Source organism: Arthrobacter sp. NPDC057013 (assembly GCF_042674585.1).
In the GTDB taxonomy this organism is placed as follows: Bacteria; Actinomycetota; Actinomycetes; order Actinomycetales; family Micrococcaceae; genus Arthrobacter.
On sequence record NZ_JBHUSE010000010.1, the window covers coordinates 1 to 113,230 of the forward strand.

General features: G+C 67.3%; 106 protein-coding genes and 2 pseudogenes (1 of these 108 cut by a window edge). 35 read left to right on the forward strand and 73 right to left on the reverse strand.

The annotated features are described in order from the left end of the window. From ACFTSA_RS14130 to ACFTSA_RS14160, 7 genes are all read right to left on the reverse strand, one after another. The coding region (locus tag ACFTSA_RS14130; protein WP_377952059.1) for a transposase at positions 1-404 on the reverse strand (404 nt) is incomplete at its 3' end. 143 nt (positions 405-547) lie between these two features. After that, positions 548-2,266: a DUF222 domain-containing protein gene (locus ACFTSA_RS14135; RefSeq protein WP_377952060.1), complete on the reverse strand. Its 1,719-nt coding sequence runs from the start codon at positions 2,264-2,266 to the stop codon at positions 548-550. A gap of 268 nt (positions 2,267-2,534) precedes the next feature. Further along, entirely contained in the window at positions 2,535-3,578 is a 1,044-nt protein-coding gene (locus ACFTSA_RS14140; protein ID WP_377952061.1) for a DegV family protein, read from the reverse strand. Between the two features lie 91 nt (positions 3,579-3,669). Continuing rightward, on the reverse strand, positions 3,670-6,195 hold the full coding sequence (gene leuS / locus ACFTSA_RS14145; protein ID WP_377952217.1) for a leucine--tRNA ligase: 2,526 nt from the start codon (positions 6,193-6,195) through the stop codon (positions 3,670-3,672). A 293-nt stretch (positions 6,196-6,488) separates the two neighbouring features. Next, positions 6,489-8,003: a glycerol kinase GlpK gene (gene glpK, locus ACFTSA_RS14150; protein ID WP_377952062.1), complete on the reverse strand. Its 1,515-nt coding sequence runs from the start codon at positions 8,001-8,003 to the stop codon at positions 6,489-6,491. 109 nt (positions 8,004-8,112) lie between these two features. Further along, positions 8,113-8,859: an MIP/aquaporin family protein gene (locus tag ACFTSA_RS14155; protein WP_331572752.1), complete on the reverse strand. Its 747-nt coding sequence runs from the start codon at positions 8,857-8,859 to the stop codon at positions 8,113-8,115. Positions 8,860-8,917: 58 nt separating this feature from the next. Next, a complete protein-coding gene (locus ACFTSA_RS14160; RefSeq protein ID WP_377952064.1) occupies positions 8,918-10,735 on the reverse strand; it encodes a glycerol-3-phosphate dehydrogenase/oxidase in 1,818 nt (605 codons plus the stop codon). Between the two features lie 139 nt (positions 10,736-10,874). Between ACFTSA_RS14160 and ACFTSA_RS14165 the strand changes: the two genes are divergently transcribed. Continuing rightward, positions 10,875-11,837: a sugar-binding transcriptional regulator gene (locus tag ACFTSA_RS14165; RefSeq protein ID WP_377952065.1), complete on the forward strand. Its 963-nt coding sequence runs from the start codon at positions 10,875-10,877 to the stop codon at positions 11,835-11,837. Here ACFTSA_RS14165 and ACFTSA_RS14170 read toward each other — a convergent pair. From ACFTSA_RS14170 to ACFTSA_RS14180, 3 genes are read right to left on the reverse strand one after another with little or no spacing between them, the layout of a single operon-like run. Continuing rightward, a complete protein-coding gene (locus tag ACFTSA_RS14170; protein WP_377952067.1) occupies positions 11,815-12,810 on the reverse strand; it encodes an NAD-dependent epimerase/dehydratase family protein in 996 nt (331 codons plus the stop codon). The genes ACFTSA_RS14165 and ACFTSA_RS14170 overlap by 23 nt on opposite strands. Next, a complete protein-coding gene (locus ACFTSA_RS14175; protein ID WP_377952069.1) occupies positions 12,807-15,473 on the reverse strand; it encodes an alpha/beta fold hydrolase in 2,667 nt (888 codons plus the stop codon). Before ACFTSA_RS14175 ends, ACFTSA_RS14170 begins: the two co-directional genes overlap by 4 nt. Beyond that, complete coding sequence (locus ACFTSA_RS14180) at positions 15,467-16,489, reverse strand: 3-oxoacyl-ACP synthase III (protein WP_377952071.1); 1,023 nt, start codon at positions 16,487-16,489, stop codon at positions 15,467-15,469. Before ACFTSA_RS14180 ends, ACFTSA_RS14175 begins: the two co-directional genes overlap by 7 nt. Positions 16,490-16,705: 216 nt before the next feature. Between ACFTSA_RS14180 and ACFTSA_RS14185 the strand changes: the two genes are divergently transcribed. The 4 genes from ACFTSA_RS14185 (at position 16,706) to ACFTSA_RS14200 (ending at position 20,056) form a co-directional block, all read left to right on the forward strand. Further along, positions 16,706-17,068, forward strand: a complete 363-nt coding sequence (locus ACFTSA_RS14185) for a VOC family protein (RefSeq protein WP_377952072.1) — start codon at positions 16,706-16,708, stop codon at positions 17,066-17,068. 102 nt (positions 17,069-17,170) lie between these two features. Further along, complete coding sequence (locus ACFTSA_RS14190) at positions 17,171-18,040, forward strand: aldo/keto reductase (RefSeq protein WP_377952074.1); 870 nt, start codon at positions 17,171-17,173, stop codon at positions 18,038-18,040. Positions 18,041-18,053: 13 nt separating this feature from the next. Continuing rightward, positions 18,054-18,983 carry an alpha/beta fold hydrolase gene (locus ACFTSA_RS14195; RefSeq protein WP_377952075.1) on the forward strand — a complete coding sequence of 310 codons (930 nt, stop codon included), beginning with the start codon at positions 18,054-18,056 and terminating at the stop codon, positions 18,981-18,983. Further along, the gene (locus ACFTSA_RS14200; protein WP_377952077.1) at positions 18,980-20,056 is read left to right on the forward strand and encodes a glycosyltransferase family 4 protein; all 1,077 of its coding nucleotides are present in this window, start codon (positions 18,980-18,982) and stop codon (positions 20,054-20,056) included. Before ACFTSA_RS14195 ends, ACFTSA_RS14200 begins: the two co-directional genes overlap by 4 nt. A 21-nt stretch (positions 20,057-20,077) precedes the next feature. On the opposite strand, the gene ACFTSA_RS14205 is transcribed toward ACFTSA_RS14200, so the two are convergent. From ACFTSA_RS14205 to pyrR, 13 genes are all read right to left on the reverse strand, one after another. After that, complete coding sequence (locus tag ACFTSA_RS14205; protein ID WP_377952078.1) at positions 20,078-22,198, reverse strand: primosomal protein N'; 2,121 nt, start codon at positions 22,196-22,198, stop codon at positions 20,078-20,080. A 99-nt stretch (positions 22,199-22,297) separates the two neighbouring features. Beyond that, positions 22,298-23,533, reverse strand: coding sequence for a methionine adenosyltransferase (metK, locus tag ACFTSA_RS14210; RefSeq protein WP_377952080.1), 1,236 nt, complete (start codon positions 23,531-23,533; stop codon positions 22,298-22,300). 76 nt (positions 23,534-23,609) lie between these two features. Continuing rightward, complete coding sequence (gene coaBC, locus ACFTSA_RS14215; protein ID WP_377952082.1) at positions 23,610-24,863, reverse strand: bifunctional phosphopantothenoylcysteine decarboxylase/phosphopantothenate--cysteine ligase CoaBC; 1,254 nt, start codon at positions 24,861-24,863, stop codon at positions 23,610-23,612. Between the two features lie 40 nt (positions 24,864-24,903). Beyond that, positions 24,904-25,164, reverse strand: coding sequence for a DNA-directed RNA polymerase subunit omega (gene rpoZ / locus ACFTSA_RS14220; RefSeq protein ID WP_003800778.1), 261 nt, complete (start codon positions 25,162-25,164; stop codon positions 24,904-24,906). A 15-nt stretch (positions 25,165-25,179) separates the two neighbouring features. Beyond that, entirely contained in the window at positions 25,180-25,776 is a 597-nt protein-coding gene (gene gmk, locus ACFTSA_RS14225; protein WP_331572778.1) for a guanylate kinase, read from the reverse strand. Positions 25,777-25,819: 43 nt separating this feature from the next. Then, complete coding sequence (mihF, locus tag ACFTSA_RS14230) at positions 25,820-26,143, reverse strand: integration host factor, actinobacterial type (protein WP_377952220.1); 324 nt, start codon at positions 26,141-26,143, stop codon at positions 25,820-25,822. Positions 26,144-26,240: 97 nt separating this feature from the next. Beyond that, entirely contained in the window at positions 26,241-27,110 is an 870-nt protein-coding gene (pyrF, locus tag ACFTSA_RS14235) for an orotidine-5'-phosphate decarboxylase (RefSeq protein WP_377952084.1), read from the reverse strand. Next, entirely contained in the window at positions 27,103-30,447 is a 3,345-nt protein-coding gene (carB, locus tag ACFTSA_RS14240; protein ID WP_377952085.1) for a carbamoyl-phosphate synthase large subunit, read from the reverse strand. The genes pyrF and carB overlap by 8 nt, the downstream gene beginning before the upstream one ends. Then, positions 30,447-31,781, reverse strand: a complete 1,335-nt coding sequence (carA, locus tag ACFTSA_RS14245) for a glutamine-hydrolyzing carbamoyl-phosphate synthase small subunit (RefSeq protein WP_377952086.1) — start codon at positions 31,779-31,781, stop codon at positions 30,447-30,449. The genes carB and carA overlap by 1 nt, the downstream gene beginning before the upstream one ends. Positions 31,782-31,785: 4 nt before the next feature. Beyond that, a complete protein-coding gene (locus ACFTSA_RS14250; protein WP_377952088.1) occupies positions 31,786-32,304 on the reverse strand; it encodes a hypothetical protein in 519 nt (172 codons plus the stop codon). Next, complete coding sequence (locus ACFTSA_RS14255) at positions 32,304-33,665, reverse strand: dihydroorotase (RefSeq protein ID WP_377952089.1); 1,362 nt, start codon at positions 33,663-33,665, stop codon at positions 32,304-32,306. The genes ACFTSA_RS14250 and ACFTSA_RS14255 overlap by 1 nt, the downstream gene beginning before the upstream one ends. Continuing rightward, positions 33,665-34,660 (reverse strand): aspartate carbamoyltransferase catalytic subunit, encoded by a 996-nt coding sequence (locus ACFTSA_RS14260; RefSeq protein WP_377952090.1) that lies wholly within the window; start codon positions 34,658-34,660, stop codon positions 33,665-33,667. Before ACFTSA_RS14260 ends, ACFTSA_RS14255 begins: the two co-directional genes overlap by 1 nt. Next, the gene (gene pyrR / locus ACFTSA_RS14265; RefSeq protein WP_377952092.1) at positions 34,657-35,241 is read right to left on the reverse strand and encodes a bifunctional pyr operon transcriptional regulator/uracil phosphoribosyltransferase PyrR; all 585 of its coding nucleotides are present in this window, start codon (positions 35,239-35,241) and stop codon (positions 34,657-34,659) included. Before pyrR ends, ACFTSA_RS14260 begins: the two co-directional genes overlap by 4 nt. A 135-nt stretch (positions 35,242-35,376) precedes the next feature. Here pyrR and ACFTSA_RS14270 point away from each other — a divergent pair, with 135 nt between their 5' ends. Next, positions 35,377-36,621 carry a PrsW family intramembrane metalloprotease gene (locus ACFTSA_RS14270; RefSeq protein WP_377952094.1) on the forward strand — a complete coding sequence of 415 codons (1,245 nt, stop codon included), beginning with the start codon at positions 35,377-35,379 and terminating at the stop codon, positions 36,619-36,621. A 75-nt stretch (positions 36,622-36,696) separates the two neighbouring features. Here the strand turns inward: ACFTSA_RS14270 and nusB are convergent, their stop codons facing one another. From nusB to ACFTSA_RS14340, 14 genes are all read right to left on the reverse strand, one after another. Beyond that, positions 36,697-37,107, reverse strand: coding sequence for a transcription antitermination factor NusB (nusB, locus tag ACFTSA_RS14275; RefSeq protein ID WP_377952095.1), 411 nt, complete (start codon positions 37,105-37,107; stop codon positions 36,697-36,699). After that, entirely contained in the window at positions 37,107-37,670 is a 564-nt protein-coding gene (gene efp / locus ACFTSA_RS14280) for an elongation factor P (RefSeq protein ID WP_003800749.1), read from the reverse strand. Before efp ends, nusB begins: the two co-directional genes overlap by 1 nt. Before the next feature lie 133 nt (positions 37,671-37,803). Next, positions 37,804-38,322, reverse strand: a complete 519-nt coding sequence (locus tag ACFTSA_RS14285; RefSeq protein WP_377952096.1) for a tetratricopeptide repeat protein — start codon at positions 38,320-38,322, stop codon at positions 37,804-37,806. Next, positions 38,322-39,410 carry a 3-dehydroquinate synthase gene (aroB, locus tag ACFTSA_RS14290; protein WP_306923870.1) on the reverse strand — a complete coding sequence of 363 codons (1,089 nt, stop codon included), beginning with the start codon at positions 39,408-39,410 and terminating at the stop codon, positions 38,322-38,324. The genes ACFTSA_RS14285 and aroB overlap by 1 nt, the downstream gene beginning before the upstream one ends. After that, positions 39,407-40,048, reverse strand: a complete 642-nt coding sequence (locus ACFTSA_RS14295) for a shikimate kinase (protein WP_377952097.1) — start codon at positions 40,046-40,048, stop codon at positions 39,407-39,409. Before ACFTSA_RS14295 ends, aroB begins: the two co-directional genes overlap by 4 nt. After that, entirely contained in the window at positions 40,048-41,247 is a 1,200-nt protein-coding gene (gene aroC, locus ACFTSA_RS14300; RefSeq protein ID WP_377952098.1) for a chorismate synthase, read from the reverse strand. Before aroC ends, ACFTSA_RS14295 begins: the two co-directional genes overlap by 1 nt. Positions 41,248-41,273: 26 nt before the next feature. Then, the gene (locus ACFTSA_RS14305; RefSeq protein ID WP_377952099.1) at positions 41,274-42,134 is read right to left on the reverse strand and encodes a shikimate dehydrogenase; all 861 of its coding nucleotides are present in this window, start codon (positions 42,132-42,134) and stop codon (positions 41,274-41,276) included. After that, positions 42,131-43,750, reverse strand: a complete 1,620-nt coding sequence (mltG, locus tag ACFTSA_RS14310; protein ID WP_377952221.1) for an endolytic transglycosylase MltG — start codon at positions 43,748-43,750, stop codon at positions 42,131-42,133. The genes ACFTSA_RS14305 and mltG overlap by 4 nt, the downstream gene beginning before the upstream one ends. Positions 43,751-43,788: 38 nt before the next feature. Next, positions 43,789-44,388: a Holliday junction resolvase RuvX gene (gene ruvX / locus ACFTSA_RS14315; protein ID WP_377952100.1), complete on the reverse strand. Its 600-nt coding sequence runs from the start codon at positions 44,386-44,388 to the stop codon at positions 43,789-43,791. Positions 44,389-44,394: 6 nt separating this feature from the next. Next, entirely contained in the window at positions 44,395-47,073 is a 2,679-nt protein-coding gene (gene alaS, locus ACFTSA_RS14320; protein ID WP_377952101.1) for an alanine--tRNA ligase, read from the reverse strand. Positions 47,074-47,179: 106 nt separating this feature from the next. Further along, on the reverse strand, positions 47,180-47,410 hold the full coding sequence (locus ACFTSA_RS14325; protein WP_377952102.1) for a DUF6167 family protein: 231 nt from the start codon (positions 47,408-47,410) through the stop codon (positions 47,180-47,182). A gap of 18 nt (positions 47,411-47,428) precedes the next feature. Next, positions 47,429-47,803 carry a DUF948 domain-containing protein gene (locus tag ACFTSA_RS14330; RefSeq protein ID WP_307103150.1) on the reverse strand — a complete coding sequence of 125 codons (375 nt, stop codon included), beginning with the start codon at positions 47,801-47,803 and terminating at the stop codon, positions 47,429-47,431. Positions 47,804-47,948: 145 nt separating this feature from the next. Beyond that, the gene (gene rpsD / locus ACFTSA_RS14335; RefSeq protein ID WP_377952103.1) at positions 47,949-48,575 is read right to left on the reverse strand and encodes a 30S ribosomal protein S4; all 627 of its coding nucleotides are present in this window, start codon (positions 48,573-48,575) and stop codon (positions 47,949-47,951) included. 168 nt (positions 48,576-48,743) lie between these two features. Then, positions 48,744-50,258, reverse strand: a complete 1,515-nt coding sequence (locus ACFTSA_RS14340) for a replication-associated recombination protein A (protein ID WP_377952104.1) — start codon at positions 50,256-50,258, stop codon at positions 48,744-48,746. Positions 50,259-50,320: 62 nt separating this feature from the next. Here ACFTSA_RS14340 and ACFTSA_RS14345 point away from each other — a divergent pair, with 62 nt between their 5' ends. Beyond that, positions 50,321-51,010, forward strand: a complete 690-nt coding sequence (locus tag ACFTSA_RS14345) for an acVLRF1 family peptidyl-tRNA hydrolase (protein WP_377952105.1) — start codon at positions 50,321-50,323, stop codon at positions 51,008-51,010. A 99-nt stretch (positions 51,011-51,109) separates the two neighbouring features. On the opposite strand, the gene ACFTSA_RS14350 is transcribed toward ACFTSA_RS14345, so the two are convergent. From ACFTSA_RS14350 to ACFTSA_RS14370, 5 genes are all read right to left on the reverse strand, one after another. Then, the gene (locus ACFTSA_RS14350; RefSeq protein ID WP_190602686.1) at positions 51,110-51,433 is read right to left on the reverse strand and encodes a 2Fe-2S iron-sulfur cluster-binding protein; all 324 of its coding nucleotides are present in this window, start codon (positions 51,431-51,433) and stop codon (positions 51,110-51,112) included. Positions 51,434-51,443: 10 nt separating this feature from the next. Continuing rightward, positions 51,444-52,766: an NAD(P)/FAD-dependent oxidoreductase gene (locus ACFTSA_RS14355; RefSeq protein ID WP_377952106.1), complete on the reverse strand. Its 1,323-nt coding sequence runs from the start codon at positions 52,764-52,766 to the stop codon at positions 51,444-51,446. After that, on the reverse strand, positions 52,759-54,000 hold the full coding sequence (locus ACFTSA_RS14360; protein WP_377952107.1) for a cytochrome P450: 1,242 nt from the start codon (positions 53,998-54,000) through the stop codon (positions 52,759-52,761). The genes ACFTSA_RS14355 and ACFTSA_RS14360 overlap by 8 nt, the downstream gene beginning before the upstream one ends. 161 nt (positions 54,001-54,161) lie before the next feature. Next, the gene (locus ACFTSA_RS14365) at positions 54,162-54,914 is read right to left on the reverse strand and encodes an IclR family transcriptional regulator (protein ID WP_377952108.1); all 753 of its coding nucleotides are present in this window, start codon (positions 54,912-54,914) and stop codon (positions 54,162-54,164) included. Positions 54,915-54,934: 20 nt separating this feature from the next. Beyond that, on the reverse strand, positions 54,935-56,695 hold the full coding sequence (locus ACFTSA_RS14370) for an FAD-dependent oxidoreductase (RefSeq protein WP_377952109.1): 1,761 nt from the start codon (positions 56,693-56,695) through the stop codon (positions 54,935-54,937). 133 nt (positions 56,696-56,828) lie between these two features. Between ACFTSA_RS14370 and ACFTSA_RS14375 the strand changes: the two genes are divergently transcribed. From ACFTSA_RS14375 to ACFTSA_RS14400, 6 genes are all read left to right on the forward strand, one after another. Next, the gene (locus tag ACFTSA_RS14375) at positions 56,829-57,614 is read left to right on the forward strand and encodes an IclR family transcriptional regulator (RefSeq protein ID WP_377952111.1); all 786 of its coding nucleotides are present in this window, start codon (positions 56,829-56,831) and stop codon (positions 57,612-57,614) included. Positions 57,615-57,719: 105 nt separating this feature from the next. Next, positions 57,720-58,481 carry an SDR family NAD(P)-dependent oxidoreductase gene (locus tag ACFTSA_RS14380; protein WP_377952112.1) on the forward strand — a complete coding sequence of 254 codons (762 nt, stop codon included), beginning with the start codon at positions 57,720-57,722 and terminating at the stop codon, positions 58,479-58,481. Between the two features lie 57 nt (positions 58,482-58,538). Next, positions 58,539-60,245 (forward strand): FAD-dependent oxidoreductase, encoded by a 1,707-nt coding sequence (locus tag ACFTSA_RS14385; RefSeq protein ID WP_377952113.1) that lies wholly within the window; start codon positions 58,539-58,541, stop codon positions 60,243-60,245. A 1-nt stretch (position 60,246) separates the two neighbouring features. Then, a complete protein-coding gene (locus ACFTSA_RS14390; protein ID WP_377952114.1) occupies positions 60,247-60,576 on the forward strand; it encodes a Dabb family protein in 330 nt (109 codons plus the stop codon). 10 nt (positions 60,577-60,586) lie between these two features. Next, positions 60,587-61,969 carry an MFS transporter gene (locus tag ACFTSA_RS14395; RefSeq protein WP_377952115.1) on the forward strand — a complete coding sequence of 461 codons (1,383 nt, stop codon included), beginning with the start codon at positions 60,587-60,589 and terminating at the stop codon, positions 61,967-61,969. A 29-nt stretch (positions 61,970-61,998) separates the two neighbouring features. Then, entirely contained in the window at positions 61,999-62,127 is a 129-nt protein-coding gene (locus ACFTSA_RS14400; RefSeq protein WP_377952116.1) for a hypothetical protein, read from the forward strand. Between the two features lie 106 nt (positions 62,128-62,233). On the opposite strand, the pseudogene ACFTSA_RS14405 reads toward ACFTSA_RS14400, so the two are convergent. After that, positions 62,234-63,022: pseudogene (locus ACFTSA_RS14405) on the reverse strand (GNAT family N-acetyltransferase); the annotation flags it as partial. A gap of 140 nt (positions 63,023-63,162) precedes the next feature. Beyond that, positions 63,163-64,950: an aspartate--tRNA ligase gene (aspS, locus tag ACFTSA_RS14410; RefSeq protein ID WP_377952117.1), complete on the reverse strand. Its 1,788-nt coding sequence runs from the start codon at positions 64,948-64,950 to the stop codon at positions 63,163-63,165. A gap of 99 nt (positions 64,951-65,049) precedes the next feature. Between aspS and ACFTSA_RS14415 the strand changes: the two genes are divergently transcribed. Next, positions 65,050-66,324: an APC family permease gene (locus ACFTSA_RS14415; RefSeq protein WP_377952119.1), complete on the forward strand. Its 1,275-nt coding sequence runs from the start codon at positions 65,050-65,052 to the stop codon at positions 66,322-66,324. Positions 66,325-66,339: 15 nt separating this feature from the next. Here ACFTSA_RS14415 and hisS read toward each other — a convergent pair whose 3' ends face one another. After that, positions 66,340-67,692, reverse strand: coding sequence for a histidine--tRNA ligase (hisS, locus tag ACFTSA_RS14420; RefSeq protein ID WP_377952120.1), 1,353 nt, complete (start codon positions 67,690-67,692; stop codon positions 66,340-66,342). Positions 67,693-67,968: 276 nt separating this feature from the next. Here hisS and ACFTSA_RS14425 point away from each other — a divergent pair, with 276 nt between their 5' ends. The 3 genes from ACFTSA_RS14425 (at position 67,969) to ACFTSA_RS14435 (ending at position 71,406) form a co-directional block, all read left to right on the forward strand. Further along, positions 67,969-68,787 carry a peptidylprolyl isomerase gene (locus tag ACFTSA_RS14425; RefSeq protein WP_377952121.1) on the forward strand — a complete coding sequence of 273 codons (819 nt, stop codon included), beginning with the start codon at positions 67,969-67,971 and terminating at the stop codon, positions 68,785-68,787. Between the two features lie 72 nt (positions 68,788-68,859). Then, on the forward strand, positions 68,860-70,524 hold the full coding sequence (locus ACFTSA_RS14430; RefSeq protein ID WP_377952123.1) for a DUF349 domain-containing protein: 1,665 nt from the start codon (positions 68,860-68,862) through the stop codon (positions 70,522-70,524). 87 nt (positions 70,525-70,611) lie between these two features. Further along, positions 70,612-71,406 carry a hypothetical protein gene (locus ACFTSA_RS14435; protein ID WP_377952124.1) on the forward strand — a complete coding sequence of 265 codons (795 nt, stop codon included), beginning with the start codon at positions 70,612-70,614 and terminating at the stop codon, positions 71,404-71,406. On the opposite strand, the gene ACFTSA_RS14440 is transcribed toward ACFTSA_RS14435, so the two are convergent. From ACFTSA_RS14440 to pdxT, 9 genes are all read right to left on the reverse strand, one after another. Continuing rightward, complete coding sequence (locus tag ACFTSA_RS14440) at positions 71,287-73,680, reverse strand: bifunctional (p)ppGpp synthetase/guanosine-3',5'-bis(diphosphate) 3'-pyrophosphohydrolase (protein ID WP_306923928.1); 2,394 nt, start codon at positions 73,678-73,680, stop codon at positions 71,287-71,289. The two genes, ACFTSA_RS14435 and ACFTSA_RS14440, sit on opposite strands and share 120 nt — an antisense overlap. A 214-nt stretch (positions 73,681-73,894) precedes the next feature. After that, a complete protein-coding gene (secF, locus tag ACFTSA_RS14445; RefSeq protein ID WP_377952125.1) occupies positions 73,895-74,908 on the reverse strand; it encodes a protein translocase subunit SecF in 1,014 nt (337 codons plus the stop codon). After that, complete coding sequence (gene secD / locus ACFTSA_RS14450) at positions 74,909-76,666, reverse strand: protein translocase subunit SecD (RefSeq protein ID WP_377952126.1); 1,758 nt, start codon at positions 76,664-76,666, stop codon at positions 74,909-74,911. It abuts the gene before it with no gap. 100 nt (positions 76,667-76,766) lie between these two features. After that, positions 76,767-77,177, reverse strand: a complete 411-nt coding sequence (gene yajC, locus ACFTSA_RS14455; protein WP_377952127.1) for a preprotein translocase subunit YajC — start codon at positions 77,175-77,177, stop codon at positions 76,767-76,769. Between the two features lie 188 nt (positions 77,178-77,365). After that, complete coding sequence (gene ruvB / locus ACFTSA_RS14460) at positions 77,366-78,454, reverse strand: Holliday junction branch migration DNA helicase RuvB (RefSeq protein WP_306923935.1); 1,089 nt, start codon at positions 78,452-78,454, stop codon at positions 77,366-77,368. Further along, the gene (gene ruvA, locus ACFTSA_RS14465) at positions 78,447-79,094 is read right to left on the reverse strand and encodes a Holliday junction branch migration protein RuvA (protein ID WP_377952128.1); all 648 of its coding nucleotides are present in this window, start codon (positions 79,092-79,094) and stop codon (positions 78,447-78,449) included. The genes ruvB and ruvA overlap by 8 nt, the downstream gene beginning before the upstream one ends. An 82-nt stretch (positions 79,095-79,176) precedes the next feature. Next, entirely contained in the window at positions 79,177-79,755 is a 579-nt protein-coding gene (gene ruvC, locus ACFTSA_RS14470) for a crossover junction endodeoxyribonuclease RuvC (RefSeq protein ID WP_003800677.1), read from the reverse strand. A gap of 31 nt (positions 79,756-79,786) precedes the next feature. Continuing rightward, entirely contained in the window at positions 79,787-80,542 is a 756-nt protein-coding gene (locus ACFTSA_RS14475) for a YebC/PmpR family DNA-binding transcriptional regulator (RefSeq protein ID WP_190602648.1), read from the reverse strand. A 3-nt stretch (positions 80,543-80,545) separates the two neighbouring features. Next, the gene (pdxT, locus tag ACFTSA_RS14480; RefSeq protein ID WP_377952130.1) at positions 80,546-81,277 is read right to left on the reverse strand and encodes a pyridoxal 5'-phosphate synthase glutaminase subunit PdxT; all 732 of its coding nucleotides are present in this window, start codon (positions 81,275-81,277) and stop codon (positions 80,546-80,548) included. A gap of 90 nt (positions 81,278-81,367) precedes the next feature. Between pdxT and ACFTSA_RS14485 the strand changes: the two genes are divergently transcribed. From ACFTSA_RS14485 to ACFTSA_RS14495, 3 genes are all read left to right on the forward strand, one after another. Further along, positions 81,368-82,657 carry a MurT ligase domain-containing protein gene (locus ACFTSA_RS14485; protein ID WP_377952131.1) on the forward strand — a complete coding sequence of 430 codons (1,290 nt, stop codon included), beginning with the start codon at positions 81,368-81,370 and terminating at the stop codon, positions 82,655-82,657. Further along, positions 82,654-83,421 (forward strand): type 1 glutamine amidotransferase, encoded by a 768-nt coding sequence (locus tag ACFTSA_RS14490; protein ID WP_377952133.1) that lies wholly within the window; start codon positions 82,654-82,656, stop codon positions 83,419-83,421. The genes ACFTSA_RS14485 and ACFTSA_RS14490 overlap by 4 nt, the downstream gene beginning before the upstream one ends. A gap of 170 nt (positions 83,422-83,591) precedes the next feature. Next, positions 83,592-85,604, forward strand: coding sequence for a M3 family metallopeptidase (locus tag ACFTSA_RS14495; RefSeq protein ID WP_377952136.1), 2,013 nt, complete (start codon positions 83,592-83,594; stop codon positions 85,602-85,604). A 162-nt stretch (positions 85,605-85,766) separates the two neighbouring features. On the opposite strand, the gene pdxS is transcribed toward ACFTSA_RS14495, so the two are convergent. From pdxS to ACFTSA_RS14525, 6 genes are all read right to left on the reverse strand, one after another. After that, positions 85,767-86,693 (reverse strand): pyridoxal 5'-phosphate synthase lyase subunit PdxS, encoded by a 927-nt coding sequence (pdxS, locus tag ACFTSA_RS14500; RefSeq protein ID WP_331572882.1) that lies wholly within the window; start codon positions 86,691-86,693, stop codon positions 85,767-85,769. A 139-nt stretch (positions 86,694-86,832) separates the two neighbouring features. Beyond that, the gene (gene pgsA, locus ACFTSA_RS14505) at positions 86,833-87,453 is read right to left on the reverse strand and encodes a phosphatidylinositol phosphate synthase (RefSeq protein WP_377952139.1); all 621 of its coding nucleotides are present in this window, start codon (positions 87,451-87,453) and stop codon (positions 86,833-86,835) included. Then, positions 87,443-88,030, reverse strand: a complete 588-nt coding sequence (locus tag ACFTSA_RS14510) for an HIT family protein (RefSeq protein ID WP_377952141.1) — start codon at positions 88,028-88,030, stop codon at positions 87,443-87,445. Before ACFTSA_RS14510 ends, pgsA begins: the two co-directional genes overlap by 11 nt. A 20-nt stretch (positions 88,031-88,050) precedes the next feature. Then, entirely contained in the window at positions 88,051-90,015 is a 1,965-nt protein-coding gene (thrS, locus tag ACFTSA_RS14515) for a threonine--tRNA ligase (protein ID WP_377952223.1), read from the reverse strand. A gap of 202 nt (positions 90,016-90,217) precedes the next feature. Beyond that, positions 90,218-93,760 (reverse strand): DNA polymerase III subunit alpha, encoded by a 3,543-nt coding sequence (locus ACFTSA_RS14520; protein ID WP_377952143.1) that lies wholly within the window; start codon positions 93,758-93,760, stop codon positions 90,218-90,220. Continuing rightward, positions 93,757-94,122, reverse strand: a complete 366-nt coding sequence (locus ACFTSA_RS14525; protein ID WP_377952225.1) for a DUF6504 family protein — start codon at positions 94,120-94,122, stop codon at positions 93,757-93,759. Before ACFTSA_RS14525 ends, ACFTSA_RS14520 begins: the two co-directional genes overlap by 4 nt. Positions 94,123-94,264: 142 nt before the next feature. Between ACFTSA_RS14525 and ACFTSA_RS14530 the strand changes: the two genes are divergently transcribed. Next, complete coding sequence (locus tag ACFTSA_RS14530; RefSeq protein ID WP_377952144.1) at positions 94,265-94,651, forward strand: hypothetical protein; 387 nt, start codon at positions 94,265-94,267, stop codon at positions 94,649-94,651. Positions 94,652-94,770: 119 nt separating this feature from the next. Here the strand turns inward: ACFTSA_RS14530 and ACFTSA_RS14535 are convergent, their stop codons facing one another. Beyond that, on the reverse strand, positions 94,771-95,097 hold the full coding sequence (locus ACFTSA_RS14535) for a chorismate mutase (protein WP_377952146.1): 327 nt from the start codon (positions 95,095-95,097) through the stop codon (positions 94,771-94,773). A gap of 14 nt (positions 95,098-95,111) precedes the next feature. On the opposite strand from ACFTSA_RS14535, the gene ACFTSA_RS14540 reads away from it, so the two are divergent. Continuing rightward, a complete protein-coding gene (locus ACFTSA_RS14540) occupies positions 95,112-95,534 on the forward strand; it encodes a VOC family protein (RefSeq protein WP_377952147.1) in 423 nt (140 codons plus the stop codon). Between the two features lie 48 nt (positions 95,535-95,582). Here ACFTSA_RS14540 and ACFTSA_RS14545 read toward each other — a convergent pair whose 3' ends face one another. Then, positions 95,583-96,332: an SOS response-associated peptidase gene (locus tag ACFTSA_RS14545; RefSeq protein WP_377952149.1), complete on the reverse strand. Its 750-nt coding sequence runs from the start codon at positions 96,330-96,332 to the stop codon at positions 95,583-95,585. Positions 96,333-96,434: 102 nt separating this feature from the next. On the opposite strand from ACFTSA_RS14545, the gene ACFTSA_RS14550 reads away from it, so the two are divergent. Further along, positions 96,435-96,692: a mycoredoxin gene (locus tag ACFTSA_RS14550; protein WP_003800646.1), complete on the forward strand. Its 258-nt coding sequence runs from the start codon at positions 96,435-96,437 to the stop codon at positions 96,690-96,692. A gap of 474 nt (positions 96,693-97,166) precedes the next feature. Further along, positions 97,167-97,529, forward strand: a complete 363-nt coding sequence (locus ACFTSA_RS14555) for a VOC family protein (protein ID WP_377952150.1) — start codon at positions 97,167-97,169, stop codon at positions 97,527-97,529. Between the two features lie 41 nt (positions 97,530-97,570). Here the strand turns inward: ACFTSA_RS14555 and ACFTSA_RS14560 are convergent, their stop codons facing one another. Continuing rightward, complete coding sequence (locus ACFTSA_RS14560; RefSeq protein WP_377952151.1) at positions 97,571-98,344, reverse strand: biotin/lipoate A/B protein ligase family protein; 774 nt, start codon at positions 98,342-98,344, stop codon at positions 97,571-97,573. Between ACFTSA_RS14560 and ACFTSA_RS14565 the strand changes: the two genes are divergently transcribed. Beyond that, complete coding sequence (locus tag ACFTSA_RS14565) at positions 98,337-98,720, forward strand: DUF2177 family protein (protein ID WP_377952152.1); 384 nt, start codon at positions 98,337-98,339, stop codon at positions 98,718-98,720. The genes ACFTSA_RS14560 and ACFTSA_RS14565 overlap by 8 nt on opposite strands. Positions 98,721-98,759: 39 nt before the next feature. On the opposite strand, the gene ACFTSA_RS14570 is transcribed toward ACFTSA_RS14565, so the two are convergent. Then, complete coding sequence (locus ACFTSA_RS14570; RefSeq protein WP_377952153.1) at positions 98,760-99,563, reverse strand: thioesterase family protein; 804 nt, start codon at positions 99,561-99,563, stop codon at positions 98,760-98,762. A 227-nt stretch (positions 99,564-99,790) separates the two neighbouring features. On the opposite strand from ACFTSA_RS14570, the gene ACFTSA_RS14575 reads away from it, so the two are divergent. Next, positions 99,791-100,495, forward strand: a complete 705-nt coding sequence (locus ACFTSA_RS14575; protein ID WP_377952154.1) for an endonuclease/exonuclease/phosphatase family protein — start codon at positions 99,791-99,793, stop codon at positions 100,493-100,495. 50 nt (positions 100,496-100,545) lie between these two features. On the opposite strand, the gene ACFTSA_RS14580 is transcribed toward ACFTSA_RS14575, so the two are convergent. From ACFTSA_RS14580 to ACFTSA_RS14595, 4 genes are all read right to left on the reverse strand, one after another. Beyond that, complete coding sequence (locus ACFTSA_RS14580; RefSeq protein WP_377952155.1) at positions 100,546-100,668, reverse strand: hypothetical protein; 123 nt, start codon at positions 100,666-100,668, stop codon at positions 100,546-100,548. An 8-nt stretch (positions 100,669-100,676) separates the two neighbouring features. After that, positions 100,677-100,865, reverse strand: coding sequence for a DUF1918 domain-containing protein (locus ACFTSA_RS14585; protein ID WP_331572919.1), 189 nt, complete (start codon positions 100,863-100,865; stop codon positions 100,677-100,679). Positions 100,866-100,947: 82 nt separating this feature from the next. Beyond that, the gene (locus tag ACFTSA_RS14590; protein ID WP_377952157.1) at positions 100,948-101,298 is read right to left on the reverse strand and encodes a TraR/DksA family transcriptional regulator; all 351 of its coding nucleotides are present in this window, start codon (positions 101,296-101,298) and stop codon (positions 100,948-100,950) included. A 23-nt stretch (positions 101,299-101,321) separates the two neighbouring features. Continuing rightward, entirely contained in the window at positions 101,322-101,858 is a 537-nt protein-coding gene (locus ACFTSA_RS14595; RefSeq protein WP_377952158.1) for an NUDIX domain-containing protein, read from the reverse strand. A 14-nt stretch (positions 101,859-101,872) separates the two neighbouring features. On the opposite strand from ACFTSA_RS14595, the gene ACFTSA_RS14600 reads away from it, so the two are divergent. Further along, positions 101,873-102,382: a metallophosphoesterase family protein gene (locus tag ACFTSA_RS14600; protein WP_377952159.1), complete on the forward strand. Its 510-nt coding sequence runs from the start codon at positions 101,873-101,875 to the stop codon at positions 102,380-102,382. Positions 102,383-102,493: 111 nt separating this feature from the next. Here the strand turns inward: ACFTSA_RS14600 and ACFTSA_RS14605 are convergent, their stop codons facing one another. From ACFTSA_RS14605 to ACFTSA_RS14615, 3 genes are all read right to left on the reverse strand, one after another. Then, positions 102,494-102,670 carry a CsbD family protein gene (locus ACFTSA_RS14605; RefSeq protein ID WP_003800599.1) on the reverse strand — a complete coding sequence of 59 codons (177 nt, stop codon included), beginning with the start codon at positions 102,668-102,670 and terminating at the stop codon, positions 102,494-102,496. Between the two features lie 96 nt (positions 102,671-102,766). Next, positions 102,767-103,207, reverse strand: coding sequence for a DUF1810 domain-containing protein (locus tag ACFTSA_RS14610; protein ID WP_377952161.1), 441 nt, complete (start codon positions 103,205-103,207; stop codon positions 102,767-102,769). Positions 103,208-103,215: 8 nt separating this feature from the next. Continuing rightward, on the reverse strand, positions 103,216-103,488 hold the full coding sequence (locus ACFTSA_RS14615) for a hypothetical protein (protein WP_377952162.1): 273 nt from the start codon (positions 103,486-103,488) through the stop codon (positions 103,216-103,218). Between the two features lie 25 nt (positions 103,489-103,513). Between ACFTSA_RS14615 and ACFTSA_RS14620 the strand changes: the two genes are divergently transcribed. Beyond that, the gene (locus ACFTSA_RS14620; protein WP_377952163.1) at positions 103,514-103,606 is read left to right on the forward strand and encodes a hypothetical protein; all 93 of its coding nucleotides are present in this window, start codon (positions 103,514-103,516) and stop codon (positions 103,604-103,606) included. Positions 103,607-103,845: 239 nt separating this feature from the next. Beyond that, positions 103,846-105,216, forward strand: a complete 1,371-nt coding sequence (locus ACFTSA_RS14625; RefSeq protein ID WP_377952164.1) for an ammonium transporter — start codon at positions 103,846-103,848, stop codon at positions 105,214-105,216. 53 nt (positions 105,217-105,269) lie between these two features. On the opposite strand, the gene ACFTSA_RS14630 is transcribed toward ACFTSA_RS14625, so the two are convergent. Further along, entirely contained in the window at positions 105,270-105,926 is a 657-nt protein-coding gene (locus ACFTSA_RS14630; protein ID WP_377952165.1) for a DNA alkylation repair protein, read from the reverse strand. Between the two features lie 410 nt (positions 105,927-106,336). Between ACFTSA_RS14630 and ACFTSA_RS14635 the strand changes: the two genes are divergently transcribed. The 6 genes and pseudogenes from ACFTSA_RS14635 to ACFTSA_RS14660 all read left to right on the forward strand — a co-directional run bounded on the left by ACFTSA_RS14635 (position 106,337) and on the right by ACFTSA_RS14660 (position 113,010). After that, a complete protein-coding gene (locus tag ACFTSA_RS14635) occupies positions 106,337-107,482 on the forward strand; it encodes a glycoside hydrolase family 16 protein (protein WP_377952166.1) in 1,146 nt (381 codons plus the stop codon). A gap of 815 nt (positions 107,483-108,297) precedes the next feature. Then, positions 108,298-109,525 (forward strand): annotated as a pseudogene (locus ACFTSA_RS14640) (HNH endonuclease). A gap of 120 nt (positions 109,526-109,645) precedes the next feature. After that, on the forward strand, positions 109,646-110,539 hold the full coding sequence (locus ACFTSA_RS14645) for a ribonuclease Z (RefSeq protein ID WP_377952167.1): 894 nt from the start codon (positions 109,646-109,648) through the stop codon (positions 110,537-110,539). Positions 110,540-110,584: 45 nt separating this feature from the next. Further along, positions 110,585-111,709: a 23S rRNA (uracil(747)-C(5))-methyltransferase RlmC gene (gene rlmC, locus ACFTSA_RS14650; RefSeq protein WP_377952169.1), complete on the forward strand. Its 1,125-nt coding sequence runs from the start codon at positions 110,585-110,587 to the stop codon at positions 111,707-111,709. A gap of 100 nt (positions 111,710-111,809) precedes the next feature. Beyond that, the gene (locus ACFTSA_RS14655) at positions 111,810-112,244 is read left to right on the forward strand and encodes an Hpt domain-containing protein (protein ID WP_377952170.1); all 435 of its coding nucleotides are present in this window, start codon (positions 111,810-111,812) and stop codon (positions 112,242-112,244) included. A gap of 157 nt (positions 112,245-112,401) precedes the next feature. After that, positions 112,402-113,010, forward strand: coding sequence for a DoxX family protein (locus tag ACFTSA_RS14660; protein ID WP_377952172.1), 609 nt, complete (start codon positions 112,402-112,404; stop codon positions 113,008-113,010). A gap of 37 nt (positions 113,011-113,047) precedes the next feature. Here ACFTSA_RS14660 and ACFTSA_RS14665 read toward each other — a convergent pair whose 3' ends face one another. Then, on the reverse strand, positions 113,048-113,230 hold the end of the coding sequence (locus tag ACFTSA_RS14665; protein WP_377952174.1) for a dienelactone hydrolase family protein. Its footprint extends 792 nt past the window's final position; the window shows 183 of its 975 coding nt (coding positions 793-975); its start codon lies off the right edge, out of view; it ends in the stop codon at positions 113,048-113,050.

Sequence of the window (113,230 nt, forward strand, 5' to 3'; positions counted from 1 at the left end):
CGGACTCCTTCATTCAGGCGTGGCCGGCGCAGCTGCTGCTCCTCCATCGGCAGGACGGCGGCGCCGATCCGGTGTGCATCCAACGGATCGGATTTACCAACCCCGTGACGGGCCCGGGCGTCCATCCGTGCGGCTTCGGCGACCTCGTAACCGGCAGCGCCGACGGCGCCGGCTAGCAGCGCTCCGTAGGAGGCGGCGCCCTCGATCACCCACAGGGTCGCCAGGTCAGCGCCGGTAAGGCGCGCGACCCATGCGATGGCCCGGTTGATCCCGGCGCTGGTGGTGGGAAAATCTCGGGTCTGAAGCAGTGCCCCGGAGGCGGTGGCGATGATCGCGTACACATGATTTTTGGCGTGAGTGTCGACGCCGACGACAAATGGGCGGGAATGAGCAACGATAGACATAGTGGTTCTGGCACCTTCCTCTATTCGCGGATTTGGTCAGGGGCCGCGCACGGCCGGTACCAGTCCGGGTAGAGGTCACTTCGGAACAACACTGTGACGAGCCACGCCCCAGTCACTGAGGGGCGGGCAACCTTCTGATCAAGTTACCGAGGTGGGCCGGGCCAGGTACCGGCCGCCCACTCCATGGACGGACAAGTCACCACAAGGGCACCCCAGGGGCCACGTGTTTGATGAGTCACGACCACAGGGCGGAACGGCCTGCACCTACTCTGCCAGCCAGTCCCAGACCAGCCACCCCAATCCTCACAGTGTTTGAGTCTGTGGTGTTTCGGGCAGGGTTGGCCGAGGTTGGCGACGCCGGTGCCGCCGCCGTCGGCCCAGGCGAGGATGTGGTCGGCGTCGTTGTCCAGGGAGTGGTTGCTGCAGCTCGGGAACGTGCACTTGGCGTCACGGAGCCGCAACCACTGCCGCATCGGTTTGGTCAGCCGGTAGCTGGTGCGGCCGATCTCCAACGGCGCCCCGTCGCGCGGGTCAACAAGCACCCGGTGGAAAGAGGCGGCGCCCTCGGCGACGAGCCGGCGGGCCATCGACGGCGGGATCGGCCCGTACCCATCCAGTGTGGCCGGCTCCTCGGACAGGCCAAGCAGGGAGAAAACCGGCACCGTGACCAGGACCTGCGCCCCCGGTAACGGCACATCACCGGCCCAACCAGGAGCGCCCGGAACAGCGTCTGCGGCACCGGCCCGCGCAGAACCTGCGGCACCGGCCCGCCCGCATCCTGCGGGCGGGATATCGCTAGGCGGGGGAACTCTGGGAAGCGGCTTACCGTGCAGCGCAGCGTCCGGGGGCCGATCATCCACGGGCAGGGGCCCTGCCGGCAGGGAACCTGTCGACAGGAGATCTGCGGGAACGAATTCTGTGGGCGGGTCATCGTTCGCGCCGCCCACTGCCGGTGCCGGGCCGAGCAACCAGCCGGCGAACGCATCCACGCGGAGCTGGGTCAAGGTCCGGAACTCGGCCGGGCCCTGCAAGGCGCGGGCGGCGGCGGTGGCGCGGTTCCAGATCCCGGCCGCCTGATCCGCCGGCAGATAGGCCGACAGCCACGCCATGCCGTCCCGGTCCGGGGCAAACTCCAGCCGCCGATCCTCCACACACCTGCCATGCCGTTTTTCAATGCTGACCGGGTGATGCCGTTCCCGCCAATACCGGGCCTTCGCCCGGAACCTCGCCGGCGTCAACTCCCCCGACGCGCAGCCACGGGCCGGGTTCGGTGCGCCCGGGTCCAGGAAATGCGCCTCAAACGCCGCCGCAGCAGCCGGCCCCAGCCCCTCGGTCTCGTCACACATGATCCGCCCGTGCTCCCAGGACAACGTTCCCGACCCGAGCGCGGCAAGAGTCAGCGGCAGATCCCTGGTGAGTTTGGCGGATTCAACCAACAACCGCTCCGCCGACCCTTCACTGACAGTCAGTGCGCCAGCAACCTCAGCCCTCACCGACATCCGCCGGACGGTACGGTCCTGCGCGGACGCATTCAGCGGAGTCATGGCCTCCTCCGCCGCCGCGAAGCCGGCGGCGAGGCGCACCTTCACCGCCGCCAGCCGGGCCTCCAGCGCTGCCACACCCGCCAGACCATCCAGGCACGCACCCACCAGATCCCCCAAAGGATCCGCCCCACCGGACAGCGAAGCCGAACCCGGACCCGGCGTAGCCGCTCCCGGACCCGGATGAGCCGGACCCGGCGTAGCCGCTCCCGGACCCGGATGAGCCGGTCCCGGATCAGCCGCTCGACGGAACCCAGCAGCCAACGACAAAGCGGAAGCACCGATGGCCTCCAACACCTCCGCAGCTGCCGCGTTATCCATACCCACAGCATGACAGGGGGCTGTGACGATTTAGGTGGAAAGTGCACCGCATGCGGACCGGACGGAAACGTTTTTTGGAGCGCTTGAGAACGAAAACTAGCTAGCAGATCAGGGCGTTTCCTAGCTTGAAAACGCCATGAGCTGCGACCCAGTTGTGCGCCTTTGAGGCCGGTTCCATCGGCCCGGACCGCCGATCCCAGGTTCCAGGCGTTCAAGGTCCTAGTTGTTCAAGGTGCCCTAGTCGTTTAAAGTCCCAGAGCCAAATGTACTAGGTGCCGGCGTCAGTACCGCCGGGGCCGCCGGCCTTGGAATGGGCGGCGAGGCAACCGGCGACGGACGAGCTGCTCTCCCCCACGATCACCGCAAGGACGCCGAGTCCGGCGTGGGCCGCCAAGACGGCGGGCAGCGAGCTGATCTGTGCCGGTGGAAGGGCCGGGAGCTTCGCCGCCAGCCGGGCCGCGAGCAGCTCGGCCTCGGGCTGGTTGCCGAAGTGGTGGATGGCCAGCCGGGCTTCCCCCAGCGGCCGGCCCTCGGCCTCCGCCACCACGATCTCCTCCAGCCGGGCAATGGCCTTCGCCGCAGAGCGGACCTTTTCCAGCGGAACGATCTTGCCGCCATCGACCGCGAGAATCGGCTTGATGGCCAACATCGCCCCGACCAGTGAAGCCGCGGAGCCGATACGCCCGCCGCGCCGCAGCTGCTCCAGGCTCGGCACGTAGAAAAACACCTTGGACCGTGCCGCCCTCTCCTCGGCGAGCCGGCGCACTTCACTGGAATCGCGGCCGTCCGCCGCTGCCACCACGGCGCTCTGGACCGCGAGCCCCTGCGCCATGCCCACGGTGCGGGTGTCCAGCACCTCCACCGGGATCTTCACCCGGCCGGCAGCGAGGCGCGCGGCATCGGCGGTGCCGGACAGCCCACCGGATATGTGTATGGACACAACGGACTCAAAGCCCTGCCGTTCGGCGGCCAGATACGCCTGCTCAAACTGGCCAGGCGACGGCCGCGAAGTCTTGACAGGTGTCGCAGCGGCCAGCGCCACCGCAATGGTCCCGGCGATGTCGTCCTCGCCCTCGCCGTAGATCTCCTCGCCCACCATGACGGGCATGGGGATGACGGTCAGCCGGCCGTTGATGGAGAAGGCCCGTACCCAGCCGGCGGGCAGGGCGGCCGCGGAGTCCGTCACCACGGCGGTACGTACGACGACGGCGGGCTCGCCCGTGGGCGGGACCTGGCCAGGCCTGGTGGCCTGGCGGAGACGGACCAGGTGCTCCTTTAACCACAGCCAGGCTGCCGGCTCTCGGTCAATCACGGCGCAACCCCCTGCAGTTATTTCCGGCCGCCGGCGGTGCCGGCGGCCGGATCCGGCCAGTCAGTCGCCCCCGGCGACTGACGTAACGCTGCTAGGCCGGGACGATGTTCACCAGTTTAGGTGCCCGCACAATGACGGTCCGGATGCCACGGCCGTCGAGGGCGCGCTGGACATTCTCGGAAGCCAGCGCCAGCTCACGCAGCTCGTCCTCGGAGATGGCCGGTGATACCTCGAGCCGGTCCCTGACCTTGCCTTGGACCTGGACCACCGCGGTAACGGTCTCCTGCACCAGAAGGGCATCGTCGTGCGCGGGCCAGCCGGCGTTGGCCACCGACGCGGGGTGCCCCAGGACGTTCCACAGGTCCTCCGCCGTGTACGGCGCAAAGAGGCTCAGGATGACGGCAACTGCTTCGGCCGCTTCACGCACGGCCGGATCGGCACCGCCGGCACCTGAATCAATGGTCTTGCGCGTCGCGTTGACCAGCTCCATGAGCTTGGCCACCACCACGTTGAACTTGTTATTGTCCAGCAGCTCCGCGGCGTCCGCGATGGTCCGGTGCGTGACCGAGCGCAGCGCGCGGTCACCGGTGCTGAAGTCAACACCGGGGGCACTGGAGACGTCCTGGCCGAGGCGCCAGGCGCGGGCCAGGAACTTCGCAGAGCCCGACGGCGAAACGTCGGCCCAGTCGACGTCGTCCTCCGGTGGGGAGGCGAAGACCATGGTGAGCCGGACGGCGTCGACGCCGAACTTGTCCAGCTGCTCGCCCAGGTCGACACCGTTGCCCAGCGACTTGCTCATGGCCTTGCCGCCATTGAGCACCTGGCCCTGGTTGAGCAGGGCGCTGAAGGGCTCGTCCGCCGCCAGCAGGCCCATGTCATGAATGACCTTGGTGAAGAACCGTGCGTAGAGCAGGTGCAGGATGGCGTGCTCCACGCCGCCCACATACTGCCCGACCGGCATCCAGTCGTTGATCTTCTCGGGATCGAACGGGCCATCGGTGTAGTGCGGGGAGACGAAGCGCAGGAAGTACCAGGACGAGTCCACGAAGGTGTCCATGGTGTCCGTGTCCCGCTGGGCCGCGCGGCCGCAGTTCGGGCATTCGACGTTGACCCATTCTGCGGCTGCAGCCAGGGGCGACGTGCCCCTTGGTGACAGCGCTTCGCCACGCAGGTTCTCGGGGAGCGTAACCGGCAGTTGGTCGTCGGGGACCGGCACTTCCCCGCACTCGGCGCAGTGGATGATGGGGATCGGGGTGCCCCAGAACCGCTGGCGGCTCAGCAGCCAGTCACGCAGCCGGAAGTTGACGAACTTCTCGCCGGTGCCCTGCTGCTCAAGAATCCGAATGGCTTCCGGGATGGCATCGCTCTTGGGCAGCCCGTCCAGGACGCCGGAGTTGATCAGCGTGCCCTCCCCCGCGGTCGCCTTGCCGGAGACTGCGGGATCCTCCTCGCCGGTGTCCAGCACCGCGCGGACAGGCAGGCCGAACTCCTTGGCGAAGTCGAGGTCGCGCTGGTCGTGGGCGGGGACAGCCATGATGGCGCCCGTGCCGTAGTCGGCCAGGACGTAGTCCGCAGCCCAAACAGGCAGCTTTTCACCGTTCAGCGGGTTGATGGCGTAGCGGCCGGTGAACACACCCGTCTTTTCACGCTCGGTGGACTGGCGTTCGATGTCCGACAGGGCCTTTACTTTTTCACGGTAGGCCATGAGTGCGTCGTGGTGTTCGGGGGTAACCAGGTCCAGGGCCAGATGCGCATCAGCGGCCACGACGAAGAACGTGGCGCCGTACAGGGTGTCCGGACGCGTGGTGAAGACCGTGACTTCACGCTCGGCACGTCCGTCAGATGCCTCGATCACGAACCGGACGTGGGCGCCTTCCGAGCGGCCGATCCAGTTTCGCTGCATCGCCAGCACGCGCTCGGGCCAGTGCCCCTGCAGCTCGGACATGTCATCCAGCAGCCGGTCCGCATAGTCGGTGATCTTGAAATACCACTGGTTCAGCGACTTCTTGGTCACTGCCGTGCCGCAGCGTTCGCAGGCGCCGTTGACAACCTGTTCGTTGGCCAGGACGGTGAGGTCCTTGGGGCACCAGTTGACCGGCGAGTCCTTGCGGTAGGCGAGGCCGCGCTCGTAGAAGCGCTTGAACAGCCACTGCGTCCAGCGGTAGTACTCCGGATCGGAGGTGTGCAGCCGGCGTGACCAGTCAGCGGAGATGGCGTAGCGCTTGAAGGAAGCAGCCTGGGTGTCGATGTTGGCGTACGTCCACTCGCTGGGGTGGGCGTTGCGCTTGATCGCCGCGTTTTCAGCGGGCAGCCCGAACGAGTCCCAGCCGATCGGATGCAGCACGTCGTACCCCTGCTGGCGCAGGTACCGGGCCACCACGTCGCCCATGGCGAACGCCTCGGCGTGGCCCATGTGCAGGTCGCCGGACGGGTAGGGGAACATGTCCAGGACGTAGCGGCGCTCCCGGGATCCGTCGTCGGCGGGGGTGAAGACCTTCAGGTCTTCCCATACCTGCGGCCACCGGGCCTCCATCGCCGCGAAGCTGTACGCGCCCTCTTCGGGCGTCTCCGCTCCACCTGCTGCTGTTCCGGTTTCGGTCTCCGGCTGAACGCTCACTGCTGCCCTCTTCTGTTCTGTCATGACCTCTGTCCTGTCACAACGGTCTGATCCCCGCCGCCGGGAAGGTCTCCCCGGACACACAAAAGCCCCTCGACATGGAGGGGCGGCCGCTCGATAATCCGTATTTGTTCGGGATACCAAGCGGCTAGCTAAGCAGAAGGATCGCACGCATACCCCTACTTTAGCGCAACCACACCCTTTCCCCCTCCCGGCACCCGAAGCCCAGTCGCCACGAGCGGCAGGGGCCGCCTTCCTCGCCAAGGTGAGGCGGCCCCCACTAATGATGAGAACTACTTAACGTCCGCGTCGACCCAGTCCATGGACTTGGTGACGGCCTTCTTCCAGAGGCGCAGCTGGCGTTCCCGCTCCTCCGTATCCAGGTTCGGCTCCCAGCGCTTGTCCTCGGACCAGTTCGCGGACAGCTCGCCGAGGTCCTTCCAGAAGCCGACGGCGAGGCCCGCTGCGTAGGCCGCGCCCAGCGCCGTCGTTTCCACCACCTTCGGGCGGATGACGGGAACGCCGAGGATGTCCGCCTGGAACTGCATGAGGGCATCGTTCGCGACCATCCCGCCGTCGACCTTCAGTTCGGTGAGCGGGACGCCCGAGTCCGCGTTGACCGCATCCAGCACCTCACGGGTCTGGAAGGCCGTGGCCTCGAGCGCGGCCCTGGCGATGTGGCTCTTGTTCACGAACCTGGTCAGGCCCACGATGGCGCCGCGCGCGTCCGAGCGCCAGTAGGGCGCAAAGAGGCCGGAGAACGCGGGCACGATGTACACGCCACCATTGTCTTTGACCGACGCGGCGAGGGTCTCCACTTCGGGGGCGCTGCTGATCATGTTGAGGTTGTCGCGCAGCCACTGGATAAGCGAACCGGTGACTGCGATCGACCCTTCGAGCGCGTAGTGTGGTGCCGCGTCGCCGAGCTTGTAGCCGACGGTGGTCAGGAGCCCGTTCTTGGAGTGGACGATCTCCTCGCCGGTGTTGAAGATCAGGAAGCACCCGGTGCCGTAGGTGTTCTTGGCTTCGCCGGTCTCGAACGCGGCCTGGCCGAAGGTGGCTGCCTGCTGGTCGCCGAGGATGCCGGCCACAGGGACCTCCCGCAGCAGCTGCGAGGTATGGACCGTGCCGTAGACCTCGGAGGAGGACTTGATGGCGGGCATCATGGACGCCGGAACACCGAAGATGCCCAGGATTTCCTGGTCCCACTGCAGCGTGTCGAGGTCCATGAACATGGTCCTGGAGGCGTTGGTGACGTCCGTGACGTGCACTCCGCCATCCACCCCGCCGGTGAGGTTCCACAGCACCCAGCAGTCGGTGTTGCCGAAGACCAGGTCCCCGGCCTCCGCCTTCTCCCGCGCGCCATCGACATTGTCCAGAATCCATTTGATCTTGGTACCGGAGAAGTACGTGGCCAGCGGCAGCCCGACCTTTTGCTTGAACCGGTCCGCTCCCCCGTCCTTCGCCAGTTCGTCGACGATGGGCTGGGTCCGGGTGTCCTGCCAGACGATCGCGTTGTAGATGGGCTTGCCCGTGGTCTTGTCCCAGACCACCGCCGTCTCGCGCTGGTTGGTGATTCCGACGGCGGCGATGTCGTGCCGGGTCAGGTTCGCCTTGGACAGCGCGGAGCCGATGACCTCGCGGGTGTTGTCCCAGATCTCCGTGGGATCGTGCTCCACCCAGCCGGCCTGCGGGAAGATCTGCTCGTGTTCCATCTGGCCGGAGGACACGATGTTGCCGCTCTGGTCGAAAACGATGGCGCGGGTGCTGGTGGTGCCCTGGTCGACGGCGATTACGTATTGGCTCATGATGACGTCCTTGTCGTTGTGCTTTGAGTTTGAACAGATGTGGTTATGGATATGGTTTTCGGATAAAGGTGCCGCTTATGAGGGCGCCGTTCGGGTCAGGCGCCGTGGGTCAGGTGGCCGCCTTGAACACGATGGGCAGCAGCCCCACGAGCCCGGCCAGGATGCCGCCGATGAGCGGTCCTGCCACCGGGATCCAGGAGTAGCTCCAGTCGCTGGACCCCTTGCCCTTGATGGGCAGGATGGCGTGGGCGATGCGGGGTCCGAGGTCACGGGCGGGGTTGATGGCGTAGCCTGTGGGTCCGCCCAGCGAGACGCCGATGCCGACGACGAGCAGGGCCACGGCCAGCGGGCCAAGACCGGACGGCGTTCCGCCGAAGGTGAGGATCACGAAGACCAGCACAAACGTGCCGATGATTTCCGTGATGAGGTTCCAGGGGGTGGAACGGATGGCGGGGCCGGTGGAGAAGACACCGAGCTTGTTGGCGGGCTCGGGTTCAGCATCGAAGTGCTGCTTGTGCGCCAGCCACGTCAACACGGCGCCCAGGAAAGCGCCGAGGAGCTCACCGCCGTAGTAGGTCAGCGTGGACGCGAGGTCGACCGGTACGCCAGGGGCGTATTCGGCCTTGCCGTTGACCAGCAGGCCTGTGGTGACGGCCGGGTTGAGGTGGGCGCCGGACCGGGCCGCGACGTACACGCCGGCAAAGACCGCGATGCCCCACCCCCACGTGACCATCAGGAATCCTCCGTTGTTGCCCTTCGTGCCTTTGAGCGCAACGTTGGCCACCACACCACAACCCAGCAGGGTCAGCATGGCGGTTCCGAAAACTTCGGAAAGAAAAACCAATCCAAGAGACATCTTTGACTCCTCTATTTTCTGTTGTCAGTCCTTCGCGTGTTTGAAGGACGGTTTCCCGCTAGGCGACGAGGCTGTGGACCTCGACGCCGTGGTATCGCTTCAGCACCTCCTGGGCGTGGTCGATCTCCGCGGCAACTCCTGCCGCATCCCAGCCGAGCGGCTCGGCCAAGGTCTCAGCAACTTCGTTTAGCAGCTCTCCGGTGACCAGGCCGCGGAAGGCGAGCGAGGTGCGCCGGATCAGCACGTCCACCAGGTGCCCTACCTGTTCGTGGGCCGCCATGAACTGCAGTTCCCTGACGCTCAGCTCCCGGGTGGAGCGCAGCAGCCGGTCGTCGCCGGCGTCGAGATAGCTGATGACTTCCTCGGCGCGGGTGCCGTACCTGGTGAGCAGGCCGGCTGTCCGGTCGGCATCGCGCGTGGCGGTCATGTGCGCCTTGATCCACTTCTGGATTCCGGCGTCGCTGTCCGGGAACCCGGCGCCGCCGCCGATGGCGAGCTTCGCCGTCGAAATTTTCCGCTCCAGTCCCAGTTCGGCCAGGACATCGCCGGCCAGGTGTTCGGCCAGGGCGCGGAAGGTGGTCCATTTGCCGCCCACGAGGCTGAACACGACGGCGCCGCCCTCCCGGGTGCTTGGTTCCGGGGTGCCGCGTTCCGGGGCGTCCGTTCTCGGGGCAAGGCGTTCGATGCGGTAGTCCCGCGACACGAATCCCGGCTGGGTGGCATCGTGCCTAGGCAGCGGACGCACGCCGGAGAACGTATACACGATCTGGCCGCGGTTCACGGCGATGTCCGGGAAAACATGGCCAATGAGGTCGAAGAAGTAGTCGATTTCCTCATCGGTGCAGACGGCGTCCTGGGACATGTCGGCGTCGACGTCGGTGGTTCCCACCAGCACGCGGTCACCCATGGGGTAGATCAGCACGATCCGGCCGTCGGTGTGTTCGAAGAAGATCTCGCGTCCCTTGCAGGCAGCCAGCAGGCCGGGGTGGTCCAGGACGATGTGCGAGCCCTTGGTCCCGCCCATGAAGGTGGTGGCTGTACCCATGGCCTGATTGGTGAGGTCCACCCAGGCGCCCGTGGTGTTGACGATAACGTCTGCGGTGAAATCGAACTCAGCACCGGTCAGGTGGTCGCGGAGAATCGCGGTACTGGAACCGTTTGCGTTGGACCCGACGGATATCAGGGACAGGTAGTTGCTGGCGCGTGCTGTGTTGTGGGCCCTGCCCGCCTTCTCGCCGTCCTGCAGGACGTCCAGGGTGAGGCGCTCCGGGTTGTGCACGGACGCGTCGAAGTAGGTGGCCGTGTATTTGACGCCGGGGTGCAGCATCGGGAGCTCGGCCAGCGCCTTGTGCCGCGTGCGGAACTGGTGGCGGGGGACGCTGCCGCCGTCGCGGGAGAAGGAGTCATAGAGGCTGAGTCCCAGCTTGATCAGGAACGCCCCCCGTTCCTTGGGCTTGCCCTGCTGCTTGTGGGTCAGGAACCGCAGCGGCGCGGCCAGGACACCGGAGAAGGTGCTGAAGATGGGAATGGTGGTCTGCAGCGGCTTCACGTAGTGGGGCGCGACCCGCAGGAGCCTGTTGCGCTCAACCACGGATTCCCGGACTAGCCGGAATTCGCCGTTTTCCAGGTAGCGGATGCCGCCATGGATCATGTGCGACGAGGCGCCGCTGGCGCCCTGGCAGTAGTCACCGCGTTCCACCAGCGCCACATCAACGCCCTGGAGGGCAAGATCGCGGAATGTTCCGACGCCGTTGATCCCGCCTCCGATGATCAGGACCCGGGCGCTGGGCCGCTGGCGCAGCCGGGAGACGGACTCGCGCTCCGCACCGGGGACGGCAGCGCTGTTGGTACGGCCGGATGAATCCTTGAGTCCCAAATCTGCTCCTTTGGGTTTGGTTCGGAAAAGCTTGTTGCAGGCAGCGCACCGGATGGTGCGGGGCCGTTCACCACTATTGTTTGAATTATTGGAAAATAACGTCAAGCACTATGCACAAACGTGCAGAACGGAACCATGCATGCCCCGTCCCCGACACTCCGACGCGCTGCGCGCGGCCCAGCTTTACTACATGCAGGACCTGACCATGGACGCCATCGCCCGGGAGTTGCGGACCTCCCGTTCCACAGTTTCCCGGCTGCTTTCAACCGCCCGGGACACAGGACTGGTGCAGATCCAGATCCGCAGTCCGCTCGACACCGGACCTGAATTGGAGCGGCTGATCCGGGCGCAGTACAAGGTGGATGTGCACGTGGTGCCCGTATTGGACACCCTGAATGAGGCGGAGACGCTGGACCGCGTGGCCATGCAGGCAGCACGCACCATCGGCCCGCTTGTGGACTCCAACGCCATCATCGGGGTGGCGTGGGGCGCCACCCTCAGCGCGGTGAGCCGGCACCTGACGCGCAAGATCACCCACGACAGCGTGGTGGTCCAGTTGAACGGCGCGGGCAATATGCAGACCACCGGCATCACCTACGCCAGCGACATCATGCGCCGCTTTGGCAGCGCATACGGGGCCCGGGTTGAACAGTTTCCCGTGCCGGCCTTCTTCGACCACGCGGCGACGAAGACCGCGATGTGGAACGAGCGGAGCGTGCAGCGCATCCTGGACCTGCAGTCCCGCATGAGCATTGCGATCTTCGGCGTGGGTTCCGTGGACGCGGACTACCCCAGCCACGTCTACGCGGGCGGGTACCTCGACGAGGACGACCTGGTCACCCTGGCGGAGTCCGACGTCGTCGGGGACGTGGCCACGGTGTTCTTCCGCGGTGACGGGTCCTCCGACGGCATCACACTGAACGAACGTTCCACCGGACCGTCGCTCGACCAGCTCCGCAAGGTGCGCCGGCGGATCTGCGTGGTGTCCGGGGCGTCAAAGATCAACGGGCTCCGCGGTGCACTGGTCGCAGGGCTGGCGACCGACCTGATCCTCGATGAGGCCTCGGCCCGGCGGCTGGTCAGCTTCGAGGGCGCGGGCTGAGCGGCCGGGACCCGTAGTGCTCGGCCAGCCGCGCCAATCCCTCGTCCAGCGAGACGGCAGGCGTCCAGTCGAGGAGTTCGCGGGTCTCACGCTGATCGAACCAGTGGGCGGTGGAAAGCTGCTCAGCAAGGAACCTGGTCATCGGCGGCTCCTCGTTCCGGCAGGCACGGGTCCAGACCTTCTCCACCACCGCTCCAACCGCCCGTGCCATCCCGCCCGGCACAGTCCACGACGGCGCGGCGACGCCCCCTGCAGCGCAGATGCCCGCCAGCAGCTCGCCCACCGGGCGTGGCTCGCCATTGCTCACCACCAGGGCCCGGCCGTGAATGTGTTCGATGCGGTGCAGCGCGGCGACGATCGCCGAGGCGGCGTTGTCCACGTAGGTGGTGTCAATCAGGGCCGCACCGGCGTCGAGCAGCGGCAGCCGGCCGCGGCCGGCGCGTGCGAGGACCCGTTCCACCAACTGGGTGTCGCCGGGGCCCCAGACAATGTGGGGGCGCACCGCTGCGACCCGGAACCCGGGGGCATCGGCTGCCAGTGCCAGCAGCTCCGCTTTGGCCTTGGTGCGGGAGTAGTCGCCATGCGCGTGCTCCGGGTCGGCCGGTTCCGCGCCCAGCCCAGCGATGGCGGCGCCGGAGTTGGCCACGGAGGGGGAGGAAACGAACACCAGATCCCGCACCCCGGCCGCCCGTGCGGCATTCAGCAGACGGCGGGTCCCTTCGACGTTCACTTCATCGAACTCCGCGGCACGGCCGGTGAAGGAGACCTTCGCAGCCAGGTGGATGATTCCTTCGGCTCCGGCGATGGCGCGGCCGAGCGCCTGATCGTCCGTGACGGACCCGCGGAAATCCTCAGCGCCGTCGACACCGGACGGCCGGCGCTGGAACGTGGACACGGCATGGCCCTGGCGGACCAGCAGCCGGGCCACCTCCCGGCCGAGCAGCCCGCTTGCACCGGTGACCAGGACCCTCATGGCTTTCCCGGCCGGCCGCCGGCCAGCACCCGCGACGCCCAGCGGGACAGTCTGGTCCTGTCGATCTTGGCGTTGTGCCGGATGTCGGTGGGCTGCGCCGGGACTTCGAGCACGGCAGAGATATTGACGCCCGCCTCAAGAGCCGCCGCGCGGACACGCCCGGCACGGTGCGGCGATGCCGGGCCGGCTTTGCGGGCGGAGGGCACCGTCTCGACGACGGCGATGACTGCCTGCGTTCCCGACGGACCGACCCCGACGACCGCAGCCAGGCCGACGTCGTCCAGGCGTTCGATGGCCTGCTCGGCGCCCACCGGCGTCACCACGGTACGGGGCGCCGTCACGATGTGGGCGAGGCGCCCCTCCACCCAGAGCCGGCCGGCGGCGTCGAAGTGCCCCACGTCGCCGGTGCGGTGCCAGCCGGGCGTGCGGATACTCTCGCGCTGGGTCAGCCAGAGCCGGTCGTAGGCTTGCTTGACATGCGGGGCGCCGACGAGGATCTCGCCGGTCACTCCCGCCTCCGTGACCGGCTGGTTCCCGGGTGCGGTGCCGTCCGCCGCCAACGGCACGACGGCGACGCGGGCTCCGTGCACCGGCCGGCCCACGCACACGCCGTTACCGGCCCCGGGCACGGTTCCGGCGGCGGCGTCCGCCTCCGCCTCGCGGATTCCTTCGAGGCTGATGTCGGTCACGGGCAGTGCCTCGGTCATCCCGTACGGCGTGTGCAGCGAAGCCTGGGGCAGCAGCCGCTGCACGTCCGCCAGGAGCGGTTCCGGGACAGGCGCCCCCGCGGAGAGCAGCAGCTCCACACGCCCCAGGGCCCCGAGTCCGGCCCGGCCCAGACCGCCCCGGGTCGCGACGACATTGCGCAGCGCCGCGGGCGAGGCGAAGACCACTGTTGCCTCGATGGCCGCGGCGGCGTCCGCCAGCGCGCGGGCCGTCAAGGTTCGGGGCGCCGTGACGTCCATGGCCGGCGTCACCGAGACCGCTCCGAGGGCGGGCCCCAGCAACGCGAACGGCGCGAAAGCCGCAACGAGGCGGGCACCGGAACTGATCCCGAAAGTTTCCGCCACCGTGTCCCGCATCGCGGCCAGCTGACGGTGGGTGTACAGCACGCCCTTCGCGGGCCCGGTGGAACCGGAGGTGAAGAGCACGGCGGCGTCGGCATCCGGGTCGGGCGCTGGCGACGACGCATGGCACATAAGCTCCGGGCTGAGCCCGGCTCCGCGCCGGGCGAGGGCGGCGAGCGAGGTTTCGACCCCGAGCAGGCGCCTGCTGGCCGGCGGGAGATCCAACATGCTGATCCGCCGTCCCGGCCAGCCGAGCGCCGCGGCAGCCGCCAGCGCCCTGTCAATGCCGATGAGGAAATCCGGGGTAGCGCCCTTCACGGCGCGGCTCAGGCCCCGGGTTCCCAGCCCTGCGTCGGCCACGACCACCACCGCACCAAGCCGCAGGCAGGCGTAGAGCGCCACGGTCAGATCCGCTCCGGGCGGAACCATCAGGCTCACCCGGCTGCCGCGCCCCACTCCGGCCGCGCGCAGCCCCGCCGCGAGGGCTGCGATGCTCCATTCCAGCGCCTGCCAGCTGAGCCGGCGGGCGACGTTGCCGGCCGCGTCCATTTCGGCGACGGCGGTGTCCCCGCCGGCGGCTCCTGCCGCCAGTTCGGTGAGTGGCCCCCACAGGGGCGGAACGCCGTCGGCCCCGGCTGTCGTCTCCTCCGGGACAAGACCGCCGTCCCGGCCGAGCCCGGAAAGCCACTCGAAGGCCGGTGCGGCGATGTCCCGGTCTTCCGCGAGCAGGTGTCCGGCTCCCTCGAAGCGGTGCACCCTGGCGTGCGGCAGCCGGGTGATGAGGTCCTTGAGGTACCGGTCGGAAAAGATCGGGTCGCGCGGGCCCCAGAGCATCAAGGCCGGAACCTTCAGCCCGTGCAGCCCTTCGGCCACGCCGCTGAGCGCCGGGAAACTGGGATGGGAAGCATCCACAGGGATGTCCGCAACGAAGTTCCCCACGCCGGCGCGGCGCCCGGCGCCACGGTACGGGGCCATGTAGGCCTTCCGGACGTCGGCGGGCAGCGGCGGGTTCGCCAGCGAGTGCGTCACGCGAAGAAAGGCGTCCGACGTCGTGGTGCCCCACCCGTGCACGGCGGGGTGCAGGGCAAGCCGCAGTGCCGGCGGGATCCCCGACTCGGAGGGCTGGTGGACGGCGGTGTTGGTCAGCACGACCCCGGCGAGCTGCTGCGGATGCGCCAGGGCCCAGCCCAGGCTGATCACGCCGCCCCAGTCGTGACCCACCGTAACCACCGGCCCGTCCAGGCCCAGTGCGTCCGTTAAGTCAGCCAGGTCGTTGATCCGGTCCGCTAGGCGCCGGAAGGTGCCGGTGCGTTCGGAGAACCCCATGTCCAGCTGGTCCACCGCCACCACGCGCCACGGATGCGCGGGGTCCGATCCGGCTGCCAGGAGGCTCCGCCACAGGTAGGACCAGGTCGGGTTCCCATGGACGCACAGCAGGGTGCCGGCGGGAGTCAGACCGCGGGCGGAGAGCTGGGCAGCGTTGTCGAGCAGGTGCCAGCGGCGAACGGTTCCGGGCTCATCCGCGGCAGACGTGGAGGCAACCGCGATTTCGCGCGACCATTCGGGGACGACGCCGGGCCAGCCCGCGGCTACCAAACGATTTCCATCATGGCAGTGTTCAGGCCTGACCCGACGCCCATGCACAGCACGCGGTTGCCGGTTTCGAGGGTCTGGGCCTCCGCGGCCAGCGTCATCGGAAGCGAAGCCGGGCCAACATTGCCCCAGTGCGGGAACGTGATGGGAACCTTGTCCGGGTCCAGGTCTATCGCGTCAATGATGGCCTTCGTGTAGGCATTGCTCACCTGGTGCGTGACGTACCGGTCCATCGAGCCCCAATCCCATTCCGGCTGCGCCTCGTGCCAGGCGTCGACCACGAGCTGCAGGCCGCCGTCGAGCAGGCCCTTCGTGTCGGTTGCCATGCCGTCGATGCCGCCCACGCACAGCTCATGGTGCTCGGTGCCGGCCCGCATCACGCCGCCCACGATCCGGTGCGCGCCGGGATTCTGGTCCGCCGGGCCCAGGACGGCTGCGGCAGCCCCGGATCCAAGCGTGAGCGTGGCGAACTCCCGGTTGAAGTCCTCCCGCGTGGTCTCGGGCCGCTGCAGCCGGGCCAGGGTGGCCTCCTGCGTTGCCTCGGCGTCCTCACCGTTGACGATCATCGCGTACTTGATCTGGCCGGAGTCGATCATGCTGGCCGCCAGGGTCAGCCCGTTCACGAATCCGAGGCAGGCGTTGGCCAGATCGAAGTTCATGGCCGATGACGGCAACCCGAGTCCGTGGTGGATCTTCACCGCGACGGACGGTTCCAGGTTGCGCCGCGTGACCGAGGTGTTGATCAGCAGGCCAATGTCGGACGCTTCGATTCCGGCCTCGGCCAAGGCCTTCGCGCCGGCTTCCACCGCGGCATCATCGAACGACGTCCCGGCGGCCCACCAGCGGCGGTGCGTAATGCCGGCTACGCGCTCCAGCAGCCGCGGCGGAAACTTCAGCCGCTGCAGGGTCGAAGCCAACCGGCGATCGAAATCCATGGAACTCACGATCCGCGGAGCCTCGACACTGCTCACCGACAGCAGCGCGGTGTTGCTGTGCCGGAAGGTTGCATTTCCTGCCAAGTCAAGCCCCTGTTCGTTTCCGTCTTGCATTCATGCGGTGACCGTACCCATAAACCCATAAGCGCAAGCCCAAGAGCTTAACTATGCCGGTGCGGGCCCGGATCATCCTATTTTGCGCCCGCGGCGCCACCGCGGATCCACGCGCTTCTGCCCGCGCTTGACCCGAACCGGTGGGAAACTCTCGGAAAAGCATCGCGGCTATGCAAGGATGACCGCATGAAAATCACCAGACAGATCGTTGTGTTCGACGCCGCCGACCTTCCTGCGGAAAGCGCCTTCTGGGCCGGCCTGCTGGGCGGCACCGTGGAAGCCGAGGATGACTGGCACACCGTCAGAGTCGACGGGAGCCCTCGCCTGGGCTTTCAGCTCGCGCCGAACCACGTGCCGCCGGAATGGCCCGACGGGAACCCGCAGCAGATCCACCTGGACCTCTATGTCGAGGATGTCGCGTCCGCCCATGACGAGGCCATCGCCCTCGGTGCACGCCTGCTGAAGCCGGCGGAGGACACCACCTCCGCCGAGGGCTTCCAGGTCTATGCGGACCCCGCCGGCCACCCCTTCTGCCTCTGCTGGGGCTGAACGCCCTCTGGGGCTCAACCGGGGCCGGGCTCCCGGGTCCGGGACTGAAACTCCACCTGCCAGTCCCACGCGCGGCGGCGCGGTATCGGTAGAGTCGTATCCATGACTACCTCACCCCGGCTCAGCCTGAACAACGGCGTGCTGATCGACCAGTTGGGCTTCGGGCTGTACAAGGTTCCGCCGAAAGACACCGCCAACCTTGTGGCCACCGCCCTGGAAGCCGGGTACCGCCATTTCGATACGGCCGCCATGTACGGGAACGAATCCGGGGTGGCGCGCGGACTGGTCGAGGTATTCGCCGCTGAAGCCTCCACCGGCGGTTCGGGCGAGGCCGCCCCGGGCACCTCGCGCGAGGACCTGTTCATCACCACCAAGGTGTGGAACGACGACCACGGCTACGACGCGACGCTGCGGGCGTTCGATACGTCCATGATCAACCTCGGCCTGGAATACGTGGACATGTACCTGATCCATTGGCCGTGTGCGAAGCGCGGGCTGTTCCAGGAGACCTACCGCGCCCTGGAGACGCTGTACCGCGAGGGCAAGGTGCGGGCCATCGGCGTCTCCAACTTCCTGCCGCAGCACCTGGACCAGCTGCTGGAAACAGCCGAGGTGGTGCCGGCCGTCAACCAGATCGAGCTCCATCCCTGGCTGCAGCAGGCCGAGCTGCGGGAGAAGCACCGCGGCCTGGGAATCCGCACGGAGGCGTGGAGCCCCCTGGGCCGCGGACAGGTCCTGGAGGACCCCGTCATCGGCGCCCTTGCGGCTGAACACAAGGTGAGCCCGGCCCAGGTGGTCCTGCGCTGGCAGATCCAGCTGGGCAACATCACCATCCCCAAGGCCAGCTCCGCGGCCCGGATCCGGGAAAACCTCGACGTATTCGGCTTCGAGCTCTCAGACCTGGACATGGCGGACATCGAAGCCCTGGAGCGCGGACACCGCACCGGCTCCCACCCCGACAACGTCAACTAGGACTCCCCAGCAGATGAGAACAGCCGACTCCGAGCCCGCCACCGCACCATCCTTCGTCAGCAGCGGACTCGCCGCCCGCACGCGTGCCTCCACCGTGCAGCTGGCGGGCAGCAACGTTGCCTACTGGGTGTACGAACCGGAAAAGACCGCGCCTGAGACGCGTACCATCCTGGTCATCCACGGTTTCCGCGGCGACCACCACGGCCTGCTGCGCGTGGCCGACCAGCTGCCTGAGATGCGGCTGATCATGCCGGACCTCCCCGGGTTTGGCAGCTCCGGAGCGTTTACCGACTCGAGCCACAGTGTGGAACGCTACGGCCGGTTCATCAGCGACTTCATGGCGGCTCTGGGACTGGGCCCGGACACCGTCCTGCTAGGCCACTCGTTCGGCTCCATCGTCGCTGCCCACTTCGTCGCGGCCCATCCGGAGGCGGTCCGGCCCCTCATCCTGGTCAACCCCATCGCCGCGCCCGCGCTGGAAGGCCCCAAGGGCCTCATGACCCGGCTGGCCGTGCTGTACTACCGCCTCTCGGCGCGGCTCCCCCGCCCCCTCGGCCTCGCGCTCCTGCGCAGCCCGCTCATCGTGCGGGTCATGAGCGTGGCCATGGCCAAGACGAAGGACAAGGACCTGCTGCGCTTCATTCACGGCCAGCACCACGCGTACTTCAGCGCGTTTGCCGACCGGGACAGCCTGTTGGAATCCTTCACCGCGTCCGTCAGCAGCAACGTGGCCGAAGTGGCACCCGGGCTCGCCCTTCCGACGCTGCTCATCGCCGGCGAAAAGGACGAGATCGCCCTGCTGCGGGACCAGCACCGGCTTGCCGCGCAGCTCCCCGACGCAACGCTCGATGTCATCCCGGGCGTCGGACACCTGATCCACTACGAAACGCCCGAACCTGCCGCAGGATTCATCCGCCGCTTCCTTAAGGACCACCCCGCGTGAAGATAGTGATTGATGCCCGGTTCACCCGGACGGACCACCACGACGGCATCAGCCGCTACGGCTCCAGCCTCATCGCGGCCGTCTCCAAGATCGCCGACGTGTCCATGCTCATCAGCGACCCCCGGCAACTGGCGCTGCTCCCCGATGTTCCCTACACACTCATCGGCAGTCCGCTCTCCCCTGCCGAGCTCTTCGTGGCCCGGAAGGTCAACCAGCTCGGGGCCGACGTGGTGGTGTGCCCCATGCAGACCATGGGCACGTGGGGACGCAGGTACGGCCTGGTGCTCACCCTGCACGACCTCATCTACTACGAACACCCGGCGCCCCCTGGCTTCCTGCCGGCCCCGGTCCGAATCCTGTGGCGCCTCTACCACAAGGCGTTCTGGCCCCAGCGGGTGCTGCTGAACCGCGCCGACGTCGTCGCCACCATCAGCAGGACCACCGAGGCCCTGATGGCCAAGTACCGCCTGACCAGCCGTCCGGTCCGCATCGTCAGCAACGCCCCACAGCCGGCCCAGCGGCCCCGCGACCCGGAAGCGGCGCCGGAGAAGACACTGCTCTACATGGGCTCGTTCATGCCCTACAAGAACGTTGAAACCATGCTCGCCGGGATGGCCGGCCTCCCTGACTACGCCCTGCACCTACTGAGCCGGATCACGCCGCACCGCCGGGCCGAGCTCGAGGCGCATATTCCCGCCGGCGCGAACGTCGTCTTCCATAACGGAGTGAGCGACGACGAATACGCGGCACTGCTGAACCGCACCACCGCGCTGGTCACCCTGTCCAAGGCCGAGGGCTACGGCCTGCCCCTGGTGGAGGCCATGGCTCTGGGCACCCCTGTGATCGCCAGCGACATTCCAATCTTCCGCGAGGTGGGAGCCGACGCCGCCACCTACGTTGCTACCGAATCAGCGCCGGAGTTCACCGCCGCCGTCCGCAGCCTCGCGGACCGGCAGCACTGGCAGGACATCTCACGGCGGTCGGTGAGGCGCGCAGAGCAGTTCAGCTGGGACGAATCCGCCCGCCAGCTGGTGGACGTTGCGGCGGAGGTCATGGCGCTCCGCCGCAAGTAGAGCAGCGCCGAACCCGAAGCGTCAGAGCACGTCCACGCCGTCGAGCCGCAGCTGGACCGGGTCCTCGCTGCGTTTCGCCGCGCCTGCTGCCTTGGCAGCGCGGAGAACCCTTGTCACAGCGGCCGCCTGCGCGTACGGGATGAACAGCAGTGTGCGCACGTCCACGCTCTCCGTGGCCGCTGCCGGGGTGACCGCCGCATGGGTGCTTGCGGTCTGCAGCAGCGGCGCAGGGCCCGCAACGCGCAGCTCCACTCCCTCGTCGGCAAGAAGCTTGGTTGCCGAGGCGGTGAAATGGCCGACGGCGGTGCTGCCGCCGGTGACGGCGGCAACCCGCACCGCCGGCGGCAACTGCAGCTCGGTGCGCAGGCCCAGTTCCCGCTGGGCATAGCCGGCCGGGTCCCACCGCAGCAGCGCGCCCACGGCGGCGGTGTCGTCGGCGGTGATGACAACGATCCCGCCCTCGGTGGCAGGCTTGACCAGTGAAGCGGCGTTGAACCACCTCCGGACAGCGTCCTCGCCCGCGCGCAGGTTCTCGCGGCGAAGCAGTGAATCGCCGTCAAGCAGCAGCGCCGCGGCGTACCCGCCCGGCGCCACGGGCTCGGCACCCACCGTGGCCACCACCAGCGCGCACGCGTCCGTCACGGTGGCCTTGACGTTCTGGCCGGATGAGGTGACCACGGCCTTTCCGGGAAATGCCCGGCCCAGTTCCTCGGCTGTGCGGAGAACGCCGGCGGCGCCACGGCGGAGACGGGTCCCGTGGCAATGCACGCAGCGCCAGGCCGGTGCCGGCGTCGAACACCAGCGGCACTGCGGAACGGCGGCGCTGCCGGCCATGGCGAGCGGACCCTGGCAGGAGGGGCAACGCGCCGGTTCCCGGCAGGTTTCGCATGCCAGTGACGGCGCATATCCGGCGCGGGCCACCTGGACCAGGACAGGGCCGCGTTCGAGCGCGTCCTTGGCGGTGCGCCACGCGGCGCCCGGCAGCCTGGCCAGCCGGGCGAGCGGGTCGCGCTCCTGTTCGAAGCTGTCGGCTGTGTTCAGGACCCGGGGAACCGTGCGGCGGACCACGGTGCGTTCCGCGTCCACGGGCATCGCCCAGCCGGCGTCCACCAGCCGCTGTACCTCAGTGCTGCGCGCGTGCCCCGCCAGCAGGCAGGCCGCACCGTCCTGTTCGGCACGGAGCAGCAGCACCTCACGGGTGTGGGCGTACGGGGAACGCTGTTCGACGTGAAGGTCGTCGCCGTCGTCCCAGCAGACAACAAGCCCCAGGTTCTGTACGGGGGCGTAGGCCGCCGAGCGTGTGCCCACGGCGACGCCCGCGGAGCCGTTGAGGACCCGGAGGTAGCTGCGGTACCTGGGCGTCTGGCCGTCGTCGGCCGTCAGCCGTGCCACGTCATCGGCGGGCAGGATCTCCTCGAGGGCAGCCTGGACACGGTCCAGGTCGCGGTAGTCGGGAACGACGACGACGGCGCCGCGTCCGGACTGCCGGACCGCCGCCACCGCCTCCGCGATAAGCCGCGGCCAGCCGTCCGGGCCGAATCCCTGCAGCGCGCCGAGGGCAGCCCGGGGCGAGCCTCCGGACGCGAGATGGCGGAGGAAGGCGGCACCGTTCCGGTACCGGTTCCAACCAGGCGATGCGGTCCAGCCGGAGCCGGACAGGTCCGGGCCGGCGGCGGACGGCGTGGCCGGTTCGGCGCCGGCAAACTCCTTCTCCACCTTGACCACCCGCGGCGGGATGGCCACCCGGAGCACATCGCTGACCGTGCCTGCATAGCGTGCGGCCACGCGGCCGGCGAGCTCCTGCAGCGCGGGAGTCAGCACAGCAACCGGCGAGACGACCTTGTGCAGCGGGACGAGGGGCTGGCCGGCGTCGGACTCGGCAAGCCGTTCCAGGAGGTAGCCGCCGAGTTCCTGGCCGCTGAATTTCACCCGGACGCGCACGCCCGGCTGGGCGTCGTCATCCAGCTCGGCAGGCACACTGTAGTCGAACGGCCTGTCCAGATGCGGCAGCGGGGATTCGATGAGGACGCGTGCCACCGGACGGACGGCGGCCAGGACGGGACCGCCGGAGGGCCTGGCCGTGGCAGGGAACCCCTGCAGCAGGGACAGCTGCAGGGGTTCTGATGCTGGATGCATAGACATGCCGTTTGCCGTCATGCGCCTTACCTCCGTCCGATATTACTGATCAGCCAATCACACGGGTCTGACATTCCCGGTGCCGGCGGACGCGGACGGGAGGGCTCAGGCGTTGAAGTATGCCTTCAGGTCGTCCACGCGGTCCAGGCGCTCCCAGGTGAAGTCCGGATCGTCGCGGCCGAAGTGGCCGTGGGCCGCCGTCTTGGCGTAGATGGGACGCTTGAGGTCCAGGGCGTCGATGATGGCGCGGGGGCGCAGATCGAAGATCTCCGCAATCGCGGCACTGATCTTTGCCGGGTCCACGGTCTCGGTCCCGAACGTCTCGACATAGGTCCCCACCGGGCGGGCCTGGCCGATCGCGTAGGCGATCTGGATCTCGGCGCGCTTCGCCAGCCCTGCGGCCACCACGTTCTTGGCAACCCACCGCATGGCGTATGCCGCGGAGCGGTCCACCTTGGACGGGTCCTTGCCCGAGAAGGCGCCGCCGCCGTGGCGGGCCATGCCGCCGTAGGTGTCCACGATAATCTTGCGGCCGGTGAGTCCGGCGTCGCCCACCGGGCCGCCGATCACGAACGCACCGGCCGGGTTCAGGATGTTGGTGGTGCGCGAAATGTCCAGGTCAGCGAGAGCGAGGACGGGGTCGATGACGTGCGTCGCGAGGTCGGCGCGCAGCTGGTCGAGGCTGAAGCCGTCGGCGTGCTGGCTGGAGATCACGATGGTCTCAACCGAAACGGGCCGGTCGCCGTCGTACCCGATGGTGGCCTGGGTCTTGCCGTCCGGGCGGAGGTAGGAGAGTTCGCCGCTCTTGCGGACCTCGGTGAGCCGCTCCGACAGGCGGTGCGCGATCCAGATCGGCGTGGGCATATAGGAGGGGGTCTCGTCGCTGGCGTAGCCGAACATGAGTCCCTGGTCGCCGGCGCCCTGGAGGTCGTAGTCGTCCTCCTGGCGGCCTTCGCGCGCTTCGAGGGAGTTGAAGACGCCGCCGGCGATGTCGTTGGACTGCTGCCCGATGGACACGGAAACGCCGCAGCGTGCGCCGTCGAAGCCGTTGGCGGACGAGTCATAGCCGATGCCCAGGATCGTTTCGCGGACGATCTGCGGGATTTCGACGTAGGCGTCGGTGGTCACTTCGCCGGCCACGTGGACCAGGCCGGTGGTGGCCATGGTCTCGACGGCGACGCGGGACTCGGGGTCCTTGTCCAGCAGGGCGTCCAGGATCGCATCACTGATCTGGTCACAGATCTTGTCCGGGTGCCCTTCAGTCACCGACTCCGAGGTGAAGAGCCGAAGCGCGGCGGGTGCTGACCCGTGGGATTCTGGAATGTGCAGCGGTAAAGTCACTCAACTACCTTACTGGTTGGCAAACGGCGGGGCGGCAGCGTGTGTCCCCATGCTAAGGAGACGTTGCTAACGCCCGTCAGGTTCGCGGAAAGACCCGGCTCAGTTCGGATCCGATCCGGTCAATGACAATGGCGGCGACGTCCTGCTTGGAGCCGGAGGCCGACTGGGGTTCGGTGCCGGCCCGCGAGAGGATGACCACGGAGTTGTGGTCCTGGCCGAATACCTTGTCCGCGCCCACGTGGTTCACCACCAGCAGGTCGCAGCCCTTGCGCTTGAGCTTCGCCTCGGCGTAGGAGAGCACATCGCCCTGCTCGTCGCCGGTCTCGGCGGCGAAGCCCACCACAATCTGGCTGCTGCCGGCGGCGTCGCGCACCGCGACCAGCTCCTGCAGGATGTCGGGGTTGCGGACCAGCGTGATCACGGGGTCAGCCGTGTCGTCCCGTTTCTTGATCTTGCTTCCGGACACCTCCGCCGGGCGGAAATCCGCAACTGCCGCCGCCATAATCACGACGTCGGAGCCGGCTGCCGCAGCCACCATGACTTCGCGGAGCTGCAGGGCCGTTTCGACGGCGATGAGTTCGACGCCCGCCGGGGCGGGCACCTCCATGTGGGCGGCCACGAGCCGTACGGTGGCGCCGGCGTCGCGGGCGGCGGCGGCCAGCGCCACCCCCTGCTTGCCGGAGGAGCGGTTGCCCAGGAAACGGACTGGGTCCAGGGGCTCCCGGGTGCCGCCTGCGCTGATGGTCACGGTGCGGCCGGCCAGCGGCAGCCCGGCGTCGGACCGGAGCGCAGCATCCGAACGGAGCCCCTGGGCAAGGGCCAGGGCGGCGTCGAAAATGGCCTCGGGCTCGGGCAGCCGGCCGGGGCCTGAATCACTGCCGGTCAGCCGCCCGCTGGCGGGTTCCAGGACCGTGACACCGCGGCTGCGCAGAGTTTCGACGTTGGCCTGGGTGGCCGCATGCTGCCACATCTCAGTGTGCATGGCCGGGGCGAACAGCACGGGTCCGCTGGCCATCAGGAGCGTGTTGGTGAGCAGGTCGCTGGCCTGGCCGCTGGCGGCACGCGCCAGGAGGTCGGCCGTGGCGGGTGCCACCACGATCAGGTCTGCCTCGTGGCCCAGACGGACGTGCTTCACCTGGTCGACGTCGTCGAAGACGCTGTTGGTCACCGGGTTTCCGGACAGGGCCTCCCAGGTGGCCACGCCGACAAAGCGGGTGGCAGCTTCCGTGGGGATGACCGTGACGTCATGGCCGGCTTCAGTAAAAAGCCGGAGGAGCGATGCCACCTTGTAGGCGGCGATCCCTCCCCCGACTCCGAGGACTATGCGCACGTGAACTCCGTCAGCAGGCAGTCTGTTTACTCTGCGGAGGTTACTCTGCAGCTTCGATCGGCGTGGAAACCAGCTTGCCCTCGTTGATCTCGCGCAGAGCGATGGACAGCGACTTCTCGTTCAGCTTGGTGTCAACCAGGGGGCCGACGTATTCGAACAAGCCCTCGTGCAGCTGTGCGTAGTAGGCGTTGATCTGGCGTGCACGCTTGGCACCGAAGATCACCAGTCCGTACTTGGAATCGGCTGCTTCGAGCAGCGAATCGATCGGCGGGTTGATGATGCCTTCAAGGTTCGTGGACACGAATTCTCCAAATTTCTAGCGGGCCGACGGCGTCTGCGACTGGCGCGGATGCGGCGTGAGCCCCATGAGTGAAACAAGCTCGTCCGCTGCCCGGCGGACGTCGTCATTGATGACGGTGTGGTCGAACTCCGGTTCAGCAGCAAGTTCTACTTTACCGGTTTCCAGCCGGCGCTGCTGTTCCTCGGCCGATTCCGTGCCCCGGCCCACCAGCCGGCGCACCAGTTCTTCCCAGCTGGGCGGTGCCAGGAATACGAACTGGGCATCCGGAACGGCCTTCTTCACCTGCCGGGCGCCCTGCAGGTCGATCTCCAGCAACACGGACCGGCCCTCGGCGATGGCCTGGTTGACGGTGCTCTTCAGGGTTCCGTAGGTGTTCTGCCCGTGCACCACTGCCCATTCGAGGAATTCGCCGGCCGCGACGAGCGACTCGAACTCCTCCTTGGACTTGAAGTAGTAGTGCACGCCGTCGATCTCGCCGGGCCGCGGGGCCCGGGTGGTGGCCGAAACGGACAGCCAGACCTCGGGGTAGGTGTCGCGGATATAGGTGGACACGGTGCCTTTGCCAACAGCCGTAGGACCAGCGAGGACTGTCAGTCCGGGTTTGTTGCTCACGTATTCCTTTGGGCGGTCTACAGATGACTCTGTTCGGATGAAGCTATTTCTCGTTCATAAAATCTACCAGCGCCCGGCGCTGGTGGATGCCCAGGCCCCGGACCCTGCGGGACGCGGCGATGCCCAGGCTGTCCATGATGGCCGCGGCCCGGACCTTCCCGATCCCCGGCAGAGCCTCGAGGAGCTCCGAAACGCGCATCCGCGCTATGGCTTCCTCGGTGCCGCCGGAGTCCAGGATCTGGGCCACGCTCAGCTCTCCGGATTTAAGCCGTTCCTTGGCCGAGGCCCTGGCAGCCCTTGCCGCCGCGGCCTTCCTGAGTGCGTCGGAACGTTCCTGCGGTGACAAGGGTCGCAAGCTCACGGTCATTCCCCTGGGGTCAGCCAACGGATCCGCGGCCGGCGGCGTTGGAGCAGCCACGGATTTGTCCTGAACCTACTCCCTGCCGCCCGGAGAAATCAATGGACTATTCGGACCGGAGCCCCGCCAGGGTGCGCTGGGCCGCCTCGGTCAGCTCCCGGATGCCGGGGCCGGCCTTGAGGATGTCCCGGCTGGACGTTCCCAGAACCTGGGGATAGGCGGCGCCGAAGGTCCTCCGCAGATCTGCGGGAGTTGCCCCCTGCGCGCCCAGGCCAGGGGCAAGGATCGGCCCGCGGACGGCCCCGAGGTCAAGCTGCAGGTCCGCCAATGCCGTCCCCACGGTGGCTCCCACCACCAGGCCAACCGAGCCGAGCGCCCCGGAGTACCGTTCGTTCTCCCCCGCGGCGGCCTGGACGATCCGGCGTGCCACGGAATCGCTTCCGCCCACGTGCTGCACCGAGGCGCCTTCCGGGTTGGAGGTCAGCGCCAGGACAAACACGCCGCGGCCGTACTCGGCGGCGAGATCCAGGGCGGGCCGGAGGGACTCGAAACCGAGGTACGGGCTCAGCGTCACGGAATCCGCGGCGAGGGCAGAGCCGTCACTGAGCCAGGCGTCGGCGTACGCGGCCATGGTGGAGCCGATGTCCCCGCGCTTGGCGTCGGCGATGGTCAGCACGCCCTCGTCCCGCGCAGTGGCGAGAACCTCTTCGAGGACTGCCATGCCGGCCGACCCGTGCCGTTCGTAGAGCGCCACCTGCGGCTTGACCGCGGCAGCGAGCGAAGACACGGCCTCCAGGGCAGTGAGCGAAAAGCGCCTCAGCCCGGCGGCGTCGTCGTTCAGGCCCCAGCTGGCCAGGAGGGCGGGGTGGGGATCAATCCCGACGCACAGCGGACCGCGGTCTGCCATGGCCCGGCCCAGCCGGGAGCCGAACGGCTCCCGGCCGGCGCCTGCCGCAGCGTTCCCTGACTCAGGCATTCTGCTCTGCCGGGCTCTGTGCGGCGGCCTTCTGCAGGGCGGCCTCCTGAGAGGCAAGGAGCGCTGCTGCGTGCTCCTGCAGGCTGGTCACGGACCAGGCGTAGGTGCGCAGGGCCTCGATGGCCTGGACGGCGGCGTTGAACTCGGCCACGGTGGTGATGCAGGGGATGCCGATGGACGTGGCGGCGGCACGGAGTTCGTAGCCGTCGCTGCGGGCCTCGCCGCCGGACGGGGTGTTGAACACCATGTCGATTTCGCCCGCAATCACGAGGTCGGCAATGGTGCCTTCACCTTCGGCGCTGCTGCCCTCGGCCACCTTGCGCACGGGGGTGGCCTGGATGCCGTTGCGGCGCAGGACGTCGGCCGTGCCGCCGGTGGAGACGATCTCGAAGCCGAGGTCGGAGAGGCGCTTGACGCCCATGATCACCGAACGCTTGTCGCGGTTGGCGACGGACACGAAGACCTTGCCTTCGGTGGGCAGGGCGTTGTTGGCGCCGGCCTGGCTCTTGGCGAAGGCGGTGTCGAAGTGCTTGTCGATGCCCATGACCTCGCCGGTGGAGCGCATTTCCGGCCCGAGCAGCGAGTCCACGACCTTGCCTTCCGGCGTGCGGAAGCGGCTGAACGGCAGGACGGCTTCCTTGACGGCGACCGGAGCGTCCAGGGGCAGCGTGGAGCCGTCGCCGGTTTCCGGGAGCATCTTGTAGGCGCTTCGGAGCTGGCCGATGGTCACGCCGGTGCCGATCAGCGCTGCGGCCTTGGCCATCTGCACGCCGGTGGCCTTGGACACGAACGGCACGGTCCGGGAAGCGCGGGGGTTGGCTTCCAGGACGTACAGGACGTCGGAGGCCAGCGCGAACTGGATGTTGATGAGTCCGCGGACGCCCACGCCTTCGGCGATGGCGCGGGTTGCGGTGCGGACGCGTTCCAGCACGTTGTTGCCCAGGGTGATCGGCGGCAGGACGCACGCGGAGTCGCCGGAGTGGACGCCGGCCTCCTCGATGTGTTCCATGATGCCGCCGAGGTACATGTCCGTGCCGTCGAAGAGGGCATCGACGTCGATCTCGACGGCGTCCTCGAGGAACCGGTCGATCAGCACCGGGTGCTCGGCGGTGATCTCGGTGGCGTTGGCGATGTAGCGGGACAGGTTCGGCTCGTCGTAGACGATCTCCATGCCGCGGCCGCCCAGGACGTAGGACGGGCGGACCAGGACCGGGTAACCGATCTCGTCGGCGATCTTCTTGGCGTCCTCGAAGGACACGGCGGTGCCGTTCTTCGGGGACACCAGTCCGGCTTCGTCCAGCACGCGGGCGAAGGCGCCGCGGTGCTCGGCGAGGTCGATCGCCTCGGGCGAGGTGCCGAGGATGGGCACGCCGGCGTCGGCCAGCTGCTGGGCCAGCTTCAGCGGGGTCTGGCCGCCGAGCTGGACGAAGACGCCCATCACGCCGCCGGTGCGTTCCTCGGCCGCGATGACCTCGAGGACGTCCTCGAGGGTCAGCGGCTCGAAGTACAGCCGGGTGGAGATGTCGTAGTCGGTGGAGACGGTTTCCGGGTTGCAGTTGACCATGACGGTCTCGTAGCCGGCCTTGCGCAGCGCCATGGAGGCGTGGACGCAGGAGTAGTCGAACTCGATGCCCTGGCCGATGCGGTTGGGCCCGGAGCCGAGGATGAGGATGGACGGCTTGGAGTGCAGCGCAACCTCGTCCTCCTCGTCATAGGCCGAGTAGTGGTACGGCGTGTAGGCGGCGAACTCGGCGGCGCAGGTGTCCACGGTCTTGTAGACGGGGCGGATGCCCAGGGCCTGGCGGACGCCGCGGACGACGGCCTCGGGGTTGTGGGTGAGCGAGCCGATCTGTTCGTCGGAGAAGCCATGGCGCTTGGCGTTGCGGAGCATGTCCTCCGTGAGGGCGCCGGAGCGGCGGATCTCCTGCGAGATCTCGTTGAGCAGCTGGAGCTGGTCCAGGAACCAGGGGTCGATCTTGGTGGCTTCGTGGAGTTCCTCCACGCTGGCTCCACCGAGCAGGGCGCGCTGCACCTGGTGCAGGCGGTCCGTCGTCGGGCGCTTGGCCTTCTCGATGAGTTCCGGCACCTCCCATTCGGGGACGGAGCTGAAGTCCAGCTGCGAGCCCTTCTGCTCGAGGGAGCGCAGCGCCTTCTGCAGGGCTTCGGTGAAGTTGCGGCCCATGGCCATGGCCTCGCCCACCGACTTCATGGTGGTGGTGAGGGTGTTGTCCGCGGCGGGGAACTTCTCGAACGCGAACCGCGGGACCTTGACCACCACGTAGTCGAGCGTGGGCTCGAAGGAGGCGGGGGTCTTCTGCGTGATGTCGTTCGGGATCTCGTCCAGGGTGTAGCCGAGCGAGAGCTTGGTGGCGATCTTGGCGATGGCGAAGCCGGTGGCCTTGGATGCCAGGGCCGAGGAGCGGGACACGCGCGGGTTCATTTCGATGACCACGACGCGGCCGGTGGCCGGGTCGATGGCGAACTGGATGTTGCAGCCGCCGGTGTCCACGCCGACCTCGCGGATAACCGCGATGGAGATGTCGCGCAGCCGCTGGTATTCACGGTCGGTGAGGGTCAGTGCCGGGGCAACGGTGATGGAGTCGCCGGTGTGCACGCCCACGGGATCGAAGTTCTCGATGGAGCAGACGACAACCACGTTGTCGTTCTTGTCCCGCATCATCTCGAGCTCGTATTCCTTCCAGCCGAGGATGCTCTCTTCGAGCAGTACCTCGCTGGTGGGGCTGTACTGCAGGCCCTGGCCGACGATGCGGCGGAGGTCCTGTTCGTTGTAGGCCAGGCCGGAACCGAGGCCGCCCATGGTGAACGACGGGCGGACCACCATGGGGTAGCCGAGGTCGTCGGCTGCCTTCAGGGCCTCGTCCATGGTGTGGATGATGTGGCTGCGGGCGGATTCGGCGCCGCAGCGCTCCACGACGCCCTTGAACTTTTCGCGGTCCTCGCCGAGTTCGATCGCGGCGATGTTCGCGCCGATCAGTTCCACGTTGTACTTCTCCAGCACACCGTTTTTGTCCAGCGCAATGGCGGTGTTCAGTGCGGTCTGGCCGCCGAGGGTGGGCAGCACGGCGTCCGGACGTTCCTTGGCGATGATCTTCTCCACCACCTCAGGGGTGATGGGCTCGATGTAGGTGGCGTCGGCAAACTCCGGGTCGGTCATGATGGTGGCCGGGTTGGAGTTGACGAGGATAACGCGCAGGCCTTCCTCCTTGAGGACGCGAAGGGCCTGCGTGCCCGAGTAGTCGAATTCAGCGGCCTGGCCGATGACGATCGGGCCGGAACCGATGACCAGGACGCTCTTAAGGTCAGTTCTCTTGGGCATTACTTCTTGTCCTCAGTCTTGTTGTCTGTCGTGTTCGGATCGGCGCTTGGCTGGGCGGGATTCGGCTGGGCAGGATTCGGCTGGGCATCGGCGGGGTGCTGGGCGTCCACGGGTTCCTTGGAGAGGTTGGCCGTGCGGCCGTCCCGGGCACCTTCCATCAGCTCGATGAAACGGTCGAAGAGGTATGCCGCATCGTGCGGGCCTGCGGCGGCTTCGGGGTGGTACTGGACCGAGAACGCCGGGATGTCCAGGCAGGCCAGGCCTTCCACGACCTCGTCGTTCAGGCTGACGTGGCTGACCTCGACCCGGCCGTAGCGCTCTTCCGGCGCGCTGGTGGGGCCGTCCAGCGGGGCGTCGACGGCGAAGCCGTGGTTCTGCGAGGTGATTTCCACCTTGCCCGTGCGGCGGTCCATGACGGGCTGGTTGATGCCGCGGTGGCCGTAGCGCAGCTTGTAGGTGCCGAAGCCGAGGGCGCGGCCCAGGATCTGGTTGCCGAAGCAGATGCCGAAGTAGGGCAGCTTCTCGTCCAGGACGGTGCGGAGCAGCTTGACCTGGTTGTCGGCGGTGGCGGGGTCACCGGGGCCGTTGGACATGAAGAATCCGTCGGGGCTGACGGCCTTGACGTCGTCGATGGTGGCGGTGGCGGGCAGCACATGCACACGGACGCCGCGCTCGGCGAACCGGACCGGCGTCATGGCCTTGATGCCGAGGTCGATTGCGGCGATGCTGAAGCGCGGGTCGCCATCCCAGCCGTGGTCCTTGGGCTCCACGACGTAGGCTTCGTCGATGCTGACTTCCTCGGCCAGCCGGGCGCCTTCCATCGGCTCGCTGGCGAGCACGGCGTCTACGAGTTCCTTGTCCGTGGCCTGTGCTGCCTCGCCGGAGAAGATGCCGGCGCGCATGGTCTTGTGCTCGCGCAGGTGGCGGGTGATGGCCCTGGTGTCCACACCCTGAATGCCGACGATGCCCTGCTCGACGAGCTCGGAGTCGAGAGATCGCTCAGACCGCCAGTTGGACGGGCGGCGGGCGGCGTCGCGGACGATGTAGCCGGCCACCCAGATGCGGCGGGATTCGGCGTCCTCGCTGTTCACACCGGTGTTGCCGATGTGCGGTGCCGTCTGCACCACCAACTGGCGTGCGTAGGACGGGTCGGTAATGGTCTCCTGGTAGCCGGTCATGCCGGTGGCGAAGACCGCTTCCCCCAGGGCGGTGCCCTGCGCGCCGTAGCTGCGGCCGCGGAAGATGCGGCCGTCTTCGAGCACCAGGACGGCGGGGGCGGATGCTGCGGCCTGCGGCGCAGTTCCTGCGTTTACTGTCACTTCGGTTTCCGTCACTTTATTACTTTCCACTATGGGCACCTGCCTGGGGGCCTGGGGAGATCATTTCCTGAAGTTGTTGGAGGACTGCCGGCTTGTCCGCGGCGCGGCGGGTGCGGAAGCCGGTGTCCAGGGCGTGGGTTCCGAGGGTCCAGCTGAGGATCAGCAGCCCGTCCTTTTCCACGAATTTACCGGCCATCCCGCTGTCCTGCCGGACGCCGGCCAGCGAGGCCGCCGGGATGAACAGCGGCCCCGCGCCGGAGCGGTCCAGGAGCACGCCTTCCGGATGGATGGAGAGCTCCGCGTTGGTGCGGATGCCGAGGCCGTGCACGGCGATCCTGTCCAGCCAGTCACCCGCGGTGGTGGAGGCCACGTACTGTCCGTCCGCCGAAATCAGCGGCTCGCCCAGAACGTCCGGAACGGCCGGCAGCTGCTCGATGCCGGACTGCCGCCGCAGCCGGCCGCGCCAGCCGATCCAGATCAGGACAAAAACGACGGCGACAACCGCCAGCATCGCAAGTCCGGGAAGGACTTTTTCCATCAGTTGGCACCTGCTGCGCCGGCAACCGGCGCATCCGCCGGGTAGCGGTACGGCGTGTTGAGCTTGCCGTCCAGGACAGTGGGGTGGCCCTTGAAGAACGTGGCCACCACCTTGCCCGGGAGCTCCATGCCCTTGAACGGCGAGTTACGTCCCATCGTTGCCATCGCGGAAGGGTCCACGGTCCAGCGCGCGGCCGGATCCACCAGGACGATGTTGGCGGGTTCGCCCTTTTCCAGCGGCCTGCCCTGGTCGGCGAGGCGGCCGATGCCGGCGGGCGCGGTGGAGGTGACCCGGGCGAAGTCGGCCCAGGTCATCAGGCCGGTCTCGATCATGGCGTGCTGGACCACGGACAGGGCGGTTTCCAGGCCAGTCATGCCCATGGCCGCCTGCGCCCACTCGCACTCCTTGTGCTCGCTCGGATGCGGGGCGTGGTCGGTGCCGACGACGTCGATGGTGCCATCGGCGAGGGCGGCGCGCAGGGCCTGGACGTCGTCGTTGGTGCGCAGCGGCGGGTTGACCTTGTAGACGGGGTCGTAGCTGCGGACCAGATCATCGGTGAGGAGCAGGTGGTGCGGGGTCACCTCGGCGGTGACGTTGATGCCGCGGCTCTTGGCCCAGCGGATGATCTCGACCGAGCCTGCGGTGGACACGTGGCAGACGTGCAGCCTGGAGCCAACGTGCTGGGCCAGCAGGACGTCGCGGGCGATGATGCTTTCCTCGGCCACTGCCGGCCACCCGGTCAGGCCGAGGACGGCGGAAACTTGGCCTTCGTTCATCTGGGCGCCGGCGGTGAGGCGCGGTTCCTGCGCGTGCTGGGCCACCACGCCGTCGAACGCCTTGACGTACTCAAGGGCACGGCGCATCAGCACGGGATCGTGGACGCAGATGCCGTCGTCGGAGAACATGCGGACCTGGGCGCGGGAGTCTGCCATCGCGCCGAGCTCGGCGAGCTGCTCGCCGGCGAGGCCCACGGTGACGGCGCCGACTGGGCGGACGTCCACCCAGCCGGCGGCCTTGCCGAGGCTGTAAACCTGTTCGACGACGCCGGCGGTGTCCGCCACCGGGGTGCTGTTGGCCATGGCGTGCACGGCGGTGAAGCCGCCCAGGGCTGCCGCGCGGGTGCCGGTTTCCACCGTTTCGGCGTCCTCCCGGCCCGGTTCGCGGAGGTGCGTGTGGACGTCCACCATGCCCGGCAGGGCGACGAGGCCAGCGGCGTCGATCACCGTGGCGCCGTCAACTGCGTCTGTCGCCGACAGGTCGGTTCCCCTGGCGGTGATCACGCCGTCACGGATTAGCAGGTCCTCGGCGTCGCCGCCCAGGATCGCTGCGCCCCGGATCAGGTACGTGGTTTCTTCAGCCATCAGTTGCTCTCCTTCAGGGTGGCGGCTGGTTCACGGGTGTCCCCGGAGAGCAGCAGGTACAGGGCGGCCATGCGGATCGAGACGCCGTTCTTCACCTGCGCGAGCACGGTGGAACGGGGCGAGTCGGCGGCGGCTGCGGAAATTTCCAGGCCCCGGTTCATCGGTCCGGGGTGCATGATGATGGTGTCCTTCAGGCCCAGGCTGTCCAGGGCGCGGAGCCTGTTGTCGTCAAAACCCCAGCGGCGGGAGTACTCCCGGGTGGACGGAAAGAACGAGGCGTTCATCCGTTCGCCCTGGACGCGGAGCATCATGACCGCGTCGACGCCCTTTTCCAGGGTCTCGTCCATGTCGTAGCTGATACTGCAGGGCCAGTGTTCGACGCCGATGGGCAGCAGGGTGGGCGGCGCCACCAGGGTGACGTCGGCACCAAGCGTGCGCAGCAGCCAGACATTGGACCGCGCCACGCGGGAGTGCAGGACGTCGCCGGCGATGGCGACGCGCATGCCGCGCAGGTCCGCCCCCGTGGAGGGCAGTCCGGAGAGCTTGGTCCAGTGCCGGCGCATGGTGAACGCGTCCAGCAGCGCCTGGGTGGGGTGTTCGTGGGTGCCGTCGCCGGCGTTGATGACGGCGGCGTCGATCCAGTCGGTGGCGGCCAGCCGGTGCGGGGCGCCAGAGGCCCAGTGGCGGATCACGACGGCGTCGGCCCCCATCGCGGACAGCGTCTGGGCGGTGTCCTTGAGTGACTCGCCCTTGGAGACCGAGGATCCCTTGGCGGCGAAGTTGATGACGTCCGCGGAGAGCCGCTTGGCTGCGGCTTCGAAGGAAATGCGGGTCCTGGTGGAATCCTCGAAGAAGAGGTTCACCACGGTCCGACCGCGCAGGGCAGGCAGCTTCTTGACCTCGCGCTCCCCCACGGTCGACATCTCTTCGGCGGTGTCGAGGATGCGGACGGCGTTGGCCAGGCTGAGGTTTTCGGTGGAGAGCAGGTGTTTCATGCGCCGCCCTCAATTACCACTTCGTTGACCGCTTGGCCGTCGACGGCGTCGGTCTCCTCGAGCCGGACCCGGACCTTTTCGGCCGAGGACGTGGGCAGGTTCTTGCCCACATGGTCGGCGCGGATGGGCAGTTCACGGTGGCCGCGGTCGATCAGGACAGCGAGGCGCACGATGCGCGGCCGGCCGAGGTCCACCAGAGCGTCGAGGGCGGCCCGGATAGTCCGGCCGGAGTACAGTACGTCGTCGATCAGCACGACAACCTTGTTGTCGATGCCTGTCAGCGGCAGCTGGGTGCGGTGCGGGGGCCTCGTGGGCTGGTGGGAAAGATCGTCCCGGAACATGGTGACGTCCAGCTGGCCGACGATCGCGGCGGCGTCCACGGTGGGATCGGCGGCGGCGATTTTCTGGGCGAGCCGGACTGCAAGCGGGTAGCCGCGGCGGGGAATGCCGAGCAGCACCAGATCCTGGGAGCCCTTGTTGGCCTCGAGGATTTCATGGGCGATACGAGTGAGGGCACGGTCAATGTCCGCCTGGTTGAGTACAACCCTGGCCGGAACCGGTGCCTGCGTGACATGAGTCATCGCTCGTCTCCCCTTTCCCCGCCTCACGGGACGGAATTAAAAAAGGAACATTTGCCTTCCAAAATTACCACACGGGTGTCTCCCTCCGGCCCCGGCAGAAGGCGTTGTCCGTCACACCGCACTAGGCTCGTGTCTATGTCGATGAACCCGCAGCAGAGGCAGTTCCCCGGACCTGAGTTCCCCGGGCAGCCCGCGAATCCCAGTTGGATGGGGCACGTCCAGCCGCAGAACTACAGGCCGGCCCCCGGGCACAGCGGCGGCGCCGTGGACCAGGTCATCCCGGAGGCCGCGTCCACTGTGGCCGCCCGCCCGGGGGCAGGGACCCTGGGGCTCGTCGTCGGCGGCGGGATACTGGCCTTCGTGAGCCTGTTCCTGGTGGTGCCGTTCCTCCTGGCCAGCACCGGCGTCACCGGCTTCGTTATCGGTTTTGTTGCGTCCCTGATCCCGCTGGCGGCGGTGTTGACCGCCGTGGCCGTCATTGACCGCTGGGAACCGGAGCCGAAGCGCCTGCTGGTTTTTGCCTTCACGTGGGGCGCGGCCGTCTCCATCGCGGTAACCCTGCTTATCCAGCCGGTCTTCGCCCTGGCGGCTCCGGTCACCGACGAGGCGTCCTTCCGCGATTTCATGACCACCGTGCAGGCACCCGTGGTGGAGGAGTTCGCGAAGTCCCTTGGCCTGCTGCTGCTTGTTTTGTTCGCCCGCCGGAACTTTGACGGCCCCGTGGACGGCGTGGTGTTTGCGTTCACCATCGCCGGCGGCTTCGCCTTCACCGAGAACATCCTCTACTTCGGCCGGGCGATCGCGGAGTCCGGCACACCCGCCAGCGACCTTGTCCAGATCTTCTTCCTGCGCGGGGTGATGTCGCCGTTCGCGCATGCCATTTTCACCGGGACCACCGGCCTGGTCATGGGCCTGGCGGCGCGGCGCGGGCACTCCGGAATCTCGGTGCTCGCGTTCTTCGTGGGTCTGGTCCCCGCGATGATCCTGCACAACAGGTGGAACAGCATGGGCCAGGACTTCCTGGCCCAGTACGTCCTCGTGCAGATCCCGATTTTCCTGCTCGCCGTGGCCTGCATCGTGGTGCTGCGGGTCGCGGAAAGGCGCCTCACCCGGCAGCGGCTCCAGGAGTACGCCGCCGCCGGATGGTTCGCTCCCGCCGAGGTGGATCTCCTGTCCACCCCGGGCGGCCGGCGGCAGGCCGTCCGCTGGGCGGCGTCGTACAACCGGGGCGAGGAGATGAAGGAGTTCGTCAAGGCGGCGACGCGGTTGGCCTTTACCCGGCAGCGGATCCTCAGCGGCAGGGATGTGCCATCACACCAGCAGGACGAGGCGCAGCAATTGCGCCACCTGACCGCGCTACGGGCGGCTGTCCAGCAGTAAATGCAGCGTTCAGCAGTAAAAACGCAGAAAGTCCCTGCCGGCAAACCGGCAGGGACTTTCTGCGGATAACCCAGCTCAGGCGAGCAGGGACGGTTTCAGCTGCTGAAGGCGCCCCAGGAGGCCGTTGATGAACGACGGCGACTCGTCGGTGGAGAGCGTCTTGGCCAGAGCGACAGCTTCGCTGACGGCAACACCGTCGGGAACGTCGTCGTTGTACAGCAGTTCCCAGGTGCCGATCCGCAGGATGATCCGGTCCACGGACGGCATGCGCTCCAGGGTCCAGCCCTGTGAGTAGGTTTCCAGGAACTCGTCGATGGTGGGCTGCATCGACACGACGCCTTCGACGATCTCGAGGGTGTACGGATTGACGATCTGGTCGGTCCTCTCGCGGCGCGCACGCAGCACGTCGAACGCCGAGACAGAGCGCTGCTCGGCTTCGAAGAGGACCTCGAGAGCCCTGTTGCGGGCTTTACCGCGGGCGCTCACTAGTCGTTGACCCGGCCCAGGTAGCTGCCGTCGCGGGTGTCGACCTTGACCTTGGTGTTGTTCTCAACGAACAGGGGCACCTGGATCTCGTAGCCCGTTTCCAGGGTGGCGGGCTTGGTGCCGGCGGAGGAGCGGTCGCCCTGCAGGCCCGGCTCGGTGTAGGTGATTTCGAGGACAACGCTCGGCGGCAGCTCGATGTACAGCGGGGTGCCTTCGTGGATGGCGATGTTGACCATCTGGTTTTCCAGCATGAAGTTGGTGGCATCGCCCACGGTGGCGCCGGACACAGTGATCTGGTCGTAGTCCGAGGTGTCCATGAAGACAAAGTCGGCGCCGTCCTGGTACAGGTACTGGTAGTCCCGGCGGTCCACGGTGGCGGTCTCGATCTTGAGGCCGGCGTTGAAGGTCTTGTCGACGACCTTGCCGGACATGACGTTGCGCATCTTGGTGCGCACGAAAGCGCCGCCCTTGCCCGGCTTGACGTGCTGGAACTCGATCACGTTCCAGAGCTGGCCCTCGAGCTTCAGGACGGTTCCGTTCTTGATGTCGTTTGTGGTTGCCACTGGTTTCCTCTGGTTGTGTCTGACTGCTTCTGGCTGCCAGCTGTTATGCCAAGCGGGCATGCCGAACGGCGCGCCAGCGTGTGTTTATCAAAAATCCAGAAACTATTCTAGCGGAAAAGCCGGGCCCCACTTTTCAGGACGCCAGTTCGAACACGTCCCGCGCCCGCTGCAGCGCCACCGTTGAGGAGTAGATCAGCGCAGCGTCGGCGGACTGCGCCACCCGGAGGTCCAGCGCCCGTGCGAAGGATTCCACCGCCGCGCCGATGTTCCCTGCGGAAAAGTACGCCCGGCCCAGGTACTGGTAGGCGAGGGCCTCATTGGCCGTGCCGTGCGCCTCGGATAGGAGCTGCCGGAAGAGCTCGACCGCGCGGTCGTAGCGGTGGGAGACGCGCAGGACGTCCGCTTCATAGGCTCGTAGTGTGAACGACTCGGGGTCCTTGTACCGGGCTTCTGCCAGCAGTTCGGCAGCGTCTGAAGCGCGACCCTCGACGAGCAGAACCAGGACCTGGTCGGCCGGATCGGTGGACGCTTGCAGCGCGGCTGCGCAGGTCTCTTCGCTGACAATCTCAGACAACAGGGTGTCCGGATTGATCCGGATTCCCGGGAACCCGCCGTCGGGCCATTCGATGGTGACGCCCTGGTCCTCGCGCATTAGGAAGCAATTTCCTGGTAGGCGGCGAAAAGCAGGGAGGTGTCCGGCACATCCAGGATGCCCGGCTTGGCGATCCCGTCCAGGACCACGAAACGGAGCAGGTCGCCGCGGGACTTCTTGTCGCGGCGCATGCCGTCCAGCAGCCCCTGCCAGCGGTCGCGCCGGTAGGTGACGGGCAGCCCGAGGGATTCGAGGATGCTGCGGTGCCGGTCGGCGTCGGCGTCGCTGAGCCGGCCAACGCTGCGGGACAGCTCGGCAGCAAACATCATGCCCACCGAGACGGCGGCGCCGTGCCGCCACGAGTAGCGCTCCACGAGTTCGATCGCGTGGCCCAGCGTGTGGCCGTAGTTCAGGATTTCGCGGAGACCGGATTCCTTGAGGTCCTCCGAGACGACGCGGGCCTTGACGGCGATGGCGCGTTCGATCAGCTCGCGGAGAACGTCGGAGCCGGGGTCCGTCACGGCGTCGGGATCCTTCTCCACGAGGTCCAGGATGGCGGGATCGGCGATGAAGCCGCACTTGATGACCTCCGCCATGCCGGAGATAATCTCGTTCCGCGGCAGGGTCTTCAGCGTGTCCAGGTCGGCGAGGACGGCAGCGGGCGGGTGGAAGGAACCAACCAGGTTCTTCCCTTCGGCCGTGTTGATCCCGGTCTTGCCGCCCACGGCGGCATCGACCATGCCGAGGAGGCTGGTGGGCATGTGGATGACCTTGACCCCGCGCAGCCAGGTGGCTGCCACGAAGCCGGCGAGGTCGGTGACGGCGCCGCCGCCGACGGAGACCACGGCATCGGAGCGGGTGAAATCGTTCTGGCCCAGGACCTGCCAGCAGAACGCGGCAACCTGGATGTGCTTGCCCTCCTCGGCGTCGGGGATCTCGGCGGTGACGGCGGTGAAGCCGGCAGCGGCCAGTTCGTCCCGGACGGTGTCGCCGGTGAGTCGGAGCGCCCGCGGATGAATGACGAGGACGCGGCGGACGCGCTCCCCCAGCAGTCCCGGCAGCGTGCCGAGCAGGCCGCGGCCAACTACGACGTCGTAGTTGTCCCCGGCCGACTGGCCGGTGACCTTGATGACAGTTGATTCGCTCACTTTTCAACTTCCTGTTTCGCGGCAGCACTTCCGTTGGCTGCCGTCGTCGCGGTTTTGTTGATCTCGCGGGTGGTGGTTTCGTGCTGCTTCGCGGCGGCGAAGTCGCACAGTGCCGCTTCCAGCTTCAGGCCCAGCTGCGGCACGGTTCCCTGCCGGACATCCAGCACGATGTCCGCCAGGCGTTCATAGACCGGTTTCCGGGTGGCAAACAGCGCCTTCCAGCGCCGGATGCCGTCACCGGCCAGCAGCGGCCGGCCGGAGTTTTTGGCGATCCGGGCGGCGACGGTGTCGGCGTCGCACTCCAGGTAGACCACGGTGCACCGTTCCAGCAGCTGCTGCGTGCCCGAGTCCAGGACCGAGCCGCCGCCCAGGGAAACTACGGTCGCGGTGCCGGCCGCGGCCTCAATGATGCGGGCAACCGTCCGGGCCTCGATCTCCCGGAAGGCCCGCTCGCCGCGGTTGGCGAAGATGTCCGCGATGGAACCGTGGCCCTCCACGATGACCGCGTCGGTGTCCACGAACGGGGCATCCAGCTGTTGCGCAAGCTGCTGCCCGATCGCGGACTTGCCGACCGCCATGGGCCCAATGAGCACAATGGGCCGGTCCCCTGCGGCGAAGGGTGTATTGCTCCGGGACACTAGAGTCCGATCGTATCCAGCGACGCCGGAATGCTCTCGAGATAGCCCTTGATGTTGCGGGCGGTCTCGGCCACGGAGTCGCCGCCGAACTTTTCGGTCACGGCCTCGGCCAGGACCAGTGCAACCATGGCCTCGGCCACCACGCCGGCGGCCGGGACCGCACAGACGTCAGAGCGCTGGTGGTGGGCCTTGGCGGCCTCGCCGGTGCTGATGTCGATGGTCTTCAGGGCCCGCGGCACGGTGGCGATGGGCTTCATGGCGGCACGGACGCGCAGGACGTCGCCGATGCTCATGCCCCCTTCGATGCCGCCGGCGCGGTTGGACGTGCGGATGATCCGGCCGTCGGAGTCCTTGACGATCTCGTCGTGGGCGGCTGAACCGCGGCGTGCGGCGGTGAGGAAACCGTCGCCCACCTCGACTCCCTTGATGGCCTGGATGCCCATGAGGGCGGCGGCCAGGCGGGAGTCCAGGCGGCGGTCCCAGTGGACGTAGCTGCCGAGTCCCGGGGGCAGGCCGTAAGCGAGCACCTCCACCACGCCGCCCAGGGTCTCGCCCTCCTTATGGGCGGCGTCCACCTCCGCAACCATGGCGTCGGATGTTTCGCGGTCGAAGCAGCGCAGGGGGTCGGCGTCGAGCGCAATCACGTTGTCCGGCAACGGCAGCGGCCGGCCCTCGGGGACGGTGACGCTGGCGATGGAGACGGTGTGGCTGACGAGCTCGATGCCGAGGTGCTTGAGGAACTGGGCAGCAACGGTGCCCATGGCAACACGCGTGGCGGTTTCCCGGGCGCTGGCGCGTTCCAGCACGGGGCGGGCCTCGTCGAAACCGTACTTCTGCATGCCGGTGAAGTCGGCGTGTCCGGGGCGCGGCCGGGTCAGCGGCGCGTTGCGGGCCTGGCCTTCGAGTTCCTCGGGGTCCACCGGATCGGCGGACATGATCTGTTCCCACTTGGGCCATTCGGTGTTCCCCACCTGGATGGCGACGGGGCCGCCCTGGGTGATGCCGTGGCGGACACCGCCGAGGATCGTGACGACGTCCTGCTCAAACTTCATCCGCGCCCCGCGGCCGTAGCCGAGCCGCCGGCGGGCAAGGGCATCGGCGATCTGCCCGCTGGTGAGTTCAACACCTGCGGGGACGCCTTCAATAATTCCGACCAGTGCCGGGCCATGGGATTCACCGGCGGTCAACCAACGCAACATAAAAACCATCCTGCCATGTCTGGCGGTCAGGACACCCGCCGGGGTGCCCCGACTGCGTCGCACATCACATCTATGACGTCGGCACTTCCGGCCTCTGCCAGGCCCGTGAAATGGCGGACCTGCTCCACTGCCTGGTAGAGCAGCATCTCCAGGCCGGGGACCACCGTTCCGCCGCCGGCGTGCCAGGCGGCGGCGATTTTGCTGGGCCAGGGGTCGTAGGCAACGTCCAGCAGGACGCCGTCGGTGCGCCCTCCCAGCGCTTCCAGCTCCGCGGCCATCCCGTCGGCCGCCCGCGGCGGCAGAGTGGAGATTACGACGCCGGCTCCGGCCATCGCCTCGACGGCACCGTCGAGGGAATGGACGGTGATGTCCATGCCGAGGCCGCCGGCGGCGGCCCTGGCTTCTTCAGCCCGGGCGGTGTTCCGGACGTACAGGTCCACGGACACGGCGCCAAGCTCCTGCAGGGCTGCCACTGCAGCGGCCGCCGTTCCGCCGCCGCCGAGTATGACGGCGGAGGGGCCGTCGGCTGCGCCGGCGTTGCGGAGGGCGTTGACGATTCCCGCGACGTCGGTGTTGTAGCCGACGCGCCGTAGGGACGCTCCCGCCCCCTCGAACACCACGGTGTTGATGACGCCCAGGACCCGGGCCACGCCGCGGACCTCGTCCACCTCGCTGACCATGGCCTTCTTGAGCGGCATGGTGACGGACAGCCCGCGCCAGCCGGGCTCGGCGCGGACGGAGTCCATGAACGCCGGCAGCGACTCCTCGGTCACATCGATGGCGCTGTAGCCGATGTCCGCTCCGAGCCGCGCGTAGGCGGCGAGATGGAGCGCCGGAGACTTCGAGTGGCCGATGGGGTGCCCCAGGACGGCTGCCCGCAGGCTCATACGCAACGGCCCGGGTTGGCCTCGCACCAGGCGTTGTACTGCTCAACGTAGCCGTTGTGCTCGGCAAGCGTCTTGGAGAACTTCGTTTCCTTGGTGTCGAGGTTGATGGTCACCCAGTACAGGTAATCGTTGTTGTTCGGTTTGGCCGCCGCGTCGATGGCCGTCTTGCCCGGCGATCCGATGGGCCCGGCGGGCAGGCCCTTGATGGCGTAGGTGTTGTACGGGTTGGACTTGTCGGCCTTTTCGGCCTCGTCGATGTGGAAGGTCTTCTTGCCCAGGCCGTACGTGACGGTGGCGTCCGACTGGATCAGCCCGTTGGTTTCCGTGTTGGTGGGCTTCAGGCGGTTGTAGATGGCGCCTGCCACGTCCTTGTACTCGGCCTGGCCGCCCTCTGCCTGCACGATGCTGGCGACGGTCACGACGTCGTACTGCTTGGCGGGGTCGCTGACGCCCTGGGCCTTCAGTTCGTCCTGGGTGGACTTGACCAGCTTGGTGAGGATCTCCCTGGCGGTGGATCCCAGCGGGAAGCGGTACTCCCCCGGGGCCAGGAAACCTTCCAGGTTCTTCGCCTTCGACGTGAGCCCGAACTGCTTGGGCGAGTCGCTGAGCGCCTTGAGCTGGGCCAGGGAAAGGCCGGATCCCTCGGAGATGGCCTGCAGCGATTCGTCAATCCGCAGGCCCGCGCTGAGGGCGAAGTACATGACCTTCGCCTGTCCCTCGTTGAGGAGCACGGAGACGGCGTCGGAGTTTTTCATTTCCTGCTTGAACTCGTACTCCCCCGGATTCAGGGTGCCGCCGGACGCGGTCAGGGCCGCGATGAAGGTTTCGGAGTTGGCCACCACCTTCGCGTCCTCGAGCTTGGCAGCGACGGATACCGGGCCTTCGCCCGGAACCACGGATACCTTGACCTGGCCGGTGCCGGGGCCGGGGTAGTCGGCGGGCTTGTCGTTCCCCAGCAGCGGTTTCAGGAATTGGGCGCCGACGACGGTGGCGGTGACGAAGAGCGCGAGGGTCAGCAGGAGCGCCACGAGGCGGCGCCGGCGGCGGACTTTCTTGGAGGGCCGTGCCACCGTGGCCGCGCTTTCGGCACCGGCCAGGAGCTGGTGCCCCACGGCCTGCTGCTCGTAGTGCGCATGGCCCTCGTAGGCCTCGTGGGCTACCGCGTCATGGTGGACGTCATAGTGGTGGACGTCTTCATGGTGGATGTCCTCGTGGTGGCCGTGTGCGAACTCGGCAAAGTGGGGCGCGTCCTCAGTCTGGACGCCGTGGGCCTCAGCATCCATGTACGCAGCGTCCGCGGCAGCACCTGCGTCGGCATGTTCGGCGGGGTCGTGGATGGTTGGCGGCACCGGCGGAGCGTCGGGAACCTCGGCGGCCGGAAGCGGCTGGGCATCAGGAACCTCGGCGGCAGGAGTCGTGGCTATCGCCGCTGTCCGGGGGCTCGCCGAACCGGAAGCCGCGGCCGATGACCCGGCCCGCTGCTCGGCGCCGACCCCGACGTGCACCTCTTCACCGGACTCGTAGGCCTGCTCGGGCACGGCATCGCCGGATTCGGCGGTGATGGCCTTCTCACGGGCGCGGATCTCCTTGCGTGTCAGGGGCCGTCCGGCGTCCATGAAGGAGTCGCCGGAGGAGTCGTCGCTATTGACCGGGCTCACTGTAGCTGTCCATCCTCTGAAGATTGTGTTTCCTTTTCCGGATCAGGCCGTTCGGCAGTATCTGCGGCGGCGTGTCCGGGCAGCCCCGTACGGGGAAGCGCGCGCACACGGCTCCCCACATCCGTTCCCCTGGCTTTTTGCATATCGATGGCGTGCTGCAGTATTCCTGCAGCCGCAACCTGATCCACCACTTTACGGTGATCTTTGCTGCTCATGCCAGCTTCGTGAAGGTTGCGGTGGGCCGTGACGGTGCTGAGCCGTTCGTCAACCAGGTGCACCGGGACGTCCAAACCTGTGCGGTCCAGTTCGTCAGCCAGCAGCTGGGCGTACTCCGTGGCCATGCGGGCTGAGGCGTGTTCCTCGCCCTTCATGGTCCGTGGCAGGCCCACAAAAATCTGCACGGCTCCCCGGTCTGCCGCCAGGGCAGCAAGAACCCGGACATCCGAATTCTTCTTGGCATTGCGGTCCAGCGTCTTCAGCGGTGTGGCGAGGATCTCATCCCGGTCACAAATTGCGACGCCGACGCGGACGGTCCCCACGTCCACCCCCAGTTTGATGCCCCGGGGGTGGACGCGTGGCTCGGCGGAGGAAGTCACAGTTGGTTAGCGCCTGGTCACAGCATCAACGACGGCGGTCAGTGCGGCGCCGACCTTGGAGGCGTCGGTGCCGCCGCCCTGGGCCACGTCGTCCTTGCCGCCACCGCCGCCGCCGAGGATTCCGGCGGCGAGCCGGACCAGGGCACCCGCCTTCACTCCGGCTTCACGGGCGGCTTCGTTGGTTGCCACCAGGATGACCGGGCGGTCGTTGCTGACGCCGGCCACGGCAACCGTGGAGGCCTCGGAACCCAGCCGGTTGCGCAGGTCCAGGGCGAGGCCGCGGATGTCGTCAGCACCGCTGACCTGGCCGGCGTCGTGCGCGATGACCCGGACGCCGGCGGCGTCCACGGCGGTTCCCGCAAGCTGGGCGGCTGCGGCCGCGAGCTGTTCCTTCCGGAGCCGCTCAAGTTCCTTTTCCGTGGCCTTTAGCTTGGTGAGGGTCGCGGAGATCCGGTCAGCCAGCTGGCCGGAGGGCACCTTGAGCATTTCGGTGAGTTCGGTCACGAGGGCGCGTTCGGCGGCCAGGTGCCGGAAGGCGTCCATGCCGACGAAGGCCTCAACACGGCGGTTCCCTGACCCGACGGACTGCTCGCCGAGCAGGGACAGGCTGCCGATGAGGGAGGTGTTGGAGACGTGGGTGCCGCCGCACAGCTCGCGGGACCACGCGCCGTTGATCTCCACAACCCGGACTTCGCTGCCGTAGTTCTCGCCGAACAGCGCCATGGCGCCGAGGGCCTTGGCTTCGGCGAGGCCCATGACCTTGGTGTCCACGTGGAAGTTGTTCCGGATGGCGAGGTTGGAGACTTCCTCGATCTCGGACTTGGTGGCGGCGCTCAGCCCTTCACCCCAGGCGAAGTCGAAGCGCAGGTAGCCGGCTTTGTTGAACGAACCGCGCTGGGTGGCCTGCGGGCCGAGGATCTGGTGCAGCGCCGCGTGCACGATGTGCGTTCCGGTGTGCGCCTGCTCGGCGGCGTGGCGCCGCTCGCGGTCCACCGCGGCACGGACCAGCGCGTCGGAGGCGATCTCACCCTCGCGGACGATGGCCTTGTGGACGCTCAGGCCCTTGACCGGACGCTGGACGTCCAGGACCTCGACGACGAAGCCGTCGCCGGTGATCAGGCCGGTGTCGGCTGCCTGGCCGCCAGCCTCGGCGTAGAACGGGGTCTCGGCGAGGACGAGTTCGATTTCGTCGCCGGTGGCGGCCTGGGCCACCTTGCTGCCGCCGCTGAGGATGCCGCGGACCCGGGATTCGCCCTCGAGGTCGGTGTAGCCGGTGAAGACGGTCACGCCCTCGGCCAGCAGCTCCTGGAAGGCGGAGAGGTCGGCGTGGCCGCCCTTCTTGCCCTTGGCGTCGGCCTGGGCGCGCTGGCGCTGCTCGAGCATGAGCTTGCGGAACTCGGGCTCGTCCACCTTCAGCCCTGCTTCCTCGGCCATTTCGAGCGTCAGGTCGATCGGGAAGCCGTAGGTGTCGTGCAGCGTGAAGGCGTCGGCGCCGGAGAGCGGGCGGCCGGCCGCCTTGGACTCGTTGACGGCGTCCTCGAGGCGGGCCGTGCCGGACGCGATGGTGCGCAGGAACGCCTTTTCTTCGGCGTAGGCGATCCGGCTGATGCGGTCGAAGTCCGTGTCCACGATGGGGTACACGCCCTTCATGGCGTCCCGCGAGGCGGGCAGCAGGTCCGGCAGGCAGGCCTGTTCCACGCCCAGCAGGCGCATGGAGCGGACCGCGCGCCGGATGAGGCGGCGCAGCACGTAGCCGCGGCCTTCGTTGGAGGGCGTGACACCGTCGGCGATGAGCATCAGCGCCGAGCGGATGTGGTCGGCGACGACGCGCATGCGGACGTCATCGGTGTGGTGCGGATCGTCCTCGGTCTCGGCGGAGGTGTATTCCTTGCCCGAGAGTTTGGCAGCCATGTCGATGACAGGACGGACCTGGTCGGTCTCGTACATGTTCTCGACGTCCTGCAGGATCATGGCGAGGCGTTCCATGCCCAGGCCGGTGTCGATGTTCTTCTTGGGCAGTTCACCCATGATGTCGAACTCGACCTTCGAGCGGACGTTGTCGATCTGGTACTGCATGAACACGAGGTTCCAGATCTCCACGTAGCGGTTCTCGTCGGCGATGGGGCCGCCCTCGGCACCGTAGGACGGGCCGCGGTCGTAGTAGATCTCCGAGCAGGGGCCGGCCGGGCCGGGCTGGCCGGTGGACCAGTAGTTGTCCGACTTGCCCATGCGCTGGATGCGCTCAGCAGGCACTCCGGTGTTCTTGAGCCAGAGTTCCTCGGCTTCGTCGTCCTCTTCGTAGACCGTCACCCACAGCCGTTCGGGCGGAAGTCCGTATCCGCCGTCGGCAACGCCCGTGGTGAGCAGTTCCCACGCGAACTTGATGGCGTCTTCCTTGAAGTAGTCCCCGAAGGAGAAGTTGCCGCACATCTGGAAGAAGGTGCCGTGGCGCGCGGTCTTGCCCACCTCCTCAATGTCACCGGTGCGGATGCACTTCTGGACGCTGGTGGCCCGGGTGTAGGGCGGTTCCTCGCGCGCGGTCAGGTACGGGATGAACGGCACCATGCCGGCAACCGTGAACAGCAGGGAGGGGTCGCTGGAGACCAGCGATGCGGAGGGAACCGCCGTGTGGCCTTTGCTGACGAAAAAATCCACCCAGCGCTTTGTGATCTCCTGCGACTTCATGAGCTGATTACTTACCCTTCTTGGTTCACGCATGCGGGCGCGTGACAGTTTGATTCAGAGGCAGTCCCGGTGGTGGTGGGCGCTGCAGGTTTTAATTCTCGCGCGTTTAGCGGCGGACGACGTCCTGGGCTTCGACACCGAGCGCGGTGCGCAGGTCCGTTTCCCGTTCGCGCATCCCGGCGCGGACGGCGTCGGCGAAGTCGTACACGCCGTCGGCGAGCCGGCCCACGGCCCGGTTCAGGCCCTCGGGGCCAAGCGCCGACTGCGCCTCGGTGACCTTGCGGAACGCGATGACACCAATGGCCACGCCGATTCCCATCCAGACAAGTCGTTTCATTTCAGTTCTCCGGTGGGCTTAGCGGCTGCGGCGGCCGGTGGCGGGCTTCTTGCGGGTGGCGAACGCGGTACGGACGCCGTAGCTGAACGCAGCCACCTTGATTAGCGGCGAACCGACGGTCGCGGCCACGAGGGAGGACAGCGCGGAGATGTTGGCCGAGGCATCGGAAACGTTGGAGGCGATGCCGTCCACCTTCTTCAGCTGCTGGTTGGTGGTGGAGACCGTCGCGGTGACCTCGTCCATGAGCGGGGTGGCGCCGTCACTGATGGAGCGGATGGAAGTCCGCACCTCGTCGAACACCCGCCCCAGCTTGAGGATGGGCACAGCAAGCAACAGGACCAGGAGCGCAAATACCCCGGCCGCGATCAGGCCGGCAATATCGCCACCAGACATAGACGTTCATCTCCTTGAAACTCCGTGGAACTGTACCGGGCATGCGGCGGCCAAAGTGCCGCAGCCGCAAATGTCCCCCAAGTACCTTACATACAAAGAAGCCCGCGGCGCTTGCCACGGGCTTCTTTGTATACGCTGCCGGAATTTAGCGTGCGTAGAATTCGACGACGAGCTGCTCTTCGCAGGTCACGGGGACCTCGGCGCGCTTCGGACGGCGGACCAGGCGGGCCTGGAGGGCGTCCAGCTTGACGTCCAGGTAGGCCGGAACGGCGGGCAGGACGTCGCGGTGGGCGCCGGCTGCTGCAACCTGGAACGGAGGCATGGTTTCGCTGCGGCTGTGGACGTGGACCAGCTGGCCCTCGCCGACGCGGAAGGACGGGCGGTCAACGCGGATGCCGTCAACCAGGATGTGGCGGTGCACAACCAGCTGGCGGGCCTGTGCGATGGTGCGGGCGAAGCCGGCACGCAGCACGAGGGCGTCGAGGCGCATTTCGAGCAGTTCGATGAGGTTTTCACCGGTCAGGCCCTTGGTGCGGCGTGCTTCTTCGAAGGCACGGGTCATCTGGGCTTCGCGGATGCCGTACTGGGCGCGCAGACGCTGCTTTTCGCGCAGACGTACGGCGTAGTCGGAGTCCTGCTTCTTGCGGGCACGGCCATGCTCACCGGGGCCGTACGGGCGGCGCTCCATGTACTTGGCGGCCTTGGGGGTCAGAGCGATGCCGAGGGACCGCGAGAGGCGGGCCTGACGGCGAGCACGAGTGTTGTTAGCCACTTGTGTCCTTCCAATATCTGCGGTGTGTCAGTGTTACTGGCCTCCATCATGGAGAGCATCGGCCAACCGCTGCCTTTTGCTACTGGGCGCAGGGCACTCCGTCGAAGTGGAATTCGGTGGATTGTGCGTCCGTGCCTTGCCAGACAAACATCCATCCTACCATGGAGGTCACTTGCCCCGGACGATCTTCCGCAGCCGTTCGAGCCGGACGGCGATGTCCCGCTCCGCGCCGTTGGCGGTGGGCTCGTAGTAGTCGCGGCCCACGAGGTCGTCCGGCGGGTACTGCTGGGCGGCCACCGAGTGCGGGGCATCGTGGGCGTACTTGTAGCCCACGCCGTGGCCGAGCTGCTTGGACCCGGGGTAGTGGGAGTCGCGCAGGTGCGCGGGGATCCCGTTGCCCAGCCCGGCCCGCACGTCCGCGATGGCCTTGTTGATGCCCATGTAGGCGGCGTTGGACTTGGGCGCCGTGGCCAGGTGGACCACTGCCTCGGCGAGGACGATGCGGCCCTCAGGCATACCGATGAGCTGCACGGCCTGTGCCGCGGCAACCGCCGTCTGCAGTGCCGTCGGATCCGCCATGCCCACGTCCTCCGCGGCCGAAATCACGATCCGGCGGGCCACGAACCGCGGGTCCTCCCCCGCCTCCAGCATCCGCGCGAGGTAGTGCAGTGCCGCGTCCACGTCGGAGCCCCGGATCGATTTGATGAATGCGCTGGCCACGTCGTAGTGCTGGTCGCCGGCGCGGTCGTAGCGGACGGCTGCGGCGTCCACGGCACGCTCGGTGTGCCGCAGGTCCACGGTGACCGGCTCCCCTGCACCGACACCTCCCGTGCCGCCTGCATCATCGTCACCGTCATCATCAGTGTCACCGTCCCCGGCAACGGCACTTTCGACGTCGTCCGCGTCACCGAACGCAACGCCGGCAGCGGCCTCCAGCGCCGTGAGCGCCCGGCGGGCGTCCCCGCCGGACAGCCGGACGAGGTGTTCCAGCGCCTCGTCGCGGAGCCGGACGTTGCCGTTTAGCCCGCGCGGGTCCTCGACAGCCCGCACCAGCAGGCCCTCGATGTCCGCGTCGGTGAGCGGCTTGAGCGTCAGGAGCAGCGAGCGGGACAGCAGCGGCGAGACCACCGAGAACGACGGATTTTCCGTGGTTGCCGCCACCAGGACGACCCACCCCTTTTCGACGCCGGGCAGCAGCGCGTCCTGCTGTGCCTTGTTGAAGCGGTGGATCTCGTCGAGGAACAGGACCGTGGTGGTCTTGTACAGGTCGCGGGCGGTCAGGGCGTCATCCATGACGCGGCGGACATCCTTGACCCCGGAGGTGATGGCGGAGAGCTCCACGAACTTCCGCCCGGGCCCGCGTGCGATCACATGGGCCAGCGTGGTTTTCCCGGTGCCTGGAGGACCCCAGAGGATGAGTGAACTGGGGCCGGCCGGACCGGCAGCATCGGCACCGGCTGCCAGCTGCCGCAGCGGGGACCCCTGGCCCAGCAGGTGCTGCTGGCCCACCACCTCGTCCAGTGTGCGCGGACGCATCCGGACAGCCAGCGGGCTGCGCGGAGAACGCGACTGTGTTGAACGGGACTGGGCTGAGCGAAACTGGCCGGAATCAGCGGCGTCGTCGGTGTCGCCGTCGTTCCCGTCGTCGCTGTCCTGTGCCGCCGAGCCAAAGAGATCATCCACATAGATAGGCTACTTCTAGATTCAGCAGGAAAAATCCGGCCACGAAAGCGGGGAAACCGGCAATGCCAGGCAGCCGTCCGGAACAGGGACATGCAGCGCAGGGACGCGCGGCGTCCACCAGGACCGCGTTCGTCCCCGGCGCGCGGCTGGCCGGCTGGGTGGAGCGGTTTGCTGCCAGTCACGGCGTCCTTGATTATGAGGACCACGACGACGGCGTACGGCTGGCTGCCGCGGACGGCGCCACCGCCCTGCTTGTGGCGCCTTGGCCCGACGATGGCCGGCCGGGGCGCGGGGCAGGCCTCGTGGAGCGGCTGGCGTCCCTGGCGTCCCAGCCCCGCACGGTGGGCCTGGTCCTGGTCCGCCGCGGAGGATACGGCGTGGCCGTGGCCAGTGAGGGGGTCATCCGCGCCGCCAAGACCGGTTCCAAATATGTGCAGTCCCGCACCGCGGCCGGCGGCCAGTCGCAGCAGCGGTTCGCCCGGCGCCGCGCCAACCAGGCGGATGCGATGGCCGAGGCGGTGGCGGAGCAGGCGCGGCTGGTGTTTTCCGGCCAGGTCTTCGAATACATCCTCCCGGGCGGTGACCGCGCCCTGGCCGACGAAGTCCTGGCACTGCCTGCCCTGAAACCCTGGGCAGGGCTGCCGCGCCTGGCCTACCTCGACGTTCCCGATCCCCGCGCCGCCGTCCTGAGGAAGGCCGCTTCGGACGCCTGTGCGGTGCGGGTCACGGTGACGGACCCGCCCGGGAAGTAGCGGCGCTGCGGCGACCCTGCCCGTTTCGACGGTTCCCCGCCCGCTAGACGTTGCGCAACGTCGTGCGGGCACGGAACCGTCGAAATGGAGCGCAGCCGCCTACTCCTCGGGTGCCAGCGTCACGGTGACCCCGTTCAGGTCCCGGCTGAAGCCCACCTGGCAGGAGAGCCGCGAGCCGCATTCCCGGTAGCCCTCGGCCTCCACGAGCAGCTCGAGTTCGTCCTCGCTGCGGTCCTCGAGCGTGTCGAAGACCTCCTGCTCCAGGAACACGTGGCAGGTGGCGCAGGAGGCGGTGCCGCCACAGGACGCCAGCACGGGCAGGTCGTTGTCCCGCAGGGCCTCCATCATGCTCTGGTCCGGCTCCCATTCAAGATCATGGGTGGCGCCTTCGCGGTCGACGACGGTCAGTTTGTTGTTGCTCATGCCGGTTTCCTTAGGATCGGGCTGCCGCAAGGTCAGCGGCTGCATGGTCATGGTTGGGGGTGCCGGAGATGGCTTCGGCGAGGGGGATGGCGGAGTCTGCGGCGAGCACCGGGTCAATCCGGGTTCCCAGGGCTATAAGCCGCTTGGCCGTGCGGAACTCGGCCAGGTTGGCGATGGTGTCGACGGCGGCGAGGCGGCCGTCGCGGAGGTAGACCACGGAGAATTTGCCACCGGCCGGTTCGCCGCGGACGATTACGTCGTCCCCGGGATGGCGGACGCCGGCGGTCTGCAGCCGGACACCGTGCTGGACGGTCCAGAACCACGGAACTTCCGGTTCGGCGGCCGGTTGACCCGTGATGTGCGCGGCCACCCGGTCTGCCTGCGCCAGCGCATTCTGGATGCACTCGAGCCGCTGGCTGGCGCCGTCGATGGGACTGGTGAACCGCGTGACGTCCCCGCTGGCGTAGATGGCGGGATCGGAGGTCCGGCCGTCCCCGTCCACGAGGATGCCGTCGCGGCACTCAAGGCCGGCATCCGCAGCCAGCTCCTGGTTGGGCAGGACGCCGATGCCGGCGAGGACGACGTCGGCAGGAAAGTTCGTGCCGTCGGCCACGGTCACGCTTTCGGCCCGCTCCCCGCCATCGATGGATGTGACCGCGGCGCCGAAGACGAACCGGACCCCGTGCCGCCCGTGGAGCTGCTCGAAGTGGCGCGAGACCGGGGCTGATGTTACCCGGCTCATCACACGGTCCTGGAATTCGAGCACTGTGACTTCGCAGCCCTTCGCGGCCGCCGCTGCGGCCACCTCCAGTCCGATGTACCCGGCGCCGATGATGGCCACGCGGGCTCCCGGCACCAGCAGCCTTTTGAGTTCGAGGGCGTCGTCCCGGGTCCGCAGGGATCTCACACCCGGAAGGCCGGCACCTGGCACCGTGAGCGGCCGGGCCCGCGAACCCGTGGCGATGACGAGCCGGTGGTAGGCCTGCCGGGTCCCGTTGGACAGCAGCACGGTCCGGCCGTTCCTGTCGATGGACTCCGCGGCGACCCCGGCCAACCTGGCGATGCCCTTGTCCGCATAGAACTTCTCCTTGCGGAGCACGGCTGGGTCGTCGGGGGCGCCGCCCTTCAGGAGTTCCTTGGAGAGCGGCGGCCGTTCATAGGGCAGCCCGCTTTCGGAGTCGATCAGCAGAATTCCGCCTTCCCAGCCGCGGGCATGGAGGCCCGCGGCGACGGCGACGCCGGAGTGTCCCGAGCCGACGATGACCACCGGCTCCTGTGCCGCTGCGGTGACTTCTGTCTCTGCCCAGCCTTCTGTGCCTGCCCAGCTATGCATTGGTTTCCTCCAGAACTACGTGCAGGTGCTCCGGGCCCGAGTTCGTCAGGTTGTTGCCGCGCACGTATTCAATGGGCTTGTCCGGATCCAGCGTGAGCGACGCCAGCTTTTCGGCAAGCAGCTTCACGGTGACCAGGACCTCCAGCCGGGCAAGCGGCGCACCGAGGCAGCTGTGGACGCCGTGCCCGAAGCCGAGGTGGCCGTCGTTGTTGCGGTCGATGTCGAAGCGCTCGCCGTCGGGGTACTTCCTGCTGTCCCGGTTGGCGGCGGCGGGCAGCAGCCGGACAATCGCGCCGGCCGGGATCGTCACGCCGGCAACCTCCACCTCCTCCGTGGTGATCCGGCTGGCCCGCTGGACGGTGCCGCGGTAGCGGGCCAGTTCCTCGACGAAGAGGTTCGCGTCATCCGGATTCCGGCGGATCCGCTCCAGCAGCCCTGGCTGCTCGCTGAAGATCCGGAATGCGTTGGCCAGCAGGATGGTGGTGGTGTCGTGGCCTGCGACGAACACAAAGGCGCAGAGCTCCTTGGCTTCCTTCTCGCTGAGCAGGCCTTCCTTCCACATCCGGGCGATGTGTCCGCCGACGGAGTCGCTCTCCTCGCGGTACAGGCGCTCCATGGTGTCTTTGAGATAGGCGAAGAACTCGAAGGTGCTTTGCTCGTCGGTGCCTGTGCCCTGGGCGTTGCGGGCCAGCCGGCCAAAGTAGCTGAAGGTCTCGTCGGACCAGAATTTCATCTTCTCGAAATACTCCGCCGGAACGTCGAGCAGGGCGCTGATGGTGGACATGCTCAGCGGGATGGCGTAGTCGTCCACGGCGTCCCCGCCGCCGCCGGCGAGCATCGGTGCCAGATATTTTTCGGCGTTCTCCCGCACCCGGTCCTCGAAGCGGGCAATGGCTTTGGGGATGAAGGCCTGCGCCACCACCTGGCGGAGCCTCGTGTGGTTGGGTGCGTCGAACAGCGTCAGGAAGGTCAGCGGAACCGGGTCCACAACCTGCGAGGAGAAGACTTTCGGTGCCCGCATGGCCCGGCGGACGTCGTCGTACCGGGAGATGAACCAGACATCCGATACCGGTGAATGGGCACGGAGCACCGGCGCGTTCTCGCGCATCCACTGATAGTGCCGGTATGGATCGCCCTGGGTCCCGTCGTCCACCACCTTGAAGGGCGCCATACCCTCGGGCCAGTCGAGTTCATGCGAGTACGGGGGCAGGATTTCCGTCTGTAGAGCAGACATCATCGTCCTTCTTTCCGGTTGGCTTCGGCGTCATCGGGTGTGATCCGCCTCTCACTCCACAGTGCGGGATCCGCCGCACCCGCCCCCACAGGTCTTCCGTTCATCGGGTGCGAAAGTCCGCGCCATTGGGCCGGACGGATTCAGCCGGCCCGGCAGGACAACTAAGCGGATTTCAGCGCGCGGGAGATCCCGTGCGCAGCGGTCAGCAGGGCGGGGACGATCAGCGGAACCGCAGCGTCCTGCCGCGGCACGATCGCGTTGAGCGCCGCGGCGACCGTGTTCCCGGGCCCGAAGACAGGCACCGCGATGCCCGTCCATTCGGTGACGCCTATGCCGGGCAGGGCTACGTAGCCGCGCTGCCTGATCTCGGCCAGGTGCCTGCGGATGAGCGCAGGGTCCGTAATAGTCTCGGGGGTCATGGCCTTCAGGGGCTTTGAGAGCACCCCGGACTGGACTGCCGGCGGCGAAAACGCCAGCAGCACCAGGCCGGACGAAGCGGCGTGGATGGGCATCCGCTGTGCAATGTGGGCTGCGTCCAGGCTGGAGCGCGGCGAGGAAAGGCGCTCCACGTACAGCACGGTCCCGTGGTCCAGAACGGCCAAGGTGGTGTGCTGGTGAACGGCTGCCTGGACATCCTCCATGAACGGCAGCGCCAGCTCGCGGAGGTTCAGCGCACGGGAGCCCCGGGCCGCAAGCTCCCACATCCGCATCCCGGAACACAGGTTCCCGTCCGGCAGCCGCTCAATCAGGCCGTGCAGGACGAGGTCATCCACCAGCCGGTGCGCTGTGGTCAGCGGGAGGCCTGCGCGGCGGGCGAGGCCGGAGAGCGTCATGGCCGGCACGTCCCGGTCGAAGGCGCCCATGAGCCGCACCACGCGGCTGATTACAGATTCCCCAGAGGGGGAGTTCGCCATGGCGGTCTCCGGCCCGCCGTCTAGCGGGGCACCGCGGTGGCTGGCTGCGACCCGGCGTGGCCCCCCGCCTGGTCCATGCAGCGCTCGCCGGCAAGCCTGGCAACGTCGCGTCCGGCACGGTAGCCGAACACCAAGGCCGGGCCGATGTGGGAGCCGTAGCCGGGGTACCCGCCACCGAAGACGCTCACCGCGGCCGCGCCCACGGCCAGGAGCCCGGGAACCACCGACCCTTCAGCCGTGACCACCTCGGAGTTTTCGTTGACGCCGAGGCCGGCGAACGTGCCCAGATCGCCCATCTGGATCTTCGCCGCGAAGTACGGACCCTTGCCCACCGGCGCGAGGTTCGGGTTCGGCTTGTGCTCGAGGTCGCCCCGGAAGTGGTTGTATTGGGTGGAGCCGCGGCCGAAGGCCGGGTCCTCGCCGCGCTCAGCCGCCGGGTTAAAGCCGGCGACGGTGGCTTCCAGTCCCGCGGCGTCGATGCCGAGCTTTCCGGCCAGCTCGGCCAGGGTGTTCCCCCTAACCAGGTAGCCGGTCCGGTAGAAGTAGCCGCGCGGCAACGGCCATGGCTTGGCATAGCCGATGCCGTATTTGTGCATCGTTTTCGCGTCACCGATCACGTAGCCGAAGGTCCGGCCCTCGCCCTTGTTGTGCTCGATCATGGCTCCGCCGAAGTCGTGGTAGCTCAGGGCCTCGTTGCCGAAGCGCCTCCCGTGGCGGTCGACGGCGATCAGCCCGGGCAGGCCGATGGCCCGCAGGTGCGGAAAGAGCCGCTGTCCGCCCCTGAGGTATTTGAACACCGTCACCGGGGCCCAGGAGCCAACGCTGAACACGGAATCGTCGATGTAGCCGCCCGCTCCCATCGCAAGCGTGGCGGCGTCCCCGCCGTGGCCCACCGTGGGGGTGAAGTGGTCGTCGCCGCCGGCGTCGTGCGGAAAATACCGCTGCCGCAGTTCCCTGTTTCCGGAAAAACCGCCGGCAGCAAGGATGACGCCGGCCCGTGCGGTGACGGTGACGGCCCGCTCTCCGCCGATGACCGCGCCGGTGACGGTCCCGGCGTCGTCCCTGGTGAGGGACAGCGCGGGTGCCGACTTCCACAAACGGACGCCCAGGTCGTCTGCGCTCTTGACCATCCTGGTCATCAGGGCATTGCCGTTGGAGCGCAGGACCGGACGCTTGTAGCGGGCGGCGTCGGCCCAGGTCCGCAGCAGCTTTTTGGCAACGTAGATAAAGGATTTGACTGACTGGTTCACGTGGAAGAACTCGTTGATGTCCGGCCCCACCTGCGGCATGTAGCCAAAGACTGTGTAGGAACTCATGTACGGCTGCATCAGGAGCCGTTTGTCCCCCAGCACGCGTGCGTCCACGTCCTGCGGCAGGATGGCCCGGCCGGACAGCTTCGCCCCGGGCAGGTCCATCTGGTAGTCCGGGGCCTTCTCCGGGTAGGTGAATTTCACGTCGGTTTCGTTTTCGAAGAAGGAGACGGCCTCGGGGACCGTGTCCAGGAAGTTCCGGACCCCTGCCTCGTTGAAGGTCTCGGGCGCCAGGTTCTTCAGGTAGGTCTCGGCATCCTCGCGCGTATCGCCCTGCTCCACGCCCTGCTTGTTGCCGGGGACCCAGGCCCAGCCCGCCGAAATGGCAGTGGTCCCGCCAAAGTACTGCTCCTTTTCGGCGACGATCACGCTCAATCCCTGCGAGGCCGCCTTCAACGCAGCCGCCATCCCGGCCACGCCCGAGCCGATGACGAGGACGTCACAGACCGCCGTCTTTGCGGTTTCTGCCATGGTTCCTGCTCCATTCTGCCTGCGGGCCACTCCTTTGCGGCGGCAGGCGTTGACTGACGAACCCCCAGTAGATCCGGCAGCGCGGCCGCCCGGGAGGAGGATTACCATTGAGCGGTAATCGACAGGAGGAACAGTGGCCAACTCCGCATCCGGCGAGTCGATCATCGGCCGGTTCGTGAAGATCGTGAGCGCCTTCGATGACCGGCACCCCGCCATGAGCGTTGCCGAACTCGGGCGCCGCACCGGCCTGCCGGTTACCACCACGTACCGCCTGGTCAACGACCTGCTGCTCGAGCGGCTGCTGGAACGCGAGCCCGGCGGGGACATCCACATCGGCACGCGGATGTGGGAGCTGGCGTCGCGCGGCTCAAAAATGCTCGGTTTGCGGGAAGCCGCCCTGCCGTTCATGGAGGACGTCCAGGCCGTGGTGCAGCACTCCACCACGCTGGGCATCCTCGACTCCGACGAGGTGCTGTACATCGAGCGGCTCAGCTCGGACAAGACCATCGTGGACATCACCAAGATTGCCGGCCGGCTGCCGGTCCACGCCACGTCCTCGGGACTGGTGCTGCTGGCCCACTCCCCTGCCGCCTACCAGGACTCTTTCCTGGCCCGGCCCCTGACCAAATTCACCGAAACCACGCTGACCGAGCCGGCCGCGCTCCGGCGCCACCTGGCCGAGATCCGGCAGCGCGGCTTCGCTGCCATGCCGGGAGTGATCGTGCCGGAGTCCAGTGGCATCGCCGTGCCGGTATTCGGCCCCGACAACACGGTCCGCGCCGCGCTCAGCGTTGTGGTGCCGCGCAACGAGGAGAACGCGCCCGCCCGGGTGCCTGTCCTGATGGCGGCGGCCCGCGGGATCTCGCGGGCCCTGGGCTGGCGGGGCGAGCTGAAGGGAACCCTCCGGCAAAGCCACTAAAGGCACTTTTGCCGTTCATCGGCAATCGTGTGGTTGCCCTCACAGGTCCCCTGCCACGCTGGCTGGAAAGCAGCGACGAGGCTGCAGGATCCCGAGGAGCACCACATGAATCCCATCCAGAACCGCGTGGCCGGAAAGACCGCCATTGTCACCGGGGGCCGAGGAGACCTGGGCAGCGCCACCGCCGCCCTCCTGGCCGAACACGGAGCGAAGGTCGCCAGCCTGGACGTTGCCGGCACCCCGGCCGCCGCTGCCCACCAAAACATCAGTGAGTACGACGTCGATGTCACCAGCGAGGCCAGCGTCGCCGAGGCCATCCGCCGGGTCCGCGACGAACTGGGCACGCCGGACGTCCTGGTCAACGCCGCTGGCATCATCGGCCCGGCGGGCGCCTCCCATACCGCGTCGACAGCCGACTTCGACGCGATCTTCAACGTCAACGTCAAGGGCGTCTGGCTGATGACCAAGCACGTGGTGCCCGGCATGATCGAAAAAGGCACCGGCAGCATCGTTAATTTCTCTTCCATCCACGGCCTCACCGGCGGCCGGAATGTGCCGCTGTACCACGCCACCAAGGGCGCCGTGCGGCTCCTGAGCAAGTCGGACGCCGCGGCCTACGGCCGCTACGGGATCCGGGTGAACTCCATCCATCCCGGATCCATGAACACCCGGATGAGCCGCCGCTCTGCGGAGCAGTCGGGCATCGGTCCCGAGGCCTACTACAAGCAGCTGGTGGGCTCCAATCCGCTGCCCCGCCAGGGCGAACCGGACGAGATCGCCTACGGCGTGCTCTACCTGGCCTCGGACGAGTCGCGCTTCACCACGGGCTCGGAACTGGTCATCGACGGCGGCTACACGGCTGTCTGACGCCGCCCCCTTAGCTGCCGCAGCACCCATCATCTTCCTTTTGAAAGGCAACACCCCATGAAATTCGTCAACGGCACCTTCGCGGACACTTACGACGTCGTCGTCGTCGGTTCCGGTGCGGGAGCACTCACCGCGGCCGCCACCGCCGCCTGTGCCGGCAAGTCCGTCGTCGTCCTCGAAAAGACTGATCTGCTGGGCGGGACCTCCGCCGTGTCCGGCGGCATGCTCTGGGTGGCGGACAACCACCACGCCAGGAAGGCCGGGATCACCGATTCCAAGGCAGCGGCGGCGGAGTATGTCCGCGCCGTCGCCCGCGGCAGGGGCCGGGAGGAACTGCTGGATGCAGCGCTAAACCATGGCAACCAGATGCTCCGCTTCCTCGAGCAGGAGTGCGGCGTCCGCTTCATCTTCCTCGACAACTTTCCCGATTACCGGCAGGATCTCCCCGGCGCCATGACGGGCGGTCGCACCGTGGAACCCGAGCTGTTCAACAGCGCCGAAGCGCTGGGCGGCCTCCGGAAGCACGTGCGCAGTGACGGCCGTGCCCCGTTCACCATGCAGGAATACGAGGAGTGGGGCGCCTTCACCAAGTTCCCGTGGGACGAACTGGCCGCCCGCCAGAATGACGGCCTCGTGGCCAAGGGGCAGGCGCTCGTTTCCATGCTGCTCGCCAGCCTGGTCCGCGACGGGGCCGCCCTGGTCACGGGGGCACGCGGGCACCGCCTGCTCACCGACGGCCTGCTCACCGACGGAGGCCGGGTGACCGGCGTCGAACTCGAAGCCGGCGAAACGTTCCATGCCAGGGACGGCGTGGTGCTCGCGACCGGCGGCTTCGAATGGGACAAGGCCCTGGCCGACTCGATGCTCGCGTCCCGGCTCTACACGATGTGCTCGCCACCTTCGAATACCGGCGACGGGCTGCGCATGTCGCAGCGCATCGGCGGCCAGACCCGCGGCACGCGCGAGGCCTGGTGGGCGCCGATGTCCGTCACCGGTGACACCCGCGACGGCCAGCCGGTGGGCACCCTGCTCCGGTTCGAACGGCAGGGCCCGGGATCCATCATGGTGAACCGGCACGGCCGCCGCTTCGCCAACGAGTCGCAGAACTACAACGACCTCGCCCGCAGCCTGCAGTCATGGGACTCCGCCGCCAACCGCACACTGAACACCCCGGCGCACGTGATCGTGGACCACGGCTACCTGGAGCGCTACGGCATCCTCGCCCACCGCGCCGGCCAGCCGACGCCGGACTACCTGGTCGAGGCGCCCACCCTGGCCGAACTCGCCGCCAGGATCAACGTTCCGGCCGAAAACCTGGAAGCCACAGTGGCCCGGTTCAACGGGTTCGCGGCCCGGGGCGAGGACCCGGACTTCGGCCGCGGTGAGAGCGCCTACGACAAGTACTGGGGCGACGCCGACTGCCCGTGGCCGAACCCGTCGCTGGGCCCGCTCGAGTCCGGACCGTTCTATGCGCTGGAGGTGGTGAACGGGGCCTTCGGCACCAATGGCGGCGTGGCCACCGACGGATCAGCCCGCGTGCTCGACGTCGACAACCGCCCCATCCCGGGCCTGTTCGCCGCCGGCAACACCACCGAGAACGCGTACGCGGCAGGCTATCCCGGAGCCGGTGCCACCCTCGGGCCCATCATGACCATGGGCTACCTCGCCGGCCGGACCCTGGCCGGCCAGTCACCCGACTACACGTCCCCCGAGAGTCACGCCGCGCCGTCGCCGGTGGCCGAGCTTGCCGGGACCGGTGCCTGAGATGATCCGGCATACTGTGCTCTTCCAGTTCAAGCCTGACTTCCCGCCGGCCGAAAGGCAGGCCTGGATTGACGGGCTCAACCACATGGCCGGAAAGATCCCCGGCATGCTCAGCCTCAGTCATGGCCCGGACGTCCTCAACACCGAGCGTTCCTTCGACTACGCCATCGTGGCCGACTTCGAAAGCGTCGAGGACATCGCGGTGTACAACACGCATCCGCTCCACGAGCCGCTGAAGGCGTACTCGTTCCCCAACAGCCGGCAGATCCTCGCGGTGGACTTCCACCTCCCGGACACCCCGCCGGCACCCATTGAGACAACGCAGTCTTAAGGAGATTCCCTTGACCACCACCCCATCACCGCAGGCAACTCAGCCGGCCCCGCGGAAAACGCCCCGCAAGGCCGCCCTGGCGTCCTTCCTCGGCAGCACGCTGGAGTACTACGACTTCTTCATCTACGGCACCGCCGCCGCCCTGGTGTTCCCCCACCTTTTCTTCCCCTCCGCGGACCCGGCCATCGGCCTCATCGGCGCGTTCGCCACCTTCGGCGTCGCGTATGTGGCGAGGCCTGTCGGCGGCTTGGTGATGGGGCATTTCGGCGACAAGCTGGGACGCAAGAAGATCCTGCTGCTGACGCTCGGCATCATGGGCCTGGCGTCCCTCGGCATCGGCTTCCTGCCCACCTATGAGCAGCTGGGCGTCTGGGCGCCCATCCTGCTGGTGGCTGGCCGCCTGGCGCAGGGCTTCTCCGCCGGCGCGGAATCGGCTGGCGCCTCCACCTTGACGCTGGAACACTCGCCCGAAGGCAAACGCGGCTTCTTCACCAGCTTCGTGATGACCGGGTACGCCTCCGGCATGGTGCTGGCCACCCTGGTCTTCATCCCGGTGACGTCGCTGCCCCGGGACGCCATGATGGGGTGGGGCTGGCGCATCCCGTTCTGGCTGTCCATCGTGGTGCTGGCCATCGCCTACTGGGTCCGCACGCACCTGGATGAAACGCCTGTCTTCGAGGAGGCCCAGGAACGCCGCCAGGTGGCCCCGATGCCCCTCAAGGAAGTCCTCCGCTTCCAGGCCCCGGACGTGCTGCGGGTGGCGGGAATGTCCATCATGTCCGTGATGCAGACCATCTTTACCGTGTTCGGACTCGCCTACGCGACGTCGGACGCCGGGTTTGACCGGGCCTCGATCCTGACAGTGAACGCCGTGGCCATCGGCCTGTCCATGTTCGCCATGCCGCTGGCGGCCAGGCTGTCGGACCGCATCGGCCGCCGCCCCCTCCTGCTGACGGCGGCGATCGGCTGCTCCGTCACGATCTTCCTGTACTTCCTGGCGCTCTCCTCCGGCAGCATCGTGCTGGTGTTCCTTGCCGCGTTCCTGAACATGACGGTGCTGTACTCGGGCTTCAACGGCGTCTGGCCGGCGTTCTTCGCCGAACAGTTCGCAGCACCCGTCCGCTACTCCGGCATGGCATTGGGCAACCAGTTCGGCCTGGTCCTGGCTGGATTCGGCCCGATGATCGCCGGGATGCTGCTGGCCCCCGGAGCCTGGGGCTGGGTGCCCGTGGCAGTCTTCGGCACTGTCTGCATGCTGATCGCCGCAGGATCCGCGTTCTGGTCCCGCGAGACTGCCGCCACGCCCATCGGGGAACTCGGCGGACCGTATCTGGCGGGGACCGCACGCCGGCGGCAGGCCGAAGCACAGCAGCCCGCCCTCCAGGCCCGCTGAGCCGAAGCCGCTTCCGGAAGGAAAAGACCATGACACCACACACCCGCCGCGAACTGCAGTCGGCAGCAGGGGACCCGGCAGAGAGTCAGAGCGAATTCGACGGCAAGCTGGTCAGCGCCCCCTGGCTGGGCCTGCACTACCGGTCCGAAGCCTTTTAGCACCCCGCTGCCGCCGCTCCGTTTCGACGGTTCCCTGCGCGTAAGACGTTGCGCAACGTCGAGCGGGCAGGGAACCGTCGAAACGGCGGGATGGAAGGGCCGTTCGGCAGCCGGTCAGGGATCGCCGCGGCCGCTCCTGCCGGTAGTAATAGCGGGACACCTCAGAGAACCCTGCCCGGGAGTACAGCTCCCGGGCACCGGTGTTCGACGCCATCACCAGCAGCCAGTAGCCGGCCAGCCCTCTCGCCGCACCGGCACTGAACAGGGCCTGCTGTACCCGGGTGGCGTACCCACGGCGCCGGGCATCGGGCCGCGTGGCCATGCAGTACAGCCCGCCCCAGCTGCCTGCCCTGCTGGGCACAATGGCAAGGCGTCCGACGGCGGCCGGCCCGCCGCCGTCGTCCCTCACCAGCGCGTACAGCGCCGGGCAGGCCGTGAGGATGGCACGGGCCGTCTCCAGTTCCGCGGCGCCGCCGCGGCCGTCCACGGTCCACCACAGGTCCAGCCATTCCGCCGACGGATGGGCAGTGATTTCGACGCCGGAGCCGGGTTCCGGGGCATCCCCGCCGGCCGCAAGGGCAAAGTCAGCTGCCGGCGGCGTATCAGCTGCACGCACCAGGATCAGCGTCTCGGATTGCCTGGTGAAGCCTTCCTCGTCCAGGACGGCGTTCAGAGCGGAGCTGCCGGCAGTATCGAACACCTGGAAGATCACCGGCAGCCGGCGGCGGCGGTACCAGGCCCGGGCGTGCCGCAGCGCGGTGAGCCGCTCATCCCCCGTACCCAGGGGCTCCGAGCGCGGCCAGAGGGAGTTGGCGCGCTGGCTGACGCCGCCGGCCGCGCGGAGAACCCAGCCGCCGGACACCTCCCGGTCGGGTGCGGGCCAGGCCGCATCCATGGCGGACTCCAGATCAGGCAACACGGCCACGGCACTCCTTCGTCAACGGCAGGAGGCTCCCCCGATCTGCTGAACAGATCCGGGGAGCCTCCTGCTCCTGGTTCAAGCTTCGCGATAGCTCACGCGTCAGGCCAGGCGGCTCAGTCGGCCTTCTTCTCTTCCGGCTTCTTGGCCTCGGGCTTGAAGTCGACGCCGGCCTCCTTGCGCTGCTGCCCGGTGATCGGCGCCGGGGCGTCGGTCAGGGGGTCGTGGCCGCCGCCGGACTTCGGGAAGGCGATGACGTCGCGGATCGAGTCCACGCCGGCCAGCAGCGCCACCACGCGGTCCCAGCCGAAGGCGATGCCGCCGTGCGGCGGGGCGCCGTACTTGAAGCCCTCCAGCAGGAAGCCGAACTTCGTCTGCGCATCGGCCTTGTCCAGGCCCATGAGCTCGAAGACGCGCTCCTGGACTTCGCGTTCGTGGATACGGATGGAACCGCCGCCGATCTCGTTGCCGTTGCAGACGATGTCGTAGGCGTAGGAGAGCGCGGCCTCCGGGTCCTGGTCAAAGTTGTCCAGGAATTCGGGCTTCGGCGAGGTGAAGGCGTGGTGCACGGCAGTCCACTGGCCACCGCCGACGGCAACATCGCCCGACGCCACCGCGGCAGCGGCGGGTTCGAACATGGGGGCGTCAACAACCCAGCAGAAGGCCCACGCGTTGGGGTCGATCAGTCCGGTGCGGTGCCCGATCTCAACGCGGGCAGCACCGAGCAGCGCTCGGGACGGCGTCTTCTCGCCGGCGGCGAAGAAAATGCAGTCGCCCGGCTTGGCGCCAACGGCGTCGGCCAGGCCGGCGCGCTCGGTCTCGGTGAGGTTCTTGGCCACGGGGCCTGCGAGCTCGCCGTCCTCCTTGTAGAGGACGTAGGCCAGGCCCTTGGCGCCGCGCTGCTTGGCCCATTCCTGCCAGGCATCGAGTGCACGGCGGGCCTGCGAGGCGCCGCCGGGCATGACGACGGCGCCAACGTAGGGAGCCTTGAAGACGCCGAAGTTGGTGTCCTTGAAGAACCCGGTCAGTTCGGTCAGCTCCTGGCCGAACCGCAGGTCCGGCTTGTCCGAGCCGAACCGCGCCATGGCGTCGGCGTAGGTGATGCGCTGGATCGGCGTCGGGATTTCGACGTCGATCAGCTTCCAGACAGCCTTGACGATATTTTCGCCGAGCCGGATGATGTCGTCCTGCTCGACGAAGCTGGCCTCGATGTCGAGCTGGGTGAACTCGGGCTGGCGGTCCGCACGGAAGTCCTCATCGCGGTAGCAGCGGGCGATCTGGTAGTACTTCTCGAACCCGCCCACTTGCAGGAGCTGCTTGAACAGCTGCGGCGACTGCGGCAGCGCGTACCAGGAACCCGGCGCCAGACGGGCGGGGACCAGGAAGTCACGGGCACCTTCCGGCGTCGAACGCGTCAGCGTGGGCGTCTCGATTTCGACGAAGCCCTCTTCGTGCAGCAGCTCACGGGCCACGCGGTTGGCCTCGGAGCGGAGGCGGATGTTGCGGCTGGGGCCGGGGCGGCGCAGGTCCAGGTAGCGGTGCTTGAGCCGGGCTTCCTCGCCCACTTCCACATGCTCGTCGATCTGGAAGGGCAGCGCGTCGGCGGTGTTGAGGATGACTACCTTGTCCGCCATGACCTCCACCTCGCCCGTGGCCAGGGCAGGGTTCTCGTTGCCTTCCGGGCGCTTGGAGACCGTGCCGGTGACCTGGAGCACATATTCGTTGCGCAGCCCGTGGAAGACCTCTTCCTCACGGACCACCACCTGCGCCACGCCCGAGGCGTCACGCAGATCGACGAATGCGACACCACCGTGATCACGACGGCGGCCAACCCAGCCTGCCAGGGTTACGGTTTGTCCAATGTGCTCGGAGCGAAGTGATCCGAGGTCATGTGTGCGCAGCACAGCATTCCTTTCAGAAGGAAGACAGAATGAAGTTTAAATACGATCGTTGCGGAAACGATCCCGTCCGAGTTTACCCGTTTGAAAGGTTCCTGCCCCGCCATGACCAAGCACCAGCAGCTGCAACGAAGGCTGGGTGTGGCCGACGCAACAGCCATCGGGCTCGGATCCATGCTCGGCGCCGGCGTTTTTGTCGTCTTCGCACCGGCCGCCCGGCTCGCCGGATCGTTGCTCCTGGCGGCCATCGCCCTGGCCGGCGCCGTGGCCTACTGCAACGCCGTGGCGTCCGCCCAGCTCGCGGCAAAGTACCCGCAAAGCGGCGGGACGTACATCTACGGCCGGAAGCAACTGGGCGAGTGGCCCGGCTTCCTGGCCGGCTGGGGCTTTGTCACCGGCAAGTCGGCCTCCTGCGCGGCCATGGCCCTGACCTTCGGCCATTATGTTGCGCCGGGCTACGCCACCCCCGTGGCCGTCGCCGCGGTGGCCGCACTGACCGGCGTGAACCTGCTGGGCATCACCCGGACCGCTTTCCTGACCCGCATCCTGCTGGCCGTGGTCCTGGCGACGCTGGCCTTCGTGGCGGCGGCGAGCATTCTGGGACCGCACGTTGCCGCCGGCGGGACAGTTTCCGGCCCGTCCGGCGCCGTTTCCGGACCGGGCAGCGCCTGGGGCGTCCTGCCCGCGGCGGGCCTGGTGTTCTTCGCCTTTGCCGGGTACGCGCGCATCGCCACACTGGGCGAGGAGGTCAAGGACCCCGTGCGCGTCATTCCGCGCGCCGTCCTCGGCGCCCTGGCCGGCGCGCTGGTCATCTACCTGCTGCTGGGGGCGCTGCTGCTGGCGCATCTTTCCGTGGACGTGCTGGCATCCTCCACGGCGCCGCTGCTCGACGCCGTGGAACAGTCACGGCTGGCCGCCGGAGCGCCGGCCGTCCAGGCCGGGGCCGCAGCCGCGTCTCTCGGTGCACTGCTGGCCCTCATCACGGGGGTGGGGCGCACGGCCATGGCGATGGCCCGCGAACGCGACCTGCCCGGCCCCCTGGCACGGGTGGGCGGGCAGCATCCGGTGCCGGTGACCGCCGAACTGGCGGTGGCCGCCGTCGTCGTTCTGTTGTTGCTCACCACCGACGTGCTGACGGTGGTGGGCTTTTCCAGCTTCGGAGTCCTGCTCTATTACGCCGTGACAAATGCCGCAGCGTTCACGCTCCGGGACCGGCCCCGGCACGCACCCCGATGGTTGAACGCCGCGGGGCTGGCCGGGTGCCTGGTGCTGGCGTTCACCCTGCCGGCCGCCTCGGCGCTCGGCATGGCGGCCATTATGGCCGCCGGACTGGCCGGCCGCGCCCTTGTGCTGGCGTTCCGGAAGCGGCGGTTGAGCTAGCCCCGGGCGCGAACGCTAGGCCGGGGGTGCGGCGATGACCTGGACGCGGATGTCGTCGTCCGACGGCGTCCACGTCGCCGGGTCGGCGTCGACCTGCACGCCGGAGCGGATGTCCTTGACCTGGTGCTTGCCGTCCTCGTCCGTGAACCAGACGAACGGGATGCCGCGCCGGTCGGCGAACTTGATCTGCTTGCCGAATTTCTCGGCCTTGGCGGCCACCTCGGCAGCGATGCCGCGGCTGCGCAGCTCCGTGGCGACGTCCTGCGCCTCGCCCCAGTTCTCGTCCGAGGTCAGCGCCACGAACACTGCCGTGGGCACGGAACGGGAGGCCTTGGCCAGGTCCTGGCTGAGGATGCGGGAGACGAGCCGGGTCACGCCGATGGACAGCCCGACGCCGGGGAACTTCCGGTTGCCCTTGCTTGCCAGGGCATCGTAGCGGCCGCCGGAGCAGATTGAGCCGAGCTGCTCGTGGCCCACCAGGACGGTTTCCACGACGGTTCCGGTGTAGTAGTCCAGGCCGCGGGCGATGCTGAGGTCGGCGACGACCTTGCCGGGCGCCCGCTTCACGGCGGCCTCGATCACCTGTTCGAGTTCGTTCAGGCCCTCCTCCAGGAGGTCGTTGCTGACTCCCAGCGAGCGGACCTGCGCCGCGAAGGACGTGTCCTCGGTCTTGATGCCGGCCAGTTTGAGGGCGGCCTGTGCCTGCTCGTCGGTGGCGCCGAGCTCGGACTTGAGAAGCTCCGCCACCTTCTCCGGGCCGATCTTTTCCAGTTTGTCGATGCTGCGCAGCACGCCGGCGGTATCGGTCAGGCCGATTCCCCGGTAGAAGCCTTCCGCGAGCTTTCTGTTGTTGATGCGCAGCCGGAACTCGGGGATCGGGAGGGCGCCCAGGGCCTCGGCGATGACCAAAGCGATCTCGACGTCGTAGCGGAAGGGCAGCTCGCCGTCGCCCACCACGTCAATGTCCGCCTGCGTAAACTCGCGGGCACGGCCTTCCTGCGGGCGTTCGCCGCGCCAGACCTTCTGGATCTGGTAGCGGCGGAACGGGAACGCCAGGTAGCCGGCGTTTTCCACGACGTACCGGGCGAAGGGCACGGTGAGGTCGAAGTGCAGGGCGAGGGCGTGCGGGTCGTGCTTGCCCTTGGCTTCCTCTCCCTCATCGTCCTGGAGCCGGCTCAGGCCGTAGACCTCTTTGTCGATCTCGCCCTTGCGGAGCAGCTGGCCCACGGTCTCCACTGCGCGGGTCTCGATGGAGCCGAATCCGTGCAGCTCGAAGGTGCGGCGCAGCGAGTCCAGGACATGCTGCTCCACCAGCCGCTCCTCGGGAAGCCACTCGGGGAATCCGGACAGGGAGGCGGTGCGTGCCATGGTGGAGTTTCTCCTCAGGTAACGAAGGCCGGTGCCGCTGCGCAAATTTCCGCGTCGCCATTTGAATCAAACAGCTGCGGCAGCGGCGGGAGTCCAGCCTGTTCTGCATAAACTTATGTGCGGCAGCCAGTTTATGCTTTCGGCGCCTGCATCTCTAATGCGGGAAGGCCGGGCGCCGGCCGGCTGCCGCAGTTCAATCTGCAGCAGTGCAATCTGCTGCCGGGGATGCCTTCAGGGGCCTGCCCGGCGGGGCAGTCCGATCGATGAGGAGGACCCGTGGCGGCCAGTCCACGCGAAACACGCGAAGCCAAAAGGCGCATCCAGCAGATGGAAGCCAAACGCGAGCTTCGCCGTGACCAGGAGAAACGCCGCAAGCGGGACAACCTGATAGCGGGTGGTGCGGGGGCCGCGGCGGTGGTGCTCGCCGTCGTTCTTCAACTGACGGTGTTTGCCGGGAACCCGACCGAAGAGGAATTCGCTGCCGCCGAGGCGGGCCTGGCCACGCCGTCGGCCACCCCTTCCGCCTCCGCCACCCCGACGGCAACGCAGACCAACGGCGCCAACATCCCCAAGCCCGCGATGGCGGCCGGCAAAACGTTCACCGGCTCGCTGACGCTGAACCGGGGCACCCTCGGCGTGCAGCTGGACGGCACCAAGGCCCCGCAGGCAGCGGCGGTGTTCAAGTCACTGGCTGACCAGAACTACTACAAAGGCGTCAGCTGCCACCGCCTCACCACCGCCGAGAACTTCGGCGTCCTGCAGTGCGGCTCCAAGACCGGCGACGGCCAGGGCGACCCGAACTACACGTGGGGGCCGCTGGAGAACACGCCGGCGGACAACAAGTACCCTGCCGGCACCATTGCGGTGGCCCGCACCGGCAACAACGCCTACGGCAACGGCACCCAGTTCTTCATCGTCTACAAGGACACCGTCATACCGGCGGACTCCGCCGGCGGCTACACCATCGTGGGCAAGGTGACCTCGGGCCTTGATGTCGTCACGAAGATTGCGGCTGCGGGACTTAAGACGGGCGAAAGTGGCACGGACGGCGCACCTGCGGAAGCAGTCACGATAGACTCGTTTTCTCTGAAGTAGGAACCTTGTGGCACCAGCGGCCGCAAGGGACTTATGAATGGGTATCTTCCTCCAAGCGAAAGACTTTTAGCGGTGACAGACAGTCAGAAATCCGACGAAACAGCAGCCGAAGTGACCGAGGTCCAGGCTTCCCCCGAGACGGCTAACTCCGAGACCGTGGAAACGGCAGCGGACACGCCCGAAGCCGTGGAAGCGGCACAGACCGACGAGGCGGCCGGGCCGGAGGCGACCGCACCCGAGGGTGACGCGCCGGCCGACGAGGCGACCGCACCCGAGGAGTCTGCACAGTCCGGCGCCGCACCGGCGGAAGCCGCCGCCAGCCCGCAGCGGGAGGCTGCAGAGGAAACCGCGGCACCGAGCCCTGCACCCTCACCGCGTCCGACGCCTGCACCCCGGCCCGCGCCGACCCCGGCAGCCTTTGCTGCCCGACCCAAGGCTGGCCCTGCTGCCACCGTAACGCCGGTGCAGGCACCACCGGCCACCTCGCTGGCCGAAGCTGCCCGCTGGGGCCGCGTTGAGGGCGATGGCCACGTATTCCTGACCATCGACGGCGAAGAGCACCCGGTCGGCCAGTACCCGGACGTCAGCAACGACGAGGCTCTCGCCTACTTCGCGCGGAAGTATGACGACGTCGTCGCCCAGATTGTCCTGCTGGAACAGCGGGTGGCCTCAAAGGCCCCCACCACGGACATGCAGAAGACCGTGACGCACCTGCGCGAGCAGCTCGCCGAACGGAACATGGTGGGCGACATCCGTTCCGCGGAAGGCCGGCTGGACACCCTGTCCAGCCAGATTACCGAGCTGGAGAAGGCGGAGAAGGCGCAGCACGACGCCGTCCGTGCCGCCGAACTGGCCGCCAGGGAGGCCATCGTGGCTGAGGCCGAAGCGATCTCGGGCACCGATCCGGCCCAGGTTCAGTGGAAGACTTCCAGTGCGCGCATGAACGAGCTGTTCGAAAGCTGGAAGGCCGCACAGAAGAGCGGCGTACGGCTGGGCCGCAGCAACGAGGACGCCCTGTGGAAGCGCTTCCGAGCCGCCCGGACGGTTTTCGACAGGCACCGGCGCGCCTACTTCTCCCAGCTAGACAGCAACAACTCGGCGGCAAAGGCCGCCAAGGAGAAGCTCATTGCGGAGGCCGAGGCACTCTCCTCGTCCACCGACTGGGGCTTTGCCGCCGGGGAATACCGCCGGCTGATGGACGAGTGGAAGGCATCACCCCGGGCCAGCCGCAAGGACGACGACGCGCTGTGGGCCCGGTTCCGCGCCGCGCAGGACGTCTTCTTCAGCTCGCGCCAGGCGGCCAACGACGAGATCGACCAGGAGTACGCGGCCAACCTGAAGGTCAAGGAGTCGCTCCTCGAGGAGGCATCGTCCATCGTTCCGGTCAAGGACATCGCCGCGGCCAAGAAGGCGCTGCAGTCCATCCATGACCGCTGGGAAGAGGCCGGCAAGGTTCCGCGTGCGGACATGGGCCGGATCGAGGCCGGGCTGCGCCGGATCGAGGATGCAGTCCGCCAGGCCGAGGACGAGAAGTGGCAGCGCTCCAACCCGGAGACCAAGGCCCGCACCAACAGCGCCCTGAGCCAGCTCGAATCCGCCATCGCCGGCCTGAAGGATGACCTGGCCGACGCTGAGAAGGCAGGCGACCAGCGCAAGATCAAGGCCGCCAGGGAGGCCCTGGAAGCCCGTCAGGCGTGGCTGGACCAGATCCAGCGTTCGGCGAGCGAGCTCTCCTAAGCAGCATCAGCACAGGCCCCGATCCGGTTATCCACATAGCCGGGGCGGGGCCTTACTGGTTAAGTCCGTTTCCGGCAGGATGACGGAATGGCACCGTTCACCCAGCCCCCTGTCTCGCAGCCCCCTGGTCCGCAGACACCTGCGCTGCAGACACCTGTGCTTCAGGCGCACGCCTCACACGCCCGGGGTGGTTCCCCGCCGGCCGATTCCCCCGTGCAGCTGCAGGAGCTCTATTCGCCGGGGCTTCCCTTCACGTGGCCCGAGCTCCAGTCCATGGCGGCCGACGGCGTGCTGACGCAGCTCTATCAGCACGGCTACACGGTTCCCGGGACTGCTGCCTCCCCGCAGCTGCGGGCGCGTGCCGCAGCCCACGGCGTGCCCGCCCCGGTCCGTCGGCGCGTGGTGGCGGGACGGATGACTGCGGCCTGGATCTACGGCTGCGCCCGGGAGCCGGACCGGCTGGCCCTCCTGGTGGACGCCAAACGCCGGATCTCCAGCCTTCGCTCCACCCGCGGCTGCACGCTCCATGAGGTGCGGCTGGGACCGTTCGATGTCGTCAGCCTGGGCGGCCTGATGGTGTCCAGTCCGCTCCGCACGGCGCTGGACATTGCCTTGCACGTGGAGGCCGAGCGGGCAGTTCCGGCCCTGCGGCTGCTCCTGAAGAAGCCCGAACTCGATGTCAGGCTCCGGCTTCTCGTGCTGGCGGTCGAGGCGATGCCCCGCCTGCCGCACAAAAACGCAGCCCTGGAGAAGCTCTCGCTGTTAGCTTCGCCGGCGGTTGCCCGTGGTCCGGTAGACGTCGAACACCCCGTCGATCCGCCGCACAGCACTGAGCACGTGGCTGAGGTACTTGGGGTCGCCCATCTCGAAGGCGAACTTTGAGATGGCCACGCGGTCCGTGGACGTGTGGACGCTGGCCGCCAGGATGTTCACGTGGTTTTCGGAGAGCACGCGCGTCACGTCCGAGAGGAGCGACTTCCGGTCCAGCGCCTCCACCTGAATCTCCACCAGGAAGACGCTCGACTGCGTCGGCGCCCAGTCGACGTCGACGATCCGGTCAGGCTGGTCCTTGAGGCCTGCCACGTTGGTACAGTCCGTGCGGTGCACCGACACGCCCGAGCCGCGGGTGACGAACCCTAGAATCGGGTCCGGCGGGACGGGGGTGCAGCAGCGGGCCAGTTTCACCCACACGTCGCCTACCCCGCGGACCACCACACCGGAATCCGAGAACCGGGCCTTGCTGACCTGGGTGGGGATACTGACTTCGGTGAGGTCATCATCGGGTGTTTCGTTGCCCCCGAGACTCTCGACGAGCTTTTCCATGACGGACTGCGCGGACGTATGGCCGTCACCCACGCCTGCGTAGAGCCCGGAGATGTCGACGTACTTGAAGTCCTCGGCCACGGCGGCCAGCGCGTCGTGCGTCATTAGCCGCTGCAGCGGAAGGTTCTGCTTCCGCATGGCGCGGGTCAGCAGCTCCTTGCCGCGGTCGATCGCCTCTTCACGGCGTTCCTTGCTGAACCACTGCCGGATCTTGTTGCGTGCCCGGGCGCTCTTGACGAAGTGCTGCCAGTCCTGGCTGGGGCCTGCGCCCTCGGCCTTCGAGGTGAAGATCTCCACCCAGTCACCGTGGTTGAGCTCGCTGTTGAGCGGAACCAGCTTGCCGTTGACGCGGGCGCCGATGGTCCGGTGGCCCACCTCGGTATGGACGGCATAGGCAAAGTCCACCGGCGTGGATCCGGCCGGCAGGGCCATGACCTCGCCCTTGGGGGTGAACACGAACACTTCGCGGGCGTTGATCTCGAACCGGAGCGAATCGAGGAACTCGCCTGGATCGGAGGTTTCCTGCTGCCAGTCCACGAGGGAGCGCAGCCAGCCCATGTCACCGTCCCGCGGGCTTCCGGGTCCGGTGGCCGTCCGGTTCGGCTGGTCCTTGTACTTCCAGTGCGCGGCCACACCGTACTCGGCACGGCGGTGCATCTCGTGCGTCCGGATCTGGATTTCAACCGGCTTGCCGCCGGGGCCGATGACCGTGGTGTGCAGGGACTGGTACATGTTGAACTTCGGCATCGCGATGTAGTCCTTGAACCTGCCAGGCAGCGGGTTCCAGCGCGAATGCAGGGTGCCCAGGGCGGCGTAACAGTCCCGGACCGAGTCAACCAGGACGCGGACGCCCATGAGGTCGTTGATGTCGTCGAAGTCCTTGTCCCGGACGATCATCTTTTGGTAAATCGAGTAATAGTGCTTGGGCCGGCCGGTAATCGTGGCCTTGATCCGTGCCGTGCGCAGATCGTCGGCGATCTGGTTCCGGATCACGCTGAGGCTCTTTTCACGTTCCGGCGTGCGGTCGCCCACCATGCGGACGATTTCCTCGTACACCTTGGGGTAGAGCGCCGCGAACGACAGGTCCTCGAGCTCCCACTTGATGGTGTTCATGCCCAGCCGGTGTGCCAATGGCGCGAAGATCTCCAGCGTTTCCCGGGCCTTGCGGGCGGACGACTCGGCGGAGACGAAACGCCACGTGCGGGCGTTGTGAAGCCTGTCCGCCAGTTTGATCATGAGGACACGGATGTCCTTGGCCATGGCCACGACCATCTTGCGGACAGTCTCGGACTGGGCAGCCTCACCGAAGCTGACCTTGTCGAGCTTGGTGACGCCGTCCACCAGCATGGCCACTTCTGGGCCGAAGTCCGCCCGCAGGTCCTCCAGCGTGTAGGGCGTGTCCTCCACGGTGTCGTGGAGCAGCGCCGCGGCCAGGGTGGTGCCGCTGAGTCCCAGTTCCGCGAGGATCGTCGCGACGGCGACGGGATGGGTGATGTAGGGGTCGCCGCTCTTGCGCTTCTGCCCGCGGTGGCTTTGCTCCGCGACCACGAAGGCGCGCTGGATGAGATCGAAATCTTCCTTGGGGTTGTTCGCCCGCACGGTCCGCAGCAGCGGCTCCAGGATGGGCGAGTACGTCGCGGTGCTGCGGCCGGTCAGCCGCGCCAGGCGGGACCTCGTCCGCTCACGCCGGCCCGGGAATGTCGGCCGGACACCGGAGTTGTCCACGGGCACGCCGGGCGCCGGGCGCCCGGCAGCCACCAGACCAGTCTGTTGCCCCTGGCCCGGACCGTTGCCTCCGGCAGCCGTTGGCGCCGACGTCGAACCTTCTTCCAATGAAGTACCCCTCACGACCCGTTTAATTATCCCAGTGTATTCCCGCTCCGGGCCCGACCGATAACCGCGTCCGTGACCAACGGCGCAGCCGGCCACACTGCCCGGTACCCGGGCGGGCCGGCGGTGGCGACGCAGGCACTTAACGCAAAGACCGGACGCCGTCGCGGTGACGGCATCCGGTCATTGGGGAGTTACCTGGGCTTTTGCCGGCGCTCTACGCTTGTGCAGGCTCGGCAGCTGTCTTGGCGGCGGTGTCCGCCCGGCGCTGCTTGACGCGCTGTGCCTGCTTGACCAGCGGCGCCTCGCCCTGGCGCAGCCAGGCATACATTGGCGCCGCGATGAAGATCGTGGCCGCGGTGCCGATCAGGATTCCGACGAACAGGGCCAGCGAAAGGTCGCGCAGGGTTCCCGCGCCCAGCAGGCCGGCCCCGATGAACAGGATCGCCCCGACCGGGAGGATGGCCACCATCATGGTGTTGATGGAGCGGACCAGGGTCTGGTTGACGGCCAGGTTGACTTCCTCCGCGAACGTCCGGCGCGAGGACGTATCGATGTCGGCGGTGTTTTCACGGATCTTGTCGAACACCACCACGGTGTCGTACAGCGAATAGCTGAGGACCGTCAGGAACCCGATGATCGCCGACGGCGTGACCTCGAAATCGCTCAGGGCGTAAACACCGGCGGTGATGAACATCGTGACGAGCATGCCCACGATCGCCGAGAGGGACATCTTCCAAGTCCGGAAGTAGAGGGCCATCAGGACCGTCGCCAGGGCAACGAAGACCACGAGCCCGATCAGGGCCTGCTTGGTGACGTCGGCACCCCAGGTGGGGCCAACGAAGGTGGAGGTTACCTCGTTGTCCGTCACGCCGTAGGCCTTGGTGAGGCCTTCCTTGATCTTGAGGGTCTCGTTGTCGGAGAGCTTGTCCGTCTGGATCCGCATGGTGGTTCCGGCGACGTTGGCGACGCGCGGGACGCTGCCGGGAACGACGTCGTGGACAGCCTTCTCGCCCACGGCCGATTCGGTGGTCTTGACGTTGGACACCGTGAACTCGGACCCGCCGCGGAACTCAATGCCCAGGTTGAAGCCGCCCTTGACCGCCGGGATCAGGATGGACAGCGCAACCGCGATGGCGGCCACGGTGAACCAGATTTTCTTGGCCCCCACAAAGTCGTAGGAACGCTTTCCGGTGTAGAGCTCGTTACCGAATTTCGCGAAACTGGACATTTACTTGCCCTCCTTGGCCGGGCCCTTGGAGGAACCGGCGAGCTGCTCCTGCTGCTCCGCGCGGCGGCGTTCAGCGATGGTCATCCGGCGCTCTGCCTCAGCCGCGGCACCGGTGTTCTTGGCCCGCACCACTGACGGCTTGTCCTCGGGGCTGCGGAGCCTGCCGGCGCCCCGGTAGAGCGGCACCGCGCCGAGGCGCTCGGGATCAAGGCCGGAGAACTTGTGGCCTTCGCCAAAGAACCGGGTCCTGGCCAGCTGCTGCAGCGTGGGGTGGGTGAACATGAAGACGACGATGAGGTCGGCGATGGCGGTCAGGCCGAGCGTGAAGGCAAAGCCACGGACGTTGCCAACGGCCACGAAGTACAGCACCAGTGCGGCCAGGAGGTTGACCGCCTTGGATGCCAGGACGGTCCGCTTGGCCCGCTTCCAGCCGTTCTCCACGGCGGACACCAGGCCGCGGCCTTCGCGGAGCTCATCACGGATGCGTTCGAAGTACACGATGAACGAGTCCGCCGTCTGGCCGATGGACACGATGATGCCCGCAACGCCGGCGAGGGAAAGCCGGTAGTTCTCGGTCCAGCCGAGGATCGCAATGGCGAGGTATGTGAGCGCACCAGCCACCACCAGCGAGGCGATGGTGACAAAGCCGAGCGCACGGTACTGGAACAGGGAGTAGACAACCACCAGCAGCAGGCCGATCAGGCCGGCGAGGAGGCCCATCCGGAGCTGCTCACCGCCAAGGGTGGCGGAAATCTGCTGCTCGCTCTGGATGTCGAAGCTGATGGGCAGGGCACCGAACCGGAGCTGGTCCGAGAGCGCCTTGGCCGACTTCTCCGTGAAGCCGCCCGTGATCTGCGGGCGGCCGTCGGTGATGACGGCCTGGGACCGCGGGGCCGAAATGACCTGGTCATCCAGGACAATGGCGAACTGCGACTTGGGATCGCTGCCGGTCTCACCGCCCGCAGCAACGTAGAACTGGTTGAGGCGTTCAGTGACCGTCTTGAACTTGGCCGTACCCTCCGCGTTGAACTGGATGTTGACAGCCCATTCGTTGGTGACGGCGCCCTGGGCGCCCTGCTGGAGCTGGAACGTCGAGCCCTGGATCTCCACACCCTTGACCTCGACCGGACCGAGGATGTACTTGATCGCAGGAGTCTGGTCAGTGGCAGGCTCGCAGGTGACCAGCGGCTTGGCGGGGTCGGAACGCTGCTGCTTCTCCTGGGCCGGGTGGTCACAGTCGAGGGCCTCGAACTGCTTCTGGACGTCCGCGGTGATCCAGTTCGAATCGCTGGCGTTTGTCGGCTTGGCCGTCGGCTTCGGCAGCTGGGCAGCGGGTGTCCGCTGCGCGGCAGGGACGGCGGCACCGGCGCCTGTGACGAGCACGGGGCGGAAGTTCATGTCCGCGGAGGCCTGGATGAGGGCGCGGGTCTCCGTGGACGGGGTGCCGGGAAGGCTCACCACCACGTTGCGGCCGGACTGCGTGCTGATCTCAGCCTCTGCGACGCCAGAGCCGTCCACGCGCTGGCGGATGATGGCGACCGCCTGGTTGAGCTGCTCCTCATTGATGTCCGAGTTACCCTCAACCTTGGGTGCCAGGATCATCTGGGTGCCGCCCTCAAGGTCCAGGGCAAGCTTTGGGCTCCAGCTGGCAACCCCGGACATCGTGCCGCCCGCAAGGACGGCCGTCATGGCGGCCAGGATTACGCCAAGCCAGACCAGCACCCGAAGGGATGTTTTCTTGCGGCCAGTTCGTGCCATTGCCTATCTTTCTATTAATTGCGGAGGGCCGCCGGGGCGAACCTTGCCGCACCCGGCGGCTCCGCAGCCGTAGACAGCTGTACTGCGCGGAAGCGGCGGACTAGATGTCCTTCTTGCCCTCGTCGTTGAGGCGCTTGAGGGTTTCGTCCGGGGTCTCGTCGGCCGTGCCGGCCTTGTCTTCGGGAGTCAGCGCCTCAGGGTTCAGCGGCTCCTCGGCCGTCAGTGCCGATGCGTCATCGGGAACGGCCTGCGCTTCGACGGCGGGCTCCACGATCTTGGTCACGGCCTGGCGGTGGACGGTGGCAAGGTGGCCGGGCGACAGTTCCAGGACGACCTTGTTCTCCGTGTCGTCGATCGACACGATGCGGCCGAACAGTCCGAAGCTGGTCATGACCTCGACGCCCGGAGCGAACTGCGACTGCAGCTGGGCCTGCTGCTGCTGCGTTTTCTTGTTGCGGCGGAACATCATGAAGATGAAAACGCCGAGCATGACGAACAGCAGAATTGTCATTGGATCCAAGAGGATTTTTCCGTTCTTTACTTGCGTAGCTGGTTGACAGCGACGTCCGCTTTGCACCGGGCTGCCCGCCCGGACACGGGAGACCGGCCGCGGGCGGCCCGCCGAAGCGGGACACGGAAACAAAGCCCGGACGTGCCGAGCGTCCTTCCAGTCTAGAGGGAAAAGCTGGGAGGTCGCTGCTATTGGGTGCTGGAAACCCACTCAGATGACGATTCCTCATCGCCCGGCCCCGCCGCGAAAAGGTCCAGGGTTTCCTGGCCAAAGACCCCCGCCGGCACGGCCAGCCCCAAATGGGTCCACGCCGGCGCCATGGCGATCCGGCCGCGCGGCGTCCTGCCCAGCAGCCCCTCCCGGACCAAATACGGCTCGGCGACCGTCTCCACCGTCTCCGGCTCCTCCCCCACGGCGATGGCCAGGGTTGACAGGCCCACCGGGCCGCCGCCGAACTTGGTGATCAGCGCCTCCAGCACCGACCGGTCCAGCCGGTCGAGGCCGCGCTTGTCCACTTCGTACATGTCCAGCGCGGCGGACGCGGAGCGGGCATCAATCTGCTCGATGCCGTGGACCAGCGCCCAGTCCCGGACCCGCCGCAGCAGCCGGTTGGCAATGCGGGGCGTGCCGCGTGAGCGCCCGGCGATCTCGGTGAAGCCGGCCGAATTCACCTTCAGGTCCAGGAGTCCGGCGGACCGGCGCAGCACCAGCTCCAACTCTTCCACCGAATAAAACTCCAGGTGCCCGGTGAACCCGAAGCGGTCCCGGAGCGGACCCGGCAGGAGCCCGGCACGCGTGGTGGCACCCACCAGCGTGAAGGGCGGCAGTTCCAGCGGAATGGCCGTGGCCCCGGCGCCCTTGCCCACCACGATGTCGACGCGGAAGTCCTCCATGGCCATGTAGAGCATTTCCTCGGCCGGGCGGGACATCCGGTGGATTTCGTCCAGGAAGAGGACTTCGCCTTCGGACAGTGAGGAAAGGATGGCGGCGAGGTCTCCGGCGTGCTGGATTGCAGGGCCGCTGCTGATCCGCAACGGCGCGTTCATCTCCGACGCCACAATCATGGCGAGTGTGGTCTTGCCGAGCCCGGGAGGACCGGAAAAGAGGACGTGGTCCGCGCTGCGCCCGCGCATCCGGGATGCCTTCAGCACCAGGGAAAGCTGCTTGCGGACCCTGTGCTGGCCCACGAAGTCATCGAGGTTTTTGGGCCGGAGCGCGGCCTCGATAGCCCGCTCTTCGGGCTCTTCTCCCCCGGCGACCAAGGACGGCTCAGCCACGGCTGCCTACCCTGTTGCCTGCCCGGGCGCCGTCCTGGCCGAGCCAGCGCAGCGTGGTGCGCAGGATCTCGGCAACGTTGCCTTCGCCGGCGAGTTCCGGCGCATCCGCGAGGGCCTTGTCGATGCTGCCCGAGGCGTCCTTTTCGGACCATCCGAGGCTGGTCATGGCGGCAACAACCTGCGGCTTCCAAACGCCTTCGGATGACGCGGCCGGCGCTCCCACGGGCATAGCCGTGCCGTGTGGCACGAGTTTGCCGGCGAGTTCCAGGACGATGCGCCCGGCGACCTTCGGGCCGATCCCCGGGACCTTGGTGAACGTCTTGCTGTCCTCGGTGTGCGCTGCCACGCGGATGGCCTCGGGGTCGTGCACGGCGAGGACCGCGAGGGCGAGCCGCGGACCCACACCGCTGACACTGAGCAGAATGTCGAAAACTTCCCGTTCGTCGTCGCTCGCGAAGCCGAACAGGGTCAGGGAGTCTTCCCGAACGATCAGGGACGTGAAAAGCTTCCCCTCCTCACCGGTCCGCAGCTTGCTGAGTGTCTGCGGCGTGGCATAGACGCTCATGCCGGCACCATTGAGATCGATGACGGCGGTGGACAGTCCGACGTGCGCCACGGTTCCGCGGAGAAAACTAATCAAGGCCGGGGCTCCTGAACTTGCGCCGGCAAAAAACCGACTATCCGAACATATCTACGAATACCCTAGCAAGGGCCGGCGACATTCAGCGCGCACGGCGCGCCTTCGCCTCGGCCTCGGCCCAGGCGCGCTGGGCAGGGGTCAGGGACTGGCTGCCGGGACCGGTGGTGGCGACGGATGCGCCGCTGCCCGCGCGCCAGGCGTGCGTGATGGCGAGGGCCAAGGCATCCGCCGCGTCCGCCGGACGCGGCGGCGCATCGAGCCGCAGGATCTTGGTGACCAGCTTGGTGACGGCCTCCTTGTTGGAGGATCCGCTCCCGGTCACGGCCGCTTTGACCTCCGACGGCGTGTGCAGGGCCACGGGGATGCCGCGCCGGGCCGCGGCGGCGATGACGACGCCGGAGGCCTGGGCCACGCCCATGACCGTGCTCACGTTGAGCTGCGAGAAGACCCGTTCCACCGCCAGCACATGCGGCTCGTAGCGGTCGAGCCAGTCGTCGATGGCGAGGGCGATGACCAGCAGCCGCTGGTCGAGCGTTTCCTCAGGGGACGTTCCCACCACGCCGACGGCCACCATGGTGGCACGGCGGTTCTTTTCGACGTCCACCACGCCGATGCCGCAGCGGGTCAGCCCGGGGTCGATGCCCAGTACGCGCAGCGTCACGTGCAAGCGCCCCGGTCCGCCGCGCGGAAAATCACTCGGCTTCCAGGGCTGCCTGAACTTCGTCGCTGAGGTCGGCGTTGCTGTAAACGTTTTGGACGTCGTCGAGGTCCTCGAGGGCGTCAACGAGCTTCATGAACTTCTTGGCGGCGTCAAGGTCCAGCGGCACCTCCATGGAGGGCACGAACTCGGCCTCGTCGGTGTCGTAGTCGATGCCGGCTTCCTTGAGCGCGTCGCGGACGGCCTGCAGGTCCTTCGGGTCCGAGTGGATCTCGAAGTTGTCCCCGTTGTCCTTGACTTCCTCGGCACCGGCATCCAGCACGGCCATCAGGACGTCGTCCTCGGTGAGGTCGTTCTTGGGCAAGGTGACAACGCCCTTGCGGGTGAACAGGTAGCTGACCGAGCCGGGGTCGGCGATGGTGCCGCCGTTGCGGGAGATGGCCAGCCGGACCTCTGATGCCGCGCGGTTCTTGTTGTCGGTAAGGCACTCGATCAGCAGCGCCGAACCCTGCGGGCCGCGGCATTCGTACATGATCTCCGTGTAGTCCACGACCTCGCCGGTGAGCCCGGCGCCGCGCTTGATGGCGCGGTCGATGTTGTCGTTCGGTACCGAGGTCTTCTTGGCCTTGGTGACGGCCAGTTCGAGTCCGGGGTTGCCGGCGAGGTCCGGGCCGCCCATGCGGGCCGCAACTTCGATGTTCTTGATCAGCTTGGCGAACGACTTTGCCCGGCGGCTATCAATGATGGCCTTCTTGTGCTTGGTCGTTGCCCATTTGGAGTGGCCTGACATGCTTTACGCTTCTCCTCTGATCATGCGGATAAAAAGTTCATGCACGCGCTTCTCCCCTGTCACTTCCGGATGGAAGGAGGTGGCCAGCAGCTGGCCTGAACGCACTGCAACAATTCTAGCTGTCCCCTGCAGACCGGCCGCGTGGGAGGCGTGCTCCTGGTCGGCCGGCTCCACCTGCGCCAGGACCTCAACGCCGGGGCCCACACGCTCCACCCACGGGCCCCGGATGAACACCGCGTGAACCGGAGCCACGCCCTGGTCTGTGGCGCTGAACTCCAGGCCCTTGAAGTCGAGGTCGGTCTCGAACGACTCGCGCTGCCGGCCGAAGGCGTTGCGGCGCACCGTGATGTCGAGGCCGCCGAACGTCTGCTGGGGGTTTCCCGCGAGGTCTGCCGCGGGATCGGCGATGTCGTGCGCCAGCAGGATCATGCCCGCGCAGGAACCGTAGACCGGGAGGCCGTCGGCGATCCGCTGCCGCAGCGGTTCGGCCAGGTCGAAGGCGCGGGCCAGCTTGTCGATGGCCGTCGACTCGCCGCCGGGGATGATGAGCCCGTCGAGCCCTTCAAGCTCTGCCGGGCGGCGGACGCCCACGCCGGCGGCGCCGGCGCTCTCGACCGCCCGGAGGTGCTCACGGAAGTCACCCTGGAGCGCCAGAACGCCGATGCGCAGGCCGGACCCGGGCTTTTCGGCCACGCCGGCCGGGCGCGGAAGGGCGCTGGAAAGGGAATTGGTCATCTAAACAGCATAGTGTCCCGGGCACAAACCGGCGTCCCCGCCGCCGGGGCCCGCCACATTGCATGCCGCTGCTGGGATATATTACAGAGCATGTTTTCCCTCAGCGTTCCGCTCGGCAAGTTCGTCCGCCGGGTTTCCCGGCTCAGGGGCGGAGGCTCTGCATTCCCCGGCCTGGTGGTCGAGAATATCGATCCCGGCTTCATGCAGCGGACCCTGTCCACTCTCCCCCACGGCGTGGCCGTGGTCAGCGGCACCAACGGCAAGACGACCACCACCAAGATGGTGGTGGAGCTGCTGGAAAGCCAGGGCCTGAAGGTGTTCACCAACCGCACGGGGAGCAACTTCACCCGGGGCGTGGCGGCCGCCCTGCTCGGCGAGGTCGACTGGCGGGGACGGCTCGACGCCGATATCGCCGTGCTGGAGCTGGATGAGGCCCACGCCGTGCACTTCGTCAACCGGGTCCCGCCGCGCTACAGCCTGCTGCTGAACGTCCTCCGCGACCAGCTGGACCGTTTCGGTGAGATCGACAAGACCGCCCAGCTCCTCCAGCACATTGCCTCCAAGACCACCGGGACCGTGGTGCTCAACCGCGAGGACCCGCGGGTGGCCAGGATCGCCGACACGCTCCAGGGCCCCGAGGTCCTCTACTTTGGCCTGGACGACTCCCTGCTGGGCACCTTCCCCAGCGACGATGAACTCCGCGCCGGACCGGGCAGCCCCGTGCCTGCGGTGCCGGAACGGCCCCGGGCCGACGTCGTCCTCCGCCGGGTGGGCGCCGATGACGCCGATTTTGAGTACGACGGCGGCACGGTCACCACCGGGATGAAGCTTCGCGGCGTCTACAACATCTTTAACGCCGCGGCTGCGCTGGCCCTTGCCCGCAGCATCTGCGGCAGCGGCGCGGCCACGGCGGACCACGGCACCCTGCTGAAGGCGCTCTCAGAGGTGGCCCCGGCATTCGGACGCGGCGAAAGCCTCACCGTGGACGGGCTCCCGCTGGATCTGGTTCTGGTCAAGAACCCGAGCGGATTCCGGCTGGGCCTCAAGTCGTTTCCATCCGGCGGCTACGCCACCATGATCGCCATCAACGACAACTACGCCGACGGCCGCGACATGTCCTGGCTGTGGGATGTCGATTTCGACTCGCTTCGCGCCGAAGGCGTGGACCAGGTCACCGGCTCCCGCGCGTACGACATGGCCCTGCGCCTGCAGTACGACGAAGTGCAGATCGGGGCGGTGGACACCGATATCCCGGCCGCCCTGGCCGACTTCATCCGCAACGGCAAAGGCAAGCCGAAGCGGGTCTTCTGCACTTACACCGCGATGCTCGCCATCCGCCGTGAGCTGTCCAAAATCACCACAGTGGAGGTGGTCTCTTGACCCCCGATTCGACCGCCGGCACTGCGTCATCCGGCACTCCCGCGTCAAAGGGAACCATCCGGGTCCTGCAGCTTTATCCGCGGGAGATGAACATCTACGGCGACTGGGGCAATGCCCTGGTGCTGCAGCAGCGCCTAAAGTGGCACGGATACACGCCGGAACTGCTCGAGTACAACGTGGGCGACGAGTTCCCGGAAGGTGTGGACATCATCCTGGGCGGCGGCGGGCAGGACAGCGGCCAGCTCGTCATCCAGGACGACCTCCAGTCCCGCGCCGGACTCCTCAAGGGGATGGCCGAGGACGGCACGCCGATGCTCCTCATCTGCGGGCTCTACCAGCTGTTCGGCCGCTTCTTCAAGACCCGCTCCGGCCCGGTCATTCCCGGCATCGGGGTCCTTGATATTGAGACCCACGGCACGGATGAGCGGCTGATCGGCAACGTCAAGGTCACCACCGCAGAGTTCGGGGAGGTGCTCGGCTACGAAAACCACAGCGGCCAGACCACCCTGGGCCCCGGCGTCCAACCTCTGGGGACGGTGGCCAAGGGCACGGGCAACAACAGCAGCGACGGCCAGGAGGGCGCCCGCTACCGGAACATCGTGGCCAGCTACCTGCACGGTTCCCTGCTACCCAAGAACCCGGCCATCGCCGACTTCCTGATCCGGACCGCCGTCGAACGCAAATACGGAACCTTCACACCCGGTGCACCGGACGACCACTTCGCGGTCCTGGCCCGCGAGCACGCGGCCCGCAGGCCGCGCTAGGGAGTGCCGCGGGGCACCAGCGGTAGGGCGCACTGACAATGACTGACGGTGCTGCGCGACGTTGGAGGCGGTCCATGTGCAGCGTGGACGTGCTGCCACAACTGGGCGTGGACCAGCACGTCGCCCGCGAAAACATTGTGCACCGCGGGGCTGCATGAAAGGGTTGCTTCATGACCAATCCCCTCCTGTCCCCCAGCACCCTGCCGTTCGGTCTGCCGCCGTTTGCCGACATCGACGACGCCCACTATGCCGAGGCGGTTGACGCCGGGCTCGCCGAACACTTGGCCGAGATCCAGGCCATCGTGGACAACCCCGGGCCCGCCACGTTCGAGAACACCGCGCTGGCCATGGAACGGTCCGGCCGGCTGCTGGACCGCGCCGCGGCCTCATTCTTCACCCTGGTGTCGGCCGACGCCTCCGAGGCGATCAGGAAACTCGAGACCGACCTGTCGCCTCGCTTCGCCGCCCACCAGGACGCCGTCTACCTCAACCGGGCGCTGTACGAGCGGTTCGCCGCCGTGGAGACCACGGGCCTGGACGCCGAATCGGCACGGCTGGTCGAGGAGTACCTCAAGGAATTCCGCCAGTCCGGCATTCAGCTGGACGACGCCGGCCAGGACCGTCTCCGTTCGCTGAACGCAGAGCTGTCCCGGCTGGGCACGGAATTCGGGCAGCGCGTCAAGGAAGCCATGAAGTCCGCCGCCCTGCTGCTCGACAGCGCCGAGGACCTCGCCGGCCTTCCCGCGGACGAGATCGCCAGCGCCGCGGAGGCAGCCCGCGTTGCCGGACATGACGGCAAGTTCCTCCTGACGCTCATCCAGCCAAGCAACCAGCCCGCCCTGGCATCACTGGACAACCGGGACGTGCGCCGGCGGCTCTTCGAGGCGTCCATTGCCCGCGGCAGCTCCGGCGGTGACCTCGACGTCCTGGACCTGGTGAAATCAATGGTCCGGCTCCGCGCCGAAAAGGCCGCCCTGCTGGGCTTCGCAAACTATGCCGAACTGGTGGTGGACCGGCAGACAGCCCCGGACTTCGGCGCCGTGCGGACCATGCTGAACCGGCTGGCGCCCGCCGCCGTCCGGAACGCCGACGCCGAGGCTGCTGCCTTGGCCGAAAGCGCCGGCCACCCGCTCGAGGCCTGGGACTGGGCCTATTACTCGGCCAAGGTGCGGCGGGAACGGTACACCGTGGACGAGCAGGCCCTCAGGCCGTACTTCGAGCTGGACGGGGTGCTGACGGGCGGCGTGTTCTTCGCCGCAACCTCGCTCTTCGGCATCACGTTCCACGAGCGCACGGACCTCGCCGGCTACCACGAGGACGTCCGGATCTGGGAGGTCCGGGACGCGGACGGAACAGAGCTGGGCCTGTTCCTGGGCGACTACTACACCCGCGAAACCAAACGGGGAGGCGCATGGATGAATTCGCTGGTGGAACAGTCGGCGCTGCTCGGCACCAAGCCGGTGGTGATCAACAACCTGAACATCTCCAAGCCGCCCGCCGGTGAGCCCACGCTGCTGACACTCGACGAGGTACGGACCGCGTTCCACGAGTTCGGCCACGCCCTGCACGGGCTGTTTTCCAGCGTCACCTACCCCCGGTTCTCGGGCACGTCGGTGCCGCGGGACTTCGTGGAGTACCCGTCCCAGGTCAACGAGATGTGGATCATGTGGCCGGAGGTGCTGGCCAATTACGCCCGCCACCACGCCACGGGCGAGCCGCTGGCCCAGGACGTCGTCGACCGGCTCAACGAGTCCCGCCTGTGGGGCGAGGGGTTCGCCACGACGGAGTACCTCGGCGCGGCGTTGCTGGATCTGGCCTGGCACGTCCTGGAGGCCGACGGCGTTCCCGAGGACGCCCTCGAATTCGAGGCGAAGGCCCTGGCGGCCGCGGGGGTGGCCCATCCGCTGATTCCGCCCCGGTACCGGACGGGCTATTTCCAGCACATCTTTGCGGGCGACGGCTACGCTGCAGGCTACTACTCCTACATCTGGAGCGAGGTGCTGGACGCCGAGACGGTGGACTGGTTCACCGAGAACGGCGGGCTCAACCGGGCCAACGGCGACCGCTTCCGCGCGGAACTGCTCTCCCGCGGCAACAGCCGGGACCCGCTCGAGTCATTCCGGACCCTCCGCGGACGAGACGCCGCCCTGGAGCCCCTCCTCAAACGCCGCGGCCTCGAATAACCCGACCCTTACCCCCCCTCGAGGTTTGGAGTTTTTGTCCATTTGTCGCGACTTCGGACCCGTTTAAGTCCCATTATCTGGACAAAAACTCCAAGTTAAAGAACGACGACGGCCGGTCACCTGGAAAAGGTGAGCGGCCGTCGTCGTACTAATTAGCTGCTGCTACCAGCCGCGCTCGGCGAGGCGGTGCGGCTGCGGGATTTCGTCGACGTTGATGCCGACCATGGCCTCGCCCAGGCCGCGGGAGGCCTTGGCGATGACGTCCGGGTCGTCGAAGAAGGTGGTGGCCTTCACGACGGCGGCGGCGCGCTGGGCCGGGTTGCCGGACTTGAAGATACCGGAACCGACGAACACGCCGTCGGCGCCGAGCTGCATCATCATCGCGGCGTCGGCCGGGGTGGCGATGCCGCCGGCGGTGAACAACACCACCGGGAGCTTGCCGGTGGCGGCAACTTCCTTGACCAGTTCGTACGGGGCCTGCAGTTCCTTGGCCGCGACGTACAGCTCGTCCTCGGGCAGGGCCGCGAGCTTGGCGATCTCGGCGCGGATCTGGCGCATGTGTCCGGTGGCGTTGGAGACGTCCCCGGTACCGGCCTCACCCTTGGAGCGGATCATGGCCGCGCCCTCGTTGATGCGGCGCAGCGCCTCCCCAAGGTTGGTGGAACCGCAGACGAAGGGAACGGTGAAGTTCCACTTGTCGATGTGGTTGACGTAGTCAGCCGGGGTCAGGACCTCGGACTCGTCAATGTAGTCCACGCCGAGGGACTGCAGGACCTGGGCCTCGACGAAGTGGCCGATGCGGGCCTTCGCCATGACCGGGATGGACACGGCGTCGATGATCGCCTCGATCATGTCCGGATCGGACATGCGGGACACGCCGCCCTGGGCGCGGATGTCGGCCGGGACGCGCTCGAGCGCCATAACGGCAACGGCACCGGCATCTTCGGCGATGCGGGCCTGCTCGACGTTGACGACGTCCATGATGACGCCGCCCTTGAGCATCTCCGCCATGCCGCGCTTGACGCGGTTGCTGCCAGTCACGCTGTTGGCGGACGAGCCGGCTTCGTTGCTTACATCAGGTGTAGACACAAAAACCCCTATGGGTAGCTAGATGACCTTCGCCGGCAGTGCAGGCTGGCACGGACATGCCGTTTTTGCACACACCGGATTACCGGATCCATTGACCGGGCAGTCCTAATACTAGTCCCACCGCGGCAGCCCGGCTTAATCAGGTTTGTTCGGAGTCTTCCAGCGACTGGACGCGCACGGCCAGGACGCGCTGCACGACGGTGACGAGGCTCGCCGCGGCCAGCAGCACCAGGGTGGCCAGCAGCACCACGGGGGGCAGTCCGGCACCGGTCAGCCCGGTGATTACCAGGACGGAAACCAGCCGTTCAGCACGTTCGGCAATGCCAACGTTCGCCGTGAAGCCGAGGGATTCGGCCTTCGCCCGGACATAGGAAACCACCATGCCAAGAACAAGGCAGACGACGGCGGCAATGGCTATGGGGGCATCGGCACCACCGGTGAAAAACCAGATGGCCAGGCCGGCAAAGAGGGCACCATCCGCCAACCGGTCAAGGCTGGAGTCCAGGAAGTTTCCCCAGCGGCCGCCGAGGTTCTGCATCCGGGCCATGATGCCGTCGATGACGTCGGAGAAGATGAACGCCGTGATGAACACGGTTCCCCAGAACAGTTGGCCGAGCGGATAGAAGACCAGGGCCCCGACCACCACGCCGGCCGTGCCCACAATGGTGATGGCGTCCGGCGAGACGCCCATTTTCAGTAGCCAGCGTGCAATCGGGGTAAAAAGCGCGGTGAAGAACCCGCGGGCATGCCTATTCAGCATGCGTCTCCCCAGGCCAGGCGTCGGCGACCTGCTGGCGGACCTCGTCGAGGGTCTGGGTGATCGCCTTGGTCTGGGCGATGATCGGGAAGAAATTCCCGTCCCCGCCCCAGCGCGGCACGATGTGCTGGTGCAGGTGCCCCGCGATGCCGGCCCCGCCCACCACGCCCTGGTTCATGCCGAGGTTGAAGCCGCCGGGATTCGCCACCTTCCGCAGCACCCGCATGGCGGTCTGCGTCAGCTCGGCGAATTCGGCGGTCTCCTCCACCGTCAGGTCCGTGTAATCGGGGACATGACGGTACGGACAGACCAGCAGGTGGCCGGGGTTGTAGGGGAACAGGTTCAGCACCACGTAGCTCGTGCGCCCCCGGTACACGATGAGGGATTCCTCGTCGGTGCGCGCAGGCGCGACGCAGAACGGGCAGTCGTCCTGGTTCTTGAACTGGTGCTGCCCGCCCTTGATGTAGGCCATGCGGTGCGGAGTCCACAGCCGCTGAAATGCATCCGGAACGCCGGCGAGACCAAAATCGTCCGTCACTTCCGCGTCGCCCGGATAGCCCGACCCTGTGTTCTCCTGCACGTGTTCCCCCTCCGCCGCGGCTAGCTGGTCCGGTTGCGGACGGCGTCCACGATCCGCTGGACAGCCTCTTCCACGGGCACGCCGTTGTCCTGGCTGCCGTCTCTGAACCGGAAGGACACAGCGCCCGCTTCGGCGTCCTCACCGCCGGCGATCAGCACGAACGGGATCTTGTCCTTGCTGGCCGTGCGGATCTTCTTCGGGAAACGGTCCGAGGAAATGTCCACCTCGGCGCGGATGCCGGCAGCCTTGAGCTTGTCGACGACGTCGAACATGTAGTCGTTGAAGGCCTCCGCCACCGGGATGCCCACCACCTGCACGGGAGCGAGCCAGGCCGGGAAGGCACCGGCATAGTGCTCGGTGAGGACGCCCATGAACCGCTCCACCGATCCGAACAGGGCCCGGTGGATCATGACCGGACGCTGGCGGGTGCCGTCGGCGGCCTGGAACTCAAGCTCGAAGCGCTCAGGCAGGTTGAAGTCGAGCTGGATCGTGGACATCTGCCAGGTACGGCCCAGGGCATCCTTCGCCTGGACCGAGATCTTGGGTCCGTAGAACGCGGCTCCGCCCGGGTCCGGAACAAGCTCCAGCCCGGAGGCCTCGGCCACTTCGGCCAGGGTGCGGGTGGCTTCCTCCCAGGTGGCGTCGTCGCCGACGAACTTGTCCTCGTTCTTGGTGGACAGCTCGAGGTAGAAGTCGTCCAGGCCGTAGTCCTTGAGCAGGCCCAGGACGAAGTTCAGCGTGGTGGTGAGCTCGTCCTTCATCTGCTCGCGGGTGCAGTAGATGTGGGCGTCATCCTGTGTCATGCCCCGCACGCGGGTCAGGCCGTGCACCACGCCGGACTTCTCGTAGCGGTAGACCGAGCCGAATTCGAACAGCCGCAGGGGCAGTTCGCGGTAGGACCGGCCGCGCGAGCGGAAGATCAGGTTGTGCATGGGGCAGTTCATCGGCTTGAGGTAGTAGTCCTGGCCGGGCTTGCGGACGGTCCCGTCCTCATTGTGCTCCGCGTCGATGTGCATCGCGGGGAACATGCCGTCCCGGTACCAGTCCAAGTGGCCGGAGACCTCGTACAGGTGCCCCTTGGTGATGTGCGGGGTGTAGACGAACTCGTAGCCGGCGTCCACGTGCCGCTGGCGTGAGTAGTCCTCCATGGCCTTGCGGATGATGCCGCCCTTGGGGTGGAAGACCGGCAGGCCCGAGCCCAGCTCGTCCGGGAAGGAGAACAGGTCCAGCTCGGCGCCCAGCTTCCGGTGGTCGCGGCGCTCGGCCTCGGCGATGCGTTCCTGGTATGCCTTCAGGGCGTCCTTGGTGGGCCACGCGGTGCCGTAGATGCGCTGCAGCTGCTGATTGTTCTGGTTGCCCAGCCAGTAAGCGGCCGAGGACCGGGTCAGGGCGAAGGCGTTGGAGATGAGCTTGGTGTTGGGCAGGTGGGGTCCGCGGCACAGGTCGCACCAGACGCTGTCCCCGCTCTTGCGGTCGACGTTGTCGTAGATGGTGATGTCGCCGGCGCCCACTTCGACGTTGACGCCTTCGCCGGCATCGGCGGCGTCGTTCTTCTTGCCCAGCAGTTCGAGCTTGTAGGGCTCGTTCTTCATCGCTTCGCGGGCCTCGTCCTCGGATACCACGCGGCGGACGAACTTCTGGTTCTGGTTGACGATCTTGAGCATCATCTTTTCCAGCTGGCGGAGGTCCTCGGGAGTGAAGGGCTCCTCGACGTCGAAGTCGAAGTAGAACCCGTCAGTGATGTAGGGACCGATGCCCAGTTTGGCGTCCGGGCGCAGCTGCTGGACGGCCTGGGCCATGACGTGCGCGGTGGAGTGGCGCAGTACGTTGAGCCCGTCGGGGGAATCGATGGTGACGCCTTCAACCTCGGCACCCTCGGGAAGGGGCTGGTCCAGGTCCTTGAGTTCGCCGTCGACCCGGGCCACAACGACGTCGCGGCGCTCAAAGAAGAGTTCCGCGCCGGTGGTCCCGGTAGTCACCTTCATTTCTTCGCCATCGACGATGAGGGTGATCTGCTGGGCATCTGACACGGGTGTCTCCTATTCAAAGTTCAGGCTTCGTAGCTTGTGGCGTACGGGGACCACAGCCAGCCTCGTCAATGTTATCGGTTGCTGAAGCGGCCAACCAAAGCGCCACGGCGGCGGCCAGGCGGAACACCGCGGAGTCCAAGTGGAAATGGCAACGCGGTCAGCTTCCCAGTCCGGTGATGGCCAGGTTCCTGCCGATGCCTTCGAGCGGCCCCGGCTGCCTAATTTCCTCAGGCACAGCGGTCGTCCCCCGTTCAGGGAAGGGCAGGGTATCCACCTGGCTGAGGTCCCAGGCCATGCTGGCGCTTAGGCTGATGCCGCGCGGACCGGTCCGCCGGGTGGTTCCCCGGATAAGCAGCAGCCGGGTGCCGAACAGCAGCGGCCCGGCGTGCTCCTGCGCCTCGTGGAAGAACACGGAATCCACGCACCCGGTGCCGTCGTCGATGCTGATGAAGACCACCCGCCTGCCGCCGCGCATGGGCGGTGTCTGGGTGGCGATCCTCACACCGGCCACCAGGACCTCCGTGCCGTTGCGCAGCCCAAGCAGCTTGTCCGCTGTGGTGACGCCCAGCCGGTCCAGGAGGGGCCGGTGGCTGGACATCAGGTGTTCGCTGACGTCAACAGCCATGAGGTCAAGCTCAGCCCGGACGTTCTCCACGGTGGTGGGTTCCGGCAGCCCGGCTTTGACGTTCCGCAGTTCGACGTCCCCAAGCGGCAGCGCGAGCTGCCCCTCAACGATGTCGGCGCCTTTCTTTGCCGGCTTGCCCTGCAGGCTTTGCAGGTGCTGGATAAGGTCTGCCCGGTTGGCCGTCCCGCCGGATTCCCGGTGCATGGCGTCAAAGGCACCGAGCTGGGCGAGCCTCTTGATGCTTGGCTTGCTCAGCCTGGAGCGGTCCCTCAGGTCCGCCAGGGAGTCATAGGGCTGGCCGGCAACGATCCGCTTCAGTTCAGAACCGGACAGCCCGAAGATGCCGTTGAGGCTCAGCCGGATACCCAGCTTTCCCCGGTCGGGGCCGTCCGCGACCCGTTCCACCCTGTACTCCGCCCCGCTGCGGTTGATGTCCAGAGGAAGGATGGGGATTCCCATGCGGCGTGCTTCGGCCACCAGGAGCCGCTTGGGGTACATGCCGGGATCGTGCTCCCACAGGCCGGCAAGGAACGCTTCCGGATGGTGGGCCTTCAGCCAGGCCGACTGGTAGGTGGGCACGGCAAAGGCGGCGCCATGGGCTTTGCAGAACCCGAAGCTGGCGAACGATTTCAGGGTCCCCCAGACCTTGTCCACGACGTCCGGTTTGTATCCCATGGCTTTTGCCTCGCGGCGGAAATACTCCTCAACCTGGCCTTCCAGGGCGTCATTGCTCAACGCCCTGCGGAACTCGTCGGCTTTTGCCAGCCCGCAGCCGGTCATCACATCGAAGGTCCGCAGGATCTGTTCATGGAAGACCGTCACCCCGTGGGTTTCCTGGAGCACCGGCTTCAGGTCCGGGTGCGGGTAGGTCTCCGGCGCGAACCCGTGCCTGTGTTCGAGGAAGGGCCTGACCATGTCAGATTTCATGGGGCCGGGGCGGAACAGTGAGATGTCGATGATGAGGTCGTTGAATTCACGCGGGGCCATCTTGCCCACCAGCTCCCGCTGGCCCGGTGACTCGATCTGGAAGCATCCCAACGTGTGGGTGCTTCTGATCAGCTCATAGGTCGGCTCATCGTCCAGAGGCACGGCATTGAGGTCGATCAGCCCGTCCTCGGTGATGTAGTCGGGCCCGTTGCCGCCAGGTCCAACGGGATGTGCTCCGGCAGCCACCACTTCCGCCTTGGAGGGATGGATCCGGATGATCTCCCGCACGGCAAAGGCCATGGCGCTTTGCATCCGGACGCCCAGGACATCCAGCTTCAGCATGCCCATGGGGTCCATGTCGTGCTTGTCGAACTGGCTCATGGGCAGGCCAAGGCCGCTGGGCTGGACGGGTGTCCTGTCCAGCAGGGTGGCATCTCCGAGGATCACCCCGCAGGGGTGCATGGAGATGTGGCGGGGAAGGCGGTCCAGCCGTTCGGTGAGGTCCACCAGCAGGTCCAGCTGCTGGTTCTCGGAGAAGTTCCGCTGTTCCACGCGTCCGGCGAACTCGCGGAGTTCCGGCTTTTCCTCCAGCGCCTCGCGGAACTTCCGTGCCGAGAAGCGCCATAGCTGTTTGGCAATCTCGCCGACATCACCGTCGTCCATGCCCAACGCCATCCCGGCGTCCCGCACCGCACCGCGGGCGCGGTAGCCGTTCTGCATGCTCATCAGCGTGACGCGCTGGGAGCCGAACCGGTCAAAGATCTTCCGGTAGACGTTGTGCCGCTCCGCGCTTTCCACATCGATGTCGATATCCGGCAGGGTGGACCGGTCGCCGGAGAGGAACCGTTCGAAGATCAGGTCATGCTGGAGCGGGTTCACCTGGCTGATGTCGATCAGGTAGTTCACCAGGCTGGAAGCCCCCGATCCCCGCGCTGCCGCCCGCACGCCCATGTCCAGGATCATGCGGGAAACCTCGGCCACGGTGAGGAAGTAGGAGGCAAAGCCGAGGCGGGCAATGATCTTCAGCTCATGCTGCAGCCGGGTGCGCATGTCCGCTTCCGCCTTCCCGGAGATGCCCGGGAAGCGCCGCGCAATTCCGGCTTCGCACCGCTGGGCGAGTTCTGCCAGCGGATCCCCTTCAATGCCGATGACGGCGGCCTCGGGGACCACCGGCTGCTTCCAGCCCATGTCTGACTCGGGATCCATGCGGCATCGGTCCGCGAGCGCCTCAGTCTGCGTCAGCAGCACCTGGACATCGGCGGACCCGTAGCCGGCGGCATGGATAATTTCCTTCCCCAGTTCCACCATTTGGTCCGGGGTTTTCAGCCAGCCCTGGCCGTTGGGCTGGAGCAGTGGCGCGGCGGAGAGCTCGGGGAGTGACTTCAGCGTGCGTGCGGAGTCCAGGACGTCGGCGGTGGCGGCACCGTCCTCCTCGCAGTAACGGACTGCGTTGGTGAGCACGGCCGGCACGCCGTACTCCTGAGCCAGCTTGAGCATGCGGACTGCATGGGCCGTACTAAGGGGCTCCCCCGGTGCACTGAGGTGGGTGACGATCTCTGCCGCGACGCTTCCGGCCGGCATGGCGTCCAGCCAGCCCTTGAACAGGGTGCGGGGGCGGAGGTACCGCCGGCCGCCCAGTGCCAGGCCGACGTCGGAATCCGGACCCAACAGAACGGTGAGCACCGGTTTCAGGGTTGCCGGGTCCAGGACGCGTGAGGCGAGTTCAGCCCTGGTGACGGCGACCGGCACAGTTCCCCCTGCCTTGCCCGAGGTGCGGGCGTGCGCGTCGGAGATCAGCCGGCACAGGGCCTTATACCCTGCCCCGTTGTTGTGTCCGTGAGCTAGCACTACCACCCGCCCGGTGACGCGGTCCGCGGAAAACCGGGTTTTGGAAACCCGGGCATCAGGCAACCCGCCCCCGTGGTCACCCTCGTCGTCGAACACTGACAGGTCGACGCCGACCACGGGGTCAATCCCGGCAGCCATGCATGCCTTGAGGTGCTTTACGGTGCCATACAGGCCATCCCGGTCCGTGCAGCCCAGGGCGGTTGCGCCCTGGGCCGCTGCCGCCTGGGCGAGTTCATCCGGCCAGGAGACGCCGTAATGGGCGCTGAAGGCGGTGGAAACGTGTAGGTGAGTGAAGCTCATGCTGATTTGTGCCGGAGTGCGTCTCTGGGTTTGATGGCGTCGTGGATCCGGAGCAGGCGCCAGCGTCCGCTGCCGGTATGCCGCACCAGGTCAAGGGTCAGGGGTTCAGCCGGTTCTGCAGCCGGAGTTTCAGGCGGGCTGTTTTTGCCGGCCGGCAGGACCTGCACACGCCAGATCTCATGGTCCACAAGCCCTGGGCCGCTTCCCAGCGGTGCACGCCGTTCTTCGGCCCACCACTGGCGGCGTTCGTACCAGCGCAGGGGTTCAGCGCAGACCCTGTATTCCCTGCCGCCCCACCGAAGCTCCGCCGGCTCACCGGTAGGTGCGCAGACGACGTCAACAGACTCGCTGAACGTTCCCATGATGCCTCCGGATACCAATCCCATCCTGCGGATAATACGCAGTCGTTCGAATATGTATTCGAATAGTTCCAGTCTACGCCGGGCCGGGGACAAAACCTAGGTGGGTGTGGACGGACGGCGGCTCACAGGGCAGGATGGTCCCATGAGTTCCAATGACGCGCTCCTGAAGCAGGTAAGCATCGCCGCCAAAGAAAGCACATTGGTGGCCAGGTTCGATATCGACGGCAACATTCCAGCATCGGGCGCCTTTGTTGTGGGGCTCGTGGCTGCCACTCCGGATTATTCGCATCAACGGAGGCTGGGAATCGAGTTCATGAACGGCGAGGCGGTCTCGATCTACTCCTTCAGCCACGATGGCACGGAGGAAAACTTCGATCTCAGCAGCGTTGAACACTCGGGCAACACCATCACGGGCAACTTCCCCATGAGCACGGTTATGGGGCTCGATAAGAGCCACCTCATGTCCGCGTTCAGCGAGGCCGACGGGCGGGAATTCCAGTCCGGCGTCCCCGTCGAGGAGAAGCTCTAGAGGGTCGGCTCCCCCGCGAGCGGCTCCGGGCAGCAGCCCGACCAGCCGCCCCCGCGCCCCGGCGTGCCTATGGACAACTCAGGGGCGATCGTAAAACAGTTCACGCGGCTGTAGACAGCTCAGCTGTTGTCGTTGTGGATTTTCATCTCAAGCTCGATGAACTTCGAGATCATGGCCCGGTACGTGGTTTCCACGATGTCCGGGTCGATTTCTTTTTTCTCGGCGGCCTGGCGCACGTGCTCGATTACCCGCTCCACGCGGCCGGGGGCCCGCACTTCGGCGTCATCACCCTTCAGGGTCCCCGCGATCCGGATCAGGCGTTCGCGGCGGGCAATCAGCGTGACAATCTGCTCGTCCACCTCATCCACCGCGATCCGCACGGCGGCGAGCTGTTCCCGGTCAGCCTGGGCGTTTTTCTCGTCTCCGTGATTTGTGGGCATGATCATGACAGTATCGAACCATGCAGCCCAGAGTCGATTTTATTTCATTGGGAGTGCGCAGCGTGGCCGCCTCCCGGCGCTTCTATGTGGACGGCCTGGGCTGGCCGGTCCACCGCGAGGTTCCCGACGAAGTCATCTTCATCCAGGCCAACCACGGCCTGATTCTCTCCCTGTGGGATGCCGGGCAGATGCAGGCCGAGGCCGCCGTCGACGCCCCGTCCGCCGTTCCCTGCATTACGCTCAGCCACAACGTGGGCACCGCGGAGCAGGTGGACCAGGTGATGGCACAGGCAGAGTCGGCCGGCGCCGCCGTCGTGGCTCCTGGCAAGACCCAGCCGTGGGGCGGCTACACCGGATACTTCGCGGATCCTGACGGCTTCCGCTGGGAAATTGCCTTCAACCCCACCTGGAGAGTGGACGACGGCGGACGGGTCACCGTCTGATCGCAGGCCTGCCCCTGGTTCCGGCCGGGTCCATCCGGAGGCGCAGCGTCATAAGAGCGCCTCCACCGGCTCGATGAGCTCGGGCGAGTTGTTGCGGACGTTCCCCACCGCTTTGCCCACGGAATCCACCCGCCAGCCGGCGGCAACTTCCTTCACGCCGGAGCGGACCAGGTCCACGAGGCCGGCGGCATCATCCACCTGCGGGTCAAGCCACGCCGCCATGGTGTCGCGGCTCATCGGGAGCGGGACACGGTCGTGGAGGGCAGTGAGTTCGGCGAACACCGTCCCTTCGGTTCCGGCCGGCGGCGAGTCCGCCGTCATGATGGACATGGACAGCATCCACTGGGCGGGTTCACCCGGGGGCACGGACGGGTCCTTCCACCACTCGTACAGTCCGGCGAAGGCGATGGCGGACTCGTCCCGGGGGTGGACGTAATAGGGCTGCTTACTGCGGCCCTCGCCCTGCTTCCATTCGTAGTAGCCGTCCGCCGGGACCGCGCAGCGCCTCGACTGGACGGCCTTGCGGAACGCCGGCTTTTCGAGGACCGACTCGCTTCTGGCGTTGATCATCTTCGCGCCAATGGCCGGGCTTTTTGCCCAGGAGGGCACCAAGCCCCAGCGGGCTACGTGCAACTGGCGGACCGTGTCGCCGTCGATAAGCCGTTCCAGAACAATGGGAGCGCCGTCGGTGGGCGCAACGTTCCACGACGGCGGGATTTCAGTTTCGTTTTCAAGTTCTGCGTCGAATTCGGCCAGCAGATCCCCCACCGCCCGGGCCATGACGTAACGTCCACACATGGCACCAGCATGCCATTGCAACAGAGGCGGGGGAATACCGGCGCCCGGGTTACGGTTGTGGGGAAGGAAACCGACAGGACCATATCAATCCGAGGAGAGCCCGTGGACTTTACCCCCGAAGACGGCACCATCACCATGTTCTCGACCACCTGGTGCGGCTACTGCAATCGGCTGAAGAAGCAGCTGGATGCCCAGGGCATCGGCTACACCGAGATCAACATCGAAGAGGTTGACGGCACGGCCGAGCTCGTGGAGCAGATCAACGGCGGCAACCGCACCGTCCCCACCGTCCTCTTCCCGGACGGCACCGCCGCCACGAACCCGTCGGCAGCCGAGGTCAAGAACAGGCTCGCCGCATAGGGCAGACGCCAAAGTAGTAACACGTAGAGGCACCGGAAATCCGGTGCCTCTACGTGTTTGTTCAGACCTTTTCGTCGACCCGGTCCTGCACCGGCCCGGGCGCGTGGACTTCCTGCGGCGGGGCTCCTTGCGGCGGGCCAGGAAGGCCCACAGCCTCGTCTCGTCCGCGTGGCTCCGGGGTTCCGGATGGTCCACGGGCAACGGGTTGCCGTGCGCAGCTTCCGGCTGTGCCGGTTCCCGGTGCGACTCAGGCTTTCGGACGGTATCCTTTCGGGTGTCCCAGCCGAAATCCGCCCGCGATGAATAGCACATCACCGACCTCCTTTTTTCAGCGGCTGTTCCTTAATCGTCCTCTCCCCGGCGTTTGAAATCGACAGCTCTGGGTACGAAAATTCCGGGCCCGGCGACGCTTCCGGCGATGGCCAGTCCGGTGCGTTACAGTTCGAGTTCCGTCCCGCGTTCCAAAGGATTGCTGTGAACCCAGTTTCCCCGCAGATCGGCACCGTCTTTGTCCCCGTCAGCGATATCGAGGAAGCCCGTGACTGGTATTGCGGCATGCTCGGCGTGCCCGCCGATGACAAGGTCCTGCTGGACCACCTGTACATCCTCCCCATGGAGGGGGCCGGCCTGGTCCTGGACAGCAGGATCTACTCCCCCGGCGCCGTCTTCCAGGTTCCGGCGTTCCACTTCAACACTGCGGACATCCACGCGGCCCACGCGTTCATGCAAACCCGGGGCGTGGAACTCACGGACGTCAACGACGACCAATGGTTCAACTTCCGGGACCCGGACGGAAACGTCCTGATGATCTGCCAGATTCCCTCAGCCACCGAATAAACGGTCCACGGCAAAGGCCGCGCCAAAGGCAGAGTGCAACACTACGCGCGGAGGCTGCTGAAGTCCGCCTGGCCCATCGTCGCGTAGTCCGCGTAGGTGCGGACCACAGCATCCTCGATGGCCTGCACGTTCAGGCCGGGCACGAGGTCATTGATCGCGCCGGCGGTCGCCGGATCCCAGTCCAGCCCCAGGGCCCCATAACTGGCCGTAAGCACCTCGCGGATGGGCGCCGAGTTCTCCACCACGACGACGGAACTGAACAGCCAGGCGCCAGACACCACACGCTGGGCCGTGCCCACCAGCTTGATCCGGTGCGCGGGAGCAACGGGGTCGAAGCCGTGGACGCTGTATTCACCGGGGCAGTACTCCCCGGGGATCTCACCCACGGCGGCGTGCACGCCCACGCTCTGCAGCGCCCCCGCCAGCATCTCGCCGAAAAAAGCGAACCGGCCCTTGGCTCCGGCGATGGCGTCGCTGTGCGGCTCCACGTGGTCAATGATGAGGGTGCCCTCGTGGTAGGCGGCAGCGCGGCCTCCCGCTTTGCGGATCAGCGGTTCGAACCCCAGGTCACGGCAGGCCTGGGCGGCGGCGCCGAAGCCTGGCAGGCGGGTGTCGCGCTGGCCAAAGGCAACAGTCGGTGCGGGCCGGTACAGCCGAAGGGTGGGTCCGATGTCCCCGGCCCTGGCCTTGCCGAGGAGTTCGATCCCGAAATCAAGGTCCCGGACGGCACCGAGGGACTGCTCCTGCCGGACTAGGGTCAGAGTCCGTGAATCAGCCCCGGCCTGCTGCATGTTGCTAAGCTCCCTTATGGTCATGTTGCAATTCCTGGTGGTCGCCGCTGCCTTTGCCGTGATCGACGCCGTGTGGCTCAAGCTCATGAACCCGTTCTACCGCAGCCATATCGGTGGTTTGCTGGCTGACCGGCCCAATCTAGGGTACGCCGTGGCGTTCTATTTGATTTACATTGCGGGCATCGTTTTCTTTGCCCTGCGGCCGGCGCTCGACGGCGGCACCTGGCTGACCGCCGTCGGCCATGGAGCGGCGCTGGGCGCCTTTGCCTACGCAACCTATGACCTCACCAATGCCGCGACACTCAAGACCTGGCCGCTGCAGCTCATCGTCGTGGACATGGCATGGGGCGCGCTGCTGACCGCCCTCGCCACGCTGGCGGGCTGGCTGGTCTTCCACTAGAGCACGGGCGGCCGGCCGGCCGTCAGCGGGGGCGGCGGGTCAGCTATTCCGCAGCGTGAGGATCTGTTCCGCCCGCCCGAACGGGCCGGACAGGTCATGGAGCACGGTCGAGGTGAGGCCGATGCCGTCGGCACCAAAGGACACGGCGTTGTCCAGTCCCAGCCACTCGCCCTCCGGCCGCCGGTACATGTGGACCTGGAGGTCCAGGTTGGGGAACGCGTAGCTGTCCTTGCCTGGCGGAACCCGCGCGGCGATGCCGTTGGCGGTGTCCACCAGTCCCATCAACCGTGCCATGTCCGTGCTGTCGTTTCCGTCCGTCAGCGGGTGGTCCGTGCGCAGCCACACCTTCCCCGCGCCGGGCCGGTGGCCTTCCGCCACCCTCATTTCCAGGGAACGGATGTATCCCCCCGGCCACACGCTCGCGCCGTCGTAGGGCTTGCATTCGTCCGGCGACGGGATGGTGCCGTCCTCGACGGCGGCCACCGCGGATGTGTCGCTGGTGATCATGCGCCAGGCCGTCGCCCTGATGGCCACGCGGCCGGCCGCCACCAGCTCAGCCTGCAGCAGCTCGATGGTGCGCCCCGGGCGCAGCGTGGTGGTGACGATGTCAAACTCACCGCCGGGGATCAGTCCCAGGATTTCGTAGCTGAGCCGGGCCATCCGCATGTCGTCCCGGGGCTCATGCCGGTCCAGCCGGTCCGCCAGGAGTCCCGACGCCGGGGCCATGTGCTGCTCGTGGGCGTTCCAGGCCCCCTGGGCGTGGATGGTGGAACGGAAGCGGCCGCCGCCGAGGTCCTGGTAGTAGAAGTCGCCGTCGGCAAGTTCCGGGAGTTCAGCAGTCAACGTTGACTCCTTCCAAAGTGTGATCGGTTAATCCCGGTTCACTCTATCGCCTCCGGCCTGCAGAGCCGCCCCGGCCGCGGACCGCAGCGGCCAGTGGAGTCAGGCACACGTCCGCCGCGGCATATTTTTTGCCCCGCCGGACGCGCGCTTAATGTCCGGATCTCCATATGATGATCTGGGTAGACTCGGAGACTGGTCCTTCTAGCAGCCCTCGGAAGAGGTGTTCGATGCGAGTTATTAGCTACAACCTCCGCAAGCACAAGGCAAGCGGCGAACTGATGAGTCTGGCCCGCAACTTTGGGATAGATGTCCTCTGCCTTCAGGAATGTGATTCATCCGATCTGCCTGACACACTCGGCCCGCTCCATCTGGCCGACTACACCAAGGGCAACAGGCTGGGCCTGGCCATCTACTACCGGACTGACCGGTTCACGGCCCTGGATACCCAGACCTTCGCCCTGAAGAAGTCGATGCACGACCGTGTGATGGCACCGGCCCATGAGCGGCTGATCGGCACCCGGATGGTGGACAACGAAACCGACCATGAACTGGTGGTGGGCTCGTTCCACGCCGCCCCGCTCACCGCGTCAAACTCGCTGCGGCGCAAGCAGATCCACGCGGCGCATGCCGAACTGCTGAGCATGGGCACCGGGCTCATGACACTGATGGTGGGCGACTTCAACTATCCGTTCTTCACCAAGAGCCTCGACGCGCACATGAAGAACTCCGGCTACGCGCTGTCACTAAGCAACCGCAGGACCTACACCCGGTACAAGGTCTTCAAGGGCCACTTCGACTTTGCCACATCATTGGGTCTGGACATTGAAAGCGTCGAGACGCTGCCTCGGGGGAAGTCGGACCACCTGCCCATCCTGGTGACGGCCGAATACGGCGCCGACCGGGCCCCGATCAAGGGGCAGCCCGTTTCCTGAGGCTTCAGCTACCGGGGCTTTGTCATGAGGCAGCCGGCATGGAGCCGTTGTCATGGAGCGGTGCCTTCTCCGAAGACCGCCGCGGCCACGTTGGCGAGCGCCACGGCGGCAAGACCGGCAATGATGGCAAGGGCTGCGATCAGAGTCCGGCCGGGCCGTGGCGGTGCCGTCATCCGGGCAACTAGGTGGTGTGGTGCTCGACGGTGAAGTCGCCGCCGGGGTACAGGATGGTCTCGTGACCATCGTCAAAACGGACGTGGTACGGCGGCGCTCCGTTCTGGCCCTTGACCTCCAGAATCTCACCGTGCCGGTCCGAGGACTCCACGGTCCTGCCCCGGATGATGATGCGGTCTCCTTGGGTTGCCTGCATGGCAATCACCTCCCAGCCCTAGAGTACGATGCTCTTCCCTTCGGCGGAACAGGCCGCGGGAATGATCGGCGAAGGGGTGGGCTTACGCCCGGCCGCGCGTGTGCCTGATACAGAAGGGCGTCCAGGGGCGGGCCTCCAGCCGCCCTTCGGCGATTTGCTCCCCGCATACCGTGCATGTGCCGTACGTGCCCGTGCGGATCCGCTCGAGGGCGGCGTCCACTTCCGCCAGTCCGGACCGGCTTTGGTCCAGGAGTGCGGACGCCTGCGAGAGTTCGAAGGCGATGGTGGCCCCCTCGGGGTCATGCTCGTCGTCGACATTGGCGTTCTGCCGGGCGGCGTTGGCCGAGGCTATGTCCGCGCTCAGCGCCGGCAGCAGGGCGAGCTTCCTCGCCCGTTCCTCTTCCAGCAGCAGCCGGAACTTATCGGTGTCCATGGATATTAAGTGTCCATCGCCAATCAGTATCCGTCGCCAATGCCGTCCAGCAGCCTGCCGCGCAGCTCCGGCCAGGAGGCAGCGAAGGTAGGGTGCAGGTTGATGCTGGCCACCTCTTCGACGGGAATCCACAGCAGTTCGATGCTCTCCGGGTCGTTGATGGCCGGTTCGAACGGTTCCAGCACCCGCACGGCCACGGTGGTGTAGGACCAGTAGCCGACGTCGAACACGGACGTGAAGAGCAGTTTGACGCTTTCTTCGGGAACGGCCGCTTCCTCGTGGGCCTCGCGCAGCGCGCCCGTCACGGCGTCCTCGCCCTGGTGTAGTGCGCCGCCGGGGAGTCCCCAGGTTCCGCCGTGGTGGCTCCATGTGGCGCGGTGCTGCAGCAGGACGCCCTTCTTGGGATCATGGGCCAGCAGGCCTGCCGATCCGAAACGCCCCCAGAACTTCCCCCTGTCACCCTCCACCCAGGCGTCGCCGGGGTCGCGGGGGCCAAGGGGACGGCGGGGATCACCGGGTGAGGGCGGAACGATTTTCTCCATCGTCCCAGTCTGCCTCATGCGAAGATGCTTCGATGAGCCTGCGCCTGGTCCTTGTTGCCGACACCCACGTCCCGAGGCGCGCCAGGGCACTGCCTGAACAGGTGTGGGCCGCCGTCGAGGAAGCGGACGTGGTGTTCCACGCCGGTGACTGGGTCAGCGAGGGCCTGCTCGACGAGTTCGAACAGCGCAGCAGGCGCCTGATCGGCGTATACGGCAACAACGACGGCGACGGGCTCCGGCGGCGCTTGCCCGAGACTGCCAGTGTGACGCTCGACGGCGTCCGGTTCAGCATGATCCACGAGACCGGTCAGGCGAAGGGCCGGGAGCAGCGTTGCGAGGCTCTCTTTCCGCATACGGACGTGCTGGTTTTCGGTCACTCGCACATCCCCTGGGACACAGTGGCGCCCGGCGGGATGCGCCTGCTCAACCCCGGCTCCCCCACGGACCGCCGCCGGCAACCTGTCTGCACGTACATGACCGCCGTCGTCGTAAACGGCAGTTTGACTGACGTCCGGCTGGTGGAGGTCAGCACCGGTCCCTGACCTGGGCAGGGAACTGGGCGCACAGGAAAGGGAGCCCTGCCGCGGTTGCCGGCGGGACTCCCTTCGAATCTCCGCTGCAGACGGAGAGTCAGACGTAATGATCCTGTTTGGTCAGTCCTTCTTGAAGGCGTCCTTGACCTTTTCACCGGCCTGTTTCAGATCGGCCTTCGCCTGGTCAGTCTTGCCCTCGGCTTCGAGGCCCGGATCGTCACTGGCCTTGCCAGCCCCCTCCTTGGCCTTGCCGCCAAGCTTTTCTGCTGCGTTGTCGATCTTGTCGTCCAGACCCATGCCACTGTCCTTCCGTCTGCCCAGCCCGCTGGCTGCAGGCTGGCTCGTCCTCCCAGTCTAGGTCCGCCACCCATCCGGGTGAAGGGCAGCTACCACTTAGCTGCGAGGGCCCGCCAACAGCCCGTCGGTGGCGGAGTCGGCCTCCCCGCCGAAGTAGTGTTCCAAAACGCGCCGGAACACCTGTTCTTCGGGGGCCGCCCGCAGGAACAGTGTCATGGAGGACTGAAGCTTCCGGGAGTCGATGCCACCGAAAATCTCCGCAGCGCCGCGGTTCTCCACGTTATCCACTGCCGTGGCGCTTTCGATCAGCCGCGGTCCCAGCACGGGATGCTGCAGGTAGGCCCGGGCTTCATCAAGGGATGCGATGGCGTATCTTCTGGAAGTGGCGCTTTGCCCGAGGCCGGCAACCTGGGGAAAGACGAACCACATCCAGTGGCTGCGCTTGCTGCCTGCACGGAGTTCCTCCAGGGCCTGGGCATAGGTGGCACCGTCGTTCTGCGCAGTGAGGAACCGCTCCAAGTCATATGGGTCGTTCATTGCGGTCCCTAGCTGGACACGTCCCGTTCGATGTCCTCGGCGAGGTCATCCACGTCCTCGGGCCGCATGCTGATGCCGGCGCCGTCCAGCCGTTCCTTGAGGACGTGGCTCACATCGTCGTCCACATGGCCCAGCCGGATCTCGTCGCGCACCTCCTCGGCGATGCCTTCGACGGTACCGGGGCTGTCCGCCCCTGCCGTGGCGTCAGCGGCTTCCGCCGCAACATCCGCGTGTGGATTCTCGGAGAAGTAGTCATCGCCGGTAGCTGCAGATTCAGTCATATCCCATGGTGGCTGCCCCGCTCAGATGCGGTCAACAGACCAGCCCATGGATATGTTTTATTCATGTGCTTGTAACGCGGCCTTCCACGGGCACCTTTCACGGCCATCGACCGGATGAGCCCCGGTTTCCGGCAAAGCAACGGCGGCGGCAGTCGGAAAACCACACTGGCCAACAGACTCCGTTAACAAACCCGAAACATGGCAGTCACGCGGGCTTTACGTAGGCGCGATTTTCGAAACGCCCGTGTAACCTGCCACGCCCAGTACCGAAACATGAATCCCCGAATATCAATGAGGGGCGTGGCACCGGCATCGGCGGGCCGCGGAAAGGATGAGGTTCCTGGGAAGGGAAAACGCGTGGAAATCACTGCGGCGAACGTTTGGATGATGGTGTCGGCGGCGCTGGTGCTGCTCATGACCCCGGCACTGGGCCTCTTCTATGGCGGCATGACCCGCGCCAAGGCATCTCTCAACATGATCATGATGAGCTTCGTGTCCGCCGGCATCGTCGGCGTCGTCTGGGTGCTGTGGGGTTACTCGATGAGCACCGGCGAAGGCGTCCTGGGCCTGTTTGGCAACCCGTTCGCCAGCTTCGGACTAAGCGGCCTCATGGGCACCCCGGACCTGATCAAGGCCGGCTTCGCCGGAACGTTCGCAATCCTCACCGTGGCCCTCATCAGCGGTGCGATCGCCGACCGCGCCAAGTTCACCGCCTGGGTTCTTTTCGTGCCGATCTGGATCACTGCCGTTTACTGCCCGCTCGCATTCATGATCTGGGGCGGCGGCCTCATGAGCCAGGGCGGAGCAGTGACCGCCATCTTCGGCCAGGTCATCGACTTCGCCGGCGGCGCCGTCGTCGAAATCAGCTCCGGCATCGCCGCCCTGGTACTGGCCGTGATCGTCGGCAAGCGCCACGGTTTCGGCAAGGACCCGGGACACCGCCCGCACAACGTTCCGTTCATCATGCTCGGCGCCGGGCTCCTCTGGTTCGGCTGGTTCGGCTTCAACGCCGGCGCCGCAACCACCGCGGAACAGGCCGGACTGATCTGGGTCAACACCCTCGTTACCCCGTGTGCCGCCATGCTCACCTGGCTCCTCACCGAAAAGGTCCGCCACGGCCACCCCACTTCCCTGGGCGCAGCATCCGGTGCCGTCGCCGGCTTGGTGGCCATCACGCCGTCGTGCGCCAACATCAGCCCAGTGGCCGCCATCGGCCTGGGCCTGGTGTCCGGCGTAGCCTCGGCGCTCTTCGTCGAGTTGAAGTTCAAGTACGGCTTCGACGACTCCCTGGATGTTGTCGGCGTGCACCTGGGTTCCGGCCTGGTGGGCACCCTCGCCCTCGGCTTCGTCGCCCTCCCTGTCGACGGCGAAGGCGGCGGCCTCTTCTACGGCGGCGGCGTCCAGCAGCTCATCGCCCAGACGGTGGCCGTCCTCATCACGCTCGCACTCTCCGGGCTGATGACCGCCATCATCGGCCTTGCGATTCACAAGACCATCGGCTTCCGGGTCAGCCATGAGGCCGAGCTTGCCGGCGTCGACCGGTCCGAGCACGCCGAGAGCGCCTACGAATTCGGCAACATGGGGCACAGCCAGTTCCACCCGCTGCGCCAGCAGTTCGCCGCCGTTCCGTCCGCTCGCCCGGCGGGCACGCCTGCGGGTCCCGCTGCGGAAGGTGAAGTTTCCCTTGAGGCGGCGGAGGAACTGCAGCCGGCACCGGCTTCCGCCTAGTACGTCCGGCTAGTACCTCCGCCGGTAGATACGCGGTTCGCGGGATCCGCGGGTCAGTGGCGGAAGGCAAGCCGGAGTTCGGGCCTTCGCTCGGCCACGGCATCCAGTACGGCCTCAACGCCCTCCTGGTCGGGGCGGCTGCCCGCCGTCGTCGATGCAGTTGGTACGTCAGCTGCGATTTTGGCGCGGCGCACGAAGCCATCCCAGTCACCCCTGCCGGCCTTGAGTGCCCGCAGCGGCGCCATCAGCGACGCACGCCGGAGCCAGACGTCCGGGTCCCCCGCCCACCGGTCCAGCACCGCGTCCGCACGTCCACGCTGCTGCCCCTCAAGCCCCTCCACCAGCGGGCCAACGACATCGACGGCGAGCGGGTCCACCAGCGTCGGCATTTGTGCGTCCCGCACAAAGCCCTCGATGCGCGTCAGGTCGGAGTTGGTCAGCAGCTCCACCTTGGACTGCAGGAGGACGACGGCGGCCAGGCGCCGCTCGTAAACAGGCACCTCCCAGAGCTCGGAACTCAGGGCGGTGACCTCATCGTGCGCCAGTGCGGCATGGCGGCGAAGGGCGTCACGGACCGTTCCGCGCACCGCCCCCACCGACGCCCCGTAGTACCGCATCGCACTGCCGAACTGGTGACGCATGTCCTCGGCCCGGTACCACGACGCCTCGCGCTGCAGGGTGTCGTCCACGAATTCGCCGGCAGCACTCACCCGCCCATTCTTTCGGTCCAGGCCCCGGGCAGTCCAACTCCACCCCCCGACACGGTTCCTCGTGTTCGACGGCGGAGCGATCCGTTTTGCAGGCGGGAAGGGGCCGTGTTTCCGGCCTGCGTCATAAAAGTGTTCCCGCAGGTCAGTCAGGCGAAACCACTGCACAGCCCGCCCGCGGTCTTCGTGGCGCTTTGCGGGCGTTGGTAACGATCAAGTAACGTTGACACCTGTTCCCCAGGGGACGGCCCCGCTGGGGGTCCCGGAGGCCAGCGTTGGGCTCCGGATGCGCAGGGCGGCAGTCAGGCCGCTCCGGCCCCGTCGACCGGGGTCCAGAATCGCTTCGTGCTGTTCTTTTTCCACCTACATTGTGGCTGCCTTCTGCGCGGCAGCCGTTTGCCCGGAGGGGTCTTTTGCTTAAGAAGAACATAGCCATTGCCATTAGCATCGGCGCGCTTTCGCTGACCGGATGCGGCCTCACTCCCTCCGCGGAGCAGGCTCCCGAACATGCTGCTGCCGGTGTCGGATCGACCTTCACCAGGCAGGCCGCCGTCGCGTCGTCCACGGGCTCCACTGCCGCGAAGAGGGCATCGGCCGTCTCGCCGTCGGGCGCCACCGAAGCTGCGGCAGCGAAGGCTGCCGCCGCCAAGAAGGCCGCCACGGCGAAAGCCGCAGCTGCCAAGCCGGCAGCAGCTAAAGCTGCGGCGGCCAAAGCTCCTGCACTGACGGAGACCACCGCTCAAGCCGCACCGGCGAAGGCCGCGACCGCCGTCGTCGCCCCTGTCGCTGCCGCTCCCGCCCCTGCCGTCGCGGCCGCGGCGCCGAAGGCACCGGCGGTTCCCGCCAAGACCGCTCCTGCACCGGCCGCTGTCGCTCCGGCAGCAGTGACGCCGGCAGCATCCACACCGGGAAGCGGCACCCAGGCCGCAAGCACTCTCGGTTGGGGTTCGGTCGTCGCCGGCGACGAGTTCAACTACACCGGCGCTCCGGACGGCACAAAGTGGAGCGTCTACAACAGCTCCGGCCATGCAGGCAATGGTCTGCGCAGTCCCAAGGCGTGGTCAGTGGCCAACGGCGTGGCAACCGTCAGCGGTAACTCTGCGGGAACCACGGGCGGCATGTCTGCCAAGTTCGCGAAGCAGAAGTACGGCCGCTGGGAAACCCGCATGAAGACGAACAAGCGTGATCCGGAATACCATCCGGTCCTCATCCTGTGGCCCGACACCAAGTCCTCGACTTGCGCCGAGATCGACTACGCCGAGAGCACCTCTGAAACAGCACTGGTGAAGTTCTTCCTGCACTACGCCTGCAGTGGCTCCAGCAAGCAGACCTACGCCACGAAGGCCGTTGACACTACGCAGTGGCACAACTACGCGGTGGAGTGGACCCCCACGGGCATCACCGGTTACATCGACGGGGTAAAGACGTTTACCGACACCAACCCGGCCCACCAGCCCTCCGGCAGCATGCACCAGACGCTGCAGCTCGACTGGTTCCCGGACGGTTCGAGCCTCACGCCTTCCCAGATGCAGGTCGACTGGGTGCGCGTCTACAAGTAAACAGCCCGACTGTCACGAAGGGTGCCCGCTTATGAACTACTCCCCGAAAGTTGGACTGAAATTCAGTTCCGACTTCCGGGCAGCGGTTCACTTAGTGCGGGCACCCTTCGCCGCTTAACACCCCGTTCCCTAGTGCTCCCATTCCCTAGTGCCCCATTCCTTTGGCCTCCCCCGGCCAACTAAGCAGCAGCACAGGGCGTTCTCACCGGTGGGAACGCCAAGTCGCCCCCACCCGCGACGCCGGAACCACCGGACCGGACCGGCGAGGCGCCCGACGGACAGTGGACCGCAACGGGTCCAGCTGATCTAAAAAGGTTTTTGAATTCCGCCTGAATCCGGTCCCTGATCGGCGCTTTACTGTCAGACCCCCTTGGCAGACTGTGTTCATGGAAAGCTTCGGGAATTCGGAACTGACAGCGGGGACGCGGCGCGGCGTTGTCCTGCAGGCTGCCGCGGTTCTCGACGTCGATCCGTACTACGGGTTGCCGTATGACGATGATCCCGATGCCGTGTACCCGGCATCGTTGCCGGAGGACCTGTTTCCCGAAGCCCTGTTTGCGGACCGTCCTTTCGAGGGGGACCTCTTTGATGACAGGTCTTTGGATGACGGCAGCGTCAAGGGCACTGGATCGACGCCCGGGTGGTTTCTGCCACCAGCTGACCTCACGGCCGACAATGCGGGGCTGATCGATCAGGTCCGCGGGTACGAGAACGTCAAGTGCTGGGCTGCCAGGCAGCAGGCGCGGCTGTCGGTGACCTTCGAGGCCCGGCTCCGGCAGGAATCCACCGACCGCCCGCCCCTGGCCGCCGAAGACCTGGGCAAAGAACTGGGCGAGGCCCGCGCCAAAGACCGTGACCTGGGTGCGGCGGAGCAGATCGCACTCGCCCGGGGCGAATCCCCCAACCGCGGGCACCGGCTGCTCGGCACGGCCAAAGCGCTGGTGCAGATGCCCCACACCCAGGCCGCCCTGGACACCGGGCAGCTGAACGAAGAACGCGTCACCCACATCGCGAAAGAGACCGCCTGTTTGAGCGTCGAAGACCGGGCCGCGGTTGATGAGGAACTCGCCGCCGACACCGGAACCTTCACCGGCGCCGGAACCCGGACCGTCATCGCAGCCGTCCGCGCCGCCGCCATCCGCAAGGACCCCCGTTCCGTCGCCCAACGCACCAGCCACGCCCCCCGCCGAACGCAGGGTGAGCCTGCGCCCCGCACCGGACTGCATGACCCACCTGTCAGCGCTGCTGCCCGTCCACGAAGGCGTCGCAGTTTTCGCGGCGCTCACCCGGAACGCCGACACCCTCACCGCCGCCGGCGACCCACGCACCCGCGACCAGATCAAAGCCGACACCCTCGTCGAAAGGACCACCGGCACCCCCGGCGGCATCACCGGCATCGAACTCAACCTCGTCATCACCGACCGCACCCTCCTCCAAGGCGACAGCGAACCCGCCCACATACCGGGCTACGGCACCGTCCCCGGCGACTTCGCCCGCAACCTGATGACGCAGGCGCAGGACCCGGAGCCCGAGCAAAACCCGACGCAGGGCCAGAGCCCGGAACAGCTTCAATCACCCCGCCGGCAGGACCAGACCCTCCCATCCCGCGACCGCACGACAGCCGAGAACAACGCAGCCCCGGGCCTGAAAGAACTCAAAACCTGGGTCCGGCGGCTCTACACCGCCCCGGGCACCGGAGACTTGGTGGCCATGGACTCGAGACGGCGCCTTTTCCCCGCCCCGCTGCGCCGCTTCATCCAAATCAGGGACGACACGTGCCGAACCCCGTATTGCGACGCCCCCATCCGCCACCACGACCACATCATCCCCCGGCACAACGGCGGAACCACCTCGTTAAGCAATGGCGCCGGACTCTGCGACGCCTGCAACCACACCAAAGAACTCCCCGGCTGGACAGTGAAACCCCGACCAGGACCCCGCCACACCATCGAAATCACCACACCCACCGGGCACACCTACCAATCCACCGCACCGCCGCTACCGGGCACGTGCCTAGGAAAGTCCCCGCCGGGTTCCGGGTGACGCCCGTATCCCGGAAGATGCCCGTGAACGCCGCCGCCGGCGAGCGCACGCCGATCGGGGCCTGCCGGCCTGCTGTCCCACAAGCCTGCTGACCGCCTGGCCTGTGAGACACTCGGTGTCATGCGCGAACTCGTCGTCCTTGGCACCGCATCGCAAGTCCCGACGCGGACGCGCAACCACAACGGCTACCTGCTGCGGTGGGACGGGGAGGGCCTGCTCTTCGACCCTGGCGAAGGCACCCAGCGGCAGATGATCCATGCCGGTGTTTCCGCCAACCAGATCACCCGCATCTGCCTGACCCACGTCCACGGTGACCACTGCTACGGGCTTCCCGGCGTGCTGTCCCGCATGGCCCTGGACGGTGTAAAGCACCCGGTGCACCTTCACTATCCCGCGTCCGGAGAGGATGTTGTCCGGGCGCTGGTCTCCGTGGCCTCACCCGGAATCGACCTTCGCCTGCGGCCCCACTCGGATTCCGGGGAAATCGCCCCGGGGCTCGAGGTGCGGCCCCTCCGCCACCGGATCGAGACCTACGGCTACCGGCTGACCGAGCCGGATGGCCGCACGATGCTGCCGGAGCGGCTGGCGGTGGCGGGCATTACGGGCCCGGACGCGGGCCTTCTGCAGCGGGAGGGAGTCCTGCGGGGTGTGCGGCTTGAGGACGTCAGCATTCCGCGCCCGGGCCAGGGCTTCGCCTTCATCATGGACACGGCACCGTGCGAGGGAGCCGAGGGCCTGGCCGACGGGGTGGACCTCCTCGTCACGGAATCCACCTTCAGCGACGACGACGCCGGGTTGGCGGCGCAGTACGCGCACCTCACGGCCGGGCAGGCCGGGGCCCTGGCCGCCAACGGCGGCGTCGGGAAACTCGTCCTCACCCACTTTTCGTCCCGGTACGGGGACGTGGATATCCTCGCCCAACAGGTACGGGCCCGCTCAGGAGGGACCGCCGTCGTACCCGCCAACGACCTGGACCGGATCAGCCTTCCCAAGCGGCAGCGGCCGCCTTCCTGACGGGCGGCCGGAAGTAGCCTGCAGAAAAAGTAGAATTAACCAGACATGCAATGTTCCTACTTCGATGCCGCCCGCTGCCTCTCCTGCACCCACATGGGCAGGCCCTACGACGAGCAGCTGGCGGGCAAGCAGCTCCACTGCCAGACACTGCTCTCCGACCATGCGTCCCTAGAGTGGCTGCCGCCTGTGGCGAGCCGCGAGTCCGGATTCCGCAACAAGGCCAAAATGGTGGTGGGCGGAACGGCCAGGAACCCCAGCATCGGGATTCTTGATGCCGAGGGCCGCGGCGTTGACCTGCGCGAATGCGGCGTCTGCTCCCCGGGGCTCCTCGAGTGCTTCCCCGTCCTGGCGGCCTTCATCAGCCGGGCCCACCTGACGCCCTACGATGTCCCGCGGCGCAGCGGCGAGCTCAAGCACCTGATCATTACCGAATCGCCCGACGGCGAGATGATGCTCCGTCTGGTCCTGCGTTCGGAAAAGCTGGTGCCGCGCATCCGGGAGCACCTTCCCGCGCTGCTGGCCGCCCTGCCGCAGATGAAGGTTGTCTCGGTTAACCTGCACCCGGAACACAAGGCAGTCCTGGAAGGTGACCGCGAAATTCTGCTCACCGGGCAGTCCACGCTGCGGATGCGCGTCAATGAGCTCGACCTCCACCTCCGGCCGCAGAGCTTCTTCCAGACGAACAGCGACATGGCAGCAGCCCTGTACCGGCAGGGCCGGGAGTGGGTCAACGAATTGGCGCCGGCGTCGGTCTGGGACCTGTACTGCGGCGTCGGCGGTTTTGCCCTGCACTGCGCCGCTCCGTCCCGCGACGTCACCGGCATCGAAACCAGCCGCGAAGCCATCGTTTCGGCCAAGCTCAGCAGCGACGAGGCAGGCCTGCAGCGGATGCACTTCGAGGCGGGTGATGCCACTGCCTTTGCCGTCGCCGCGGACCGGGCGCCCGAGCTGGTTATCGTCAATCCGCCACGGCGTGGCATAGGCAAGGAACTGTGCGGCTGGCTGGAAGCGTCCTCCGTACAGCACGTGGTGTATTCCAGCTGTAATGCGCAGTCACTGGCCCGTGACCTGGCGGCGCTCCCCTCGTTCACCGCCCGGCGGGCACGGGTGCTTGACATGTTCCCGCAGACCACGCACTACGAGGTCATGGTGCTGCTCGAGAGGGCCTAGCGACATCACTGCATTCTTGATCCGAACATCGGCAAATGTTTCTCCCGTCTTGAGGTCTCCGCGGGACAGTGTCCGGTAAGCCGCGCAGCAGGGTCGCGGCATGGAGCGATGGGCAGGACATGCAGGGGACAACAGCAGGCGGTACACGGTGAACGGCGCAGAGGATATCCCCGTCCTGGATGCCGGCCCGCTGCAGACCCTTGCCGCCGAGGTGGGTCCCGCCTTCGCGGAAGCCTTCATCGATGACTACCTTCAGATGTTGCCGGACCGGGCGTCGAAGATCCTTCGCGCCCTGGCCGGCGCTGACCCGCGGATGGCGGCGGACGCCGTCGTCAGCCTGAAGGCGACTTCCGCCATGGCCGGTGCCCTGCGTCTCGAGCGGTGCTGCAAGGAACTGGAATCACGCATCCGGCGCGGGCAGCGGCTCGAGCCCGACGCGGTCAGGGCGGTGCTGTACGCGAACATCCGGCTTCTGGTGCGTGAAGCCGGGCGGCAGGGGCTCCTCCCGCAGTCACGGCCCAAGGGCCAGGACTAAGGACGACGGCGCGTGCCCGGCTCACCGTGTCCGCTGGCACCTCACGGGGCACCGGACCAAAGTCTCCGGAGTCCCCGCCGCCCGCGGACGTTAGAATCGTCGGACAGGATCGCCTGAAGAGCAGCCGAACGGCTGAACCGTTTACAGGAGGATTTCCATGAGCCGCACCAGCACCAGCCCAGTCGCCCCGGTCGCCGCCACTGCCGCACAGACCATTTTCCGCGTGGGCCTCGGCGGCGTCCTCATTGCCCACGGCACCCAAAAGCTCTTCGGCTGGTTCGGCGGCGGCGGGATCGAGGGCACCAGCAAGGGCATGCACGCCATGGGCTTCCGGCCGGCGAAGCCAAGCGCGGTCCTCGCCGGCCTGGGCGAAGCGGGTGCCGGCCTTGCCCTGGCACTGGGCTTCGGCACTCCGGCTGCGGGTGCAGCTGCTGCCACCACCATGGGTGTTGCGGCCAGCGTGCATGCCCCCAACGGCTTCTTCGCCACGGAAGGCGGCCTTGAATACCCGGCCGTCCTGGGGCTCGCGGCGGCATCCTTCACGATAGGCGGGCCGGGCAGCTTCTCCCTCGACTCCGTCACCGGCCACGTCCTGGACCGACCCTGGATGCGGGCCGTTGCCCTGGCCGTGATCCCGACGGCCATCGCGGTCCAGGTGTACCGCCGGCAGAAGGCCCTGGCCCACGACGCCTCCGGCCGCCAGTCCGGAGCGGACACCGCGAGCGCTGCAGCCCCGGACGGGGCCAGCCCGGACACGGCCGGCTAGGCAGCGGCCCTCCAGGCAACCGCCGGCCAGGCAACGGCTAAACGTACTTCCTGAACCACGCCAGCGTGTCGTTCCAGGCGGCCGTTGCCTGCTGCTCGTTGTAGCGGTCGCCGGTGTCGTTATGGAAGGCGTGGTCGACGCCGGGATACACCTTGAGCTGGTGGCGAACGCTGGCTGCCGCCAGGGCATCCCGGAGTTGCGGCATGGGTCCGGTGATCCT

Coding starts and splice junctions, on each gene's coding strand:
- ACFTSA_RS14565 (WP_377952152.1), top strand. CDS start 98,337: ATGGTCATGTTGCAATTCCTGGTGGTCGCCGCTGCCTTTGCCGTGATC.
- ACFTSA_RS14350 (WP_190602686.1), bottom strand. CDS start 51,433: ATGAGCAACAACAAACTGACCGTCGTCGACCGCGAAGGCGCCACCCAT.
- ACFTSA_RS14610 (WP_377952161.1), bottom strand. CDS start 103,207: ATGAACGACCCATATGACTTGGAGCGGTTCCTCACTGCGCAGAACGAC.
- ACFTSA_RS14475 (WP_190602648.1), bottom strand. CDS start 80,542: ATGTCAGGCCACTCCAAATGGGCAACGACCAAGCACAAGAAGGCCATC.
- ACFTSA_RS14360 (WP_377952107.1), bottom strand. CDS start 54,000: ATGTCTGCTCTACAGACGGAAATCCTGCCCCCGTACTCGCATGAACTC.
- ACFTSA_RS14435 (WP_377952124.1), top strand. CDS start 70,612: ATGGCACCGTTCACCCAGCCCCCTGTCTCGCAGCCCCCTGGTCCGCAG.
- ACFTSA_RS14355 (WP_377952106.1), bottom strand. CDS start 52,766: ATGCATAGCTGGGCAGGCACAGAAGGCTGGGCAGAGACAGAAGTCACC.
- ACFTSA_RS14190 (WP_377952074.1), top strand. CDS start 17,171: ATGACTACCTCACCCCGGCTCAGCCTGAACAACGGCGTGCTGATCGAC.
- ACFTSA_RS14655 (WP_377952170.1), top strand. CDS start 111,810: ATGGAGCGATGGGCAGGACATGCAGGGGACAACAGCAGGCGGTACACG.
- hisS (WP_377952120.1), bottom strand. CDS start 67,692: ATGGCACGCACCGCCTCCCTGTCCGGATTCCCCGAGTGGCTTCCCGAG.
- ACFTSA_RS14270 (WP_377952094.1), top strand. CDS start 35,377: ATGTCGATGAACCCGCAGCAGAGGCAGTTCCCCGGACCTGAGTTCCCC.
- aroC (WP_377952098.1), bottom strand. CDS start 41,247: ATGTTGCGTTGGTTGACCGCCGGTGAATCCCATGGCCCGGCACTGGTC.
- ACFTSA_RS14205 (WP_377952078.1), bottom strand. CDS start 22,198: ATGTCTATGCATCCAGCATCAGAACCCCTGCAGCTGTCCCTGCTGCAG.
- pyrF (WP_377952084.1), bottom strand. CDS start 27,110: ATGCCTGAGTCAGGGAACGCTGCGGCAGGCGCCGGCCGGGAGCCGTTC.
- ACFTSA_RS14590 (WP_377952157.1), bottom strand. CDS start 101,298: ATGGACACCGATAAGTTCCGGCTGCTGCTGGAAGAGGAACGGGCGAGG.
- ACFTSA_RS14390 (WP_377952114.1), top strand. CDS start 60,247: ATGATCCGGCATACTGTGCTCTTCCAGTTCAAGCCTGACTTCCCGCCG.
- ACFTSA_RS14545 (WP_377952149.1), bottom strand. CDS start 96,332: ATGTGTGGACGTTACGTCATGGCCCGGGCGGTGGGGGATCTGCTGGCC.
- ACFTSA_RS14255 (WP_377952089.1), bottom strand. CDS start 33,665: ATGGCTGAAGAAACCACGTACCTGATCCGGGGCGCAGCGATCCTGGGC.
- ACFTSA_RS14585 (WP_331572919.1), bottom strand. CDS start 100,865: ATGCAGGCAACCCAAGGAGACCGCATCATCATCCGGGGCAGGACCGTG.
- ACFTSA_RS14330 (WP_307103150.1), bottom strand. CDS start 47,803: ATGTCTGGTGGCGATATTGCCGGCCTGATCGCGGCCGGGGTATTTGCG.
- pyrR (WP_377952092.1), bottom strand. CDS start 35,241: ATGACTCATGTCACGCAGGCACCGGTTCCGGCCAGGGTTGTACTCAAC.
- ACFTSA_RS14520 (WP_377952143.1), bottom strand. CDS start 93,760: ATGAGCTTCACTCACCTACACGTTTCCACCGCCTTCAGCGCCCATTAC.
- glpK (WP_377952062.1), bottom strand. CDS start 8,003: ATGAGCCAATACGTAATCGCCGTCGACCAGGGCACCACCAGCACCCGC.
- mltG (WP_377952221.1), bottom strand. CDS start 43,750: ATGGACGCCGGACGGCCCCTGACACGCAAGGAGATCCGCGCCCGTGAG.
- ACFTSA_RS14595 (WP_377952158.1), bottom strand. CDS start 101,858: ATGAGGCAGACTGGGACGATGGAGAAAATCGTTCCGCCCTCACCCGGT.
- pgsA (WP_377952139.1), bottom strand. CDS start 87,453: ATGCTGAATAGGCATGCCCGCGGGTTCTTCACCGCGCTTTTTACCCCG.
- ACFTSA_RS14305 (WP_377952099.1), bottom strand. CDS start 42,134: ATGAGCCTGCGGGCAGCCGTCCTGGGGCACCCCATCGGCCACTCGAAG.
- ACFTSA_RS14560 (WP_377952151.1), bottom strand. CDS start 98,344: ATGACCATAAGGGAGCTTAGCAACATGCAGCAGGCCGGGGCTGATTCA.
- ACFTSA_RS14345 (WP_377952105.1), top strand. CDS start 50,321: ATGCCAGGCAGCCGTCCGGAACAGGGACATGCAGCGCAGGGACGCGCG.
- alaS (WP_377952101.1), bottom strand. CDS start 47,073: ATGAAGTCGCAGGAGATCACAAAGCGCTGGGTGGATTTTTTCGTCAGC.
- ACFTSA_RS14250 (WP_377952088.1), bottom strand. CDS start 32,304: ATGGAAAAAGTCCTTCCCGGACTTGCGATGCTGGCGGTTGTCGCCGTC.
- yajC (WP_377952127.1), bottom strand. CDS start 77,177: ATGACAATTCTGCTGTTCGTCATGCTCGGCGTTTTCATCTTCATGATG.
- ACFTSA_RS14600 (WP_377952159.1), top strand. CDS start 101,873: ATGAGCCTGCGCCTGGTCCTTGTTGCCGACACCCACGTCCCGAGGCGC.
- rlmC (WP_377952169.1), top strand. CDS start 110,585: ATGCAATGTTCCTACTTCGATGCCGCCCGCTGCCTCTCCTGCACCCAC.
- ACFTSA_RS14660 (WP_377952172.1), top strand. CDS start 112,402: ATGAGCCGCACCAGCACCAGCCCAGTCGCCCCGGTCGCCGCCACTGCC.
- ACFTSA_RS14535 (WP_377952146.1), bottom strand. CDS start 95,097: ATGATCATGCCCACAAATCACGGAGACGAGAAAAACGCCCAGGCTGAC.
- secF (WP_377952125.1), bottom strand. CDS start 74,908: ATGTCCAGTTTCGCGAAATTCGGTAACGAGCTCTACACCGGAAAGCGT.
- ACFTSA_RS14155 (WP_331572752.1), bottom strand. CDS start 8,859: ATGTCTCTTGGATTGGTTTTTCTTTCCGAAGTTTTCGGAACCGCCATG.
- ACFTSA_RS14365 (WP_377952108.1), bottom strand. CDS start 54,914: ATGGCGAACTCCCCCTCTGGGGAATCTGTAATCAGCCGCGTGGTGCGG.
- ACFTSA_RS14575 (WP_377952154.1), top strand. CDS start 99,791: ATGCGAGTTATTAGCTACAACCTCCGCAAGCACAAGGCAAGCGGCGAA.
- ACFTSA_RS14580 (WP_377952155.1), bottom strand. CDS start 100,668: ATGACGGCACCGCCACGGCCCGGCCGGACTCTGATCGCAGCCCTTGCC.
- ACFTSA_RS14620 (WP_377952163.1), top strand. CDS start 103,514: ATGCGGTCAACAGACCAGCCCATGGATATGTTTTATTCATGTGCTTGT.
- carB (WP_377952085.1), bottom strand. CDS start 30,447: ATGCCCAAGAGAACTGACCTTAAGAGCGTCCTGGTCATCGGTTCCGGC.
- ACFTSA_RS14385 (WP_377952113.1), top strand. CDS start 58,539: ATGAAATTCGTCAACGGCACCTTCGCGGACACTTACGACGTCGTCGTC.
- ACFTSA_RS14165 (WP_377952065.1), top strand. CDS start 10,875: ATGCCCCGTCCCCGACACTCCGACGCGCTGCGCGCGGCCCAGCTTTAC.
- ACFTSA_RS14195 (WP_377952075.1), top strand. CDS start 18,054: ATGAGAACAGCCGACTCCGAGCCCGCCACCGCACCATCCTTCGTCAGC.
- ACFTSA_RS14325 (WP_377952102.1), bottom strand. CDS start 47,410: ATGAAACGACTTGTCTGGATGGGAATCGGCGTGGCCATTGGTGTCATC.
- ACFTSA_RS14380 (WP_377952112.1), top strand. CDS start 57,720: ATGAATCCCATCCAGAACCGCGTGGCCGGAAAGACCGCCATTGTCACC.
- ACFTSA_RS14525 (WP_377952225.1), bottom strand. CDS start 94,122: ATGGGAACGTTCAGCGAGTCTGTTGACGTCGTCTGCGCACCTACCGGT.
- ACFTSA_RS14605 (WP_003800599.1), bottom strand. CDS start 102,670: ATGGGTCTGGACGACAAGATCGACAACGCAGCAGAAAAGCTTGGCGGC.
- pdxT (WP_377952130.1), bottom strand. CDS start 81,277: ATGACCAATTCCCTTTCCAGCGCCCTTCCGCGCCCGGCCGGCGTGGCC.
- ACFTSA_RS14370 (WP_377952109.1), bottom strand. CDS start 56,695: ATGGCAGAAACCGCAAAGACGGCGGTCTGTGACGTCCTCGTCATCGGC.
- thrS (WP_377952223.1), bottom strand. CDS start 90,015: ATGAAGGTGACTACCGGGACCACCGGCGCGGAACTCTTCTTTGAGCGC.
- mihF (WP_377952220.1), bottom strand. CDS start 26,143: ATGACCGTGAGCTTGCGACCCTTGTCACCGCAGGAACGTTCCGACGCA.
- ACFTSA_RS14495 (WP_377952136.1), top strand. CDS start 83,592: ATGACCAATCCCCTCCTGTCCCCCAGCACCCTGCCGTTCGGTCTGCCG.
- ACFTSA_RS14645 (WP_377952167.1), top strand. CDS start 109,646: ATGCGCGAACTCGTCGTCCTTGGCACCGCATCGCAAGTCCCGACGCGG.
- ACFTSA_RS14400 (WP_377952116.1), top strand. CDS start 61,999: ATGACACCACACACCCGCCGCGAACTGCAGTCGGCAGCAGGGGACCCG.
- ACFTSA_RS14135 (WP_377952060.1), bottom strand. CDS start 2,266: ATGGATAACGCGGCAGCTGCGGAGGTGTTGGAGGCCATCGGTGCTTCC.
- ACFTSA_RS14530 (WP_377952144.1), top strand. CDS start 94,265: ATGAGTTCCAATGACGCGCTCCTGAAGCAGGTAAGCATCGCCGCCAAA.
- ACFTSA_RS14170 (WP_377952067.1), bottom strand. CDS start 12,810: ATGAGGGTCCTGGTCACCGGTGCAAGCGGGCTGCTCGGCCGGGAGGTG.
- ACFTSA_RS14540 (WP_377952147.1), top strand. CDS start 95,112: ATGCAGCCCAGAGTCGATTTTATTTCATTGGGAGTGCGCAGCGTGGCC.
- ACFTSA_RS14285 (WP_377952096.1), bottom strand. CDS start 38,322: ATGCGCGAGGACCAGGGCGTCACCATCGAATGGCCCGACGGCGGGTTC.
- ACFTSA_RS14260 (WP_377952090.1), bottom strand. CDS start 34,660: ATGAAACACCTGCTCTCCACCGAAAACCTCAGCCTGGCCAACGCCGTC.
- ACFTSA_RS14185 (WP_377952072.1), top strand. CDS start 16,706: ATGAAAATCACCAGACAGATCGTTGTGTTCGACGCCGCCGACCTTCCT.
- ACFTSA_RS14485 (WP_377952131.1), top strand. CDS start 81,368: ATGTTTTCCCTCAGCGTTCCGCTCGGCAAGTTCGTCCGCCGGGTTTCC.
- ACFTSA_RS14615 (WP_377952162.1), bottom strand. CDS start 103,488: ATGACTGAATCTGCAGCTACCGGCGATGACTACTTCTCCGAGAATCCA.
- ACFTSA_RS14415 (WP_377952119.1), top strand. CDS start 65,050: ATGACCAAGCACCAGCAGCTGCAACGAAGGCTGGGTGTGGCCGACGCA.
- secD (WP_377952126.1), bottom strand. CDS start 76,666: ATGGCACGAACTGGCCGCAAGAAAACATCCCTTCGGGTGCTGGTCTGG.